Here is a 115,343-nt window from a genome sequence, read left to right on the forward strand (position 1 = left end):
TTTCCGCTTCAGGATAGCGCTGCTGCAAAGCGTCGCGCGTGCCGATGGCGCGAATGGTCTTATCTTCAATCAGCAAACTGGCCTGTTCCAGAATCTCGCGTTGCGGATTCATAGTGATCATCCAGCCGTCAGCCAGCAGATAACTCATGAGGCGTTCTCCAGTTGCTGCTGTAATTCAGCGGCATTAACCACAAAACCAAAGCATTGCTGAACGTTATACAGCGTGGCATCGCGGCAATAAGCCGGCGAGGTGGTGGCGCTGCAATCTTCCAGCAGCAGGCAGTCGTAACCGCGAAAGTTGGCATCCTGTAAGGTGCAAAGCACGCACTGATCGACATTAACACCGGCAAACAGCAGCGTGGTGACGTTGAGATTGCGTAGAATGCTGTCGAGTTCGCTGTCCTGAAATCCGGACATGCGGTATTTGTTGACGCGAATGTCATTGGCATCCGGCGTCAGTTCGTCCACTACTTCCGCCGCCCAACTGCCGGCCTGCAACACCGGCGCGCCGGAAACCGGCAGCGGATCGCCTAATCCCACGCCATCACCATTCGGGTTATAGACGTGCAGCAGCGCAGGGCTGAGATTGAGTTTATCAGCGCGATTGCCCCAATTGAGCCAAATCACCGGTACCTGAGCGGCGCGCAGCGTCGGCAGCAAGGCTTGCAGCGGTGCAATCGGCGCGCGCGCAGGCGTGACATCGACGCCGATATGCCCGAGCCAGCCTTCGGCATGACAGAAATCGTTCTGCATATCAATCACCAGGATAGCCGTGCGCTGCAGATCAAAAATCACTGAACGTTCACGCGATGTAAGCTGCACGCTGCGCGACGCCTGCGCTGGACGCCGCGTATCAACCACTTGCGCTGAAACGCGCCATTGATTGTGTCGGCTGCTGCCTAAAACGTTCTCCGGCATATCAGGCTCCCGTTAATACGCGAATATCTTCTGCATCGAGCGTGACAGGGTCACCGCTACGAATCAGTTCAGAGAAGCCTTCATTCGGCGTCATCACCGTCAGCGTATAGAGTTTGCTGTTGCCGGTATTACGAATGGCGTGATCGTTGCCCGGATGCAGCAGCAGGGAATCGCCTTTCCTTATCTCAAGTTCATCATCGTTACAGCGCGCCACGCCTTCGCCGTGTAGTACATAAAAGAACTCGTGCGCGCTGGCGTGTTCATTCGGTGGCGTAGCACCGCCGACGTTGAAAATCTCCAACACGAAAATGTTCTCAATGCCGTCTAACGGCTTGTCGAACAAGATGGCGAAATAGTTGCTGCTGTCCGCACTGATACGGAACGCCTTAACATCCGCAAGATTGTTGAAACGAAACGATTTCATAAATTATTCCTTTCGATAAGGCTGCGTTAATGAGCCGGGTTGCAATGTGCGTCCCACCACGCCGGACATCGCCAGAATGGTGAGCAAGTAAGGCAGCGCCAGCAGCACCTGCGGCGGCAGCGTGTTTTCAAACAGCTGTAGCGAGAGTTGCAGGGCATCTGCAGCGCCAAAGATAAAAGCGGCGACCAGCGCTTTAAGCGGGCTCCAGCGACCAAAGATGACAATCGCCAGCGCGATAAAACCTTGCCCGCTGACGATGTTGTCGCGGAACAGGCCGATCTGCGCGGTGACCAGATAGCTGCCCGCCAATCCAGCGCCCACGCAGGAGGACAGCACGCCCCATGTGCGAATCTTCAACACGTTGAGCCCGGCGGCATGCGCCGCACGCGGGTTTTCGCCCACCGCGCGCAGTGACAGGCCAAAGCGGGTATGAAACAGACCCAAGTGCGCCAGCACCGCCAGCAGCAAAGTGAGATAGAGCGGCAGCGGCTGCTGGAACAGGATCGGGCCAATAAACGGCAGCGAAGAGAGCAGCGGCACATGCCAGGGTTCGAGCATTGGGATGGTGGGAGAGGATGCATTGCCCATTACCAGCGCGTAAATCCAGGTGGCTAATCCCGCTGCCAATATATTGAAGACGATGCCCACCACAATCTGGCTGGCATGGGCGCGCAGGTAGAGCGCCGCCAGCACGCAGCCAACCAGCAGTCCGCCGACGCCCCCGGCGATGAAGCCCAGCGCGGTCGATCCGCTCTCAACCGCCGTCATGTAGCTGGAAAGCGCGCCGAGCAGAATAGTGCCTTCAATACCGATATTCAGTACGCCGGAGCGTTCGGCATAGATTTCACCGAGCGCCGCCAGTAACACCGGACCGGCAAGGCGCACTGCGGCGGCTAGCCAGCTGACGAAAAAGGCGGTATCGAGATTCATCCACAGATTCATGAGTGTTCCTCCGCCAGCTGGCTGCGCGACTTACGCCCGCCGGGCAGGTTGATGCGGTAATAGCGCAGCAGATCGCCCGCCAGAATCAGTAACACCACCAGACTTTGCAGAATCAACACTACCGAAGTGGGCAAGCCGGTTTGGCGCTGCATGGCGCTGCCGCCCACTTCCAGCCCGCCGTAGAGAATGGCGGTCGGGATCACCAGCAGCGGATTGAGGCGTGCCAGCAAAGCCACCACCACGCCGATAAAGCCGACGCCGCCGGAAATGCCTTCCATCAGGCGATGTTGCACGCCTAATACCGCGCACAATCCCGCCAGTGCAGCCAATCCGCCGCCGAGCAGCACCGCGCCCATTTGGCGGCGATTGACATCCACGCCGCTGTAGCGCGCCGCGCGCGGATTCAGCCCGGCAATTTTGATTTCGAAACCGGCGGGCGTGGCACGCATCAGCCAGAAGACAAACAGCGTGGCGACTAGCGCGATGGCGATGCCCCAATGTGCGCGCATGCCGTTCATCACAAACGGCAGCCAGCTCTCCACCGGCAAACGTGGCGTCTGCGGCAGATCGCCCGGCGCGCGCATTGGGCCGGAAACCAGATACTGCACCATGAACAGCGCCACATAGTTGGCCATCAGCGAAATCAGCACATCGTTGCCGCCAAATTTTACCCGTAACGCGCCAACCCAACCGGCCCAAAGCGCGCCCGCAAGGAAGGCGGCAATCAGCACCATCGGCCAGTAGAGCAGTGCGGGAATCGCCCACGGAAAGCCCTGCGGCGTACCCGACAGCGCGATCCAGCTGGCCGCCGTGGCACCTAGCAGAAAACAGCCTTCAAAGCCGATATAACCGAGCCCGGCGCGCCACACCACGATGGTTGCCAGCGCGATCAGCATCAGCGGCGTGGATTGCACCAGGCTGAGACCGAAGCTGCGCAGCGAGCCAAAAGCGGCATCAAACAGGAAGCCATAAGCCGAGAGCGGATTGCCGCCAAACGGGATAAACAGCAAGCCGGCAATGATGAAGGCGGCAAGGATGCCGCAAAAACTGGTTAACACCAGCGCGCCGCTGGATTCGGCGGGCGCCAGACGTCGCTCAAGCAGCTTCTTCATGGTTGCCTCCGGTTTTTTTCAGGTGCGCGCCCGCCATCAGTTCGCCGAGGCGTTCTGGCGTGGCGTCGGCGGCGTCCATTTCTCCGGCAATCTGGCCGCTGTACATCACCGCGATGCGATCGGAGAGATTGATGATCTCCTCCAGCTCGGCGGAGATCATCAGAATGGCGCAGCCGCGATCGCGCGCCGCCATCAAACCTTGCCACACGCTCTCAATCGCGCCGACATCCAGCCCGCGCGTAGGCTGTTCAACCACTAATAAGCAGGGATTGCTGGCGACTTCGCGCCCGAGAATCAACTTTTGCAGGTTACCGCCGGAGAGTTTTCCGGCTTCGAAATCGGCATCCGGCGTGCGTACCGCAAAGCGGGCGATGATGTCGCGCGCATGCTGGCTAATGCGCTGGCGATCCAGCAGCCAGCCGCCCGCGCGGGTAAAGGTGCGCTGGCGGCCGAGCATGGCGTTATCGGTAATCGATAAATCGGTCACCGAACCGACGCCACGCCGATCCGCCGGAATAAAACTGATGCCTTTATGGCGGCGCGTAGCGGGGGAATCGTCGCTGATGTCTTCGCCATTCAGCAGAATGCGGCCTGCTTCCAGTTCACGCAGGTTAAGGAGCGCTTCCGCCAGCTCCGATTGACCGTTGCCTTCCACACCGGCAATGCCGAGGATTTCGCCCGCAGCGACGTTGAGCGACACGCGCCAGATGTTCTGCTGGCCGCTGGCATCACGCACCGCAATGCTATCCACCTGCAACACGGTTTTGCCCGGCTGGCACGGCGTTTTTTCGACGCGCAGCACCACATCGCGCCCAACCATGCGGCGTGCCAGATCGCGCTCCGAAGTGTCTTTAATATCCACTGAATCCACCATTTTGCCGCCGCGCATCACCGAAACGTGATGGGCAATCGCCATGATTTCATACAGTTTGTGAGTGACAATCACTACCGAACGGCCTTCTGCGCACAGTGATTTCAGGGTAGCGAATAGGCCGGCTTTCTCCTGCGGCGTCAGCACCGCCGTCGGTTCGTCGAGAATCAGCACCTGCGCATCACGGTACAACAGCTTGAGGATCTCCACACGTTGCTGCACGCCAATCGGCAAATGCTGCACTTTCGCCCAGGGATCGATCGCCAGCCCGTGTTTATCCGACAGCGCCTGCAAACGCGCCGCCGCCGCGCGCAGATCAAGTACGCCGCTAGCGCCTTCTTTCAATCCCAGCACCACGTTTTCCACCACGCTCATCGGCTGCACCAGCATGAATTCCTGATGCACCATGCCAATGCCGCAGGCGATAGCATCGCTGGGATCGCGAAAACGCTGCGCCTGGCCATCCACCTCAATGCTGCCTTCATCGGCCTGATACAGGCCGTAAAGGATTTGCATCAGCGTGCTTTTTCCCGCGCCGTTTTCCCCTAGCAGCGCGTGGATTTCGCCGGCTTTAATGCTGAGCGACACGTCATCATTGGCCACCACGCGCGCAAAGCGTTTGGTGATGTTTTTCAGCGCGACGCGGATATTTGCTATTGCTGTCATGATGGTTAAACCACTGGCTTCAGCGCGCCGCTATCAAGCTGCTGCCAGATCTGCTGGAAGCTAGCCCATGCGCTGGCACTCACCAGTTTGGCGTTGTAATGTTCGCTGCCATTGACCACCGACCAGGCTTTGCCAACGGTGGGGTGCCATTCGTCGCCGCCTTTAAAGGTTTTATTCGCCACCGACTCGCCAACCTGTTCCACCATCCAGTCGAGGTTCTGGCGGAAGCTGCAGGCAACATAATCTGGCGCGACATCACGCTGATCGACATAGCAGCCGATAGCTTTGACTTTCGCCGCTGCCGCGCCTTGCATCGCGCCGAGGCCGGTGACGTCTGCGGCATGCCAAATCACATCCGCGCCGTTGCCAATCATGGTGGTGGCAGCTTCACGGCCTTTGGCGGCGTTGTCGTAATCGCCGGTCACCACGCCCATGCCTTTGATGCCCGGACGTGTTTTCTCAGCGGCCTGAATAAAGGCGCGCATCATTGCCTGCTGCGTGGGATTATCGCCGCCGCCCACAAAGCCAACCGCTTTGCCTTTTTCGGAGATCAGCGCCGCCAGCGCACCGGCGGCATAGGCGCCTTGCAGATAGGCGAGGTTGACGTATTCCACGTTGTCCGGTGATTTTTCGCCTGGCTTGAAGGTGGACGCGAAGAAATAGGTGTCAGGATATTCCGGCGCGATTTCGGCAAACGCCGAGCCGTATTCAAAGCTGTGGCCAATGATCAGCGTGTAACCGTCATCGGCGTAGCCACGTATGGTTTGATCCATCTGCGCCTGCGACACGCTTTCGCTGTGCGCCACGCTGAAACCGGCTTTTTGCAGGCTCTGCAATCCGGCATACGCCAGCGAACTCCAGCCGCCATCGGCAACCGAGCCGGGCAACAGCAGGGCGATTTTTATGGTGTTATTCGCCGCCATCGCTTTGCGCGACAACATCGGTGCCAGCGCGGGTAACAACAGTGCGCCAGCCACTAACTTCGCAAACTTTCTGCGGGATACGTCTGCCATCATGTGTTCTCCTGGTGTGGTTTTGATGTATTAATCACCGGAAGAGCATTATCTTAAAAGCATCATTTTTAGTACTTACCGATGCCTAAAAGGCAACGCAGGGGGAATATGCTGCAACATCGTTTGTTTGTGTATATCGATCAGGTGGCGCGCAGCGGTTCGATTCGCAAAGCGGCTGAACGGTTACACATTTCGGCGTCGGCGATTAACCGCCAGCTGATTGCGCTGGAAGAGGAGCTGGGCACGCCGCTGTTTCAGCGTTTGCCGCGTAAAATGATTCTTACCGCCGCCGGTGAAGCGCTGATTCATCATGTGCGGCAGAGCTTTAAAGAGATTGAAATCGCGCAGATGAAAATCGAAGAGCTGAAAGGACTGCGGCGCGGCGAAGTGACGGTAGCAATGATGAGCGGATTAGCAGCAAACCTGATTCCGCGCGTGGCAGCGGAGTTTCGCCGCGCCAATCCGCGGGTGAAATTGCTGCTGCAACAACTCACCACCGGCGAGAACATCACTAACGCGGTGGCAAGTGGCGAGGCCGATTTGGGGATTGGATTTGATTTCGACCTGCAGCCGGTACATCGCAACATTGCCAGCGTGCCGGTGCGATTGGGCGCGGTGGTGGGCGCGGGGCACCCGCTGGCGGAGAAATCCAGTTTACGTTTGAGTGATTGCTTGCCGTATCCGGTGGTGATTGCCGACAAATCGATGGTGATTCGGCCTTACCTAAATGAAGTGTTCGCGCGTGCCTCGATCAATATGCAGCCAGTTATTGAAACCAATTCGATCGAGGTGATGCGCCAGTCGGCGATGATGGATCAAACTCTCACGTTTCTCACGCCGATTGACATTGAATCTGACCAGCGCAGCGGCCGGTTAATCTATATTCCGGTGCGCGAACTGGCGCAGCACACGCAAACGCTGATGTTGATCGGCCACGATCGCGGTACCAGCGCGATTGGTAGCGTGTTCGCCGAAACCATTAAAGGGATGATGTCGGAATTGCGTTGAGAGCAGGTCGCAACGATGCGGGTTTTGTAGGGCCCGCATTAATGCGCACTTGGTCACCTTACATGGCTACCCTACGAGAATGCGGTGCGATCGGTCAGGAAATGAATATCGAAATCGTTCACTTCGCGTGCCAGCTTCAGCAGCGCATGCGCAGCACGATCGGTGGCAATCGCACCGCGCTCAGCATCCGCCGCTGCGGCGTTGCCGGTGGCACCAGACAGATGCAGATCCTGCGCCATCCAGCCAAAACCAATGCCGCCTTCCGGCGTTAAAATACCGCCGGTCGCTTCAAGCGCCACCGAAGTGGAAACGAAATTAGCGGCGTGCTGCATCTGCACCAGTTCAGGGTGCAAATGCAGCATCATGCTGGTTTCTGATTCACCGCCGTGAATGCCGTGATTAAGTTCATGCGCGCTGTAGAGATCCGATGCATCAATGGTACGGAACCAGCTGGCGCTGACGGCAAACATGCCCAGTTCGATGCGCAGCTGGCGACAGACGATCTCCATCAACTGCGGCTGTCCGCCGTGCGAGTTCCAGAAAATCAGCTTGCGAATTCCGGCGCGCCAGGCGCTTTTCGCGACTTCGAACCACACTTTGCCTAACACGTCATACGGCAGTGAAAGGGTGCCGGGATAGGCAAGATGTTCATCCGATTTACCCATCGGCAGCGCGGGCAGCACCAGCATAGGAAGATCGTCGGGCAATAATTCCACCGCGCGTTGAATAATGCCGGCGTTGATCGCCGCATCCACACGCACCGGCAGATGCGGGCCATGTTGTTCAACTGCGCCAATCGGCAGCACGGCGACGATATTCGCCATATCAAGTTCACTGAATTCCCGGGTTGAGAGATCCCACCACCAGGGCGAAGACGGTTTGAGCATGTTGACCTCCATTTTTAACCCCAACATAGCGGGTTAATAGTGCAATGGAAGCAACAAAATTCGCACTTAGCGTTGCTTTAAAGGCAATGGTCATAAGCAGGTCGCCATGAATGATCGGCGACCCAACAAGAGCGGCGTTACTTCTGATTTTTACTGGTGAATTCCTGATAATTTTCTTTGGTCACCGTCTGGTATGGCACCCAGTTGTAGGCTTCGGTCTTTTTACCGCTCAGCATGTCGTAAGCCACATCGACTGCACCGGTCGCCTGGCCTTTCGCATCCTGGAAGATCGTCACCGCCATTTTGCCGTTCTTAATAAACTGCAAACCATCCGGCGTGCCGTCGATGCCGGCGACTAACACATTGTTTTTCTTCAACTGATCGAGCGCCATAATCGCCCCGATCGCCATTTCATCGTTGTTAGCGATGATGGCGTTGATATCATTCCCATCCTGCAACCATGACAGGGTTTTATCGACCGCTTCGTTGCGCTGCCAGTTGGCGCTCTGTTTCTGGATCACTTTCAGGCCGGGATGATCTTTCACATAATCTTCAACCGCTTTGGTGCGCTGACGTGCTTCTTCGGTGGAGAGGGCGCCCATCAGAATGGCGATATTTCCTTTGTTATCCAGACGTTTGGCTAAGGCTTCGATCTCCATTTTGCCGCTTAACGCTGAGTCGGAACCGACATAGGCCATTTTACCGGTCAGTTTCACTTCGGGTTTACGGTTCACGAAGATCAGCGGGATATTGGCTTTTTGCGCGGCGGCGATCACCGGCATTACGCCTTGCGTATCCACCGGGTTGATGATGATCGCGTCTGCGCCCTGATTGATGAAATCATCCACCTGCTGGATTTGCAGAGATACATCGCCTTTGGCATCGGCAAATTGGCTGTTAAGCCCTTTGTCTTTAAGCTGCTTTTCCATCTGACTTCGTAAGATGGAAACAAAATTGAGATCGAGATTAGCCAGAGCGACGCCAACCATGTAGGTTTTCGCCTGGGCAGTGAACATACTGAGCAAACCGCAGATAAGCATTACTACTTTGAATAATTTCATTTTTTTATCTCTGTAGGGGAGGTTTCTATTATTTTGCATCCGGGTGCAAAATCAACGGGATTTCTCCCGCTGATTGACATCATGTTCAGACGGACAACGCAATGTGCTGTCTCCACTCTCTGGCACGGTTGAAAAATAGTCAACGCAGCAAAAATCGATTTCATCACCACGATCACAAAATCATCACGATTTGCACCCGAGTGCATTACAAAAATGCAACCGGGTGCAAAGTTTGCAAAAATCGCCTCTTGCTTACATGAGGGATCGCTTTATGCTCGCTTTTTGTCAGGTAATTTGCGGAAGGGAGCCGATGACCAGAACAGTAAAAAAAGCCACGGCCAGCGATGTAGCACTTCTTGCCGGCGTATCGAAATGGACGGTATCGCGCGCGTTTATGCCTGGCGCTTCAATCTCTGAGAAGGCGCGCGAGAAGGTGATGCGCATCGCTAAAGAGCTGGGATATCGGCCCAATTTGCTGGCGCGCAGTCTGGTAAAAAAGAAGACGCATATTATTGGCGTGGTGATCGACGAGCTGAAAAATCCGCATACGCTGATGATTCTCAATGAAGCTACGCAGCAGCTACAACGTCGGGGCTATATGGCGTTGATCCTCAACATCACCGACGGCGAGCCGTATCGATCGGTAATGACGCAGGCGGATCAATTGCAGATCGACGGCATTTTGTTTCTCGGTACGGTGTTATCGGCACAGCTGATTACGCTGGTGGAGGATATGTACAACATTCCGCTGGTGCAGCTGTGCCGCAATACGCATGCGCAGGGCATCGATGTGGTGGCGATTGATGGTTATGCCGCCGGCAAGCAAATCGCCGAGCTGTTGCTGGCGCAGGGCGCGCAACGGTTTGGTTTTATGCAAGGTCCGGATACACCAACGTCACATCTGCTGCGCAAAGAGGGATTTGAAGCGACGCTGCAACAAGCGGGCTGTCAAATTGATGTGTTGCTTAAAGCCGGCAGTTACGATCGTGCACGCAGCTGGCAAGCGATGAGCGATTATCTGCATCAACCGGATGCGCCCGCAATTGATGCGCTGTTCTGTGAAAACGATGTGCTGGCGCTCGGCGCGATGGAAGCGATGCGCGCCGCCCCGACCAGGCCAAGGATTGCGGTGGTGGGATTCGATGATATTGAAGAAGCCAGCGCGCCAGGCTGCCAACTCACCACCTTTAGCCAACGTATTGATCTGCTGATCGCCGAAGCGTTAAACCGATTGATTGATGGTCGCGAGAGTGCGGATGAGCATTGGCGGCGGGGTGAAATGCGAGTACGGCGTTCGCATTTGAGGTCGCCATAAATGGCGACCCACGACGTAAAATCACTGTTCTATGCTAGTCAGCAACGCATTTTGAATAATTCTTTGCGCTTTTAGCGGGTTTTGCTCACGCTGCGCTTCCTGCAACGCGGCGATATCCAGCTTATCCAGCGCGCGATAGATATGTTTGAGGAAGCGAATCGACAGATTGGCGGCTTCAACATGATCTTCACGGAACGGGAATTGATCAAGCTGCCACACGCCGTCCCAGTTATTGATCTTCAGAACATAGAAGAACTCAAAAATCTCGGTCATGTGCACGGTACCGACCACCAAATCGTCATCCCAGCCGCGCAGGTTGTCGTTGACGTCCATACCAAACAGACGACCACGATCGATAATCAGCTGGGCGGAATCCGCTGGGGATTCACCGGCAAACAGTGCATGACCAAAATCGAGCAGCACGCCAACGTTATCCAGTCCAATATCCTCAATGCCGAGCAGCGTACGCGCAGCTGAATCCCAGGTCATTTTCACGCGTGGTTCACGCGGTTTGTACTCGATAGCAAATTTGACGTCTGGATTGGCGCTCGCCAGTTCGCGCATACCCTCCACGGCCATCTTCCACAGATTTTTATGATCGACCTGGAACGGATAATCCCAGCCATCCTGACCCGGCCAGACTTTCACGTAGTTAGCCCCCAGCTCACGCACTACGGTGGCGGCTTCGTGCATTAAATCAAACGCCTGTTGGCGAATGGCGGCATCGGGATTGGTGAAAGCACCGCGTGAAAAGCGGCGAAGATAAATTTCTGGCGTCACGCCAATGGCTTTCAATCCGGCATCGGCGAGCGCTTGTTTAACCTGCGCTACGGTCACGCCTTCGGTGAAGGGATAGGGCACATCAACATAGGAAAGGTCCTCGACGCTGCCAGCGAGTTTAATCTGATCAAGGGTGCTAAGCGCTGGCCCGTAACCATCTACGGCGTAGCGATCGATATAGTTGGCGAAGTGCCACAAGCCGGCACCGAATTTCGGATACGTGTAGGAACTCATTAGACCTTCTCCTCAGATGATTGCGTCATTGAATATATATTCATATATGGTTATATATTCCATTCTGCGCCTCGGCGTGCGCAGTTAACCAGCAATCATTGACGGAAATGCAACCGCAATCACACAATATTCGATGCCATGCCCCTTTGTTCAAACCGGTTTGCTGTGATATCCCATCCGGCTTAACCGGCTGAATAACTCTTTATTATTGGCGCAGTTGAGCTTGCGAATAATACTCTGCCGATGATGGCTGATGGTTTTACAACTGAGATGCAGTTTGTATCCAATATCGGTGAGATTGCTGGTTTGCCCCAGCATGCGCAATAAGCCGAACTCCCGCGCTGAAAGGGTTTGCTTGGTGCGGCGAACACCCGCCTCAAATTCTGTAGCCAACGGTAAACCTAATACAGCATCAGAAAGCGCTTTCAGACTGCACTTTTTAGAGAGAAAAGTAACATCTGGCAGCAAACTGACCACATAGCTGATGACCGCTTTCTCATGCAAATCGGTTAGCACGATAATCCGCGTGTCTGGCGAAGTCCGTTGGACTATCAGCAATAATTCGGTAAAGAATTGCACATCGCGGCCATAAGCGGTTAATTCACTGATGAGCAAATCCGTTCCGGCGATCTTACTCAGCGCTGAGTCAATATCGTCACTATCTATATTTTTTACATGAATAAATTTCCCGGAAAAATAACGCGAAATCCCTTCAGTAATCCATTTGTTATTGTCTATCAGCGTTAATGACAACATAGTTATCCCCATCTTTATTATGCTGGCATTAAAGCGCGATCCCGGTGCTATGAATATCGGACTGGGGAAGGGAGGTTTGTACGAAATTTCCCAAATTCACGATTACATATTTAAAGGCATGTCAGTGTTGTTGAGATATAACCGCTGGGTGAACGTATGGACGCGCTGGGCGTTAGCCTTGCATCGGGCCTGCCGCTGGAAAAAATGTGCAACGAAAATAAGAACATAAAGCGATTCACAGCCAGGAAAGGTAGCGGGTGGTGTATCAGCCTGGCGCCTTTCATTTGCTGTTGAGGAAAATAGCCGACATAGTTAACTGGAGCAGCAGCTGGATATTTCTGAAGCGTCACCGTATGCGATGACGCTGGTGTAGGCTCTTGATAAAGTGGAGGAATAATGAAATTAGAAACAACCCGACTGCGGCTGGAACCCTTTGAGCTCGCGCATTTTGACGGACTTCGAGCGATGGAAAGCGATCCGGAAATTATGCGTTACATCAGCAATGGCGTAGTTAAAACGCCAGAAGAGACCCTGACGAGTATCGAACGCGTTCAATCGCGCTGGCAGCAATATGGTTTTTCCTGGTGGGCGATGCGGGAAAAAGAGTCTGGCGAAATCGTCGGTGCTTGCTGTCTGCAGCATTTAGCCAATCAGGATGGTGCGCCATTGGAAATTGGCTGGCGTCTCAATGCCAATTATCACGGCAAAGGTTTTGCCACCGAAGCCGCACAGGCGATAGTTAAGTTTGCGGTAGAAAAGGTTGGCGTTGAATATTTGGTTGCGGTGGCCGATCCTGAGAATGCCGCTTCGCAAAAGGTGATGCAGCGGCTTGGCATGACCTACAAAGCGATTGAGCAACACTACGATGTGCCTTGCGTGGTGTATGAGCTTCATCTTTAGGCATTCGTGAACAAGTGCCATCAACATTTTATGTCATATTCCAATTCTTCTTATTTTACAGGATTGGACTATGAAAGAGCACGATATTGGTTTTAGCCACATAGCGCTGCAAGTGAGAGATATAGAACGCAGCATCGATTTCTATCAACGTTACGCAGGGATGCAGGTGATCCATGAGCGGGCACCAGGCATTGCAGAAGCGCAAAAAGTCGCATGGCTTTCTGATTTAACGCGTCCATTTGCGTTGGTGTTGGTGCAATCTCAAACCACAGTGGATACGCCTCTGGGTCCGTTTGGTCATATAGGCGTTGCGTGTGACAGTAAAGAAGAGATTGATGCCAGGGTTGCTCAGGCTGAATGCGAAGGTGTGTTACGCCGCCCAGCGCAACAATCAGCCGCTCCCGTCGGTTATTGGGCATTCTTCGCCGATCCCGATGGCAACACGCTTGAACTTTCATATGGCCAACAGATTGGCCTTGAGATTATTACCAGCCGCCTTAACGCGGGTGTTTAACGTTAAACGTCACTTGAAAAGGTGACAGTTGATATCGGGTTTAGACGTGGCTAGAGTGCGTGATGAGACACCTCATTTAACATAATCATGATTATGCGCACTTAAGTTGTGGGTGCTATTTGATAATGTCACCTGCTGGTTTACATCGATGACGCGACCGGTCGTCTGATGCACCTGCGCTTCTGCCAGAGTGAATCGGCCTTTGATTACATGATGGCCACGCGCGTTTTGCCCTTTATCCCAATACCCGCCATGTACCTGAAAAAGTACGAGCGTTCATCGATTTTTTACAGAGCAGAGTTGGAAGCCCCCAATAAAACTGATGCGAGGAGCATCAAACGACTCAATGACCATGCACTGTCAACCCCACCAACCGAACCACAATCGGGCGCACTACCAGTATGCAAACAAAAGCAGCGGGCATCGCAACTTGATATGCATTCATCACATTTTCCATATAATGCGGCCCGATGCCAAATTCGGCGAAGGTAATGACCAGGCTCATCAGAAACGCCATGATAGTCGCCATATACAGCGCGAAGATGTAAGGTGAAACGTGCTTTGGCAGGCGTAGACGAGCACTACTTTTCTCGGTTGCTGTTGTCATAGCGTGATCCTTTTCAGTAAGTTTAAGCAAAACAGCCGCTAACCTATCAAGTTAATCAGGATGCGAGTAGAACGCTTCTGCTTTAATCATTATTAAGTAAAAGTAACGAATCACGCATTGAGGGATCTATGGATTTACTGGGGTTGATCAACACTTTTATTAGCGTAGTTGAGAACGGCAGCATTGCCGCCGCCGCGCGGGCGAAAGGAATGAGTCCAGCAGCGGTAAGCCAAAGTGTCGCGCGTCTGGAGACACATTTGGGTGTGCGGCTGCTTTCACGCACTACCCGCAGCATGACGTTAACCGAAAGCGGTAAACGCTATTTCGAAAAAGTCCGACACATTCCCCATGATATTGACCTTGCCTCGCAGGCCGCTGCGATTGAAACCAAACCGCAGGGTTCGCTTTGCATCGCCACCACGGCGGCCTTTGGCAGACACGTTCTCGCTCCACTGATGCCTGCCTTTAAACAAACTTACCCCGATATTGATATCGAACTGATCAGTACCGATCGCAATGTTGACCACCGCCTGGAAGGCGTTGACGTCAGTATTCGTATTGAGGCGCAACTGAACGATCAATTGATCGCCCGCAAAATTGCCTCATTACCCTTTATCTTCTGCGCGGCACCCTCTTATCTGGCGCGTGCGGGCATCCCTAAAACGCCTGAAAATATGAGCCAGCACGCCTGTTTGGTTTTCCGCTATCCAACCGACGGACGCTTTCTTCCGTGGACGTTTATGGTCAATGGCCAGCCGGTGAATGCAAAGCTCAACCCAGAATTCATCAGCGATGATATTGATATCATCGCGAAAATTGCCGAAAACGGCGGTGGAATTGCCCGGCTGGCGAGTTTTATTGCTCAGCCGTTGCTCGAGAGTGGCCAACTCATACCTTTGTTCCACTTAGATCAGGGTGAGAAAAGCGACATTGTGGCTTCACCGATGAATATTTATGCCTGCGTCAACGAGCGTTCGGCGCTGAATGCAAAGGTAAGAGCGTTTATTGGGTTTCTGGAACAACAGCTCGCCGAAAGCGTTGATTAACTCCATAATATTGGGTGTTAAAGTCATTTTTGGACGTTAAGCCACAATATGCTGGATTTAACTCTTAGCAAACCCGAAGAAATCGTCAAGCTGTTGAGCGGATGAAGCAGGCGGATGAAGCAGGCGGATGTCGCGGCCAGAGCGGGAATTGGCGTAAATACGGTTTCTAATCTGGAAGCGGGTCGTAACGTCGGCTTTGAAAACCTGGTGAAAGTGGCGATGGTGCTCGGTCGGGTTAACGAGCTGGAAGCGCTGTTCGCCCCTCTGAAAGGTCCCCGGTTGCGGAGAGATTAAACGCGCTCACCTGTTAGCGCTCGGGCAACAGGAAACTGAACTCACGCCAGCGCAGGCAGGCGATATCATCGATAATTACAGTTCGGTTGCATCTGGCTTTGCCCGCAAAGCGGCCGATTTGTTCCCAGAGCAAATCACTGCGGAAACGCTGCGCTTTCTCCAGACGCGCATTGACGAAAACATCAAAAACCTGGCGAAATAGATAGCCGCTGCGGCCCCGGAAAAGCGCCGTTTTCTCGGGCCATTCAGCGCCCTAACCTGCTTTTATTACTCCCGCTCATAAACCCATTTAGTGATTACGGATAATGCTTTCGCAGATGCCGACTATGCTTACCCTTCTAAAACCATACAAAAATAAGTTGTACCCCAACATTTAACCCTTTTACTGGAGGTTTGGCATGAGCAGCCAACACTTAACAACACCTGTGCCGTCAATGGTGCCGATCAGCTTCAAAGTCAACGGTATACAGCAGCAATTAAACGTTGATACCCGCACCACGCTGCTGGATGCATTGCGTGAACACCTGCATTTGACCGGCACCAAAAAAGGCTGCGATCACGGCCAATGTGGTGCCTGTACGGTGATGGTCAACGGACGTCGCATCAACGCGTGCCTGACCTTAGCGGTGATGCAGCAGGATGCAGAAATCACCACCATTGAAGGTTTGGGAAATCCGAATGAGCTGCATCCCTTGCAGGCGGCGTTCATCAAACATGATGGTTACCAGTGCGGCTACTGCACGCCTGGGCAAATATGTTCATCTATGGCGGTGCTGGAAGAGATCAAAGCGGGCATTCCCAGCCACGTCACCCACGATCTGGTTTCCGCGCCCAACGTGACTGCGGATGAAATCCGTGAGCGCATGAGTGGCAATATCTGCCGCTGCGGTGCCTATTCCAACATTCTTGCGGCGATTGAAGAGTACGCGGAGGGCCTGGAATCATGAAAGCCTTCACTTACCAGCGGGTCAAAACCCCGGCTGAAGCCGCTACCAGCGCTCAGCAACATACTAATGCCAAATTCATCGCCGGCGGCACCAATCTGCTCGATCTGATGAAGCTGGAGATTGAGACGCCCGCGCATCTTATTGATGTGAATGGTCTTGAGCTGGACAAAATCGAGGCCACAGCCGATGGCGGATTACGCATCGGCGCGTTGGTGCGTAACACCGATCTGGCGGCCGATGCGCGTATTCGCCGCGATTATGGCGTGCTGTCGCGCGCGTTAGTGGCTGGCGCTTCCGGCCAGTTACGTAATCAGGCGACCACCGCAGGGAATCTGCTGCAGCGCACGCGTTGCCCCTATTTCTATGACACCAACCAACCGTGCAACAAACGTTTACCCGGCAGCGGCTGTGCGGCGCTGGATGGCTTCAGTCGCCAGCATGCGGTGGTCGGAACCAGCCAGGCCTGTATCGCCACCCATCCGAGCGATATGGCGGTGGCGATGCGTTTGCTGGATGCGGTAGTGGAAACGGTCAGCCCGGATGGGCGAGAGCGCAAAATCCCGATTGCTGAATTTTATCGTGCGCCTGGCAATACGCCGCATCTGGAAACCGTGCTCACTCCTGGCGAACTGATTGTGGCCGTTTCACTGCCGGCCCCGCTGGGCGGCACGCACATTTACCGCAAGGTGCGCGACCGCGCGTCCTACGCTTTTGCGCTGGTCTCTGTTGCCGCCATCATTCAGCCGGATAAATCCGGCCGCGTGGCGCTCGGTGGCTTGGCACATCAGCCGTGGCGGTTGGCAGAGGCGGACAATGCGGTGATTCAGGGCGCGCAGGCAGTGAGCGATCGGCTGTTCGCCACGGCGCAACCTACCGCTGAAAACGAGTTCAAGATCATTCTGGCGCAGCGAACGCTCGCTTCCGTATTGGCAGAAGCGAGGGGATAACTGATGAAATTCGAAAAATCCGCAGGCAATAACCCAATTGATCAGCTCAAGGTAGTTGGTAAGCCACTCAATCGTATCGACGGACCGCTGAAAACCTCCGGCCTGGCGCATTACGCGTACGAATGGCATCACGAAGCGCCCGATGCGGCGTACGGCTATGTGGTCGGCGCGCCGATCGCCAAAGGAAAAATCACTGCCATTGATGTGCAGGCAGCGCAAAATGCGCCGGGCGTGTTAGCGGTGGTGACGGCTATCAACGCGGGAAAACTGGGCAAAGGCGATAAAAATACCGCTCGCCTGTTGGCGGGCGACACCATCGAACACTATCACCAGGCCGTCGCACTGGTCGTGGCGGAGACGTTTGAGCAGGCGCGTGCTGCGGCCAGTTTAGTGAAGGTGGATTATCAGCGTGAGCGCGGCGCTTATGATCTCGCGCAGCAAAAGCCGGGCGTTACCTCCGCGCCCGAAGATACGCCAGATAAGTCCGTGGGTGATTTCGCCGGTGCGTTTGCTGAAGCTGACGTTAAGCTGGATGCGCACTACACCACGCCGGACCAAAGTCACACCGCGATGGAACCGCACGCCTCGATGGCGACATGGCAAGGCGATAAACTCACCGTCTGGACCTCGAATCAGATGATTGACTGGTGCCGCACCGATCTGGCCGCCACGCTCAACATGCCGATGGAGAAGATCCGCATCGTGTCGCCTTATATTGGCGGCGGCTTTGGCGGCAAGCTGTTCCTGCGCAGCGATGCGGTATTAGCGGCGTTGGGTGCGCGCGCGGTAAAGCGTCCGGTCAAAGTGATGCTGCCTCGGCCATTAATCGCCAATAACACCACACATCGACCGGCCACCATTCAGCACATCCGCATCGGCACCGATAAAGCCGGCAAGATTCAGGCCATCGCGCATGAAAGCTGGTCGGGGAATCTGCCGGGAGGCACACCTGAAACCGCCGTGCAGCAAACGGAACTGCTTTACGCCGGTGCTAACCGCTTTACCGGATTACGACTGGCGACGCTGGATCTGCCCGAAGGTAACGCCATGCGCGCACCGGGTGAAGCGCCTGGACTCATGGCGCTTGAAATTGCCATTGATGAAATAGCGGAAAAAGTGGGCATTGATCCGATCGCCTTCCGCATCCTCAATGACACGCAGGTCGATCCGGCCAAACCCGAGCGCCCTTTTTCACGCCGCCAGCTGGTTGAGTGCCTGAATACCGGCGCCGAGCGCTTTGGCTGGTCACGACGCAACGCCAAACCGGCAATGGTCAAAGAGGGACGCTGGCTGGTCGGCATGGGGGTTGCGGCCGGTTTCCGTAACAACATGGTGGCGCCTTCCGGTGCGCGTGTGCATCTCGACAATAACGGCATCATCACCGTTGAAACCGACATGACCGACATCGGCACCGGCAGCTACACCATCCTCGCGCAAACGGCGGCGGAGATGATGGGCGTGCCGATTGAGCGTGTGGCGGTTCGTTTAGGCGATTCAGACTTCCCGGTTTCTGCCGGTTCCGGCGGCCAATGGGGCGCGAACACCTCAACATCCGGCGTTTACGCCGCCTGCGTGAAATTGCGTGAAGCGGTCGCCAGCAAACTGGGCTTTGATGCGCAACGCGCTACCTTCAGCGACGGTCAGGTGCATGACGGAAACCAGAGCGCGCCGCTCGCCCAGGCCGCCGCTGAAGCCACCATCACCGTGGAAGACACCATCGAGTTTGGCGATCTTGACGAGCAATATCAGCAATCCACTTTCGCCGGACACTTCATTGAAGTCGGCGTGGACGTCGCTACCGGTGAAGTGCGCGTGCGGCGCATGCTGGCGGTTTGTGCCGCCGGACGCATTCTCAATCCCAAAACGGCGCGCAGTCAGGTGATTGGTGCCATGACGATGGGACTTGGCGGCGCGTTGATGGAGGAGCTGTTCGTCGATGAACGCCTCGGTTATTTCGTCAACCACGATATGGCGGGCTACGAAGTGCCGGTTCACGCCGATATCCCGCAGCAGGAGGTGATCTTCCTTGATGACACCGATCCCATCTCCTCACCGATGAAAGCAAAGGGCGTGGGTGAACTGGGCTTGTGCGGCGTCAGCGCAGCAATCGTCAATGCCATTTACAACGCCACCGGCGTACGCGTGCGCGACTATCCGGTGACGCTGGATAAGTTACTTAAAGGCTTGCCTGCCCTTGTCTAAAGTTGAGGAGAAGCGCATTGCAGCAGCTACTGATTGATGACGATCTGCAACCGCAGATCAAGCCGCAGCAGGCTTTGCAGACCGATGACAGTGAAAGCATCCTGCGCTTCGCGCTTGAAGCAATGGAGGCAGATTCCGCTGCCGTGCTGGTCACGCTGGTTGAGATTCGCGGTGGCGCGGCGCGGGCATTGGGTGCGCAGATGGTGGTGCGGGAAGATGGCCGCTATTGCGGCTATGTTTCCGGCGGCTGCGTGGAAGCGGCGGCGGCTTATGAAGCGTTGCAAGTCATCGCCACTGGCAAAGATCGCTTTATGAGATATGGCGAAGGATCGCCTTATCTGGATATTGTGCTGCCCTGTGGTGGCGGCATTACGCTGGCTTTCCATCAGCTACGTGACGCGCAACCGCTGAGAAACGTGCTGGATTTGCTGGCAAAGCGTCAACCCGCAGCGCTGCGCTATCTGCCGACGTTTCAGCGGCTGGCGAGCGTTGCTTGCACTGAGATGACCGGCTGGCAGGAGGATGTCTTTATCACCGGCTATCTGCCAAAAACACGCGTGGCGGTATATGGACGTTCAGTCGAAGCGTTGGCGACGGCGTCGATTGCGCAGGCCGCTGGTTACGAGGTGCTTTCTGGCGAGGATGTGCAGGCGCAGGCCGTTGATCCCCTTACGGCGGTGATTTTGCTGTATCACGATCTCGATCGCGAACTCCCAGTACTTCTGGCAGCGCTGCGTTCTGCACCCTTCTATATCGGAGCATTGGGAAGTCGGCGCACGCATGCAACGCGCGTTAAGAAACTGCTGTCGCTAGGGTTTAGTGAGGAAGAGATTGCGCGCATCAAAGCGCCGATTGGCATTTTTGCCCAGGCGCGCGATGCGCGCACGCTAGCGCTATCAATTGTTGCGGATGTCGCGGCGGCTCGGCTCAACGTGGTTTAGCCACCACATCGAGATCGCGCTGTACAGCAGCGTCCGCTTCAAGGGTGACCAGTAAGCGCGGGTCCAGCAGCGCTCTGGCACCTTCATCGCCCTGCAAATTGCGTAACGCCTCAGCGTAGCATCCAGCAAACCCGACCGGATGGCCGGGTTTGCCTTTATAAGTAAGACGCACCTGCGCCGCGCCCTTTTCTAACGCCTCTTTTACGTGCCGATAATGATCCACCGTTAGCCACGGCATATCTCCCAGCGTAATGATCCATCCGTTCCAGTGAGCGGTCATCGCCACACCCGCCGCAATGGATTCGCCGCTGCCGCCACTTTCACACAGCACAAGCTGCACGCCTGCCTTTAATGCATGCTGACGCACCGCCAGATAGTCGGGACGCGTCACCAGCGCCACCGGCAAGCCACTCAGCTTTGCCTGTTCAATCACCGTTTCAATTACCTTCGGCGCATCGTCGTTTATGCTGGCCAGCAACTTATTGCCGCTGCCGCCGCTGGCGATATAACGCGAGCCTTTACCTGCCGCGAGGATGAGAATGCCGGGCGTTGCTGAATCCATAGAAGTTTTAAACCTTGCGTTACCATCGATTGTTAATGAAATTATAGCTAATCCTATGATTTATAATAGATATTAATAAAAAATAGCCAATCCAAATTAGATTGACTTCAATCTAATTTATGTCAATATATTCACGTTTTTCAGTCTCAATGACTGCAACTCTGCCTTAAAAATAGTGGTGATATGAAAGAGTTAAACGATGAAGTTTGCTGTGTAGGTCCTGAGAGTGAAGCGCCGGTGACTGTCGACCAGTTTCTCTGCTTCGCGCTCTATTCCGCGTCCCTTGCGATGACCAAACTTTATCAGTCGCGACTGAAACCACTGGGTTTGACCTATCCGCAGTATCTGGTGCTGCTGGCGCTGTGGGAAAAAGACCATGTCACCGTTTCTGAATTGGGCGCGCGCGTGCAGCTGGATTCAGGCACGCTCAGCCAGCTTTTAAAACGACTGGAGCAGGCTGGCATTATCAGTAGAAAACGCGATGTCGGTGGCGATGAGCGCAGAGTGTTGATCTCCGTCACTGAGCAGGGACAAGAATTAAAGATCGCGGCGGCCGGCGTTCCGGCTGACATGGTGTCAGTGATGGATACGCCTTATGAAGAACTGGCCGATCTTACTGCACGTGTTACCACGCTGCGCCAGAAACTGATCAATGCCCTGCCCTGAGGGCGCGAAATAATACATTCCTATGAATGCTTTGGAGCAAGCTGAAAAATGTTAATTAGCAAAGGAATTAAGGAGAAGGTGATGTCAGACGAGAAAGCGGAAAATATGGATGACATTCATGCTGTCATTGGTCACGCCGTGTCATGCCTGCTTAAATCCGATCAACCTTTGCAACTTGACCACATTACTGCGCTATTGAAGCAGCATGAAGAAGCCGCGCCCGTTCAGCTCAAGCAGGATTATGTCAACGCGATGAGTAAGATTGCGGAAAAGTGTTTAGCATCGTAATCAGTGCTTTTTCTGATTCGGGATATTAGCATGCTTCTCACTACTGAAATCTTGTCCGTCGCGTTGCGTGCTGGTCCTGACGCTATGATTTCTGACATCCGCCAGTGCGCGTTGGCAGGCAACTCGCCTGTAGCTTTCCTCTTCTGTTTCCGCCATCTCTTCAAGTTTGGCTATCAGCGCCGCAGAGGATACCGCAACCTGGTCTTCTAAAAGAGCAAGCAGCGCCTCACCAATCATTCGGTCCTTCATCTGTTCATCGTAACTGCTAGTCATTTAATTCTCTGTGTAGTCATATTTACTCAAGCATAAGAGTTATTTACCAATGGCGTTGTTATCTTGAGAAAATCAACGTGCGTCAGTCAGGTTAAGAGAAAACAATTGTTTTGTAAAATCCAATCTAATTCATCAGCGCTATCAGCAAGTCCTGCCGCATAAAAAATGATCGCCTCGGCGCGATGACATTCCCCGATAAAAACAAGCTCATCCAACTTGATTAAAGATAAGAAAAGTCTTAGTGGCCTCGCGTACGTTTTCATGGCGAAAAATCACCACGGGAAATAATTAGTATGAAAGCCGCAAACCCTGCTTTTCTCACCTCACTTTGCTTTACTGTTATCGGTTAGGATGCAGCGAAATTGAAAATCTATCAGTTCAGAAAATTCACTTTTAATGTGAAGAATCATGAAGTCACCTGCGACGGCAAGATGATGGCGGAGATAGCCACCACCGACTCTGCGCGTGTTATGCAAGGCGATGGATTAACCGTTATTTTCTATCACTATTTTCCGGAAAAAGCTGCGGTGATGAAGGATGGCCAGTTTGTCGATTGGGCCAGACTGAAACGTTAACGATAATGCGGGCAGCAAGGAGGCTGCACTTTCTTCTACAGGCGTGATGAACACTCGCCAGCACATTCCATTCGTCTGTGACTTTTATCAATGATTAATAACGTTAAATAAGCCGATTAAAAAGCGTTCACTAAACCGCTTTAGGGTATTTCGCTAAAATATCTTTGTTTACAGTTTATAACGGTAGGATTTATTCCACTTACTACACTGGAAGCGTGTATTTACACGCTATTAACTTTATAAGGAATAAATCCAGTGCGTAAATTTTCTCTGATTGTATTAACTGCGGGCGTGCTGCTGTCGGTCACTTCTCAGGTCGAAGCGAAGGGCTGCATCAAAGGAGCGGTTGTCGGCGGCGTGGCGGGCCACGTGGCGCATCACGGCGTTGCGGGTGCAGCAGCGGGTTGTGCGGTTGGTCACCATATGGCGAACAAAAAGCAGAAAGAAGCGGACAGCAAACAGCAGCAGTCTAAGTAATTCCCTGAGCTGCCTGTGCAAACAGGCAGCTGTAACACGCGTTATAAACGTTTTTGCGAATCCGCATCAAACAGCATCGCGCGATCCGCATCAATGGTCACAGGCAGAATATCCCCCGCCTGTGCGCCAGAACGTTGCGTGGTGAATAGCATGATGTCATGCCCTAACAGCGATCCATGAATCAGCTCGGATAATCCCGTCGGCTCCACCAGCGACACTTCTAACGGCAGCGCATTCATCGCGCCCGCTTCGGCAATCGCCACATTCTCTGGTCGGATACCGTAAATTACCGCTCGCCCAGCCTGATGCTGCGACCAATGCTGATTCAACGGCAGCTGTGCGCTATCGCCAATACGCACGCCCTGCGCGGTCATCATGCCATTGATGAAGTTCATTGATGGCGAGCCAATAAAGCTGGCGACAAACTTGTTCGCCGGTGTGTCATACAGCTCGAGCGGCGTACCGACCTGCTGAATCACACCGTTGTTCAGCACCACAATACGATCCGCCAGCGTCATGGCTTCAACCTGATCGTGCGTCACGTACACAATGGTGTTGTTCATCTGCTGATGCAGCTTCTTGATTTCGACGCGCATCTGACCGCGCAGCTGCGCATCCAGGTTCGACAGCGGTTCATCAAACAGAAACACCTGCGGTTGACGCACGATGGCGCGTCCCATGGCCACACGCTGCCGCTGACCGCCGGATAACTCTTTGGGTCGGCGATCAAGCAGATGCGTCAGGCTGAGAATTTCCGCCGCACGCCTCACCTTCTCTTCAATTTCCGCGCGCGGACGCTTCTGAATTTCCAGGCTGAAGCCCATATTGCGCGCCACCGTTAGATGCGGATAGAGCGCGTAACTTTGAAACACCATCGAGATATCGCGATCTTTGGGCGCCACATCGTTCATCAGCTGGTTGCCGATACGAATATCGCCGCCGGTCGCCAGCTCCAGTCCGGCGATGGTGCGCAGCAGCGTCGATTTGCCACAGCCGGAAGGTCCCACCAGTACCACGAATTCGCCGTCTTTGATGGTGAGGTTAATATCGCGCAGCACCTCAACGTTGCCATAGCGCTTGTCGATCTGTTTGAGCGTGATTTCAGCCATGATTTACCCCTTAACCGCACCGGCGGTGAGTCCCTGAACCAAATAGCGTTGAATGAAGGCGAAGAACAGACAGGCCGGGATCAGCGCTAGCACCACCGCTGCCATCATCTCGCCCCAGGAAACGGCAAATTTCGACACAAAGCTGAGCAGTCCAACCGGGAACGTCATCACTTCGTTTTTGTTGATCAGCATCAGCGAGAACAGCAGCTCGCTCCACGCTGCGGTAAACACAAAGCCCAATGTGGCCGCCATGCCCGGCAAGGTCAGCGGCACCAGCACGCGATACAGCGCCTGAAAACGCGTGCAGCCTTCCAGCATCGCCGACTCCTCCAAATCTTTGGGAATCGCATCAAAGAAGGATTGCATCAGGAAGGTGGCAAACGGCACGTTAAACGCGGTGTAGATCAGAATCAGCCCCAGCAAGCTGTTGGTCAGGCCCAGCGGCGCCATCACCTTGTAAATCGGCGCGATGATCATCACCAGCGGAAACATCTGCGTGAACAGCAGCAGTCCGGCGATTAGCACTTTGCCGCGAAACTGAAAGCGCGAAAAGGCATAGCCGGCCGCAGCGGCAATCAGCGTGGTAAGAAACGCGGTGCTAAACGAGACAATCAGGCTGTTGGTAAAAAAGGTCGGGAAATCACTGTCGGTCAGCACTTTTTTGAAATGACCAAAGGTCACGCCGCTCGGCAATAACCTTACGCCCTGACTAAACAGCAGTTGGTCCGGCGTCAGCGAGATTTTGATGATCCAATACAGCGGAAACAGCGCGAACAGCAGATACGCCGCAATACTCAGGCGATGGCCAATCAGCGGTAAGAGTCGCATCGTCGCCTCCTATTTCAGCAGCTGATGACGGATGCGCAGCAACACCAGCGCATAACAGGTCATCAGCAGTAACAGAAACACCGCCATCGCTGAGGCATAGCCAAAGTCGAGCTTGCGATAGGCGGTGGTGAAGATGTAGCTGGAGAGAATCGAGGTCGATCCCGCCGGACCGCCATCGGTCATCACCACAATGAGATCGGCAAAATTGGCGATCCAGATGGTGCGCAGCATCACGGTGATAGCGATCATCGGTGCCAGAAACGGGAGCGTGACGCGACGAAACTGCTGCCAGCCGCTGGCACCATCAATCGAGGCCGCTTCGTACAGGTCTTTGGGGATCGACTGCAGCGCCGCCAGCAGCGTGATGGCAAAGAATGGAATGCCAAACCAGACGTTGGCGATCACCGGTCCCCACATTGCCAGCTGCGGATCGGACAGGATGTTGTACGGCTCACTCAGCACGCCCAAATCGCTCAGCCACTGCGGCAACGGGCCGACTACCGGATTGAACAACCATGACCAGGTCAAGCCAGAGAGAAACGCCGGAACCGCCCACGGCAAGAACACCAGCGCCTGCACCCAACGGCGAAAACGGAATTCACGATTGAGCAGCAGCGCCAGCGCCAAACCGAAGAAGAACTGCAGCAGCAGCGAGCTGAGCGTCCAGTTCAGCGTGTGGCCCAGCGCTTTGAAAAAGCGCCGGTCATCAAACATCTCGCTGAAGTTATCCCAGCCGACCCAACCGGTCTCCAGCGGATTCAGCAGGTTAATGCTCTGAAACGCATAGGAGATGCCGATCGCCATCGGCACAAAGATGAACAAAGCGATCAGCAACAGGCCAGGCGAGAGATACCACCACGGCTCAGCCAGCCGACTCCAGCGGAGGCGGCGGCGCGCCGGACTGTTGGGCAGAGAAGCATCAAGCATCATAATCACACTCCGCGTGGTTGAAGGTTACTGCGTGGCAAGCCAGGCTTTCTGCTCTTTGCTGAGATAGTTCGCCCAATCCTTCACCATGCTTTCGGTATCGTTCTCACCCAGCAAGGTTTCCTGGCTGCTCTCTTTCACAATCACCGAGTTGAAATAGCCCCAGCCTTTGAGATGGGTTGGCATGGTTAGCGGCACATAGTTAGGATCGTTCAGCTCTTTGAACCAGCCGGCGAACTGCGGCGTTTGGTAGAACGGATCCTGCTCGGCGCCTTTGTAAATCGGCAGCGTGCCGACGAATTTTGACCATGCGAGGTTGTTGGTTTTGTCACTGAGGAAGGTAATCAGCGGCCAGGCGAGATCCTTCTGTTTACCCTGCTTGAACATCGACCAGCCGGTATAGCCAATAGTCGGGAAGGCTTTGCCTGACGGGCCAACCGGCATCGGAGCCACAGCGAAATCATCGGCCGCCATGCTGTTTTTAATGGCGATCAACGCGTCGGGATCCTGATCGAGCATTGCGCATTTACCTGAATAGAAGCCCGAAACGATCTCATTGAAGCCCCAGTTAACGCTGTCTTTCGAGGCGCCGCCCTTTTGATACATATCCACCAGCAGCTGCGCGCCTTTCATCGCACCCGGCTCGGTCAGCGTGCTGTTACCTTGTTTATCGAAGAACTCCGGCGAACCGTTCATCGCCGCCATAAACATCATCCAGGCGTTGGTGCCGCCCACGCCACCGCGCATGCAGTAGCCGCTGATGCCATTCCCCAATTTGCTGATGCGCTGGGCATCGCTGGCGAATTCCTCCATGGTTTTGGGCGGTTCACTCAATCCTGCCTGCTGGAACAGCTTTTTATTCCAGAACAGCGCGCGCAGATAAAAGCCGTACGGCACCATGGTGGCTTTGCCGTTGGCGGCGCGCGCCATGGCCAGCGTTTTATCGGTGAGCTGCGGCGTGGCATCCCAGCTTTTCAGGCGCGGCTCGAGGTCTTCCAGCATATTGTTACTGGCATACAATCCTTGCCAGGTATCCGGCATTTCCACCACATCCGGCACCTGACCGCTCTGCAGCATGGTGCCGAGCTTTTCAAACGCCTGGCCCCACGGCAGTGAAATCAGTTCAATCTCCGTGCCGGGATGCTGGGTTTTATACTCATCGAGCATTTTTTGCAGCAGCGCGGTGCGCGGCGGGCTGGTAATCACTTCCACTACGGTAAGCTTGGCGGCGAGGCTGCTCATGGCCGCACTCAAACCCACGGCTAACACTAATGCTTTCACGGCAAAACGTTGCGTCATGACTTTTCTCCAGTGAGTGATTACGCGCAATTCGCGCTGGCAAGGGCTTGCTGCAAATCGGCCCACAAATCGTTGGTCTCTTCAAGGCCGACCGAGATGCGGATCAGGCGTGGCGAGACGCCGAAATCCACCGCCGAGTTAAATTCACTGGCCTGGTTGATCACCGAAATCGCCGGCATCACCAGACTCTCAAATCCGCCCCAGCTCACGCCCATGTGGAACAGCTCCAGCGCGTTGCACAACTGCGGAATATCCACCTGCTCCGCCACTTCAAAGGCAAACAGACCGCTGTAGCCGCGCAAGGTGGACCACGACTGCGGTGTCAGCCCCGGATGGCAGACGTCGGTCACTAGCGGATGCTCCGCCAGTTTCTCAGCAATAGTCAGCGCGCTTTGGTGATGGTGTTTCATGCGCAGCGGCAGCGTGCGCAGGCCGCGCATCAGCAGTGACGCTTCATGCGCCGAAAGTTTGCCGCCAAGGTAAGGACTGATGTGACGCGTAATGTTGTTGATGTGCTGCTGGCTGGCGATCACCAGACCAGCCACCACATCGCTGTGGCCACTGATATATTTCGACGCCGAGTGCACCACGATATCGATGCCGCACAGCAGCGGCTGCTGGAAAATCGGTGAAGCCCAGCTGTTATCGATCATGCTGACCACGCCCGCTTCGCGCGCCATCGCGCCGAGCTGATTCAGATTCTGTTCACTCATCACCCAGCTTGAGGGACTTTCCAGATACAGCAGGCTGGCATCCGATAAGGCCGCACCAATTGCAGCTTCGTCATCGCCATCGACAAACTCGGTGACGATGCCAAAGCGCTGGCAGAAGCCACGCAGAAAGCGATAGGTATCGGGATAAACGTGATTAACGCACACCACTTTTTTACCCGGCGCCACCACGCTGAGAATCGCATTGCTGATCGCCGCCATGCCGCTGCCAAAAGCCAGACAGGCTTCGCCGCCCTCCAGCGCCGCCATCTTGTCCTGCAGCGCTTTTACCGTCGGGTTATCGACGCGCGAATAGAGCGGCTGATCGCTCTCGCCGCGAAAGCGCGCGATCATGCTGTCGTAATCACTGAAGGTGAACAGCGAAGATTGGTAAATCGGCGTAGTGACCGCGCCCATTTCATGGCGTTGATCGTGAGTGAGCAGCGTTTGTTGCGAAATCAACTTATCGTTTGGCATTCATTACATCCTTCATGTCGCGTTCGGTGATATCGAGAATTTGATGGCAGATCGCGCGCGCTGCCGTGCAATCGCGCTGGCGGATAGCGTTAAAGAGTTCACGATGCAGCGGGAAAGAGTCTGAAAACAGCGCCTGTTCCGGCGGTGATTCAAAAAATGCATGAAATGAGTCGTAAATGCCGTTGAGCATTTGTAGCAGCAATGGATTTCCGGCAGCCCGATAGATACTGGCGTGAAATGCCCAGTCTTCCGCACCGGCAGAACCGATCGCCAGATGCACTTTTTCCATCTCATTAAGACGTTGTTCGATTTCGATCAGATCGGCAGCCGAGGCACGTTGAGCCGCCAACGCGCAGGATTCCGACTCGATAATGCGGCGCACTTCCAGCGCGTGCAGCATGTTGGCCGAATCGTTTTTAAAGCGCAGCGATAAGAAGCTGTCGTTGACGCCCACTTCCGCCTGCAAAAAAGTCCCGCTGCCCTTTTTACGCAGAATAATGCCTAGCGCTTCCCAGCGTTTGAGTGCTTCACGCACCGTATTGCGGCTGACGCCAAGCTTCTCCGCCAGTACGCGTTCCGGCGGCAAGCGGCTGCCGGGCTGCGCACCCGACTGCGCCATATAGCGCGTTAGCGCATCGAGAATCAGCGTATCGCTGCGCGGCGTGGAAATAGGATGAAGCTCAGCCGGTATCTGCATGGCAATGCCTTAATTGGTCCAACATCTCTACCAATCGAATAGCAACGCGCGTGCCAGATTATTAATCCGCTGAATTGAATGAATTTTGTGCGGGGTTATAAGTGGACATTATGAGTTTTGCTGGTGCAAATCGAGGGGATTTGCACCAGTTGGGTACGTGGCAAGGGTATTGATCATCCTGGGAGGGATGTAGCCGCGAGCAACTAACACGTTTTTATTTATTTAAAACCTGCCAGCGTTTATAGACGTCGAGCGCTTGCGGTCGAGGCTGATATTGCATCGGCAAGCGACGTTGTTCAATTGGCTTGCTGTATTCAGCGTAAAAGGTGTCCAGTTCAAAGTATTTACGATCGTCACGGTAATACGTCGAGTATTCTTCGCGTTTGGTGATGTATATCACCTGCTTTGGACTGCAATAATAGAGTGCACCCAGACACATTGGACAAGGGCTGGCAAGAATGTAAATGTCGCAGTCGGTGAGGTTTTCGCTGCTTGATTGACGGCAGGCTTCGCGGATGGCCAGTATTTCAGCGTGAGCCGTGGGATCATTCGTCTGTGCGACCTGGTTTGCGCTCTCAGCGATTACCTTGCCGTCGCGAACAATGACTGTTGCAAATGGGCGACCGCCCTCTTCAACGTTTTTCATTGCTAAATCGATCGTGCGTTGTACAAAATCCATTCGTTCCTCGCTTGTATACATAATTAACCATGACATGTTGAGCCTGGTTCAGTTTTGTATAATGCGAAAGCGATGAGCAGGCTAAACGTATACGATTTAACCGGTGAATAAGTAAAAGTTTATTTCTGATGGCGGTGATGGGCAGCACCGCCTTTAGAAGAGTAATAATCTTAATCGCAAGCTCGCATTTTAAGACTACTTACTGAGGACTACCATTGATGAGGGTTACGCAAAAATTCAGCCTGGCTCGGCAAAATTTCAAGATCGCGTTTTCCACAAAAAGCCTGCGACGGCATATTTCCTGTTAACGGCGCAATGTCACGCAGTTTCATTTCACGATTAACTTTAGGTAACCACTCTTCGAACTGTTTCGCGTAGGAATCCGCCAGATTTTTATCATGGGTGCGCCCGACAAAAAGCTTACTTTTAGCGAGACGGGAAATGTCCGTCGCATATATTTCGTAGAGATCGCCACACTGTACAATTTCAATTGCGGTGAAATGCATATTGGGCCAGAAACTCACTTTTGCTGAAAAATTGCTGTAATTCATAAAATATCACTTATTGTTGGATTAATCTGTGTGCCAGATTATTCTGGTCGGGCCAGTAATTATAACGCCATTTTCATGGCCTGATACTGTCAGATAAATCCTGAACTTTTAAAATTGAATCGGTTTAAAACCCACGTTCTTAATTCTGGGAGATTATCTTAACTGAAAAAGCCGTCATCATCCGGCGTCTTTCCTACCACGATTTGCAGCGTATTCCGCAGGCAATCCTGGAAAATCACATCATTGGTGCTCTCAAGCTCTGCCAGCAGATAGGCAATAATGCTCTTATTGGTAACAGTTTTTTTGTCTTTTATGATAGCGGTGATAATTGAGCCCAATATTTCGGCCTCAGATTTCAGCTTTACAGAACCACAATTTAAATAAGCGATAAAATCGGTACTAATATTCATTTTTTGCATGCGTTTCCCCTGGCGACGTTAGTGCCAGCACTTTATGGAGTAATAAAAAATTAATGGAATAGTCTGAAAAATGAGATCGCAAATGATCTCATTAAGCTGATTGAATTTAATAAAAGGGGAATGTTGTTAATTTTAGAGAAAATGTCTATCAAGAGAGCCTGCTGAAGTTTACATTGAGTAGCGTGGGTTTCGGGGTGAAAGAAGTTATGTCACCACTTGATCACAAAAATATACAAACACGGAATAAGAGTACAGAATTTTCTTTTAATAAAACCGCTGTTATTTTAAGCAGTTGGAATAAAATCAGCGATAACAGTCAGTTGAGTGATAGTTAGAGTCCAAAGAGAATTGTAAATAAGTCCTGTTAGGTGATTAATGCGCATTGTTGTTTATCGGATTATAGATTGCAGAAGCGCACTTTGATGCGCTTCTGCCCCGGTGTTCAAGGCGTTACCGCTTCGCCGCTCACTACTTTTGCTTGCTGCAGGCTGGCCTCTTCCTCGCGGAATTTCAGACGATCCCAGACCCGGAAGAACGGATAGTAAATCACCAGCGAAATCGTTAGATTCACCACCTGCAAAACGGTGCCGGAAATATGCCCGCCGGTGGCCAGATAGCCGCTGACGAAAATCGGTGTGGTAAACGGCAGCGCAATCCCCGCCGGAGGCGCCACCAAACCGGTGCTCATCGCCGCCCAAGACACAATCACCAGCACCACCGGAGTCAGGATAAAGGGCAGGAACAGATACGGGTTCATCACCAGCGGAATACCAAACACTAATGGCTCACTGATGTTAAACAGCGCCGCCGGTGCGGCAATTTTACCAAGCTGTTTCATCTGGCGACTGCGTGAACGAATCAGCATGAAAATCACCAATCCCAGTAGCGCGCCGGTTCCGCCCGGTGCAATCCACAAATCATAAAACTGCTGGGTAAAGATGTGCGGGATGGGTTGGTTGTGCTGAAACGCCTCGAGGTTTTCACTCATATTCGACAGCCAAACCGGCTGAATGAATACCAGCACAATCGCATCGCCGTGCAGTCCAAGCGTCCAGAGAATCCCAATCAGCAGCACCGAGAAAATCATGCCAGGCAAGGTGCCGCCCACGTGATGCATCGGCAAACCAATTACAGTAGCAATCAGGTTATTGATATCGCCGAACGGCGATGCTTCCACCGCCAGACGAATTACCAACACCACCGCCAGCACGCAAAAACCGGGCACCAGCGCGAGGAAGGATTTTGCCACCGCAGGCGGCACGCCCTCCGGCATCTTGATCACCAGATTACGGTTGTGCACAAAGCGATAAATCTCGGTCGAGAGCAGCGCAACCACGATAGCCACGAACAAACCCTGGCTGCCAATCAGTGAAATCGGCAACACGCCGGTGACCAACTGCGTCGGCGCGCCTTCCACCGGAGCAAACAGCGTCTGCTGCGGAATCGTCATCACAAACGCCACTAACGCCATCGCGCCGCTGGTGAGCGGATCGAGCGTGCGATACTTTTCCGCCAGGCGGTAAGCGATGCCGAAGCTGGAGATCAGCGCCATGATGTCGTAGGTCGCGCGCACCGGATAAAGCAGTTTGTTGCGCCACGTCTCGCCAAACAGATCCGCCATTAAATGGCCCCACGCCGGAATCGGCAGATAGGCAAAGATCAGGAAGAAGCTGCCAATCAGCATAAACGGCATGTTGAGAATGATGCCGTCGCGCACGGAGAGCACATGCTTCTGACCGGCGATTTTCAGTGCGACGGGCAAGACATAACGGTCTATAAAAGTACGGTTAGACATAGGTGTTCCTCTGGCTCAGTGGCGCAACGGATTATGGCGTGGCGAACTGCGGCAGCCACGGCTTGTTTAAGGTCAGTACTTCGTCAAGCAAGGCTTCGGCGGTCGCGACATCACCGACTAACGGATTGCCGAGCAGCGCCAGCAGCGCTTGCTCACGATCGCCATGCACTGCGGCTTCGATAGTCAGGCGTTCAAACGCTTTGATCTGCTGCGTCAGGCCATTCATCAGCGGCGGCAACTCACCAAACGCCAGCGGATGCGCGCCTTGCGCATCAACCAGACAATTCACTTCCACCACCGCGTCATCCGGCAAGCCATGAATCGCGCCGTTGTTGCGACAGTTCACCACCAGATTTTTGCCGCTGTTATTGTGAATTGCGCTGATCAGCTCGACCGCCACTTCGGAGTAATACGCGCCGCCACGGAAACTCAGCTGCTCGGGTTTGTGCGCCAGATGCGGGTCGGCATACAGCGCGAACAGTTCCGCTTCCACTTTCATCACCTGCTCCGCGCGCGTGCCTTCATGACCGTTTTGCGCTTTCTCCTGCTCTTCGGCCAGCATCTGCGGCGTTTGCCAGTAATAACGGTGATACGGGCACGGAATCGCTTTGAGCGCGCGCAAGAACTGCGGCGACCACGGCATATCTTTGATGTTGTTCATGGTGAGCGATTGGCCATCGCACAGTTGCTCGATCACCTGCGCGGTCACATCCTCGCCGCGACAGGTCACCTGATGCACCCACACCAGATGATTGAGCCCGGCGAAGCGCAGCTGCACGTCATCCCAGGGCGCGTCGAGCATGCCAGCAATCATGTGATGCATATTCACCGGCACATTGCACAGCCCGATGATTTTCGCCTTGCTATAGCGCGACACCGCCTCCGTCACAATCCCTGCAGGATTAGTGAAGTTGATGATGAAGGCGTCCGGCGCCAGCTCCTCGACTTTGCGCGCTACCTTGAGCATCACCGGAATGGTGCGCAATGCTTTAGCAAAGCCGCCAACGCCAGTGGTTTCCTGGCCGAGCCGACCGTATTTCAGCCCGAGGCGCTCATCCGCCGCGCGCGCGGCCAACAATCCCACACGCAGCTGCGTCAGAACAAAACGAGCACCGCGAATCGCGTCATCCAGCTCAAAATGGACGCTCACTTTTACCTGCTCCAGCCCGTTTTGCTGCAGCATGCGACGAGTAAGATCGGCGATGACATTAACCTTTTCGCGCCCTTGCTCAATATCCACCAGCGCCAGTTCCGTCACCGGCAGCTGCGCATAGCGATTGATGATCCCTTCCACCAGCTCCGGTGAATAGCTGCTGCCACCACCAATAATTGCGATCTTAAGCATCTATGCCTCCTGCCGCTGTGCGGCGGTAGAGTTCAATGATTTCGCCAGCCAAATCCTGAATCAGCATGGCGTTCATAAGATGATCCTGGGCGTGCACCAGAATCAGCGTGACCGGCAACTTACCGCTGCCTTCATCCAGACCAATCAGCGCGGTCTGCTGCTGGTGCGCAGCGCTGATGCTTTCGCCTGCCGCCGCCAGCTGTTGCTGCGCCTCGCTGAAGCGCCCTTCTCGTGCCAGTCGTAGCGCGCTGATGGCCGCGCTGCGGGCTGCGCCGGCCTGCACCAGCAGCAACATAATTTCCTCTTCGAACTCGATAGCCATGATTTCAGACATGCAGAATCCCCCACAGCACAACGCCGTGTAATGTCAGTCGGATGATTAAAAAGGACGTTTAAGAGGCGTGTAAGGCCAGCGCTTTATCGAGCACCTGTTCGCCGCGCATCATGCCGTAATCCATCATGTCGATGACGGCGACAGATTTGCCTTGTGGCGCGGCTATGGCGTTAAGACGGGCTGCTTCGAACTGCACCTGCGGGCCAAGCAGAACCACATCGGCATCTGGCAGAATGCGTTCAAATTCCGCCACCGGCACGGCTCTGATGTCAATTTCCAGACCGCGACCTGCAGCGGCATGCTGCATTTTGCTCACCAGCATGCTGGTTGACATGCCTGCAGCACAGCAAAGTACGATGCGCATAATTTCTTCTCCTGTGATTTGTTCCGGCCATTTAAGACCTGTCTCACAGACGCTGTAAAGTGGCTGCGGGCAGAGGATTTTCTGATGGATAGATAATTTATTGATACAAGTCAGATGGATACGATTAAAATCGTCATGAAAATATTTTTCATGAGTGTGATCTTAACCGTAATTTAACAGTAAAAAGCCCAACAAACGGCGCTAACACCCCGCGATGAGATGAAAAAAAACTCAACATGAAAAATAATTTCATGCATGATGGATCTTCGCTACTGAGGATGTGATGAGCTGATGGATATTGTCTGGCAATTACGACAGCAGTCGGAGCGCGCGGATGCGCAGGAATCGAGGCTGGCGCGTTTTATTCTGGCGAACCTGCACGCCAATGTACACGTCACCATGGAGAGTCTGGCTACACAGGCTGGTGTGAGTCTGGATGTGCTAAGACGCTTTGCCACCTCGGCGGGCTGTCAGGATCTTGATGATTTTCTCCATCAGGTGCGGAAAGCCGGTCAACAACAGGACGTCGAATTTATCGATGTTATCCGCCAGCGGCAATCGTCGCTGAGTCAGCAGGAGAAACGCGTTGCCGAAGCGATTCTCAGCGACACTGCTTTTGCCGCTTCCGCCACCATCGAGCAACTTGCCGGCCGCGCAGAAGTCAGCGCCGCCACCATCACCCGCTTTGCGCGTTCGCTGGGTTGCGAGGATATCCGTGATTTGCGTATGCGGCTGGCGCGCGCGCCTCAGAGACAACCCCCTCACGCGATTGCGCCGATTGAGGCTATTACTCAAGCGTTAACCCAGCAATATGGTCAAGCGGAAGCGGCGACCTGGCAACGTGCCGCAGAGCTGTTGCGTAAAGCCCGAAGCGTACTGCTGATTGGCGCATCGGGGCTGCAAACTACGCTGGTGGCGGACGTCCATCAGCGCCTGCAAAACGCCGGACTGGCCAGCGCGTGGATTCAGGATGATAACCTGCTGAGCATGACGCTGAGCCGTTTGCAACCGGACGATCTGTTGCTGATTCTCGCGCCTGATACGGTTAACAGCCACGTGCTCAGCGCGGTACACCATGCGCACATTCAAAAAACGCCGGTGATTGCGCTTTGTGCGAAGACATTAGATCTCGCCAATCAGGCCGATATCTGGTTGCCGCTGCCGGAAGCGCAACACGCGCGCCGTTACGGCATTTTGTTTGCGCTGGATCGGCTGGAAGCGGCGCTTTAAGCACAGCGGTTACTGAAACAGATCGCCACGATATTTAAACAGCTCCAAATCCGACGCGATGCCGAGTTTTTTCATGCCGGTCTGCTTATGAGCGCTGATGGTTTTGCGGCTGCGATTGAGTTTTGCAGCGATTTCGAACACTTGCATGCCATCAATAAAACAGCGAATCACTTCCGCTTCACGCGCCGTGAGCAATTTACTCAGCTGTGAAACACGCGAAACCTCGTTCGAATCTTCCTGCAAAATAGGACGATCCCGCTTACGGCCTGGCAATTGGCTTAGCTGGCTGGCGATGTCATCCGGCAGCGAGCGCTTGCCAGCAGCAATATTACGGATTGCCGCAAAGTAAGCCGGGGTCTCTTCACGTTTAGTGATATAGCCTTTAATGCCCAGATGCAGAGCTGCTCGAATTACCGCAACACTTTCCATCGACGTTGAGAGCAAAATTTTCAACTGCGGATGATGCATCCGGATGTGTTTAATTAGCGATAAGCCATCTAACTGGTCGTTACCCAGAATGTAATCCAGCACCAATACGTCGGCACTGTTCTGCCCAAGCCAGGCCAACAGCGCTTTGCTGGTGCCAAATGTCGCCAGCATGTTGATATCGGGTTCACGTGTGGCAGCAACTTCGAATGAGAAGCGCATCATGGGATGATCATCCAGCATCACCACCTTAATTTTGTTCGCGTGAAACACGGCCATCTGCCACCTCGGTAACCTGAAACTCATATTGATACGGTTTGGCCCAGCATAGGCATTACCGGGACTTTTCTGAAGCGCTGAATGCTTAGGCGCGCGTAGGAAAATACTTATATTATTTTTCATACACTTACTACTAAAAACCAAGACCTGGCCTGGCTGATTCCAGGCAGTATTACGTCAAAATCAAGGTAGAAAAATTACCGATTATTTGACGATGAAAAACGGACTGCTTTTTTACCTCTTGCTTGCTCTCCTGACGCTGGTTTTCATGCCAGGGCTGCCACATGCGCAAGGAAACGTGCTGACGCTGGCCCCGCGCATTGAAGTCAATCCGCCGCCGGTGACCTTTGCCGCGAATGTTCGCGCGTGGCTGCTAACGCATCCCGTGGTGCGCGTCGGCGTCTGGGGCGCGTCACAACCGCCGGTTAGCTTGGGCATGGAGCGTGGACAGTTGGCGGGCATTGACGCAGATTACCTGGCGCTGCTCGAATCGACGCTACAGGTACATTTTGAGCTGACTCACTATCGCAGCCGTGAAGAGGCGATTCGCGCGATGAATCATAAAAAAGTCGACATGCTGGCGATCTGGACACCCGATCTCTCGCCGCACATGTCGGTGCATGCTTCATTGCCATGGCTAAACGACCGAGCGGTGATCGTCACGCGCGCCGGACAGCAAGCGCCGCGCGGTAAGCTGCCGTTACTCATGCTGGATAGTCAAACGCTGCCAGATATCAGTCCTTCGCCGGAAGCGTTTGAAGATTACTATCAGGCGATCAATTCCATCGCCTTTGGTCAATCCGCTGCCGCCGGTTTTAGCCATGCTACCGCCAGCTATCTTCAGCGTAATAATCAACTCGATAATCTGTGGCTGCTGCCGCATCCTTCACTCGGCGAGTTCCGGCTCACTTTTGGCGTGCCGGCTGCCGAACCGCAATTGCTGAGCGCCATCAATAATGTGCTCACTCATCTGCCGCTGGTAAGCCGTTTGCGCATTGCACAAGGCTGGGGCATGGATCGTGAAGCGGTGATCGGTCATCCCGCGTTATCACTCTCGCCGGAAGAGCTGACATGGAGCCAGCAAAATCCGGCCATCACTGTATTGCTGGATGGTCGTCGCGAACCTATCAGTTATATCAGCCAGCAAGGTGAACCCTCTGGACTGGCGGTCGATGTGCTGCGGCACATCAGCGAGCGCTTCGGCTTACAGTTCAACTATCAAATAGCTGAAGACGATGCACAGCTGACCGCGCTGTGGGTGAAATATCCGCAGGCGGTGCTGGCCAGCAGCCTAACGATACCGGGGGAACCGGAAGCCGCCGATCTTTCGATGACGCAAAGTGAGCCCTGGCTGGTGACGCCAGCAGTGCTGGTGATGCAACGCAACACCATTCAGCCTGCTTCACTGCACGAGCTGGAGGGCGAGAGAATTGCGATCCAGCAGAATAATCCGCTGATTCCGTGGCTGGAAACCTGGTATCCCACGTTGCAACTGATCGTCACCGACACGCTGCAGCAGGCGCTGGTGCTGGTCAACAACGGCGAGGCGCACGGCGCGATTGGATCGCAATTCTCGGTGCAGTATCAGCTGAAGCGCAACCCATTCCACCGTCAACACCAGTCGCTTTCGCTGCCGGTAAAACCTTACAGCGTGGGCTTTGCCGCCCAACGCGCAGACTCACCTGCTCTCAGTATTCTCAACAAAGCGCTACAACAAACGCCTCCCGATAGGCTGATGAGTATGGCCAGTTCCTGGCGTGACACACTCCTGGCGCCGGATCAGAAATCAGCACGCGCGTTTTCCCCCACCTTAATCGCGATCACCCTGTTGCTGGGGTTGCTGCTGTTCCTGTTGGTAGGCTGGTGGATTGGTCGATTGTGCCAGTCGCTAAAGGCCCTGCGTGAACGTCTCAACAGTAATCAAACTTTGATTCGTCAACTGCAGGAAGCCAAAGCAGAAAATGATCGGGTGCTCGCGGCGCGTAACGCGTTTATGAAGAGCATGGGCCACGAAATTCGCACCCCGCTCAACGCCATTACCGGCCTGCTGGAGTTAGAGCTGGAGCGATTACACAGCCAGCATCAGCACAATGAAAATTTGCAAACGGTGTATGAATCCGCCTGCTCGCTGCTCTCCATCACCGGCGATGTGTTTGATATTTTCCGTGCCGAAGCGCGTGATGAACAGAGCCGCATCCGCGTGGTGAACCTGCCTTCATTACTGCGCAGTACGGTGGCGCTATTTCAGCAGCAAGCTGAGGAGAAAGGTTTGCGCCTGCATGTCACACTCGATCCCCATGCGCCGCGCGTGGAGTTCGATCCGCTGCTGATCATTCGTATCACCTCCAGCCTGTTACGTAATGCCATTCAACACACTCAGCACGGCGATATCACGGTGACGCTGTGCTGTGAAACGCAGGAACCCAATGGCTATTTACCGCTGGCGATCGCGGTCAGCAATCAGAGCGACGGCCTGCTGGCCGAGCGCTGGGAAAGTTTGCAAGGCGCTGACGATACGCGCGCCTGGGCGGAAACCGGCTTTAGCCTGGCCGCCTGCCAGCGTATGGCGCAGGACGCCGGTGCGCAGCTCAAAGTCAACAGCGTTGCCGGTGAAAGCAACAGCGTAAGCTTGCACTTCTCTGCGGCACCGGTAAACGCATCGCCAGCTGCACCGCGCGCTACGGCACAGCCCACCCTTAAGGTGCTAATTGTTGACGATTATCCCCCCGCTCGCCTGTTACTGAGCCAGCAGTTGCAAAAGGCGGGCTGCGAGGTACTGAGCGCGTTAGATGGCCAGCAAGGTCTGACGCTTTGGCAGCAACATCAGCATGAGATTGGATTAGTCATTACCGACTGCACCATGCCGCAGATGGACGGTTTTGCCATGAGCCTTGCGATTCGGCAACAGGAGAAAAACCAGCAGCTGGCTGCGACACCCATCTACGCTTTAACGGCGATGAGCAGTTTTGATGCCGCCGAAGATTGCCGCAGCGCAGGCATTGATGGCTGCCTGACCAAGCCGATTACGCCAACAGAGTTACGTGAAATTCTGTCGAATTGTCTGCGCACAAAGGAAACCACAGATTCCGCCCAGCGCGCCGGCTTTTAATCCTTCACTCCTCTTCGGCGATATCACTCAGAACCGCTGCACTCTCCAGCTGCGCCTGATAAGCTGCCAACCGCGTGACCAGCTCACTCAAGCGTGGCTGCAATTCGTCGCTTTGCTGTTGTGGATCGCGGCAGGCAATCTCCAGTTGCACACAGGCATCAGCCAACCGATGCTGGCGGGCGATACGCACGCTGCCCGCGATGCGATGTACCAGATCGGCAATTTCAGCACGATGATGGTCGAGGTTGAAATCGTCTAACTGCGCCAAATCTTCCGCCAGCGTGGCAACCATTAAATCGCGCATGGCCGCTTCCATCTGGCGATCAACATCGCTACTCTCTGGCGCTGCAGGCACGGTGACGTCCGCTGGAGATTGTTCCGCGCCAATCGCGCGCAGTGCGGCCGCAAGGCTGCTGATCGAGCAGGGTTTAAACAGACAGCTGTTCATCCCGGCTTCCAGGCAGCGTTTGATTACCACATGCATGGCATTCGCGGTAAAGCCCATGATCCAAATCGGCTCACGCCCTAAATCTTCTTCCGATTCACGAATAATCTCGGTTAGTTGATAACCATTTAAACCCGGCATATTGCAGTCGGTGATCACCACATCGTAATTGCCACGCTGCCACATCTGTAATGCTTCATGACCATCAGCGGCCAAATCCGCCTGTTGCCCCAACCAACTCAACTGTTTCGCCAGCAGCATACGGTTAGCTGCGTTATCATCCACCACCAGCACCGAACGGAGCGGCAGTTTTTCACCGTCTTCCGCTTTCTCTTCCAGCTCGAGGCTCTGACTTTCCGCCATCGGCAACATCAACGTAGCGCGGGCGCAGGTTCCCACACCTTTTTCACTGCTCAGCGTTAAGGTTCCGCCCATCTTTTCACAAATGGTACGGCTGATATAAAGACCAAGCCCGGTTCCGGCGCGGCGGTTATCGGCCTGGCTGAAGGGTTTAAACAGCGCGGCCTGCTGTTTTTCATCAATACCAATGCCGCTGTCCTGCACTTCAATCACCAGATACACGTGGCCGGCAGCGACATCTTTCCGTTGGGTGAGTGTCAGTGAGACGCCGCCCTGATCGGTGAATTTGATCGCGTTGCTTAACAGATTGGACAGCACCTGCTTGATGCGCAACGGATCGGCGAGCACCTGCTCCAACCCATCTTCGGGAATGTGCCTGGTCAGCGTGATATTTTTGTCAATCGCTAGCCCCTGAAACACCTTCATCAGGTTATCGATCAGCTTGCCGGGATGCACCGCTTCCGGATGATATTCCAGCTGGCCGCCTTCAATGCGCGAGATGTCGAGGATATCGCCAATCAGCCCCACCAGACTTTCCGCCGAATCGTATGCCACTTCTAATGCCTGCAAATCCTGCTCGCCGCTGCGCCCTTTTTTCAGCGCCATATCCAGCATGCCGATAATCGCATTCATAGGTGTACGGATTTCATGGCTCATGGTCGAGAGAAATACTGATTTAGCGCGGCTGGAATCTTCTGCCCGCTCTTTGGCCTCGCGCAGTTCGGCAAACAGCGCTTCACGCTCGGAGATGTCCATCCAACCGGCGATAACACCGACCACGTTGCCATCGCTGTCGTTAAACGGCTGGATCCACTGATAAACGGTGACGCCAATCGAAGAATCCGGGTTGTCCCACAGGTCATAACGGCGATCTTCAACGATCGGAACGCCAGTTTTTACCACATCAATCAGCTGATTGTGATAAAACGCCGCCTGCTCTGGCGTGCGTAAGCCGGGATGTTCGGGCATGGTTTTGCCCAACGCCTCTTCATAAATCACACCGGTTTCCACTAAATAGCGCTGGTTACAGTAGGTTAAACGACCATCTTTGTCGCGCAGTGAAACCGGGAACGGCATGCTGGTCACCAACGCTTGTAACTGTGCCAGCTGCACATTCAGTTCACGCCGCAGCTCGGCTTTCCGGCGGATAATTTGTCGCTGATACAGCGCCCAGCCGATCACCATCAACATGAGCAATACAAAGAAGATGATGCTGGCGATCAGCACCGCCTGATAGCGCTGCCAGAAGCTGTCGTAAACAATCAGGTCGCTGGGCCGCCAGCGGTTAGCCAGCTCCTCAATCTCCACCGGTGGAATGCTCAGCAGCACTTTATCGAGAATGCTGCGCAGTTCGGGATCGGCGCGTCCAACGCCAAACGAAACCCACGCGGGCGAACTGCCAATCGCGCTGACCATCTTTAACTTATTCTGGAAGTGAGTTTTGATCTGATAATCCACCATCACCAGAATATCGACGCCCGCATCGGCCTGGCCTTTTTCCACCTTCGCCATCATTTCTGTGATGTTCTGTACTGGCACAATCTCAATTTCCGGATAACGCGCATGCACCGTATTTTCGACGCTGGTGTTGGCGACCATCGCCAGCCGCTTGCCGCGCAGATCGGGCAGCGAATGAATATCGTTGTTACCCACGCGCGTGGTCAGGGCAAAGGTGCTGCGCAGATAAGGTCGGGTAAACAGAATTTGCTGCTCGCGCTGAGCGCTGGGTGTCAGCGAGGCGAACATATCAAAATCGGCGCTGTTGACGCGGTTAACCAACTCTTGTGAGGTATCGACGGTTTCAAAACTGAAACGCAAACCGGTTTTCAGTGTGACGAGCGTGATGAGATCGCTGACCATGCCGCGCAAGGCGCCACTCTGATCGATAATGGTCATCGGCGCGGCTTTGTCCTGGCTGAACATCACCATTTTTATCACCGGATGCGCCATCATCCACTTACGTTCCTCAGCGGTAAACGGTGGGGTATTCAGCGACTGGTTCATCCCCACCATGTCGGGCTGCCAAATACGCAACAGTTCGTTTTTCTCTTCCCGCGGCACGTTACTGATTGCACGATTCACCAGCGTTTGAAGTTCTGTCGCCTGCTCGGAAAACGCAAAACTGATCATCTTCTGCGGCAGCTGGCTAAAGCGGACCATGCGCAAATTATTTAAAAAGTTACGGCTGAGGGAAAAACTGTTGCCCAAATAGACACGCGCGGTTCCAAAGGAGACGGCGCTCAGCGCATCCTGATAATTTTCATACATGCGGAAATTAGCGTGCGGATAAGCCTGACGCAGCAGGCTTAAAGGCAGATAGGTCTTCACCACGGCAACATCAATATTGTGGAGATCGCCGGGCAAAGGGTCGTTATCGTTGGCGCGCATGCCGAGAACCGGTTGTTCGCTGGCATAAGGATCAGAAAAAAGCAGCGGGCTCTCATCCTGCCGCGCAGTGAGCGACGGCACCAAATCGATCTTGCCACTTTTCAACGCATTGAGTGCTTGCTCCAGCGACGCATATTGCTCAATGTGCAGCGTTAAGCCGAGCTGTTTAGCTACCAGTCCAGCATAGTCGGCGCTCAATCCTTCATATTCGTCCCGCATGTTAGTCATGCCATAAGGCGGTGACTCGCTGGGAAAAATGCCCATTACTAACTGCTTTTTATCCTGCAGCAGATGACGGTCTTCCGTCGAAAGGACTAGCGGTTTGAGCCCCTCAAATGAGGCGCGAGTCAGTAAATGAAACTCTTTCGCCTGCACAGGAACCCGCGCGGCACAGAGCAATATCAGGAAAATGCAGCAAAGCGTACGCATAGCACCGGCTATTTGATCAGGTTATTACGACGGGCAAAATCGATGAGATCGATCAGCGACTGCGCATTGAGCTTCTGCTTTAGGCGATGTTTATAAGTGCTGATCGTTTTTTCACTCAGCAGCAATTGTTCGCCAATCTGTTTATTACCCATGCCCTTACCGATGCTAACTAACACGCTCAATTCACGATCGGAAAGTTGCTCTAACAAGCCGTCGTCATCATGATAGCTGTCAGTTTGCTCATACGATTGATAGGTTGATTGCGGAAAAAAACTGTACCCGCGCATCACCATTTTGATGGCATCTAATAATTCGCTCATATCATCAGATTTGGTGACGAAGCCATCTGCACCGGCTTGTTTACAGCGCTGGGCAAAATGGCTGCTGGACTGCGATGTCAGCACTAAGATCTTTAGCGACAAATTCAGGGTGCGCAGCCGCTCCAGCACCTGGAAACCATCAATTTTTGGCAGCCCAATATCCAGCAGCACTAAATCTGGCAAACATTCCCGTGTTTTCTGAATAGCGTCGACACCGTTATTGGTTTCGGCCACCACTTCCATCTCATTGCGTTCCAGCAACATTTTTACGGCAAATCGGATAACCGGATGGTCATCAACAATGATTACTTTTTTCATAGAAATGAGATCCTGATGACTACGCTGAGCGGGTTATCAATGAGTTCCCAAGGCGGATTACACTATCCGGTTTTAACAGAATGGTCTGTAGGAAATTACTTATGCTTCCTATTCCTGACCCTGAGCTTTTCAGCAGTTTTGCGCCAATCCGATCCTACTCGTCCTGCTGTAACAATATAACTTAACAACACATTTTACCAAATTGTAGGACTCAGAGAATTTTTACCCAGCGGGAAGATGGATGTGAGTCGTGGCATAGCTTTTTTCTGATACGCCCGTTGCAGAACGGTGCATAAGGATGAGAGGCGTGACCTGTGAATGAGCAGAACACTATTTTTTCAAAGTAGATAAAAATCTCGCTAACGCTGTTTGTACGAAATGCCTTACATAATTGCGATTCCACTCTGATGGAGTGCCGGTAAAACAATTATTAAAATGACGTCCAATCCCTAACTTTGCCTTTAGCACATTCCACTAAACGCGTGAATTCGAGTTTGTCATGAAGAAAATTATCGTCGCTATATTATTTTTACTGATTAATACCACAAGCCAATTGGCTTGGGCAGATCGCTGTGATTATGATCCCGGTTCTGGCCCGGTAAATTTAACTGTTCCGCTTTCAGTTGCGAATATTTCCGTTGGCGCTGACGTTCCGGTTGGCTCGACAGTGCATACCCTTAAGGTGATAGGCAGTACAGGTAAACAACCTTGGTTAGTTTGTCGTCCTGAAGGAACATCAAATGGGTTCAGTATTGACCAGTATCTTAGCCTGACCAATGCACCGGCATTAGTTCCGGGCTGGACTGGAAATTATGCGGGCGCAGTATTTCAAACAGGTGTTCCCGGTCTTGGTGTCGCCATTGTCAATAATGACGGTACTTCCGCCAATCAAGCCATTACCACTTCAGCGGTAAAAAAGTGGACGACGCCGGTGGGAAATACAGCCTATCATTTTTATTATGGTAACTCATTTACTCTTCATTTTATTAAGACCGGCCCAATGAGTGCAGGCACAGTTAATGGTGCACAGCTGCCAACCGTTTTATTAACCACCGGATCTGTTACGCCTGTAGTAAATATTCCTGATACGCCCTATCGACTTAACTTCTCCGGCAGTCTGAATGTGATCGCCGCCAGTTGCACCACACCCGATGTCAACGTCAACATGGGCAAATGGGAAATCAATAGCTGGTTTGGTACAGGCAAAGCCAATGCCACCTCATGGGTGCCATTTGATATTCGATTGACTAACTGCCCAGCATTTCAGGGTAATTATTCTAATCCCAGCGCACCGCCTACGTATCATACTGGCAGTGGATTTGCCGCAGGAACCTGGGTGACGAACAGTATCAAGATTAGATTCACACCGAGTAATGGGGCCATTGACGCCGCTCAGGGCATTATGAGCCTAGACAACAGTGCTGATTCCGCACAAGGGATAGGTATTCAAATTGCCGACGGAAAGGTTTCACCTGCACCGGTAAATCTCAACCAGACGCTCGATAAAAATATGGCCAGTAACGCGGTGGGGACGGTTTTACTGCCTTTCTCCGCGCGCTATATCAAAACAGGCGGCACCGTTTCACCTGGTGTTGCAAATGGTAAAGTGATTTTCAATATAAGCTATTACTGATTAAGCATTGTTAAATGAGCGGGAATAAGGTTGTATACCTTATTCCCTTTTTTATATCTGAATCCCATCATGTTAGTACGAAACGTGCAAACCAACCGTTTTGGTTAGGTCGCAGTCAATCGCGTTCCATTCACCTGCAATACTCAACGATAGGTCGTCGTAATAATTCCTTTCTGTTTTGTATTATCAATCCACACTAACTTCATACTGCCTTGATGATTAGGCAAAGCCTTGAATCGGACATCAGAGCGAATTGCGGAAATATGCGGTTGAGTGGTTCTGGGACAATGGCTCTTAACGTTATTTTGCTGCAAGGTTATCTCGCACGTCTCTTCTTTTAGATAACCCTGAAAATGAAGCGTGCTGCCCGAAGCTGGCACATTGGCTGAAAACAAGCTGGTGAGAAAGGCAAACAGGATGGCATTGCGGAGAGTCATGATGTGGCCTCTTATTAAAAATGACACCTTAATAATCGGCCAGATTGGGCAAAACTAAAATTTTTAGCGATGTTTAACTGCCCGGCGGAGTTGCTCCACCAGGCACTTGACATTTAGCGACCACAAACCGCATTAAAGGATTGCAGTGCAGGTTTGCTGTTTTTTGCTTCAGGCATACGTTTGTATGGTAACTGACACGATTGATTGGCATCGTTACCCCAGCGCACCGTCAATGTGCCCTGCTCTTGTTCTACCAAGGCGTATGCCTGTCCTGCCTGACCCACGGAACCCACCTGCTTGCCTTTGCTGTCCAGCACATCGGCGCCAAACGGTAAGGGTTTGCCTTGCCAGTTCGCGGAAATCAGTATTGGCAGACCACGGTGCACCTTGTATTTCACTTTCACCACCGCACCTGAATAAGGTGCGACGCGTGAAGAGGTGTTCTCAAGCTCCACGCCCGCTGACGTGCCTTTGGGATCCACCACGATCTCATTCATCTGATAGGGATTGAGATAAGGTACCAGCGCATATCCGCTGTTATCGACAAACACGCCCGGATAGGACGACACGCTCGCGCCCTGCGCACCTTTGGCTTCCACCAGTGCATAGGTATCGCCGGTGTACGGGCTCAAGGTTACACCACCGCTGTGTGCCACGATCGTACCATTAAGTCCCACAGAACCGCTCTGGTAACCTTTACCCGTACTCAATGAACCGCTGAGGTTAGTAGCACTGGCGCGATATTGTCCATTGAGCGAGCCGCTGCTGCCATCACCTGCCGCAGCATGACGCGCCGTTGCGCCATAGCTGAACTGGTTATCATCTCCCGCCGTACCGGCGATCGAGGCGAGTTGCCCCCAACGCCCATCATTGTCATGTGAAAGTTCAGTGCGTAATAGCGGCGTATGGCGTTGATTATCACTACCCAACGGCATACTGAAACTCAGCAAGTAACTGTTTTGCGAGCTGCCATAGCTGCTGTAGCTACGGTTGACGGAAATGCCCCATGACACGGAACCAGTGCGATTGTTATAGCCAAGCTGGAACTGTTTCTGGTTGCCTTCACGATTCCAGTAATCCTGCATCGAGCCACTGAGGTAGACATTTCCCCATATATCCGGCAGCGTTTGTCCGGCGGTGACCGAGAAACGATTTTTGGCACGATATACGGAATCCAGGCTAGCGCCACGCTGTAGCACATCACGGCTTTGCATCGCTGTCATAAAATCCATATAACCGGACGTTGAGAAGCGGTAAGCAGCGATTGACAGATTACTGCCGCTTTCCGGCACTGCTTTGCTGTAGCTAATACGGTAACTTTGCCCGGTCATGCTGGCATCTTGCTGCTCATCAACATTGCGCAGATGGGTGCGTGCCTGCGTAATATCAAAAGCAAAAGCACCCAGAGGTGTACCTAACGCCGTTCCGCCTTGCAGCGCATAATAATTCTGGCTCGCCTGCAATCCTGCGTAACCGGTAACATTGTTAGTTAAGCCATATTGCCAGGTGCCCTGATAGAGCGCGACGTCATCACGAATGTAGTTGGCACGCAATTTACCCGCCGTCACGTCATAGCGGGATGTTCCTGGGCGCAGCAATTGCGCTACCGCTGCATAAGGCACGCGGAAACTGCTTTTGCTGCCATCCGCTTCAATCACCGTTACCTCGAGATCGCCACCGTAGCCGGTAGGATAAAGATCGTTGATTAGGAACTCGCCCGGCGACACGGTGGTTTCATAAATCACCTGACCTTGCTGACTAACCGTTACGCGTGCGTTGGTGCGCGCGATACCGCGAATTTCCGGCGCATAGCCGCGCTGAGATTCCGGCAACATGCGCTCGTCGCTGGCCAGTTGAACGCCACTGAACGGCAGCGTATCGAAAATCACACCGCTGGTATTTGATTGCCCGACGACAAGGCGTCCACGCAATGGCACTACATCATGCTGCACATAGGTATTAAGCGACTGATAACCGCTGCCGCCTTGTTGCTGCCAGTTGTAGTTGCCGTTGTGACGCAGGTACCAACCGCCGATGTTCAACCCTGCGTTCACGCCGCCAAAGAAGGATTTATACACCTGTCCCGCCGAGCGGCTGGTGTAGGCATTGGTCGAGTATCCCAACATGAAGGCCGGGATCCCTTCATCCCATAACGCTGGATCAACGTAATCCTGTGGCACCTTATTCAGATAGATTTGCGGAATGGAGATGTCGAGACGCAACTGGTTGCTGTCGTAGCTCACGCTGGCGTCCGGCAATACAGACGTTAAATCGCTACAATCCTTTTCACTCGTGAGCAGATCCGCAGCCGACGCGGGCAGCGCCGAGGCATTAAACGGGATCTTTTTCAGCAATGATGAAGGTATGCAGGCGCGAACTTGCTTATCTGCCATCTCGCGGAAGTTGATATCCTGATTGGCAATCAAGTGTTCATTAACGTACACCAACGTGCGATAGGTGCCCGGTGTAGCCGATGCGCCCTGGTTAAAGCGCGCCAGATCGATGGCTCCCCCTTTGCTGACCTGTAAAAAACTGGCGTCAAACTCCGCCTCTTCAGCGGCAAAGGCTTGATTTGCGCCACTTAATAACGCGGTAAACACCGCGCTCGCTAATAAGGTGTAACGCAGTGGCATTGAAGATTCTCTGGTAAAAGTCATAAGCGTGCCTTCCGGCACGTCCTGACATGCCGGCTATAGGAGATAGAGATTCAAGAGAGAAGTTATTTAATGGCAGCGGTAAAAGGCTGAACGGCCCCGAAATCGTTAACGTAGTCGCCGCTTACGTTGTCACCTGCGCTGGCGCTGATTTTGAAAGTCAACGAGGAGAGTGGCGGCACCATTTCACCGTCAATCGTGCGTCCATTCACCGTAACCGTCACTAGCGAGACGTTGTAAGGCGTTGGATTGCTGGCTTTCAGCTGGCCATTACTCACAGACCAATTCAGCGATTTCACCGCTTCATTCGCATCGCCCTTCAGTCCTGCTGGACGATAAAACAGTTTGATACGGGTGCGGAACGCCATCTGTAAGGTATTAAGTTCCGCCTTGTCTTTGGTTTTAGCCGGAATCTCCAGCACGTTTAGCCATGACACTGATTCACGATCGTGGGCAAACGCGCCAGAATTGCTTAAAGACAAACGTAAAGTCTGCCCTTTCCCTGCATCAACACGGTTCACCGGGGGCGTGATGATGTAAGGCGTTTGAATGTTCTCAGGCGTCGCATTGGCATCTCCGTTATCAACCCAGCTTTGGACCAAGACGGGTGAGGTCCCCACATTCTTAAGTTGTACTGAGACCTCTCTGTCATTCTGATGATAGATAACGCGCGTACCGGTAATGACGATGCTGGCTAATGCCTGGCCACTCATTAAGGTTGCCCAAAGCAAAGCAAAAAAAGGCAGGGTTTTGTTACGGGAGATGTTCATGTTGAAATCCTAAGAAAGAAAGGTGGGATTTCTCCCACCTGACGATGACTACTTATACATAATTGAGTAAACGACGTTGCTTGATACCAAACCCGGGGTGGTGGCATTTTCGGCGTAATACTGCACGGCATAGCTCAGCGTTCCACTTCCGGAGGCTACGTCGACGAAGGAATTGTTTGTGATTTGATTCTGGTTGCCCGCCTGAATCACGTTCGAGTTGTCCCCATCCAGCAACTGCAGGCTAACGTTGGTTGCACCACCGTTGGGGGCCGTGACCGTATTTTTCAGACGACCGGTTACGGTGTCCACTGTTGCACCCGCTTCGAAGAAGGCTGATGCCGTTTTCAACGTGCCGCTACAGTTATTCAGCGCCATGTTGAAGCCGGTACGACCCGCAACCTTAGACGCGGCTTTCAGGTCGGCAGTTGATACTATTGGCAGCTGGATAGTGGCATCTGCCCCCTGGCCGTCAACGATAACGTCACAGGTACTGGCAGTCAGTTCACCATTAAAGGTGATGGTACCGTCTGATGCCTGAGACGACGCGCTCATCACCAGCAGAGCCAAAGCGGAAGCAGCGAAAATAGATTGAGTAGTTTTGCTCACGAGAATGATTCCCTGTTTGTCGTTTTTACGTGGAGGCTAATCGCTCCGGTCCTCAGACTGAGTACCCTTAAGAAGACCTGGTGTTGCTTAAGGGAAGGTGTCCGTCTGATGGCGTAAAGATTACGGTTTACAGGGGATGTCAGGTATCAGAGCGGAGGCCTACATTTGTCAAGATAGGCTGTAATTCTTGTAGTCCATTTTGTAGGCCGCTGTAGTCCAATGTAAGCATTGATGCGGGCGTCAGGATTTATTGGGCAGAATGCTGCTCGAGGTAATCAGCAATACTGGCATTGATCTCTTCAATTGCTGGAGAGACTTCCGACCACAGATTGGCTAAGAAGATGTTGTCAGGGGGAGATTGCAGGCAGGCTGTTTCTAACTGGCGACAGGCATGTTCAGCGCGACGAGCGCCGGTGATCTGCGCGGCTCCGGCAATACGGTGCACGCTTTTGGCGAGTTCACCCCAATCCGCGCGGGCATAAAGCGCTGCAGCTACGTTTAAATCCGTGGAATTACTTTTTAGTGTCATGGCAAGCATGGCGTAAAGCAGGGATTCATCGTGGCCAGTTAACGTGCGCAGGCGCTCCAGGCTAAGTAGTGAATCTAAGGATTTTGCAGATTTAGCCAAGAGAGCCTCTTTCTGTGCAACGCAGCACACTAATCGAGATGATGACGACGCGCGAAATCGATTAATTCGAGTGTAGAATTCAGCGCCAGTTTGGTCAGGATGCGGGTTTTGTAAGTACTGACAGTTTTATTGCTGATGTGCATGATCTCAGAGATATCGATCACTTTCATACCGCGCGCCAGATGCTGCAGAACCTGAAATTCGCGGCTTGAGAGATTTTTAATCGCATCCACTTCCGCTTCGGGCATTTTATTGGTGCCCTTATTATCGCGGCGCTTCAGTGGGAAGTAGCCGTAACCGCGCATCACGGCGCGCACCGCATCACCCAGCTCTTCCAGATTATTACGCTTACCGACAAAACCATCGGCCCCGGTGCTCATACAGCGACTCAAATAGTGGTCATCATCGCGAGCGGTTAACACCAGAATGCCACCGCGATATTCCGCTGCGCGCAATTTCACGATCAGCTCAATGCCGCTTAGTCCAGGAATATCGAGGTCAAGCACGATGAGATCGGGATGATGTTCGTTGATCATTTTCAACGCCTGGTGGCCCTCTTCCGCTTCGGCTACCACCGTATGCCCATCTTTTTCCAGTAAAAAACGAACCGCAAGACGTGCGACTGGATGATCATCAATTATCAAAATACTCGCCATCTTCACCTCTTCTACGACGACAGGAGTTGTTCCATGTAGTTTAAAATAACTTACCAATAAAACAATCAGATAAGCGGTGCGATATTCCCAATTCCGGGGAAATGTCCTACAAAATGGGCGAAATGGATGACAAGCCAAATTTGCAAAAGTAAAACGATCGGTTTACTTTTTAAGGATGAAAAAGAAACTCGATATCATCAATGCCGCTGAGCGGCTGTTCTATCTCAACGGCTTTCACGCCATCAGCACCGATCGCATTTGCAGCGAGGCGAATGTCTCGACGCGCACCTTGTATCGCTATTTCCCCTCGCGTGAAGCGCTAACGGCCGCGGTGCTGGAGGCGCGACAGGATCGTTTCTTCGCCGCGTTGCAATCGCCGGACCATCCGCAAGCGGTCAGCCATATGTTCGATGCGATGGCCGACTGGATGCAGCAATACGGCAATAATGGCTGCTTGTTTCTCAAGGCATGGGGCGAATACGCCGGAGAAGATGCCGCGCTAGCTGAACAGGCGCTGGCTTACCGCCACAAGATGCGCGATTACATTGCACGCGCCATTCAGCAGGCGCTCGGCAAGCAGCATGTCGCGCTAGCGGATGCGGTTTGGCTGCTGTTTGAAGGTGTGCTGACTTCCGCGCTGATCATCGGCGCGGCGCAGGCGTGCGAAGCCGGTAAAAACGCCGCGCTGCAGCTTATCGCGTTCAGTGAACAGACATGAAGGGTACGGCGCTCGGCATCACCGGATTTGCACTTATCGCGGTGACCTACGGTATGGCGCGTTTCGCCTGGGGCTTGATGATGCCCGAGGTGATGCACGACATCCCCTTTACCCGGCGCGTTTCTGGCGTGCTTTCGGCCTGTAGCTTTGCCGCTTACTGTGTGGCGGTGTTGATCGCGCCGATGATGACCGCCCGCGCCGGGCCGCGATTTCCTGCTGCGGTTGCCGCGCTGTGTGCCGCGTTTGGTTTGTTGATCATCGCGAGCGCGGTATCGCCGTGGATGCTGGGCGTGGGATTGTTTATCGCCGGTATGAGCGCCGGTCTCGCCTCGCCTGCGTTAGCGAGCGCCGTCAGCCAGCGTATTGAGGCTGAGCAACAGCCGCAGATGAACACGGTTATCAATGCCGGAACCAGCATGGGCATTATGTTGTCAGTGCCAATTTTGTACTGGCTGCCCGGCGGCTGGCGCATCGCCTGTGCGGTTTTTGCCGCGCTGGCGATGATCTGCCTGGTGCCGATTTGGCGCCAGCTACCCAATCACAATGAAAACGCTCAACGTGAATCCTGGTTAAGCCACCTGCGGCAGCGTTCGCTGCAGCGCCTTATCTTCATTGCACTGTTCAGCGGCGTCGCCAGCGCGGCTTGGTGGAGCTTCGGCCCGGATCTGCTGCATCACATTCACGTCAGCGACCGCATGGTTAGCCTGTTGTGGCTCATCGCTGGCGCAGCAGGCATTATCGGCGCGCTCACCGGCCCGATGGCGAAATGGATGGGGATGAAGCGGGTTTATTGGCTGTCGCAATGCTGCCTTGCCGTGCCCTTATTGCTGATGGCGTGCAGCCATCACTATTCAGCCTGGCTGTTTCCCGCCGTGGCGTTAGGTGGCGCGGCGTATGTTACGCTCTCGGGCGTGTTGCTGGTGTGGGGCGCAGAAGCAACTAAGAATGCCCCCGCCGTCGGCGTAGGCATCTTGTTCTTTATATTGGCGGCGGGTCAGGTGATGGGATCGCTGCTGTTTGGACAACTCTATATGCTGGCAGGCGCGCCAACCGCATTAACGCTGTTTGCCGCGCTGCCGTTGCTGATGCTGTTTGTTATTCGTCGTTAAAGGGATCTTTTTTGTCGTCTTCACTGTCATCGCGCGTTCTGGGGATCTCACCGTGTTCGCTGGGATTGTCCTTGGCGGGATGCTTTTCATCATTCACGTCGCGTTTATCTTTAGGGTGATTGCTCATCTGAAGCTCCTTTGTTGATCACCCATTAAGTGTAGTTGATGGGGCGAGGCGTTCGCCCCATACGCTTACTGCAACGCTTTCAGAATCTGCATCGCGGCTTTAACCCGCTCGGTATTGGGATAATTTTTGTTTGCCAATATCACAATGCCGACCTGCTTCTCCGGGATGAAGGCGACATAAGCACCGAACCCACCGGTTGCGCCGGTCTTATGCACCCACGACGCGCTGACACGCGGATGTGATTCGGCATCCCGCACCGGCTGCGGCCCAAGCGCCACCTTGTTATCCGCGCCCTTCACCGCCATCTCCGCCTGAGCGGGCCAATCCAGCATCTCCCACCCCAAACCTTGATAGAGCGCATCGGTGCGATAGAAACGCGTTTGCGCGAAATCCAGCGCCTGCTGCAGCGGCTTATCGTTAACCTGCTGCGGATCCATATTGGCCTGCATCCAGCGCGCCATATCTTTAACCGACGACTTCACGCCATAGGCTTCAGCATCCAGCATGCCCGGCGACACGCGCACCGGTTTGCCTTCGCGGTAGCCCCATGCGTAAGCGTTTTTCGCGGCGTCAGGCACGGTGATAAAGGTGTGCTTGAGCTGCAATGGCGTGAATACGCGCTGCTGCATTGCCTGTTCAAAAGTAAGCCCGCTGGGTTTCGTCGCCAGCCAGCCAAATAAGCCGATGCTGCTGTTGGCATATTGACGCGTGCTGCCCGGCGTCCATTGTGGTTGCCATTGTTGATAGAAGTTCGCCAGCGCCTTTTCATCGGTCACGGCATCGGGCACCTGCAGCGGCAAGCCGCCAGCGGTGTAAGTCGCCAGCTGCAGCAGCGTGGTGTCGCGCCACTGCGGCGTATTCAGTGCCGGCCAATATTTGCTGGCAGCATCGCTCAGCGCGATCTCGCCTTTATTCACCGCGACGCCACCTAGCACGCCGGTGAAGGTTTTACTCACCGAACCCAGCTCAAACAGCGTGTCTTGGGTGACCGGGCGCTGCTGTTTGACATCCGCCATGCCCCAGGTGAAATAGTGCGGCTGGCCTTTAATCACCACCGCTACCGCCATGCCGGGAATCGATTGCTGCTGCATTAGCGGTTTGATCGCCCGATCAACGGTTGCTTGCACATCTGCCGTGGTGGCAAACGCCATGGAGCACGCCGAGGTCAGCGCTGTTGCTATCAATGTTTGAGAAATCAATTTCACTGTAGTTAACCTTCCGGGTTGTTGTTCCGCAGGCAGTTTGACCAATTTGACAGGGTGCAACAAACTGTTAATTTTAGCGTCAGACAATAGAAAATCTTACAGGTTGGCGCATGACACGACCCTATATTCCCCTGAACGCGCTTAGAGCCTTTGAAGCCGCTGCTCGTCACCTAAGTTTTACTAATGCGGCGATTGAGCTGCACGTAACCCATGCAGCCGTGAGCCAGCAGGTAAAATCGCTGGAACAGCAGCTCGGTTGCCAGCTGTTTGTGCGGGTCTCGCGCGGTTTGATGCTGACCACAGAAGGCGAAAGCCTGTTGCCCGTGCTCAACGACTCATTCGATCGGATTGCCGATACGCTGGATCGTTTCTCATCCGGTCAAATGCGCGAAAAATTGAAAGTTGGTGTGGTGGGAAGCTTTGCCACCGGCTTGCTGTTGCCGCGCTTAGAGGATTTTAACCGCCGTTATCCGCACATTGAGCTGCAACTCTCCACCCACAACAATCGCGTCGATCCGGCTGCCGAAGGCCACGATTACACCATTCGCTTTGGTAGCGGCGCCTGGCACGGCACCGAGGCGCAGTGTATTTGTCCTGCGCCGTTATCACCGCTGTGTAATCCGGCCATTGCCCGGCAGCTACAACAGCCTGCAGACGTGCACAAATTTACCCTGCTACGCTCGTTCCGCCGTGATGAGTGGAGCCAATGGCTGCAAAGCATAAACGAACATGCGCCATCGCCTGCGCATCCGGTGATGATTTTTGATTCGTCGCTGACGATGATTGAAGCGGCGTTGTTAGGTGCGGGGATTGCGCTGGCACCGGTGAGGATTTTCAATCACCTGCTGCAAAGTGAGAAGCTGGTGCGCCCTTTCGCCGCTGAAATCGATCTCGGCGGCTATTGGTTAACGCGGTTGCAATCGCGGCCCGAAAGCACCGCGATGACCGCGTTTTCTGGCTGGTTGATGGATACCTTTTTGCCCGGTGCGCACTAATTAAACGAACACGTGATTTATAGCGCGAATGCGCAGGCCGGAGTCACTTTTGGTCCGGCGGTCCTCGCGCCGCTTGCGCGGTACCTTCACTTCACTCGTCAGCCTGACGGACCGGCTGAGACGGGACATCCTTGTCCCGGCTCCGCCTTTCGCCCGCGTCCTGCGGGCTCTCCTGGCCTCCTCGCTTCGCTCAGCGCTGCGGATTGCCGGACCAAAAGCGCCCCCGGCCTGCTAATAAGCTTAGGTGCGTGTTGTTGAAAAGGGCTCATTTGTCAGAGCCCGCACGGGCGCTTTGCTGACCAACAAGCATTACGGAGTTTGTTTCGCCTTCGCCAGCGTGCGCGCAAGAAGTGCTGAGTACAGCGGCTTGCCGCCGAAGAACTGCGCGGCCAGCGTTGCGCCGAGACAGGTAATGATCATCGGCAAAATTAGCTGATAATTGTTGGTCATCTCCAGCACCAACACAATGCCGGTCAGCGGCGCGCGCACCGACGCCGCAAACAGCGCGCCCATTCCGGCCACGGCAAAGGTTGCCGGCTCCAGATGTAAACCCGGCAGCCACTGCATGCAGAGCTGGCCGAAGCAGGTGCCGAGCAGCGTGCCTAGCGTCAGCATCGGGGCGAAAATACCGCCTGGCGCGCCGGAGGAGAAACAGCAGACAGTGATGAGCGTGCGCAGTGCGAAGAGCAGAAATAAGGCCAGCGCGCTATAGCTACCGCTGGAGAAATCGGGGATCAGGGCAATCCCGCCGTTGATGGCTTGTGGCAGCACCAGGCCAATCACGCCGCACGCGCCAGCCAGTAAGCTTCCCCACATCACCCAAGGTGCCACGCGACCTTGGTGCAAACGCTGAAACTGATCCTGCGCGAGGAAAATGAAGCGATTAAATGCCACGCCGCAGCCACCGAATAACACGCCTAATACCAGATAAAGCCACAGCGTATTGGTTGGCGCATCCTGCAACTGACCAATATTGATGATCGCCTCATTACCATTACACACGCGGAAAACAATGCTGGAGACGATAACGCCGACAAACACCGCTTTGATGGAAATCAGGCTGTAGCGAAACTGCGGACGCATCTCTTCAATAATAAACAGGATGCCCGCCAGCGGCGCATTGAAGGCGGCCGATAAACCCGCGGCAGCGCCGGTTGCCAGCAATGTGTGGCGAGATTCAGAAGATTTAACGCGGAACAGATCGACACACATGCCGCCGATATTGCCACCCAGCTGCACGGTTGGCCCTTCGCGACCCAACACCATGCCTGAACCTAACGCGCCCATACCACCAATGAATTTCACCGGTAGTACGCGCCACCAGCGCACCGGTCGGAGCTCTTCCAGCGCGCCTTCGATTTCAGGAATACCCGATCCGCCCGCTTCTGGCGCGTAACGTCGCACCAGGAAATAGCCAATAGCGCCTAATAATGCCGAAAGGAAAAAAGCACCGATTATTTTCACCAGCAGATTGTCACCGGCATCCGCGAGCCAGCTCAATCGCGTCTGCACCACAAAATTCACCGCTTTATCAAAGGCCACGCCAACCAAACCGGTTAGCACACCGACCAGCGCAGCCAGCAGTAATAGTGCGATCGGCGTTTTGTCGCGGCGTAATAGTTTCTGCATCAATAAGAAGCGCCCAGCACGTAAAATCGTTTTGGGCTCGGCGGAGTGATGATGAGCAGACATGCAAATCCCTCTGTATTCAGAACAGTGTTCAAACGTTAGTTTGAAAAAATAGGGATTAGCATACTGAGAATGAAGTGATTTTTAACCCAGGAATTCGCAAGCGGATTTTTCAGGATCGAAGAGGTTGGGCATTTTTAGCCGATGCATCAACCTCCTCTACGAGGAATTAATCCTGCTCTTCAGCAATCAGCGTCAGTTTTTCATCAGTGGCTTTTTCTTCTTCCAGCGTTTCGCCCAGTAACCTGGCGGCATCCTGATAATCCAGCTTCAGGGCTAAGGCTCGCAAGGTGCCATAAGTGGCGATCTCATAGTGCTCAACTTTCTGTGCGGCACCGATCAGTCCAGCATCGCAAACCGGCCCTTTTTCTACTTCATCGATAATTTCCTGCGCCTCTTCGGCCAGACCTTCCAGCGCATGGCATTTCATTCGTTTGATCTGCACGCCATCCGTGAGCTCAACCAGTTGATCAATACGTTCAATTTGTCCGCGCGTTTCTTCGAGGTGCTGTTTAAAAGCCGCAACCAGATTAGGATCAGAGGCGGCGCGAATCATTTTTGGTAACGCTTTGGTGATCTGTTTTTCTGCGCTGTAAATATCAGAGAGATCATGCACAAACAGATCTTGCAGTGTTTTAATCGTCATAATATGGCCTTTTTGTAGAATAGAATATCAGATAGGTAAAAACGTGGGCGAGAGTGAATAAGGAATTACGCCGGCACATAAGCCTGACTTAATCCTGGCGGACAATAGATAATTCACAAGCGAAGCCTGAAAATAAACTCGCCGCATTGTTTAAATCATTGCCAGACTTAAACCAGGTCAATCGGAGAGAACATAATGAAAAAGCCAGGGCCGCCAGATCTCAACGGCGAAATTATTCACGAACGCAGATTAATGCCGCTCGGATTAATTTCTCTGTATGAAGTTACCTTCAACAATGGCAAATATGCCGTTATGCGCCTGGATAAAGTTCAACCCTTTCATCAGGGTGACGTTTTTAAACGTGTTAATAACTGCTGGTATTGTGATGAACAACTGATACATCCTTACGCTTTTCAGTTTGTCGATCAGGCTGAAGCGCAACGGTCATTTATCGAATATGAGCGATAATATTATCTTGTGCTCTTTCATATCGGCGAATGAAACGCAGCAAGTTGGTCCGGTTGCGCTGGCGGCAATGACATCCAGAAATTCACCTCCATGCTGGTTTCATATTCCGCATGCGCTTCAAGGAAAATATGCTCGCCGCTGCGCGATTGCCCGCCATAAAGCCAGCCGCCCTGCACCTCACCATTTTCAAATTGCACGATGCACTCCTGCTTGTAGCCGGGCGCTTGTTCATTTACATCAATCCATTCAAGAATATGGCGCATTCGCTTACTCCTCGGCAATAAACAGTGATTTACAGTGCGGGCACAACATAGCCTGTCCGCGCGCTTGCTTTAAGGAAGATTGTGGGCAAAACTTTTTACAGACTGGACACTGAGTTTTGACTTCCCGGCGTGATAAGCTTTCTAAAAATTGATTTAACCAGCTCATAATTTATTTCCTTTTTCCGTTAACTGATTCTAACACACCTGATTATTTTCATTGCCACTCACACTTGACAACCACGTTAAAGATCCTCAACCCCATCATTACGTTCAGTTAAATGTTTTAAATTAACTTTTATTTTATAAACCAACCGTAAGATCGATTTGGCACTATACTCAAAACAGACAAATATTTCCCTCACCCTCTCTTATACCGTCAACTTTCCTGTTGATAGTGCTGACTTTTATAATCCATTGGAATTTTTGCGACGCCATTATGAAAAATAAAATTCCCACCGGGTCATTCACTAGCAGTAGTGCGCTTCCGGCAACGGCACGCAGTAGTTTTGAGTTTTTACATCACAGCGGTGTTTACCAGGCGAACCGGCCAGATGTTTTTTCCGAGCGGCAAATGGAAATATATGGCGAGCGTCTGGCAAAAACGCATCATCTTTCCGACGCCAAAAAAAGCTATAAATTATTGCAGCGGCTGACGGAAAACGAACAGGCGCTGATAAAAAGCGCTGAAATATTAAGTACCGGTGAGAAGCGTAATTTGACACCGGCTGGCGAATGGTTGCTGGATAATTTTTATATTATTGAAGAGCAAATTCGGATGGTGCGCCATCTGTTGCCCACCAAATTTGGTCAGGGTTTACCTGCGCTGAAGGACCCCGCGCACTCTTTGCGTATTCAGGCGATCGCGGATGAGATGATCAGCCACAGTGATGGCCGCTTAGAGTCAGCAGTGTTGGCGACCTTTATTCATGCTTATCAACGCGTGACGCCGCTGCTGATGGGTGAACTCTGGGCGCTTCCCGCCATGCTGCGCTTTGCGCTGCTCGATAACCTCGCACGTATTGCGCAAGGCGTTGCCGAGATTCATCAGGAGCGCAGCCAGGCCGAAGCGTGGATTAATGAGATCGTTCATCACTCCGCCAGGGACGCCACTCGCGTGATTCAGGTGATCGCCGATATGGCGCACAAAAAAGATCAGCTTTCCGGCGCGTTTGTCGCCGAACTGGCACGCAAACTGAATGGGCAGAATCACTCGCTGGCGCTAACGTGGGTGGAGCAACACCTGCTGAACACCGGGCGTAATACTGCGGATGTGATTGAACAATTCAACCGCCAGCTGGCACTGAGTCAGCTCTCGGTCAGCAATAGTATTGCCGGATTGCGCCAGCTTGGCGAAATAAACTGGCAGGATTTGGTGGAGTCGCTGAGCCTGGTCGAGCAGGTGCTGGCGCAGGATCCCGCCGGGATTTATCCGCAGATGCATTTTGACAGCCGCGATCAATATCGGCATGTGGTTGAAGAGCTGGCTCGCCAGAGCGAATTCGACGAGCTAAACGTGGCCAATCAGGTGCTGGCGCTGAGCCGTCAGGCCGCATTGCCAGCGCGCCAACAGCATATTGGTTACTTCCTACTGGATAAAGGGCGTGCGCAGCTTGAGCAACAGCTAAAGCCGCGCCGTTCCTGGCTGAATCAGGCGCGCCATCATCTCAGCCAAACGCCGCTGCTCTCCTGGCTGGGCAGCCTGACGTTATTGACCACCGCTTTCAGCGCCGAAGCGCTGTTTTTCACTCATCAATCCGCGATGTCGGTGGTGCTGTGGCTATTACTGGTGCCGGCGGTGATCTTAATCAGCAGCCAGCTCGCCCTGCAGCTGCTCAGCGAAGTGACAACCCGCACCCGCCATCCGGTACCGCTTCCGCGACTTGATTACGAGCTGGCGGTACCGGATGGCGATCGCACGCTGGTGGTGATCCCCTGTTTAATCAGCAGCAAACATGGCACCGATGCGCTGTTGCGGTCGCTGGAAACCAGCTATCTCGGTAATGCGCTCGACAACATCAGCTTTATGCTGCTTGCCGATTTCACCGACAGCGCGGCCGAACACGATGACGATGATGCCGAAATCATCGGTTACGCGGTGCTGAAAATTCAGGCGCTCAACCGCCGTTACAGCAGCAAGTCGCACAGTGATGTGCTGTTTTCTCTGCTGCATCGCAACCGCGTGCACAACCCTTCGCAGGGCGTGTGGATGGGTTATGAGCGTAAGCGCGGCAAACTGCATGCGCTCAATCGCTGGCTGCAGGGCGAAGCGGAGATGTTTAACGTCATCGTCGGCGCCAGCCAGGCGCAAATGCGCACGGTGAAATACGTCATTACCCTCGATAGCGACACCATTCTGCCGCGAGAAACCGCGCACAAGCTAATTGGCATTATGGCGCATCCGCTCAATGCGCCGGTGTTTGATGACAGCCTGAATCGCGTGGTGGAAGGTTATGCCATTCTGCAGCCCCGTCTGGCGGAGGAGATTCCGCCCTTTGGCCAGGGCCGCTACGCGCGTCTCTCCAGCAGCGTGCCGGGCAACGATGCGTATTCATCGATGTCTTCCGATATCTATCAGGATCTGTTTGGCGAAGGTTCGTTTGTCGGCAAAGGCATTTACGATGTGGCGGCCTTTACCCGCGCGACGCGTAATACCTGCCCGGAAAATCTGGTGCTCAGCCATGATTTGCTGGAAGGCTGTTATGCGCGCTCTGGCGTGGTCAGCAATGTGGTGCTGTACGAACACTACCCGGATAACTATCTCAGCGATGTGGCACGGCGTTTTCGCTGGGTACGCGGTGACTGGCAGCTGCTGAACTGGCTGAAACTGCGCGTGCGTCTGGAGGATGGCGGCTATCAGGCCAATCCGCTCAGTGCACTGTCGCGCTGGAAATTGTTCGACAACCTGCGTCGCAGCCTGATTGCGCCCGCCTTGCTGCTGCTGATGTTTCTGGCATTTAGTTGGGTGGCGAATCCGCCGTTTTGGCTCGGCTACATTGCGCTGTTCCTGCTGTTGCCCAGCGCCTTAGCGTTGAGCATGGAAGGCATGCGCAAAAGCAAGACGCGCGCCTGGCAGCATCATCTCTCTATCCTGTCTTTGGATGCGTTAATGCGCCTGAGCCGCGCGGGACTGACGCTGGCGACACTACCGCATGAAAGCTACTGGTCGCTGAAGGCGATTATCGTCACGCTGTGGCGACTCAACGTGAGCGGGCAGTTTCTCCATGAATGGAAAAGCGCCTCGGCGGGCAGTTCGTCGCCCACGCCGTCACTGCGCCATTTTTATCAGGCGATGTGGTTTAACCCAGCGGCGGGCGTTGCACTGTCACTTTTAACCGCGCTGGTTAACCCTGAATTGATTGCGCTGGCGCTGCCGATCTCGCTGCTGTGGCTGATCACACCGTGGCTGTTGTGGCAGTTGAGTAAACCGGCCCATTCGCGCCAGAAAAAGCTCTCCACCGAGCAGCAACAGTTTTTGCGCCACACCGCGCGTCACACCTGGGCTTGGTTTGAAGATTTCGTCACCGCCGAACATAACCACTTGCCGCCGGATAATTTTCAGGAAGTGTTGCAGCCGGTGGTGGCGCATCGCACCTCGCCAACCAATATCGGCCTGTCGCTGCTGGCCAATTTAACCGCATGGGATTTTGGCTACATTACGCAGAAACCGGTGATAGCCCGTTCGCTCGCCGCGCTGGATAGCCTCGATCGCATGGAGCATTTTCGTGGACATCTCTACAACTGGTATGACACTTACACGCTGAAGCCATTAAATCCGCGCTACGTCTCCACCGTCGATAGCGGCAATCTCGCCGCGCACCTCGCCACCCTGCAGGCCGGGCTGGCGCAATGGAAGCATCTGCCGGTGCTGGCTTTACCGGTGATTATCGCGGGCTTGAATGACACCTTGTTGCTGGCGAAAGCGCAGATGGGCGCAGAGCGTAACGATCGCTGGGATGAGTTAACCGCGCAGTTTGATGCGCTGCAACAGGCCGCGCCCGTTGCGATTGCCAGTCATCTCTCGTCGCTGATCGCGCAGAGTGAAATTCTGCTGGCGCAGATGCAGCTGCCGCCGTTGCAGGTAAAATGGTTCGAACGGTTTATCCACCAGCTCAGTGATTTGCAGCAGGAGTGGACGCTGTTTTTCAGCTGGCTCACGCCGGATGATGATCTGCCTGCCGCCTTACCTTCTCTGCTGTGGCTGAGTGAGTTGGAACTTCATCGCCCCGGCCTCAACTCTCAGCTCGCGGCGTCTGTGATGTGGGCCGCGCGTGAACGCATGGCGACCTTGCTGGAGCTGGAAGGACGGCTGGAAGATCATGCAAAAATGGATTTCCGCTTTCTCTATGTCGAAAAAACCGCGCTGCTCAGCGTGGGTTACAATCTCGACAGCGGCGCGCTCGATAAAGGCCATTACGATCTCTTCCCGTCCGAAGTGCGCCTGACGCACTACTACGCCATCTCTGCTAATCAGCTGCCGGTAAAAAGCTGGTTCGTGCTGGGCCGTTTGTTTACCCAGCTGGATAACAAGCCGGCAGTGATGTCGTGGAGCGGCTCGATGTTTGAGTACCTGATGCCGCATCTGGTGATGCCGGTTTACCCGGATACGCTGCTGGAAAAAATGGCACTGTCGGCGGTGAAACAGCAGATCGCGTCCGGTGATGCCGCGCAGATTCCGTGGGGCGTCTCCGAGTCGGCTTACGCCGCGTTCGATGACAGCCAAAACTATCAATACAAAGCCTTTGGTACGCCAGAGTTAGGGCTGAAGCGTGGCCTCAACGATGATCATGTGGTTGCGCCCTACGCCTCGCTGTTGGCGCTGATGGTGCTGCCGCATCAGGCCACCGACAACCTGATGCGACTGAAAAAAATGGGTGCCTGCGGCAAATACGGTTTCTATGAGGCGCTCGATTTCACCGCGCAGCGCCTGGCGCGCGGCCAGCAATTTGTCGCGGTGAAAACCTACATGGCGCATCACCAGGGCATGGGTTTTCTGGCGATTTCGCACCTGCTGCATGAAGCGCCGATGGTGGCGCGGTTTATGTCGAGTGCGCGCTTCCAGTCTTCCTACTTGCTGCTGCAGGAGCGCGTGCCGGATGACATTGAGCTGTATACCCCGCGTCGGCATTTCGTTGACACCAGCGAGATCAAACCGCGTTCAGATACGCCCGAACTGCGCGAGTTCAGCGGCTCGGCGGCGCATCTGCCGCAAATCCAGCTGCTGTCGAATGCCAATTATCATGTGATGGTGACGCAATCCGGCACCGGGTATAGCCAGTGGAAAGGATTGGCGTTAACCCGCTGGCGCGCCGATGGCACCAGCAATCAGCACGGTATCTTCTGCTACATCCGCGATCGCCAATCCGGCGAGCTGATTAGCCCGACGTTCCAGCCCAGCGGTGATGCGCGCCCGCAGCACATTGCGCGCTTTACCGACGCCGGCGCGGAGTTTGAATCGCGCATGGAAACGCTCAGCACCCGCACTCAGGTGGTGGTGTCGCCAGAAGATGATGTGGAAATCCGCCGCATCGTCCTGACCAACCATTCACGCCAGCTGCGTGAAATAGACATCACCAGCTATGCGGAAGTGGTGCTGGCTTCTGCCGCCAGCGATATGGCGCATCCGGCGTTCAGCAACCTGTTTGTGCAAACCGAAATCGTCACTGAACTGGAAGCGATTCTGGCGCATCGCCGCCCGCGCGATGAGAAAACCGAGCCGCTGTGGATGTTCCACGCCCTGCTGATTCACGGCACCAGCGAGCGCGATACGCATTATGAAACCGACCGCGCACAGTTTATTGGTCGCGGCAGAACCGCCGCCAATCCGCAGGCGATGGCAGCCGATGGCGTACTCAGCGGCAGCGCCGGTGCGGTGCTCGATCCGCTAATGTCGATTCGCCAGAAAATCGCCATCAAAGCGGGTAAATCTGTCACCCTCGATCTGGTGTATGGCGTCACCACGCAGCGTGATGTCTGCCTTGGCTTGATAGAGAAGTATCGCAACAATGTCTACGCCAATCGGGTATTTGAAATGGCGGCCTCGCACAGTCAGGTGGCGCTGCGCCAGCTGAATATCCTCGCCGAAGATGCCAGTTTGTATAACCAGCTCGCCAGCGCGGTGATTTTTGCCAGCCCTGAAATGCGCGGCGACAGCCAGCGTCTGCAGCAGAATCGCCTGGGACAATCGTCGCTGTGGCGACACTCGCTGTCTGGCGACTTACCGATCGTGCTGGTGCGCATCGAAAACGGTACCCAGCTCAGCCTGGTGAGCAATTTGATTAAAGCGCATCAATACTGGCGCCAGAAAGGATTGACGGTAGATTTGGTGATCCTCAACGGCGAGCAAATCGGCTATCAGCAGCTGTTGCAAAATCAGCTGATCAAAATGATTTCATCAGGCGATATGCAGATGCTGACCGATAAGCCTGGCGGCATCTTCCTGCGCCAAAGCGAGCACTTTGCGCCCGAAGATGTCACGCTGCTACTCAGCGTAGCTGCCGTGGTGCTGGAAGGCCGCAACGGCAGTTTGGCCGACCAGCTGACGGTGCTGTTAAAACCGCAGCCGGTGGCGCCGCCTTGCCGCTTCCTGGCGCATAAACAGGCCTTTCCTGCGCCCGCTCGCCTCGCTGCGCCGGAAAACGTGCAGTTGTTTAATGGCACCGGCGGCTACAGCGCCGATGGCAGTGAATATCACATTTTGTTGTCCCCACATCAGCAGACGCCCGCGCCCTGGTGCAATGTGCTGGCAAATAAACAGTTTGGCAGCGTGATTTCAGAAAGTGGTCAGGCCTACACATGGTATGAAAATGCGCATGAATACCGCCTGACGCCGTGGCACAACGATCCGGTCAGCGATACGTCGGGCGAAGCCTTTTATTTGCGCGATGAGGAGAGCGGCGATGTCTGGTCACCTATGCCGCTGCCGATGCGCGGCGCCGGAGATTATTTGACGCAGCACGGCATGGGTTACAGCCGCTTTATGCATCAGGAGCAAGGCATCAGCAGCACGCTCACCACCTTCGTAGCTGGCGAGCAGGCGGCGAAAATCACCCTGATTCAGCTCAGTAATCTGTCTGGCAAAACCCGTCATTTTTCGATCACCGGCTACGTCGAATGGGTTCTGGGTGAGCTGATGAGCCAATCTGCCCGCCATATACAAACTTCTTCGGCGATAGTGGCAGATGGCAGCGCCATTCTGGCGGTAAATCCCTATACCAGCAGCGGATCGATGCGCACCGCCTTCTTCGCCGCATCCGGCAATCAGATTGCTTTCAGCGGTAATCGCCTTGAGTGTCTGGGCCGCAATGGCTCGACGCGTAAGCCCGCGATGATGCAAGCGCGCGGTTTATCAGGCAACACCGGCGCGGGGCTCGATCCCTGCGCCACTCTGCAAACGCTGATCACCTTGATTGACGGAGATACGCGCACGCTGGTGTTCGTGTTAGGCGCGGCGGAAGATACCGCAGCGGCGCTGATGCTGATGCAGCAATTTCTGCCTGGCGAACAAGCGGAAGCCGAGCTGCAGCAGGTACAACAGCAATGGCGCGGTTTGCTCAACAAAGTCGAGGTGCAGACGCCCGATGCGGTGGTGAATCTGCTGGCGAATAACTGGCTGCTGTACCAAACGCTGGCCAGCCGTTTGCTGGCGCGCAGCGGTTATTACCAGTCCGGTGGCGCGTTTGGCTTCCGCGATCAACTGCAGGATACGCTGTCGCTCACCCACGCCGCGCCCAACTTACTGCGCGAGCAGCTGGTGCTGTGCGCTTCCCGCCAGTTCCCTGAAGGCGATGTGCAGCATTGGTGGCATCCGCCCGCCGGACGCGGCGTGCGCACCCGCTGCTCAGATGATTATCTCTGGCTGCCCTTTGCACTCTGCCACTACATCACCGCCACGGAGGATCTTGCGCTGTTAGAACAGCCGATTAGCTATCTTGAAGCGCCACTGCTCACCGCCGAAGAAGAGTCAGTTTACAGCCTGCCGAACGTCAGTCAGCTGCAGGAAAACCTGTGGCAGCATGGCTTGCGTGCCATTCAGCATGGTCTGCGGTTTGGTGAGCATGGTTTGCCGCTGATGGGTTCCGGCGACTGGAATGACGGCATGAGCGAAGTGGGTATTGCCGGTAAAGGTGAAAGCGTCTGGCTCGGCTTTTTCCTCTACAGCGTGCTCACGCGCTTTGCCGCGCTCTCCACCCGTATCGATCAGCCGGAAGCCGCCAGCTTGTGCAAACAACAGGCGGAGAAGCTGAAAACGGCGATCAATCAGCTCGCCTGGGATGGTGAATGGTTCCTGCGTGGCTACTTCGATAACGGTGAAACCCTGGGTTCACAGCGCAACGCCGAATGTCGCATTGATGCCATCGCGCAGAGTTGGTCGGTGCTGTCTGCGGCTGGCGATCACGACAAATGCGCCTCGGCGATGCAGGCGCTCGATCAGCAATTGGTGGATAGCGATAACGGCCTGATTAAACTGCTTACGCCGCCGTTCAATGGCGCAGGCCCCAATCCGGGATACATTCGCGGTTATCTGCCTGGCATCCGTGAAAACGGTGGGCAATACACGCACGGCGCGCTGTGGGCAATTATGGCGTTCGCCGAGATGGGCCAGGTCGAGCGCGCATGGGCGTTGCTGGCGCTGATCAATCCGATCAATCACAGTCTGGATGCGAAAGCTGTTGCAACTTACAAAGTAGAACCTTACGTGATGGCGGCGGATGTCTACAGCGCCGAGAGCCATGAAGGTCGTGGCGGCTGGACGTGGTACACCGGATCGGCGGGCTGGACTTATCAGCTGATCATCGAAAGCCTGCTCGGCATCACGCGCCACGGCAATAAATTGCGGCTGCGTCCGCGTCTGCCCAAAGCATGGCCGGGCGCGAAGGTGATTTATCATGAAGGGTCCGCGCGCTATGAGATTGAGATGCGGCGCACGCCCGGCGCTTATCAACTGTGGCTGGATGATGTGCTGAGTGCCGATGATGCTATCACACTCAGCTGCGACGTCGGAAATCATCAGGTACGAATTCATCTTGCTGAGTAGCAATCACTGCGGTCATTAGTTTTTACCATAGCCAGCAGTGGAAAATATCGCAGCGCCCTGCCAGCGGCTATTTTAGGGTTATTCTCCCTTACAAGGAGAATAATTCATGAGCCTCTTATCACCCGGCAATCGCCGGGATTTTCTCTCCGCCGGCATGAAACTCACCGCCGCAGGTACCTTACTCAACGCGGGCATGAGCCGCAGCATTCAGGCGGTAGAAACCTGCCAACCGGCGCCTGCCAGCCGCGTTGATGCCACGCACTTTCTGCTGCGCAATGTGCGCCTGGAAGAAGCCTTTATCCGCAATAAAGATGTGATCACCGCCACGCAAACCGGTTTATATGATGTCGAGGTGAGCGCTGGCAAGATTGCCGCCGTTCATCCTGCGGGCGTTAGCCTTAATCTGCCAACGTGGGACGCCGCAGGTTATCTGCTGCTGCCCGCCACGCGCGACATGCATATCCATCTCGATAAAACCTTCTACGGCGAAAGCTGGCGCGCCCCGCTGCCGCGCCATAGCGTGATTGATATGATTCATCAGGAAGAGCAGATCCTGCCCGAACTGCTGCCGACTTCTGAAATCCGTGCCGGGAAACTGATTGGCCTGCTGCAATCCAAAGGCAGCAGTTCTGCACGCAGCCATTGCAATATTGATCCGGTCAGCAAATTACACGGTCTTGAGCATCTGCAGCAGGCGATTGCCAACCATCGTGATGATTTTCATGCCGACATTGTCGCCTTCCCACAACACGGATTACTTCGCTCAAACGTCGAAGGCATGATGCGCGAAGCGATGAAGATGGGCGCGAACTATGTCGGTGGACTGGATCCAACCAACGTTGACGGCGCGATGGAAAAGTCACTGGATACCCTGTTCAGCATCGCACTCGATTTCGCTGCACCCATCGATATTCACTTGCACGAAACCGAGCCGCACGGCGTGGCGGCGATTCGCTACATGCTGAAAACGGTGCGCGACAATCCGCAGCTGAAAGGCAAAGTCACCCTCAGCCACGCCTTTGCCCTGGGGACGTTACAGGGTAACGAACTGACGGCGATGATTGAGGAATTAAAAGAGCAGCAGTTTAGTATCGCCACCACCGTACCGATTGGTCGCGTAATCATGCCGCTGCCGCAGTTGCGCGCCGCTGGCGTGCCGGTGTGGTCGGGCACCGACACCATCGCCGATCACTGGCAGCCCTTTGGCAGCGGCAGCATGCTGGAGAAAGCCAACGTCTATTCGCAGCTCTATCGTGGGCCGGATGAGTATTCACTGAGTCGCGCGTTAGGTATCGCCACCAACGAGGTGTTGCCGCTGAATAGCCACGGCGAACAGCAATGGCCGAAAGCACAGGACCACGCCACCATGATGCTGGTTAACGCCAGTTGCTCTGCGGAAGCTGTTGCGCACATCGCGCCGGTGATGGCGACGTTCTTTAACGGCAAACAGACGTTTGGCAGCCTGAAAAAGGTGTGAATTTCGACCTGGTGCGCATCAATGCGCACCCTAAAGAAGCTGAATGGCGAAAGCCAGCAATTCATAGTCAATTTCGGCATTTGCCTGCGGCCATCCTTTTCCATAGCTTGAAATCATCAACAGGAGAGGAACCTATGACAGCATCAGCATTACCGGTCGCGATTGTCACCGGCGGCAACAGCGGCATTGGCCTGGAAACCGTGATGTTATTGGCGGCCGATCATCAGGTTTACGCGATTGGGCGCAATCAGCAAACGTTGCAGGCTTTAGAACAGGTCACCAATGTGATTCCGCTTGCACTGGATATCACAGATTTTGCCGCCGTGGCCGCGTTCACCGCCACATTAAATCGGGTTGATGTGCTGGTGCATTCGGCGGCGATCTCGATTCTCAGCACTACCTTCTCCGCCACGCCAGAACTGTGGCAACATCACCTGAACATTAATGTCATTGCGCCTGCAGAACTCACGCGCTTAATCTTGCCCGCCCTGCGCGCCTCACAGGGCAAAGTGGTGTTTATCAACTCCGGCTCCGGGACGCTGGCGTTAGCGGGACACGTCATTTACTCCGCCTCCAAATTTGCCCTTACCGCGCTGGCGCATGCGCTGCGTAGCGAAGAGAGCGAACATGCCGTGCGGGTCGCGACAGTCGCGCCCGGCCCAACCGATACGCCGATGAATCAAGCCTCGCGTGCCCGCGCGGGTAACCATGCACCGATCAATCCGCAGGAGTATCTCGATGCGAGTTCGGTGGCGCGCGCCGTGCGGTTTATTGTGGATAGCCCGGAAGATACGCAGATTGCAGATATTGTGATTCGTCCACGCCGCGATAAAGCCAGGCGCTGATTCAGCAGTAAAAAATCCATAACGCGAGGCTGCCATCCGGCGGCCTTTTTCTTTATTACGTTTTTTTTTAGCAATATTCTCACTGCTCATTCGTCTACCTCATCACCAGCAGTTATCCGTTAATGTCATGAGGACAAAACAATGAGAGATTTTGATATGCACAGACACGGTCATCGGGATCATTTTGGCGGTCATCGCCTGGCGAAACCGCTGCTGATGGGCGCGGTGATTATCGCCGCGCTGGGCTTGTTGGTGATGTCGCTGTGGAATGCGTTGCTGCCGGGCATCATCGGTGTGAAAAGCATCGGTTTCTGGCAGGCGCTGGGCTTGCTGGCGTTCTGCCGCATCTTGTTTGGCGGTTTGGGATTCCGTCCGGGCATGTTCGGCATGGCGCGTCGCCGCATGCACGAACGCTGGATGCAGATGACGCCGGAACAACGCGAAGAGTTTATGCAGCATCGCCGCAATCGCTTTGGTCATCGTGGTCATCACGATCGCTGCGACTGGCATGGTCGTCGTGATGAGCGAGGTGAAACGCGTCCGCAGCCAGAGAATAATCCGCCCAAATCCAGCGACGCCGGGTAAGCGTGATGGCGCAGGATTCACTGCTGATGTCGGCAATCACCGCCTGCCGCACTAAGCTAAATGCGTTCATTCGCGGGCGAACTGACGAAATAACCGGATAACCCGATTGCCTGGCAATCGGGCATCATTTACCACCACTTTTTCTCTTGCTGCGGCTGCAAAAATTGCACGCCCTGCCCGAGTTGTGGCATCGACACATTAATCTGCTGTTCCTGCGCCAGCGTCACGATTTGATTAAGCGGATCATTCCATGCATGAAACGCTAAATCGAAAGCGGCATTGTGAATTGGGAACAGCCATTTCGCGTTGAGGTCGATAAAGGCTTTGATGGTGTCTTGTGGCAGCATATGAATATCGGCCCAGCGACGGTCATAAGCGCCGTTTTCCAGAAAGGCCATATCGAACGGGCCGAATTTATTACCGATCTGTTTGAAACCATCGAAATAACCGGAATCCCCGCCATAGAACAGGCGGAAATCATCGCTGATAATGCTCCATGAGCACCACAGCCGCTTATTAATGTCGAACATGCCACGGCCAGAAAAATGCTGCGATGGCGTAGCGACAAATTGAATACCGCCGATATTCTTTGATTCCCACCAATCCAGCTGAGTGATTTTTTCCGGCGCAACGCCCCAGGATATCAGTAAATCACCGACACCCAGCGGCGTCAGGAAATAGCGCACGCGATCTTTAAGCTGCAAAATGGTGTGATAATCCAGATGGTCATAATGATCATGCGAAAGAATGATCCCTTCAATGGGCGGCAAATCTTCAAGCGCAATCGGCGCAGGCTGGAAGCGTTTCGGGCCAAACCACGTAAAGGGCGAAGCACGCTGCGTAAATACCGGATCGGTCAGCCAGTATTTGCCCTGCATTTTAAATAGCAATGATGAGTGGCCAAGGCGAAATACGCTGTTATCCGCCGCAGCCCCAAGTTGCTGCGCGTCGAGTTTGATGAGCGGCAGCGCAGATTCAGGTGCGGTATTTTTCGGTTTGTTAAAGGCAAAATCCCAGAATAGTTTGGCGAACTCAGTTAATCCTAACTGCTGGCGTGGGATCTTATTGTTAAACCTTTTGCCATCAAACTGAGCGGATTGCGGATAGCGTTTTATATTGCAGCGACAAATGCTCGAACTATTCAACATTGATCTTTTACCTCTCATCCCGGGTCCTTCAGAATATTCACTTTTACGGCAACGCACATCGCATATTGGGCGGTTGATGACTTCGCTAACGCCGAGAGTTAAAGTAACGCTTTTGCTTGATTTTATGAGGGAAAATGAAACGTTTATTTGTTTACGGTACGCTCCAGCCCGGCCATTCAAATGCGCATATTCTGGAAAACATCGGTGGCGAATGGCTGGCGGGAACGGTTTCTGGCACCTTTTATGAGCGCGGCTGGGGCGCAGCAGCAGATTTCCCCGGCATTGTGTTGCAGGAAAACGGCCCACGCGTGCCGGGTTATCTGTTTATCTCAGAGAAACTTGAACCGCATTGGCCGATGCTCGATGAGTTTGAAGATGGCTACGATCGCGTGGAAGTTGATGTCACCACCAGCAATGGCGAGCTGATCACAGCGTGGATTTATCAGTTGCAGCCGCAACTTTAACTTCACAATGCCAGTATTTACGCCCGATTTCCGTAGGGTGCGCATTCATGCGCACTTGGTCACCATTAATGGCGACTCTACGGAATGCCCACTTTCCTCTTCCACCCCAAATGCGGTGCAACGTCCTCAATACAATCTGTAATGATCTGCGCACGTCCTGATTTCGGCTTCTAGAATGAATCTCAAATAGACGAGAGGAATTCATGATGATCAAAGTCTGCACCGCCTGCGGCACATCTTACGATGAGCAACAGAGTCAAATCGAACACTGTAAAATATGTGAAGATGAACGACAGTTTGTGCCGGCCAGCGGGCAAAAATGGACTTCACTGCATAGCCTGCAAGCCACACACTGCAATAAATGGCAGCAGCATGCTGCCAACGTGTTCAGTCTGCAAACCGTGCCCAGCTTTGCTATTAATCAACGCGCGTTTCTGCTGCAAACGCCGCACGGCAATATTCTGTGGGATTGCATCGCTAATTTCGATGATGCCACCAAAGCGATTGTTACCGCGCTCGGTGGTATTCACGCCATCGCTATTTCGCATCCGCACTATTACAGCACCATGCAGGATTGGGCAGCGGCATTCGACGCGCCGATCTATCTGCATGCTAACGATAGTCAATGGATTATGCGCGACAGCCCGCATATTCATCTTTGGCAAAATGACGAGCTGGAAATTGTGCCGGAAGTGAAACTGATTCGTCTTGGCGGACATTTTGCTGGCGGATGCGTATTGCATTGGACGCACGATGACGGCGTGCTGTTGAGTGGCGATATCGTGCAAGTCGCGCCTGGCGCGGATGCGGTGTCATTTATGTGGAGCTATCCAAATATGCTGCCGTTACCGGCGGCGGCAGTCAGCGATATTATGCGTCGGCTGGCGGCGCTAAAATTTTCGCGCTTATACGGCGCATTCGAGCATCGCCAAATTCTCACTGACGCGCAGCGGATCGTGATGCAGTCGGGCGAGAAATATATTGCCTGCTTGCAGAAGTCTCTCTCCTGAACGAATTGTAAGCAAACGCGCTGCGGATGGATGTACAGACGTCTAAACATCCATTATAGTCCGTTCCCTACGTTTAAAGGGAATCCGCGCAATGAAGAAAATTTTACTCACGACGCTGCTGGCTGCATCCGTGGCGCTGCTTAGTGGCTGCAACAAAGACGATGAAAATCAAATCAAAGTGGCCATTAATACCGGACCAGACCAGGCGCTGTGGGATACCGTGAAGCAAGTGGCGCACGACAAATATCAGCTGGATGTCGATGTGGTGGCCTTCAATGATTATGTGCAGCCGAATGAAGCGCTGTTCAACAAAGATGTCGATGCCAACGCCTTCCAGAGCCTGCCTTATCTGGAGATGCAATCCAAAGAGCGCGGCTACCACTTCGCCGTGGTCACCAACACCTTCGTGTTCCCGATTGCAGGCTACTCGCGCAAGATTAAATCGCTGAAAGCGTTGCCTGACGGCGCCACCGTGACCCTCTCCAACGAAGCTACCACGCTCGGCCGCAGCCTGCTGCTGTTGCAGGCGCAGGGCTTGATCAAAGTGAAACCCGAAGCGGGCTTGCTGCCAACCACGCTGGATATCACCGACAATCCGAAGAAGCTGAAAATTGTTGAGGTGGATACGCCGCAGCTGGCGCGTACGCTGGACGATCCGCAGGTTTATCTTTCGATCATCAACAACAACTTCGCCGCGCTGGTTAATCTCTCTGCCTCGCGTGACGGCATGTTTATGGAAGGCAAAGCCTCGCCTTATGTGAATGCGATTGTGGCGCGTGAAGATAATAAAGACAGCGCCAACGTGCAGAAGCTGAAACAAGCCTTCCAGTCACAGGAAGTGCTGGATAAAGCCAACGAGATCTACAAAGGCGATATTATTAAAGGCTGGTAATTCGGCGAAAACTGCGCAGATATTAACTGCGCAGTTTCAGCTTATTTAAAATCGACCTCCATCAGCTCCGCAATAGTTGCATTACGCGTTGAAGCGACACAATGATGCAAATAGTCAGTAAACTTTGACGATGGCGGCATACCCAGCTCCAGCAATTTTTCATTGCTAAACACCACATTCAGTTTTGAAAAATGTCCATACAGATTCATGGCGCGTAATAAGATGCGTTCATTACAGGGACCAAACAGGGTAGAAAATGAGCTCCTGCTCGCTGCCAGTTCACGGTAATTCACTTTCTGATACGTTTCGGCCACCGCAACGTGTCCCGAGGCTTGTGCCATCGCCCGATCAATCTCGGCAAACGTGACGCTGCTATTTTCGCCCGCTGAAATATGAATAATCGTTTTCTCCACGTTGGGAGCCGTCAATAACAACTCCAGCGCATCGGCACAGTAATCGACCGGCACCACATCGATACGGTCATTCAGCTCACACATAAATTTGCCTAACGTGAGCACCATGCGAAATACCCAAAAAATGCTTGGGGACGGCGCACAGCCACAGTCCGAATGCCCCACCACAATGGATGGTCGCGCGATGACTAAGGGCAGATTAGGTAACATCTCGCTCATCATTCTTTCAACCGTCGCTTTACTCCACGTATATTCCACAACGTGTTGTTCGCGCAGCGTATTCAACTCACTTTCCACCACCAGCGAATTGGCTTCGGGCGCACACGACATAGCGGTACCGACATGCACAAAGCGCTTGAGCCCTTTCACCCGCGCCATACGACTGGCAAATGCGAAGGTGCCTTCTACATTGACTTTCCAGATGAGGGGATTCGCGCCAAAAGAGGCGACAGCGGCGCAGTTAAGCACATGCGTAACCTTGGTCAAGCGCGCATCGTCAATAAACCGTTCCGGCTCAGCAAGATCGCCTATTAAGATGTTCTCGTGGGTGAGCCTGTTTAATTGACCGGCTTCAACGCCAAATTTAATCAGGTTTTCCTTAATTCGCTCTAATCCTGCAGCTTGACTATTAGCCCGCACTAATAAAAGTAGTCGGTAATGATCACTTTTCTTGAGCAGATTAACCGCGACCGCACCGCCCAAAAATCCAGTTGCACCCGTTATGAGTACTGTATTCATATTTTTTAACCCACCGGTTCGTTACAGGAAAAACTGTGCATTTAGCTGGCTAGAATCTATGCTCGCGTGGGTAAATGATGAATAAATGCCCTGTGCTTTCCTGCGGGTAAAACCGCTCCAGTGAGCATTGGTTTATATATGTTCAAATGTGATATTTGGGCCTCAGTGCGCAGTCAAATATTCCACTACGCTCAGCGTGAAAAATGAGCGCGATATAAAAATGGTGTAAAAATATCGGCGTTACGCGTAAAAATGCTGTACGTAAATTCGCCTGCCACTGTTCGCTTCGATCGCAAACAGGTATGTTCGCCCTCATTAGCCTCAACCCTGATAAACCACAGGAAATCTATGAGTCAAAGTGAAAAACAGTCCTTGCCTGCTGGCATGCTGGCGGCCGCGGGGATCGTGTTTGGGGATATCGGCACCAGCCCGCTTTATACCCTTAAAGAGTGCCTCTCCATTTTGCCTAATGGCGCCGTCTCCACCACCGCAGTGATGGGATTTTTGTCGCTGATTTTCTGGGCGCTGACGCTGATCGTGACGCTGAAATACGTCTGCTTTGTGATGCGCGCCGATCATGATGGCGAAGGCGGCGTATTAACGCTGATGTCGCTGGCACGCCAGCATGTTGGGCCGAAAGCCTCGCACATCATTGTGTTAGCGGGCTTGATTGGCGGCGCGTTCTTCTACGGCGATGGCGTGATCACACCGGCGATTTCGGTGCTGTCGGCGATCGAAGGTATCGAAGTGGTGTCACCTGAGCTGGATAAATATGTGGTGCCGCTGGCAGTGGCGATTCTCACGCTACTGTTTATGATTCAAAAACACGGCACCGAGAAGGTCAGTAAGGTTTTTGGCCCGGTGATGTTTGTCTGGTTTGTGTCGATTGCCCTGTTAGGCATTCGCGGCATCCTGCTTAATCCTGAAGTGCTTTACGCGCTGAATCCCTCCTATGCGCTGACGTTCCTGCTTAGCCACAAAGCGCTGTCGTTTGCCGCGCTGGGCATGGTGGTGCTGGCGGTGACCGGCGCGGAGGCGCTGTACGCCGATATGGGACATCTGGGCAAAGCGCCGATTCGCATGGCCTGGCTGGTGATCGCCATGCCCGCGCTGGTGCTCAACTACTTTGGGCAGGGCGCGCTGGTCATTGCCGATGCGCAGGCTCTCAATAATCCGTTCTTTAATCTCGCGCCGGGTTGGGGACAGATCCCACTGATTGTGCTGTCAACGCTGGCCACGGTGATCGCCGCGCAGTCGGTGATTACCGGCGTGTATACGCTGACGCATCAGGCGATCCGTCAGGGATTTCTGCCGCCGATGCGCATCATCTTCACCTCGCACACGGAATCCGGTCAGATCTATATTCCGGTGGTGAACTGGCTGCTGTTTGTCGCGGTGACGGTGATTGTGCTGGCGTTCCGACAATCTTCGGCGCTCTCTTCGGCGTACGGCATTGTGGTGACCGGCACAATGGTGATCACCGCTTGTCTGGCGGGCGTGGTAGCGCTGCGTAACTGGAAGTGGCCGCTGCCGGTGGCGCTGGTTTTCCTGCTGTGTATGTTAAGCATAGATGTGCCGCTGTTCAGCGCCAACCTGATGAAACTGCTGTCCGGTGGTTGGGTGCCGGTGCTGCTGGCGCTGAGCATGATGGGATTGATGCTCATTTGGAGCAGCGAGCGTAATCGCCTAATCCGCAAGTTGAATAACGATCCTGAGAGCCTGCAGGCGCTGGTGCGATCGCTGGAAACCCATCCGCCCAGTCGTGTGCCGGGCACCGCAATCTTCCTCTCACGTAAAGAGCATGAGATTCCGCAGGCGCTGTTACATAACCTTAAACACAACCGCGTGCTGCATAAACGTGTGGTGCTGCTGCATATTCGCACTACCGATATCCCGCGCGTCTATAACCAGAAGCGTCTGAGCATCACTCAATTGTCGCCAACGTTCTGGCAGGTGACCGCCGCTTACGGCTGGCGCGAGACGCCATCGATGGCCGAGATCCTGCATTTGTGCGGGTTGGAAGGATTGGGTTGTACCGTCAATGAAGCCTCGTTCTTTACCTCGCACGACACGCTGGTGATGAAGAAGAGAAAAGGTTTGATGCGCATTAAAGGCGGTATTTTCCACTTCTGCCAGCGCAATGCGCAGCGCGCACATGAGCAATTCAATATCCCGCCGAATCGAGTCATTGAATTGGGCGGGCAGCGCGAATTTTAATCTGCCGATGACATAAAGCGCAGGGATTGTAGCGGCGCAGTTCATTGCGCGATAAATCGCGCCGCTACGATCAGGCTTTATATTCAACTTCCTGTCGACTGTTAGGGTTAACACACCAAATGTAACCAGATGCAAAAATAGTCGCGTAAGGTTGAATGAGTTGTGGCTGAATCTTTCTTAACATCTAATTAGCAATTAAAGCTAAAACGCTTAACTTGAAAAGGTGTTTATTAACTTCACCGGCAATCATCACTCGCCGTAAACATTTAGGGTGTCAGCACATTACCAACAATTGAAAGATTCGTAGCTGCGGCCATTGGCTCAGTTATTATTTGCGAGGAGTATCGCCATGAAACAATTAATTAATGACGTAATATCTATTTTCACACCGCAATCTGTTAAACCGGTTTTAATTCGCGGCGATTTAACCCATCGCGAACTTTCATCGATTCATCCGGTAGGCTTTACTTCGGTGAGCTGGGCGACTTCAATGGAAGAGCTGAATGACGCCTTTGTGCAGAAAGCCGTTGCTGCCGGTGCGGTGGGTTATCACATCACCGAAGTGGAATCCCACGAACCGGCGCACGATGGTCAGCACGTCATGGCCGCCACTGCCACCCTTTATCACATCAATAGCAAAGTGGCTTATGGCTAATGTTAATACCCGTCATACTTCAAGTTGCAGGAGCGTTGGCCGCGCATGTTCACCCCAGTCACTTACTAATGTAAGCTCCTGGGATTCACATACTTGCCGCCTTCCTGCAACTCGAATTATTTAGGGTATTTATAATTTACCCTTCATCATCGGCAGGCTTTTTTCTGCAAAATAGTCGACAAGAAAATCAATAAACACTTTAATGCGCGGCGATTCAGACGCACGCTGGGTGTAAACCGCCCAGACATTCGCTTCCTGATACCATTGCGGTAATACGTGCAGCAATTGGTTTTCGCTTAAATACGGCGCCACATCCCACACAGAACGCAACGCAATCCCGTGCGATTTTAATGCCCAATTCAGAATCACTTTCCCGCTATTAGATGAGTAATGGCTATTCAGGCGACAAACGATTTTATTTTCGCCGTCCGTTAACGTCCAATGCCCAAAGGTATTATTATTTTCATTAATAATAAGACAGCTGTGATCGATTAAATCATCCAGCGTCTCCAGCGGACGTGACCGGGCTAAGTAATCTGCAGTAGCACAAAGAATGCGCCGATTGGCGGCTAATTTTCGTGCAATGTAAGAGTGATTCACATCATCACCCACCCGAATATCGACGTCAGTGCCTGACTGCAATAAATCAATATCGCGATCGCTGAGCATCAATTTGATGTTCAGTGACGGATGACGCGTCATAAATTCGGCAATCGCATCGGACAAATAATCCTGGCCAAAGCCAAATGAACAGGCCACAGTCAAATCGCCGGTTAATTCGCCGCGCCACTGCTGAAAGTTATTCAGGAAGGAATCCATTTCGTGCACCACGTGCAACGCACCTTCCAGCGCCTTTTCACCTTCTGGCGTCAGGCGCATCACGCGGTTGGTGCGGAAAAACAGCCGGGTTTCCAACTGCTTTTCGAGGATGGCAATCCGCTTGCTGATGTAGGATGGCGACTGGCCGAGCTCAATCGCAGCGCGGCCAAAACCTTCATAGCGCGCTACGCTGATAAAGACATACAGATCTTCGACTGACGGCCAACCCTGAAGCGGCTTCTGATAACTTTTTCCGGCAAGCAGTATTTTCATCACCATCACGGCGTTAGCGAAATTTAGCCGGTTATAACACAGAATCCAGAAAGCACTGAAGCTGACTTAAAAACAGTTCAGGCACTTCCTCATGCGGTGAATGACCGCAAGGTAATGCGTTGCCCTGAATATTGCGCGCTTTATCCCGCCAGGTTTCCACCACGTTATATAACTGGCCAACCGTGCCCTTTTCTCCCCATAACAACAGAAGCGGCGCTTCAATGCGTTTAGCGCTGTCCTGCGCATCATCGTCTAAATCAATCGTCGCCGCGGCGCGATAATCTTCGCACACCGCGTGAATCATCTCTTTATTTTGATAACAGCGCAGGTAATCGTTGAAGATGACCTCCTCGGTGGCGCCCGGCGTTTTTAATTGCCCATCAATGTGTTTACGCAGGAATAATGCCGGATCGTGGCCGATCAGGGTTTCAGGTAATGGATAAGGTTGAATCAGGAAGAACCACCAGAAATAGCGCGTGGCAAACGCCTTGTTGGTTAAGGCGTACATGGTCGCGGTCGGCGCAATATCAATAAACACGCAGCAGGAAAGTTTTTCCGGATGATCAAGCGCCAGCCGATGGCCCACGCGCGCACCGCGATCGTGCCCGACAAATGCCACGCGCTCCAATCCCAACGCCTCGATTAACAGGCTGATATCCTGCGCCATCACCCGTTTCGAGTAAGCGCGATGCGTATCATCACTCGGCGGCTTGTCGCTGTCACCGTAACCGCGCAGATCCGGCAGGATTACGCGATACTGCTGCGCCAGCTGCGGTGCAATTTTGCGCCACGCCAGATGATTTTGCGGATGTCCGTGCAGCATCAGCAGTGGCGGACCTTCGCCGCCCATCGCAACGCGCAGCGTCACGCCGTTCGCCAGACGCACATCACTCAGCGTAAAGCCGCTGATAAAGGGTGAATCACCGCGTGGCATAATCTCACTCATGCTGGTGCGTGCTGTTGGATTTGATCGCGCTTCAGCCACGGACGCTGAGCAAAATGCTGCGCTTCAAACTGTGTAATGTCGGATTCGTACTGCAACGTCCAGTCCACCGCGCTGCCGCCGCCCAATAACATCTCGCGTTTTAAGGCACTGATCGAAAAGGCAATGCGTTGATTATTAAAGAGGATTGCCTGTTGTTCCAGCGACACGGTAATGCGATTACTGGCGGCATTGTTCGCAACCTCGCTCAGGCGCTGATAATCCTTTTCGCATAACGTCAGCGTCAAAACGCCATTGCGCTGGCAGTTATCGTCGAAGATGCCGGCAAAACTGGTGCCGATAATGGCGCGGATGCCGAGCTGATTAAGTCCCCACACCGCATGTTCGCGGCTGGATCCACAGCCGAAATTGGCGCCCACCAGTAAGAAGGTGGCGTTTTCCCAACCGGCTTGATTAAGAATGAAAGCGGGATTTGGGCGGCCGTCGGGCAGGAAGCGCAGGTCGAAGAACACACCGCGATCTAAATCCTTACGATCGATGCCTTTGAGAAACTGCTTTGGCATGATCACATCGGTATCAATATTGGCCGCCGGTAGTGGCGCCAGCGTGCCCGTCATGTTGTTAAATGCTTCCATCTCAAACCTCTGCAGTCATGAATTTGCGGACATCAACCAGATGGCCGGCAATCGCGGCGGCGGCGACCATCGCCGGGCTCATTAAGTGCGTGCGCGCACCCGCGCCCTGGCGGCCAGGGAAATTGCGGTTGGTGCCGGATGCACAGCGATCGCCGGGCGCTAAGACATCTTCGTTCATCGCCAGGCACATTGAGCAGCCTGATTGACGCCATTCGAAACCGGCGTTGACGAAAATCGCGGCTAAACCTTCCGCTTCTGCTTGCTGACGCACCTGTGTCGATCCCGGCACGATAATGCCGCGTACGTGCGGGGCGATTTTGTGTCCGTCGATAATCGCAGCGGCAGCGCGTAGATCTTCAATGCGGCCGTTGGTGCAGGAACCAATAAAGGCATGCGTGATGGCGATCTCCGCTAACGGCGTGCCGGGTTCCAGCCCCATATATTGCAGCGCGCTCCGCAGCGTCTGCTGTTTCACCGCATCTGTTTCCTGCGCCGGGTCGGGCACGTGGCCGGTAATGGCACTGGCTTGATCCGGGCTGATTCCCCATGTCACTTTGGGTTCAAGATCGCTGCAGTTGATGGCGATGCGGCTATCGAAGCGCGCGTCCTCATCGCTGCGTAAATCGCGCCACTCCGCAACGGCCTGCTGCCACAGCTCGCCGGTCGGCATTTGCGGTTTGCCGGCGATATAGGCAAACACTTTTTCATCCGGCGCGATAATCGCACCGCGCGCACCGGCTTCCACTGCCATGTTGCACAGCGTCATGCGCCCTTCCATGCTCAGCGCTTCGATGGCAACACCGGCAAATTCAATGGCAAATCCGGTCGCGCCTGATGCGCCAATCTGCTCGATCAGCGCCATGATGATGTCCTTCGCCGAACACCCAAAAGGCAGCTCACCGCTCACCGTCACCAGCATGGTTTTTAGGGTGCGATAAATCAGGGTTTGCGTCGCCAGCAGGTGCTCGATTTCCGAGGTGCCGATGCCGAAACCGAGCGCGCCAAACGCGCCGTAAGTGGTGGTATGGCTGTCGCCTGCGGCAATCACCATACCGGGCATTACCAGGCCTTGCTCGTGTGCGACGACGTGTTCGATGCCTTGACGCGGGTCAAGCACATCGAACAATTCGATGCCAAAATGCGCGGCGTTCTGGCGAAAGTAATCGACTTGTAACTGACCGCCCGCGTCGGTCATCGCCTCATCACGCTCGGGGCGCGTTGGGTTAACGTGATCGACATTCAGCAAAATGGTGCCCGGATTGCGCACAAGACGCTGGTGATCGCGCAGGCCGCTAAACGCCTGCGGGCTGGTGTACTCATTGAGAATCGAGCGATCGATATAGAGCAGCACATGCCCTTCGTCATCTAACTTACGAACCACATGCTGATCGATCAGTTTTTCATACAGTGTTTTGTTAGCCATGCCGTTGCCCACGCGAAAAGTAAAACAAGTCATTAGAGACGTTAGGGTAAATCAGTTTGTGCGCGGGGAACGAACACGCTTCGTGAAGTGATGTTTTATGAAATGTGCAGTAGGTAAGTTGGTCGCCACGAATGGCAGAAACATCGCGCTACGCAATGTGCGTAAAATAGCAGGAGTTTTATTTGACCTAAGTCGCGTCTACCGATATAAAGAATAACCGCGCAGCTTAAGCGGTTTATCTCCGATTAATTCCCCCTTCTGCTTATATTTCACGCTATTTTATTTTTTTAAGTTAATTAATTAACACCAATACTTTATTAACTAAAAACAAGTTAATCATTCCGTAACAATCTCTTAATGTGCAAACCGAATTTTTAACGTTCACCTGCATTGCATAATAAGTAGGACTGGAATGACTCACACCAAAAAGATCGTGTCTGCACTATCGCTGGCAGCGCTGCTTGTCTCATCAGCGGTTCGCGCTGAAGACGCACCAGAAAAAACTGACGTTCTGCTGATTGGCGGCGGCATCATGAGCGCCTCGCTCGGCACCTGGCTGCAAGAGCTGCAACCGGGCTGGAAACAGCTGATGGTTGAGAAGCTGGACGGCGTCGCGCTGGAATCGTCCAACGGCTGGAACAACGCCGGTACGGGTCACTCTGCTAACATGGAGCTGAACTACACGCCTGAGCGTGCAGACGGTTCAATCGACGTTAGCAAAGCGCTGGAAATTAACGAATCCTTCATGATTTCGCGCCAGTTCTGGACGTCGCAGGTGCAGCGCGGTGTGTTGCACGATCCGCACTCCTTCATTAACTCTACGCCGCACATGAGCTTCGTCTGGGGCGACAAAAACGTCGAGTACCTGACGAAGCGTTACGATGCGCTGCAGAAAACCACCCTGTTCCAGGGCATGAAATTCTCTACCGATCATCAGCAGATCCAGCAATGGGCGCCGCTGGTGATGGAAGGTCGTGACCCGAACCAGAAAGTTGCGGCAACCTGGACGCCAGTCGGCACCGATGTTAACTACGGTGAAATCACCCGTCAGCTGATCGGTAGCCTGAAGAAAGATCAGAACTTCAAGCTGGAAACCTCGTCAGAAGTCACTGATTTCAAGCGTAACAGTGATAACTCGTGGCACGTCACCATCAAAGATGTGAAGAGCGGCGATAAGCGTTCAGTTGATGCGAAATACGTGTTCATCGGTGCAGGCGGCGGCGCGATTAAGCTGCTGCAGAAAACCGGCATTCCGGAAGCAGATAATTACGGCGGCTTCCCGGTCGGCGGTTCGTTCCTGATGACCGAGAACCCAGAGATCGCTAATCGTCACCTGGAAAAAGTATACGGTCAGGCTTCTGTGGGTGCGCCACCGATGTCGGTTCCACACATCGATTCACGTACCCTCGACGGTAAGAAAGTGGTGCTGTTTGGACCTTTCGCCACCTTCTCCACCAAGTACCTGAAAAACGGTTCGCTGTTCGATCTGCTGAGCGCGACCACCACCAGCAACATTATACCGATGACGCATGTTGGCATCGACAACTTCGACCTGGTGAAATACCTGATTGGTCAGGTGATGCTGAATGACGACGACCGTTTTGCTGCGCTGAAAGAGTACTATCCAAACGCGCGTAAAGAGGACTGGAAACTGATTCAGGCAGGTCAACGTGTGCAGATCATCAAGAAAGATGCCGAAAAAGGTGGCTTGCTGAAACTGGGTACCGAAATCGTGACCGATCAGCAGAAAACCCTGGCGGCACTGTTGGGCGCGTCACCGGGCGCATCGACTGCTGCACCCATTACGCTCGACGTGATGAAGAAGCTGTTCCCAGAGCAGTTCGCTTCGCCAGAGTGGCAGCAGAAGATCCGCGCTATCGTGCCAAGCTTCGGCCAGAAGCTGAACGGCAACACCGCGCTGACGCAGCAAGTTTGGGACAACACCGCAGCGACGCTGCTGTTGACCAAGCCGCCGGTCATCAACATGGGTGATCAGACGGTTGCGCCAACGCAGGCTAAGCCGCGTACTGAATCAGGCAAACAGGATATGGCGCTGTAATTCCCGCAAGAAGTGAATCAAGCCGGACACTGTCCGGCTTTTTTATTGTCTTTTGTAGGGGCGCCATTAACGGCGATCTCACGGAGATTTTTACGACTTTTTATAATCGGTGTAGGCGTTTTGTAAAACCACATGGTCGGCAATATATTTGGCATCGTGCCATACGCCATAAATAAACGATGATGCGCGATTTACCAGATTGGGCAAGCCAAGGAAGTAAATACCCCGTTCGGCGGAAATACCGCGTTTATGGAATGGCGCACCATTAGCATCAAAGGCATCCACTTTCAGCCAACTAAAATCAAATTTAAAACCGGTGGCCCAGATAATGCTGGTAATACCTGCGGCCTGTAGATCCAGTTCTGATAATGGATTAATTAAACATTCTGGATCTGGCAATAATTCCCATGCTTGCGGCTCGGGCGGTAAGTCCAGGCCATTACGCTCAATATAAGCATCGGCATCACGCAGTACGTCGAAATACGCTTTGTCGCCTTCCGCAATATTGTCCATTATACCCTCAGCGAAGCTCAGCACGCCGTCATCCCAGGTTTTGGTGATCCCCACCAACGTAATGCCCATGTGCGCCAGTCGGCGAAAATCGACCGTTTTGCCACCTTCATAACCACTCACGGCAAAAGCAACGTGCTGTTTCTTCGGCTTGATTTTGACTTCATCCCATAAGCCCAGCGCGCCCAGCCACCAGCAATAATCGCGGTCACGATAGGAACGTGGCGGACGGTAATGTTCGCCGATGGAGAGCGTCACTTCACGGCCAGATTTACGCAACTCTTCCGCAATTTGTGAGCCTGAAGCACCTGCGCCCACCACCAGCACGCCGCCCTGCGGCAGCTGCTGCGGATTTTTATACGCCGATGAATGGATCTGATGCAGCGCAGCGCTTTCCGGCACGATCTGTGGAAAAGCGGGTTTCTGGAAAGGACCGGTAGCCGCCACCACATTGTCAGCTTCAAATTCACCGGCCGACGTCAGTATCTTAAAACCGCTACGTTCTGGTAGACGCTCAACCGAATGGACTTCCACGCCGGTACGCACCGGCGCATCGAGCATTTTTACGTAGTCTTCGAAATATTGCGCCATTCGCTCTTTCGGTGGGAACGCTTCCTGGGAAATATTATCGAATTTCATTGAAGGAAAACGATCGTGCCAGGCTGGGCCATTGGCAACCAATGAATCCCAACGTTCTGAACGCCAGCGTTCAGCAATACGGCTACGCTCTAACACCACATGTGGCACGCCCATTAACGACAGATGTTCACTCATCGCAATACCTGCCTGACCCGCTCCGACCACCACGGTATTAATTTTTTCTACTGACATGTGAGATCCCTAAAGATGATCGACCCCGATCTTTTCATGGAAAAGAGTAATCAGGTGCCGGATGACTACTATTCAGATTAATAAATGCTGTGCTATTCAATAAGCACAGCATTCCGTGCGAATACATTAATGCCCTGCTTCGACGTTCAATATTCTCCCCAAGCCTAAAAACTTATTCGCGATAATTAACATCGTCGCCGTTACGGCAATATAAATAACCGACAGTGCAGCCAGCGTTGGGTCGGCAAATTCACGCACATAGTTGTACATTGCCACCGGTAAGGTCTGCGTCGCTTGCGTGGTAATAAACAGCGAAGCGGTAAATTCGTTGAAGGAGAGAATTGCGGCAAATAACCAACCGCCAAACAAGCCCGGCAAAATCAACGGCACGGTTATGGTCCATACCACGCGCAACGGCGAAGCGCCGAGGCTTGCAGCCGCCATTTCAATACGTTGCTCAAGGTTTTTCAGCGACACATACACGCTGCGCAGCACAAATGGCAGCACCAGCACAACATGGCAGAAGATCACCAGTGAATAACCGCGTCCAATGCCCAACTGCGAGACCAGCATCAGTAAGCCGAGGCCAATGGTGAAGTGCGGAATAAACAGCGGTGACAACAGCACGCCTTCCAGCACCTGTTTACAGGGGAAAGTGTAACGTTCAATGGCAATCGCCAGCGTGGCGCCAATAATTACCGCCAGCGTTGAGGCCCATGCTGTCACAATCAACCCCGAATAGAAGCCCTGGCGGAAGTCATCGTAGTTAACCGCACGCTCAAACCAACGCAGCGACCAGCCTTTCGGTGGGAAGAACAGCACCGAGGTGCTGCTGAAGGAAGAGATCAACACCACAATGGTTGGCAGCAACACGAACAACAAAATCGCAATCACCAGCGAGCGTCCCGCCAGGGTAATCAGTTTGTCGTTGAGGGATCGGGTCATTTCAGTGGTCTCCCATCGCATTGAGGAAGCGGCTCATACGTTTCAGCGCCATCAGCAGCAGAATGGTCAAAATCAAACCAGCAATGCTGAGCGCAGCGGCAAACGGAAAATTCATTGAAGAGAAGCCCAGTTGATACACCATGGTAGCCACGGTGCTGACGCGTCCACCACCAATGAGTTGCGGCGTAGCGAAGGCGCTGAACGTCCAGGCAAACGCGGTGGTCAGGCTGGAAACGATACCGGGAATCGACAACGGAATGGTCACCGTCATCAAGGTGCGAATCGGCCCTGCCCCCAGACTGGTGGCGGCTTTCTCATAATCAGGATTAATGTGCGACAGCGCAGTCGCCAGCATCATCACCATGATTGGCATGGTCACGTGCACCAGCGCGACTACCACGCCGGTTTGGGTAAACATAAACTGGATCGGCTTGTTTATCAGACCCATCGCCAGCAGCAAGCTATTGAGGAAGCCGCTATTACCCAGCACGATGATCCACGAATATGTCCGTACCACTTCGCCGAGAAACAGCGGCGTAATGGCGATAATCAAGATGGTGGATTTGATCCAGGTGGTGCGCGTTCTCACCAGCGCATACGCCAGCGGATAACTCATCAGCAGCCCAAAAATCGCCGTTTTTGCACTGAGCATCACCGTGTTGATAAACGCATCGGCATAGATTTTCTTGAATAGACCGTTAAAGTTCGCCAGCGTGAATCCGCCTACATCAAGCGATCCTGGAATATAGGCCCGCACGCTAAACTGCATCACGGCAAACATGGCCACCACCAGCCCAAGCGCCGTGAACGTGGCGGGGATAATGAACCAGGGTAAGAATGTCGGTTTTTTCGTCATAGACGTTGCTGCCTGAATAAAGTGTTGCGACTCACCGGGCGGCCAATCGGCCGCCGCTATTTATCAATGTGACATGATGTTTTCAGAGAACCACTGCCGCCACTCGGCGGTTTTCTCCGCGCGCAGTTGCGGATCGGTGTTGATGGTGGCATTCCACTGCTCAGGCGTGGTCAGCATGCCAGGGAGCTTCGCCAGTTCTGGATCGATATGCGCATTGGTCACCGTTGGGCTGCCGCGATAAATTTTCGCCACTTCCTGCTGGATTTCCGGTTTCAGCGCGATATTTATGAACTTGTAGGCCAGTTCCGCATGTTTGCTGCCTTTATTGATACCGACGGTATCGACGCCCAAAATCGCGCCCTCTTTTGGCACTGCCAGCTTAATGTTGACGCCTTCTGCAATCATGCTGTAGGCGTTCATCGACAGCATCACCTGTACCGGCGTTTCACCTGTGGAGATCAGCTGCTGGCTGTTGGCATCATCGGTATAGAAGGATTTGATGTTCGGGATCAGCGCTTTCAGCCTGGACTGGCCTTGTTCCCAATGCGCTGCATCCGAGCCAGAAAGTTTGGCGGACACCGCGATGATATGGCTCGGATCCCAATCTGGCAGCGCAATCGAGCTCTTCAGTTCCGGACGCCACAGATCGTTCCAGCTGGTAAATTCTTCGCCCTTCGGCACTAAATCTGGACGGTAACCGATGGTGTAAACGTAGCCCCACACGCCAAGGTGATACGGGCTGACTTTGGCCTGCTGTACCAGATTCACCGCGTTAGGGATTTTGTTCATGTCGAGCTTTTCAAACAGGCCGCTGTTGGCATACAGGTAACCGACATGCGCGGTGGTAAAGGTGACGTCAGTTTCCGGCGAACCGCCCGCCAGCTTCGCTTTGTTCAAACGATCGATGGTGCCACCGGTGACGAACTGCACTTCTACGCCGGTTTCTTTGGTGAACTCTTTGGCGATAGTTTGATCAATCAGATCCTTAAAGCTGCCACCCCAGGTGCTGACAATAAGCTTATCTGCGGCCACTGCATTCCCTGCGCTTAATACACACGTGGTCAATAACGTTAAGGCACCTATCTTACGCAACATATTCTTGTCCCCAATGAATGAAATGGCTGTTGTCGCTGCTTTGCACCACCGTCTGGTCCATCGCGTCGCAATGCTCTAAAACAGTGCGAAGGCGGCTCTCGGGTGTTGAAGCGATAATGCCGTTGCGGTGAGATTGGGTAAAACAGCATTTCCCTCGCTGTTGCATCAGGATTTCTGAGGCTAAAAAAGTGGCCTGCTTAACAAGGATTTTCTGAAGCAGGAGTGAGGCAGACGCGAATGGTCGCTGGCGCATTGACAGGTGATTATGCTGTAAGTCGGAATTTGGCATGAGAAATGCTTGAGTTGAATCGACCTTATTAGAATGACTGACGCGACATGAGCGTGTCAGCGATCTCAGGAGAACCTGCATGCTCAGTCGCATCACCCAGCGTCAGCTGGAATATTTTGTCGCTTCCGGTGAAGCGGGCAGCATTATTGGCGCCTCGGAGCGTATTCACGTCTCCTCTCCGTCGATTTCCGCCGCCATCACCCACATTGAGTCTGAGCTTGGCGTGCAGCTGTTTGTGCGTCACCATGCCCAGGGCGTTTCACTCACCGCAATCGGCCACCAGGTATTAAAAGAGGCCAAACTGATCCTCGAACAGATGTCGAACCTTTACACCATTGCATCGGAATCAATGAACAACGTACGCGGCCCGCTGCGTGTTGGTTGCCTCGATACGTTAGCGCCAATGTTGACGCCGGAATTGGTGTTTGGCTTCGGCCGCGCCTTTCCCGGCGTGCGTATCTCGCTGGTGGAAGGTAATCATGAGTTGCTGTTAAAACAGCTGCGCTCAGCGGATATCGATATCGCCCTCACCTATGATTTGGTGCCCGCCAGCGATGTGACTTTCCAGTCGCTGGCGCAACTGCCGCCCTACGTGATGGTGGGCGAGCATCATCCGTTCGCCACACAGTCCGCGGTTTCGATGCAGGATCTGGCTGCAGCGCCGATGGTGCTGCTGGATATGCCGTGGAGTCGTGAGTATTTTCTTGGCTTGTTCAGCGAAGCCGGGGTGACGCCGAATGTGGTGATGCGCTCCAGCAGCATGGAAACGGTGCGCGCGATGGTGGCCAACGGTGTCGGCTTTGGTATCGCTAACGTACGACCTAAAGCGCATATGTCGCAGGATGGTAAACGCTTGATTCGCGTGCGGTTGGCGGGGGTTAATAAGGCGATGCAGTTGGGTTATGCCACCATGGCGCAGGTACAGCAATCCAGGGTGGTAAGCGCTTTTGCCGAGCGTTGCCGCATGTTTATTTCCGACCAATACATTCCCGGCATGGCGGCTCCGAGTTATTTCGATCCGCAAGTGGTGCGAGTAGCGTGAGATCCCTGGTCGCCATGAATGGCGACCAACGGTTAATACCCCTGCTGCGGGAAGACCTGATGCAATACCGCTTCGCCGCGTGCGGCGCGCTGGATATTCGCGGCGACCTGCGATGCCGCGCTGGCCGGAATGGCAACCGAAGCCAGATGCGGCGTGATCAATACATTATCCATACCCCACAACGCATCTTCGGGCGGCAACGGTTCGCGGTCAAACACATCCAGCGTCGCCTCGGCGATCTGTCCACGCTGCAACGCCTGCGTTAACGCCGCCTGATCAACAATCGCTCCGCGCGACACATTGATAAACGCGCAGCCGTGCGGTAACCGTGCCAGTCGTTCAGCACTCAGTAAGCCCTGGGTTTGCGGCGTGAGCGGCAGCATCACTACCAAAATATCGCTGCTGGCGAGGAAAGCATCCAGCGCGTCTATTCCGCTGCTACAGATAATGCCATCGATGGTTTTCTGCGATCGTGACCAGCCGCGCACATCCAATCCCTGGCGCGCCAGCTCCTGCGCGGCGTGCGCGCCCAATTCACCCAATCCCAGCACGCCAACGCGCACGGTTTCCGGCGAACGCGGATGCAGGTAATGCCAGCGTCGTTCACGTTGTGCCCGCTCAAAAGCCGGAATGTCACGCACATAACGCAGCACGGCAAACAGCACGAAGCTGGCCATCATCCGCGCCATATGCGGGTCAGACAAACGAACAATAGGGATATCCGGTAAATCATCGCGCCCGACCAGCGAATCAACGCCCGCGCCCAGATTTATAAGCAGTTTCAGGTTGCGATAAGGGGCGAAAAAACCGTGCGGCGGCTTCCACACCAACGCGAAATGCACCTCATCATCGTTTTGCACCTCTTCCGCCCGACAAAGCGTTACGCCCGGCAGATGCAGTGCGAGCAACGCTGACCACTGTTCAAAACTGTCGAACTCGCTGTAAAAGACCAAAATACTCATGCCGCATTCGCCTTGATCAACTCAACTACCGCATCTATTGCCAGTTCGTAACCAATCACGCCCAAGCCTGCAATCACGCCAGTGGCGGCTTTTGATACCAGTGAATGATGGCGGAACGGCTCGCGTTTCCAGATGTTACTCATGTGCGCTTCGATGATCGGGCCATCAAACATCAGCAATGCATCGAGAATCGGCACCGAACTGTAGGTTAAACCGGCGGCGTTAATGATCAATCCGGCAGCCTGCTGACGCGCTTCCTGAATCCAGTCAACCAGCACGCCTTCGTGATTGCTTTGGCGAAATTGCAGTGTGATGTTGTGTGATGCTGCCCGGCGCTGGCAGCGTTCATCAATGCTGGCAAAGCTTTCGCTGCCGTAAGTGCCGTTCTTGTCCATGCCGTACAGGTTAGCGTTCGGGCCGTTAAGAAAAAAAATCTGCTGTGTCATCTGAGCTCCTGAGTCACTGTGCAGTTGTCGCCCGAAAGGGTGACCAAATGACGATTAATGGCGATCAATGCGGGCGCGTGGCGGCCATCGCGGGATGGGCATCGAACAGGGCGAACCACGCGGCAGTCCGCGGATGGTTTGCCCGCCAGTTAAGAACATCGAAGCGAAAATCGAGATAACCGAGCGCGCAGCCAATGGCAATCAAACCCACGTCATCAGGCTGCGTACTAAAACCCGCAACCTGACACTCAATTTCCCGTAGCGCCGCATGGACTTTTTTCAGCTGAGCATCGGCCCAGCCTTGCCACTGCTTTTCCAATGGGCGGGCACTGAACTCGTAACGCGCCAGCAAGGCGGCATCGATCAAACCGTCGCCCAATGCCTGGCGCGACAAACTCAACCAGCGCGCATCACCCTGTGACGGGATTAAGTCGCCCTTCGCGCGGGCATTGAGGTATTCGCATATCACGCGGCTGTCGTACAGACATGCCCCTTGTTCGGTTCGCAGTGCGGGCACTTTGGCTAACGGATTAACGATGGCGATGCGCTCATCACGTTCAACCGGATGCGCCGCCGAATCCAGAAGCTCAATCTCATTCATGAGCCCAAGACAATGCGCAGTCACCATCACTTTACGCACATAGGCAGAGGTGGTGGCGTAAAACAGTTGCATCATGCCAACGCTCCCTACTGATCCACGCTCAGCAACACTTTGCCAATGTTGGCGTTGGCCTCGAGGATACGATGAGCGTCCGCTGCCTGCGCCAGCGGCAAAATTTGATGCAGCGTGGGTTTGATTTTGCCTGCTACGATCAGCGGCAGCAGATGTTTACGGATGCACGTTGCCAGGCGCGCCTTTTCAGCAGCACTTTTGGGGCGCAGCGTGGAAGAGGTCAAACTCAGTCCTTTACGCATCACCAATTGCAGATCGAGCTCGATCTTCGCACCCTGCATAAATGACAAGCTCACATGACGTCCGCCTTGCGCTAACACGCTAAGATTACGCGCCACGTAATCACCACCCACGTTATCCAGCACCACATCCACGCCTTGCCCTGCGGTTTCCGCTGCAATCACCGCGACAAAATCCTCTTTATGACGATCGATGGCGCGCCAGACGCCAAGCTGTTGCAGCGCCGCAATTTTGTCGGCACCGCCTGCGGTGGCCACCACACGTGCACCACAGGCGTGCGCACATTGGATGGCAAAGGTGCCAACACCGCTGGCGGCACCGTGAATCAGCACGGTTTCACCGGGGGCTAAACGGCCCAGCTCAAACAGGTTGTGCCACACAGTAAATGCCGCTTCGGGGATGCCCGCTGCATGCGACAACGGCAGATTATCGGGCACCGGCAAACACAATTCAGCGCGCGCCACGCAATAGTCGGCATAACCGCCACCGTTCAGCAGCGCCATTACTGCGTCGCCGATGGTGAAACCACTAACCCCTGCACCTAACGCCACCACGTTACCTGCTACCTCCAGACCGAATACATCTGAGCTGCCCGGTGGGATTGGCATGCCGCTACGCTGCATAATGTCAGGACGATTAACACCCGCGCTGGCGACGCGAATCAATACTTCACCCGCCGCAGGTTGTGGCACTGTACGTTCTACCACCGTTAACACCTCTGCGCCGCCCGGCTGGCGGGCAATTACCGCGTTCATCATTTCAGGCACCATCGGATCTTATCCTTGCTTAGCGGCGGTAAAGGCGCACACGCCTTCATCATCAAAGGTGATGCCCACTACGCTACCCACTGGCCAGCGGGTTAGGGATTCCAGACCCGACTGGCGCGCAAACAGCGAGGCGCTGCCGAGCGCTGGCACATCAAGATGCACATCAACGTGATCGCCCTGAAACACATGGGTGATCACCGTGGCGCTCAGGAAACAGTGCGAAGAGAGCGGCCCCAATTGAATGTTTTCCGGACGCACATACACATCGAGTCGCTCGCCAACGCTCGCCTGCACGCGCTCTGCCGGCAGACGCAGCACATTGCCGCCCAGCTCAAGCACCGCAGCGTGATCGCGCCCGGCATAACGTCCAGGCAAGATGTTGACGTCACCGACAAAGCCCGCCACAAACGGATCGCGCGGCTGGCGATAGATTTCATCCGGTGTACCGATTTGGCGCACATGCCCCGCTGACATCACCACCACACGATCGCTCATGCTAAGCGCTTCGCCCTGATCGTGGGTGACAAACACCGTGGTGACGCCTAACTTACGCTGGATGGCTTTCAGCTCGACCTGCATCGATAAACGCAGATTCTTGTCTAGCGCGGAAAATGGCTCATCCAGCAACAAGACTTTTGGACGGATCACCAGCGCACGCGCCAGTGCCACACGCTGCTGTTGTCCGCCGGAGAGTTCACGCGGTTTGCGATGGCCGTAACCCGCCAGTTTGACCAACGCTAATGCTTGCTCAACGCGCTCCGCGATTTCGGCCTTTGGCACCCCGCGCATACGCAGACCATAACCCACATTTTTTTCCACCGTCATATGCGGAAACAGCGCGTAGTTCTGGAACACGATGCCGATTTCACGCTGGTAAGGGGGGATTTCCGTGACCAATTCGCCATCAATAAAAATCTCGCCGCCATCTGCTTCAGCAAAACCGGCCATCAAATTGAGCAACGTGGTTTTGCCGCAGCCCGAGGGGCCGAGCAGGGTAATAAATTCCCCTTCCTCAATAGTCAGGGAAATTTTGTGCAGCGCGATAGCGTCGCCAAACTTTTTCAGCACGCCATCTAATTGTACGGCGATGTTGCTGCTTTTCACTGCGGCGCGCGGCATATCGGGCTGTGGCAATCGGGTGATTTCTGCACTAACCATGAACTCTCCAAAGCAATTGGTGTGACGTTGTCACAGTAATTATTGACTCATCCATGCGGCTAAGCGCTGCATCATGGCGTCACAGGCATCCAACTGAGCGATGCTGATGAATTCGTCGGGTTTATGACCTTGCGCCATGCTGCCAGGCCCACAAATCACGCTGGGAATACCGGCCTGGTGGAACAAGCCGCCTTCGGTGCCAAAGGCTACCGTGCTGAAGTCGCTGGATTGAGTGAGATAGGCGATCAATCGCGCAGCGTCACTTTGCGCATCGGTTAATAACCCGGGATAGCCACTGATAGGATAAAAACGGATCGCGCTGTCCACTGCGACGGCCTGCATACGCGGCACCAGCTCTGATTGCGCGAAGGTCTCGATCTCAGCGGCAACGGCTTGCGCGTCATGCTGTGGCAAGGTGCGCACTTCAAAATCAAAAACACATTCAGCGGGCACAATGTTCAATACAGTGCCGCCACGGATAATGCCGGTTTGCACCGTCGTAAAAGGGGGATCAAAACGTGTGTCATGTTGTTCAGTCTGCGCAAGGCGCTCGCCGATCGCCGTTAATTGATGAACAAGCTTCGCAGCATATTCGATGGCATTGACACCCTGCGGCGCATAGGCAGAATGACAAGCCGCGCCCTTCACTTCGCAGCGCACACCCAGTTTTCCCTTATGACCGAGCACCGGTTGCAATTCAGTGGGTTCACCAATCAGGCAGATTGACGGCTTTTCCGGGCGCTGCGACAGCGCCTCCAACAAGGTGCGCACGCCCAGGCAGCCGACCTCTTCGTCATAGGAGATTGCCAGATGCAGCGGCTGCTTTAGCGGCTGTGCCAGAAAATGGGGCACTGCCGCCAGCATGCAGGCGATGTAACCTTTCATATCAGCAGTGCCGCGCCCGTATAACTTGCCGTCACGTTCGGTGAGCGTGAACGGTGGCACGCTCCAGTTTTGTCCCTCCACCGGCACCACATCGCTGTGGCCGGAGAGCATCACGCCGCCATCGCCAGCGGGTCCAAGACGTGCATACAAATTGGCTTTACTGCGTTCCGCGTTGTGAATTAGCTCACCGCTTACACCCAAATCATTCAGGTAACGCCAGACGAAATCGATCAATGCCAGGTTGGATTCACGGCTGGTGGTGTCAAACGCCACCAGCTTTTCAAGCAGTTGTCGGCTGGTAAACATGGAAACTCCTACTCGTCGCCCGGCACGCCATAACTGGGTGCCTGCGTTGGATCAATGGCGCGCGTCACGTAATCGTTCATTTGCGGTTGATAAGCCAGCCACAACTGGACGAGTTCGCTAATTGGCTCGCCATCCGTCCAGTCAACACGCAGATCGACAATCGGCCACACCTGATCATCAACGATCGACAAGGCAGAAGAGTGCACCGGCCCCGCTTCCCCGCCCGCCTGCATGCCCGCTTGCATCGCCGCCATTAAGCGCTCGGCTAAATGACCGGAATGCTGTTCGAAGGCGCTTACCATCGCCGGAATCACCTCAGGATTAGCCAGCAGATTGCCCGCCGCAATACAGTGATGACCGGTTTGCGCGTTATGAATGCCCAGCGTTTTGTCGCCGCTAAAGCAGGCCGCTTGGCCATCGGCGGCTAACACCGTCACCTGGCGATAAGAGGAATAGTCGTCGCTGGCGAGTCCGGCTCTGAGCGCGGCTTCTGCGGTGTCGCCTTGTTGCAGGCGATCAAGAATGCGCGGGCCTAGCGCGGGTAAGGTAATGTTCTGGGTTGATACTGCGCCCACTGCCGCGCGTAGCCATGGGCAACGTGCGCCTACCGCAATGCTGGATGAGCTAATGGCAATGCCGATTTGACCGGTTGCGTCGCAGCGTCCCACAATGGATAACGTCATCGTTTCGCGCCTCTTATTCCGCTTGCCAGTCGTCAGGAATAACCGCGATCACATCGATTTCCATCAACCATTGCGGCTGACCTAAACCGGAAATCACCAAACCGGTGGAGATCGGGAACACACCTTTCAGCCATTTGCCGACCACCTGATACACCGGCTCGCGATAGCGGGGATCAATGATGTAAGTGGTGGTTTTGACGATATGCGATAAATCGCTGCCCGCTTCTTCCAGTAGCTGTTTAACGTTTTTCATCGCCTGTTCGGCTTGCGCGGCGGGATCGCCTAATCCTACCAGGTTGCCCGCAAAGTCGGTGCCAATCTGCCCACGGACATACACGGTATTGCCTGCGCGCACCGCCTGACAGAGATCGTTATCCAGTGCCTGATTGGGATAGGTTTCTTTGGTGTTGAATTTACGGATGCGAGTATGTGTGGTCATGCTGGCCTGCTATGCGAAAAATTGTTTCGCAAGGTATACCCTCCTACGCCTGGCAGCGAAAACAGCATTAACCGAGGTGTTGCTTTAAAAAATCCGAAGGAGCTAACGGTGATGATTTTTAGCATTAAATTGTGAACACCATCACCTGCCGACTAACCGGCGTTTACCGGACGTGCGTTCTGAGGTATACCACCCTCCTTATTCCCCTAACTCTCAGATAAGGATATAAAAATGTTTGCAAAGCAGTATGAGGTGGATGAAAAGCATATCGATTTTCAGGGCGTGGTCGATGGCCTTTATTATCCGTTTTATATGGAGTGGACGCGCCACGCTTATATGCGTGAAGCTTTAGGTATCGATATTGAAGAAGAGTTTAAACAGGGCAAAATTACGCTCCCGCACCGGATTGCGGTGCGGGGGGAACCCGTTTTCCCCTCAGCCTGTTAATAGAGAAATAAATTTCCACATAACATCAGTGGCTAAATGACTGGAATAAGAAACCCCAATTTTTCATCACTGATGGTGATGCGGTCCCGGCCCAACTGATTCACGCATAATTAATTCCCCGGCAAAGGTTTTGTCGTTGCGCATTTCGCCGCCATCCAGCATGGAAATCAGGCGTTCAATGGTTTCCTGAATCATCTCGGTTACCGGCATTTTCACGCTGGATAACGCCGGAATGGTAAACGGCGCCAGCGGGATATCATCGAAACCGATCACTGCCACTTGTGCAGGCACCGCAATCTGCGCGGCCGCCAGCGCTTTGAGCGCGCCCACCGCCATATCATCGTTACTGGCCACCAGCGCCGTGAAATTTCTGCCCTGGTTCAGTAACTGTTGTACCGCTGTCATGCCGTTTTGCGCCTGCCATTTTCCTTCGACCACCAGCGCATCTTCAACGGCAATGCCATGTTTGGTCAGCGCGGCGTGGTAGCCCGCCAGACGTTCGCGGCCGGTCGGCGAATCCAGCGAACCGGTGATAAAGGCGATGTCGCGATGGCCCAGCGCAATCAGCTGCTCCACCGCTGCGCTGCTGCTGCGCTGTTGATCCGAGTAAATGCAGTAACTGTCGTGCTGACGCAGACGGCGGTTGATCACCAATATCGGGTGTTTATGCTGCGCAATGATGCTGTCCATTTCATCGGTGGTGAGAAAACGCGGATAGATGATCACGCCATCGCAGCGCAAATCGAGCAGGAACTGAATGGCCGCACGCTCCTCTTCGGCGCTGTGTTTACCATCCACCAGCAACAACTGACGTCCCTGCTGTTCCATCAGGCGCGCAGAGTGCTGCATCAACTCGCTGAAGTAGCTGCCGGTGTAAAGGGTATTGGTGATCACTAGCCCAATCGTCTGGCTGGATTTGGTCGCCAGATTGCGCGCCAGCAAGTTAGGGCGGAAATCAGTAGCGGCAATCGCCTGATACACCTTCTCGCGTTTTTCCTGGCTGACATAGCCGTTGCCAGACAGCACACGCGACACAGTCGCTTTGGAAACGCCTGCTACTTTTGCCACCTCGATTATCGTCGCCATGATTCACTCTTTTTCCATGCTCATTGCAGCAGTGTACCTAAGCCACGAAATAGGCGGCAATTTTTCTGCCATTACCGCATAGCCGTCCAGTTACTCAAAGCGATCAACTTCACACTTTCAACTATCGAATTTTAAATTTCTTGCCTGGATTACATTGCATCTTCATGATTTTGTGAAACCGGTTTCTCATGATGAAAAATCACGCAGAAACTGTTGTACCCCTACCAAATAATCAGAGATTAAAAATCCATGGCTAAAAATTATGCGGATGTCTCGCGCGCCATCGTGGCTGCGCTCGGCGGCCTGAACAATATCGAAGCGGTGACGCACTGCATGACGCGCCTGCGTTTCGTGGTGAAAGACAGCGCCAGCATTGATAACGCCACACTGAAAGCCATTCCCGGCGTGATGGGCGTGGTGCACACCGACACGCAGTGTCAGGTGATCATTGGTAACAACGTTAACCTCGCCTATCAGGAAGTATTAAAGCTCGGCACGCCGAACAGCGAAGGCGCCGCGCCAGTGAAACGCAAAATCACCTTGCGCAGCATCGGTGCCGGCATCCTGGATGCGCTGGTGGGCACCATGTCACCGTTGATCCCGGCGATTATTGGTGGCTCGATGGTAAAGCTGTTGGCGATGGTGCTGGAGATGAGCGGCGTGCTGGAGAAAGGCTCTTCCACACTGATCATCCTCAACGTGATAGGTGACGGCGCGTTCTTCTTCCTGCCGATTATGGTGGCCGCCTCCGCCGCGCTGAAATTCAAAACCAACATGTCGCTGGCGATTGCCATCGCGGGCGTGCTGGTGCATCCCAACTTTGTCGATTTAATGGCGAAAGCCGCACAAGGCCAGGCGGTGGAATTTGCTTACATTCCAGTGACGGCGGTGAAGTACACCTACACGGTTATTCCGGCGTTAGTGATGACGTGGATTCTGTCGCATATCGAATACTGGGTTGATCGCATCACGCCTGCGGTTACCAAGAACTTCCTCAAGCCGATGCTGATTGTGCTGGTGGCCGCGCCGATTGCCATTGTACTGATTGGACCGCTCGGCATCTGGATTGGTAGCGGCATTTCCGCGCTGGTCTACACCATTCACGACTATCTTGGCTGGTTGTCGGTGGCGATTATGGGCGCACTGTGGCCGCTGCTGGTGATGACCGGGATGCATCGCGTGTTTACCCCAACCATCATTCAAACCATCGCCGAAACCGGCAAAGAAGGCATGGTGATGCCGTCGGAAATTGGGGCCAACCTGTCGCTGGGCGGTTCTTCGCTGGCGGTGGCATTCAAAACCAAGAATCCTGAACTGCGTCAAACCGCGTTTGCAGCGGCGGCATCGGCGATTGTCGCGGGCATTTCTGAACCGGCGCTGTATGGCGTGGCGGTCAGGTTGAAACGTCCGCTGATCGCTAGCCTGATCAGCGGCTTTATCTGCGGCGCGGTGGCCGGGATTGGTGGGCTCGCCAGCCATTCAATGGCCTCGCCGGGCTTGTTCACCAGCGTACAGTTTTTCGATCCCACCAATCCGATGAGCATCGTGTGGGTTGCTGGCGTGATGGTGCTGTCGGTGGTGCTCTCCTTCATTCTGACGTTGATTCTCGGCTTTGAAGATATCCCGGTCACCGAGCCCGCACAGCCAAAGCCGGTGACAGATGATGCCAAACCCGCCAACGTTAATTTATCCAAGGTGTAAAAGAGGTTTTTATGTCTGAAGTGACATTTCCAAAGGGATTTTTGTGGGGCGGCGCATTAGCCGCTAATCAGTCAGAGGGGAGCTATCTGGCGGGTGGTAAAGGTTTAACCACGGTGGATATGATTCCTCACGGCACGCATCGCATGCCGGTAAAGTTGGGCCAGGAAAAGCGCTTCGAACTGCGCAGCGATGAGTATTACCCAAGCCATAACGCCATCGATTTTTACCGTCGCTATAAAGACGATATCGCGCTGATGGCAGAAATGGGTTTTACCGTGTTCCGTACCTCGATTGCCTGGAGCCGTATTTATCCGCAAGGCGATGAATTGACGCCAAACGCGGAAGGCATCGCGTTCTATCGCAGCCTGTTTGAAGAGTGCCAGAAATATGGCATCACGCCGCTGGTGACGCTGTGCCACTTCGATGTGCCGATGCATTTGGTGACCGAATACGGTTCGTGGCGCAATCGCAAAATGATCGAATTTTTCAGCCGCTACGCGCGTACCTGCTTTGAAGAATTCAAGGGTCTGGTGAAGTATTGGCTGACCTTTAACGAGATCAATATCCTGCTGCACAGCCCGTTTTCCGGTGCAGGTTTGGTGTTTGAACCGGGCGAAAACCCGGAGCAGGTGAAGTATCAGGCGGCGCATCACGAGCTGGTGGCAAGCGCGCTGGTGACCAAAATCGCCCATGAAATTAACCCGGAAAACCAGGTCGGCTGCATGCTGGCGGGTGGCAACTTCTATCCGTGGTCATGTAAGCCGGAGGATGTATGGGCCGCGCTGGAGAAGGATCGCGAAAACCTGTTCTTTATCGATGTGCAGGCGCGCGGCGCTTATCCTTCGTATGCCGCGCGGGTGTTCCGCGAGAAAGGCGTAGAGATTGCGATGGAAGCGGAAGATGCCGCTACACTGCGTCACACCGTTGATTTCGTCTCCTTCAGCTATTACGCCTCACGCTGCGCCTCGGCAGAGATGAACGAACAAAACAGCAGCGCCGCCAACGTGGTGAAATCGCTGACCAATCCGCATGTCAAACGCAGCGATTGGGGCTGGGGCATCGATCCACTCGGTCTGCGTATCACCATGAACATGATGTATGACCGCTACCAGAAGCCGCTGTTTCTGGTGGAAAACGGCCTCGGCGCGCACGATGAAATCAATGCCGACGGCGAGATTAACGACGATTACCGCATCAGCTATCTGAAAGAGCATATTCAGGCGATGGGCGAAGCGATTGCCGATGGTATCCCGCTGATCGGTTATACCACGTGGGGCTGCATCGATTTGGTGGCGGCCTCGACCGGCGAAATGAGTAAGCGTTATGGGTTTGTTTATGTCGATCGTGATGACAAAGGCAACGGCAGCCTGGAACGCATCCGCAAAAAATCATTCTGGTGGTACAAGCAAGTGATCGCCAGCAACGGGCGGAATCTGGAGGCGCTGTAAATAAGTGGTCGCCATGAATGGCGTAATGCCGATCAGTTAAGCGCCGTTTCAAATCACCGCACCTTCCGTAGCGGCGCGATTTATCGCGCAATGAATTGCGCCGCTACAATGTGTGCTCTCGGTGATGAGGGTTTCATGTCTTAACTGACGAGCATTACTCCATGAATGGCGACCCTACTTAATGATTGGCCACGCTTGTTGCGGGAACAGATAGAGCCGAATACTGAACAGATGGAACAGCGGCGTCAGCACCCTTTCGTCGCGCTTCGCCAGTTGTTCCAGCTTCAGCAACAGTAAATCCAGCTCATCCTGCAAATCCGCATGCGGTGGGGTTTGCAGTGACTTCAGGCGGCGTTTGAGAAACAGCGCCAGCTCATGAAACATCTGTCCACTATCCAGATGATATTGCTGCAGCAGCTCTTTGTGGCGCGCGTAATAATCAAAGCTATTCACGCCCAGCCACACTTCCTTGAGCAACATGCCAGCTGAACGCATATCGGGATGCGGATCGAGCCGTAAGCGCGGCAACACCACATTCACTTTATCCAGCATCAGGCTGATAAAACGTTGCCGTCCCAGCAGTGACGAACCGTTTCGTTCGGTCTCTTTAATAAAGCGCAACAGCTCGCGCAGACCTTGTCGCACGGCGCGGCGCGCGGTCCATGATGGGCGTTTGTTACGCATGATGGCGGTGATGATTACCGCAAACATCACGCCCGCCATGGTGGCAATCGCGTTATTGATTAGCAGGACCAAATCGGGTTTTAAATGGTGGCCGAGGCCGATAAAGCCGGGGATCTGAATCGCTACGCTCAGGCCTATCATGTTGGTCGAGGGCCGCGCGATCATCAGCGCCAGAATCATCAGTCCGGGTGCAAGACAAATCATCAGCGCTTCAAACGAGGTGGCTTGCGGCAGCAGCAGCGCCACATAAATTACGCTGATAATGATCGCCACGATTACGCCACGTACAAACAGCTTCATTGAAGTTAGCGGCGTATCCTGGCTGGCGAGCAATGAGCAGAGAATCGCCGCCATCACCGGTGCCGATGCGCCATCACGCCAGCCCGTTCCCATCCATAACAAGCAGGAACCGAAGGTGGCACAGAACGCGGTTAGCGCCGAAAGCCGAATTAACCCTTTATCGAAAAAGCGGTGCGTGCGTTTGCCGCGCGCCAGTGTGGTGTCGCCCGACAGGTCGCTTACCAATCCACCAACGCTTTGATAGGCCCCGGCAATACGGACAAAATCCGCCAGCCGTTCCATTAATCCGGTAAAAAGCAGCCAGTTTTCAGTAGGCAAGTCGCCGTTTTGCCAGGCGAGGTTAAGTTCAGCCTGACAAGCGCTTAACGTCTGCTGGATGCCGCCGGTTTCCCCTACCGCTTCACCATCATTGAGCCACTGTAGAAACAGCTGAAAGGTTTGCGCCACGTTTTCCGGAAAGGCGATCTGCAGTATCGAGAGCCGCTGCAGGCGCATCTCGATAGCCGTGAGAGTCGGGATCAAATAGGAGAGATGTTGATACTGCACGCTAACCAGGCGAATCAGTCTCCGCGCGGCGTCACCTTCATAAACGCAGTGGGTGATCAGCACTTCCACCTGCTGCGGATGCGTTGCCATGCGGATCAGAATATCGTCACGCTCAGGCGAACTATCGCTGGGAATGCCGGAAAGCAAATCGCTGCACAGTTTGCGCGCGTTAAGATACCAGTGGCTGACACTCTGCTCCAACAGACTGCGCATCGATACCGGAAACAACAGCGCATGCACAAGGCTGCTGCAGACGATGCCGAGCGTGATCTCTTCTATACGCGAAATCACCGTGCTGGTGATCGACAGCGGCGTGGTGACTTCCGGAAAACCCATGATCGCCGCGCTGTAACCGGCCAGCATAAACACGTAACTCTTCGGCGTGCGGTCGTGCAGTGACAGATAGAGGCAAACGCTGACCCATAACGAAATGCAGAAACAGAACAGCAGCGGATGCTGCACAGTCGGCGGAAAGATAAAGAAGACGAATACGCCGCCCAATAGTGTCCCCAGCAGACGGAACACCGATTTGGAAATGGTTGAGGCGGAATAGAGCTGTGACGCGAGCAACACCGTGGTCACCGCCCACGCCGGTTTATCCAGATTCAGTTCGAGTGCGAAATAGAGTGCCAGAAAGGCGGCCAGACAGGTTTTTACAGCAAAAAAAACGGCGTTTTTTGAAAACCACTGCATGACACGGTGACCAGGATGTACTGAATGTTGCGTATCCTGCCAGAATGTGAAAAAGCCTCACCTCGATAAATATGTCGAATTATTTCGTAATCGAAAACCATGTTCATCGCGCGGTTTGCACGTGGCGCAGATGCGTAAGCACGGCTAATGAAAATCCACGTTAAAGATGCGGTTTTGTCGCTAATTTATCCGGCATCAGCGATTTAAGCCGTTTTAACGCGTAGCAGTTATCAGGCCGATAAATGTGTGCTGGATCACACTTTGGTGAAGTGCGCCCTTTTTGGTCGTTTATCCATAAAATAATTTCGCGCAATGCCGTCTACAAATATCGCAGAAATTTGTGGAATGCTCGGGTGAGTATTTTCGAGAAAAGTCGCCATGAATAGCGACCCTACGAACTGTAAGTACATTTTTAACCGTAGCGGTGCTACTATTTGCGCGCTGAATAATGCGAAGAACTCTCGGGAACGCAGTATGTTACGTAAACATCAACTTCATCGGGAAGCCGACGTACTGCTTTCCCTGCTCCACATCTGCAAAATCGTCATAACTGCCCTATTTCTGCTGCTGTTTATTTCTCGCTCAGCAATTGCTGAAATAAAAGACGATAAAGCCAATCGCATTGTCAGCGGTATTATTAGTTTTACCCATTGGCCGGGTTTAACCGGCGCGCCGCAACTCTGCGTATTTTCCTCCGCGCAACATCTCTCATTGCCACAAAATAGTGTGCCTTCAGCCGTTCCGTTTAGCGTGGTTTATCTCTCCAGCGAAAGTGAACTGGCAACGCAGCATTGCGATGCGGTCTATTTTGGCGATCAGACGCCGCAACAACAGGTTGAACTTTTTAATCACCTCAAAGGTAAGGCGGTATTAACCCTCGCTGAAAACAATGCGGAATGTACCATTGGCGCCGCCTTCTGCCTGATTTTTAAACCCGACCACACGCTGTTCTCAGTCAACCTTGATTCGCTTGCCAGGAGCGGCGTCAAGGTGAGTCCGGACGTACTGTTGCTGTCCCGCAATGGAAGCAAATAAGATGAAAATAGAAAATTCACTAAATGACAAATCATCGATTCGTAACAAGCTGCGCAAGATTAGCACCATCAACTCTGCGGTGATTTTATTGCTGTGCTGGCTGCTGCTCTCATCGACTTCCCTGCTGTTTATTAAAAGCTACGAGAAAAGAAATCTGGAATTAATTGCCGCCACGCTCAGCACCACGCTGACGGCCGCCACGGTATTTGAAGACAGCTACGACGCGCATAATAAAATCGCGCGCCTCGGCAATGAAGGCATGTTCGATTCCGCAAAACTGGTGACTGACGATCACACTGTTTTAGTTGACTGGCATGATCGACAAGAACAGACCGGCTGGTATCCGCGATTATTACGTGAGTGGATTTATCTTAAACCGCTCAGCGTTAATATTAACCACTCGGAAGCCAATGTCGGTACGCTGACGCTGGAAGGCACCGTTACCGGTGCGGCCGATTTCATCCGTTATTCGCTGATGATTCTGACCAGCGGCATGCTGTGCGTGTTAATCATCTCCTTCCTGCTGAGTGAATTTCTCCATCGCGGCATACTTGCCTCGTTGCGTAATATCACCAGCTCGATCCACTACGTGATCCATTCTGGTGATTTTTCCTTACGTATCCCGGAAAGCCCGACGCGCGAATTTCAGCTGTTTTCCAATGACCTCAACTCATTGCTGACAGAGATGCAGACGCTGCAGGCTTCTCTGATCCGCGATAATCGCACGCTGGCCGCCAAAGCGCTGGAAGACCCGCTAACCGGCCTCGCCAATCGCGCCGCCTTTGTGGCGCGTTTAACCCAACTGCTCGATCAGCAACTGGCGAAAGAGCGCTTTGCTTTGCTGTTTCTCGATGGCGATCGCTTTAAAAGCATCAATGATAACTGGGGCCATGCCGCCGGTGATGAAGTACTGAAAGCGATTGGTTCGCGCCTTTCCGCATTGGCATATAAACAGGATTTAGTCGCGCGTTTAGGCGGCGATGAGTTCGCCATGCTGGTGAGCAGCCGCGCCAGCGAGGCGCAATTGCAGTTGCTGATGCAGGATATTAATGAAGCCATCAGCCAGAAAATTGTTATTGCTGAAGGCACTCCGATTTCCACCTCGGTGACCATTGGCTACGCCTGGTCGCAGCACGGCGATACGGTTGAGTCGATTCTGGAACGCGCAGATATGAACATGTACAAAAATAAGGGAAAGAGTAAGGTGCGGAGATGAAGATGAAAATTTTCCTGATGGTGTGTGTGCTGGCGCTGGTCGGTTGCCAGGCAAAAGGACGTTTCAGCGATGAACAGATCGCAGCGATGCGTAATGCCGGTTTCAGCCAAAATAGCGAAGGTTGGGGATTAGGTTTGTCGGACAAAATTCTGTTTGGCGTCAACGAATCTGAACTCACTCCCGCCAGTAAAAACACCATTCAGACGATGGCGAAAAATCTGGCGACGACCGGCATTAAGCATGTGCGTATTGATGGTCATACCGATAATTACGGCAAAGCGGATTACAACCAGCAGCTGTCGTTGAAAAGAGCCAACGCCGTTGCGACACAATGGGCGCAAGGCGCGGGAATTCCGCGCGAAAATATCGTTACGCGCGGCTTAGGAATGAGCGCGCCGATTGCCAGCAACAATAACCCGCAGGGCCGGGCGCAAAACCGCCGCGTGGCGATTGTGATTACGGCGCCGTGATGATCTGGCGCTCGACTGCATAATCGTACAAACGGTCGCGCGCTAAATTCTTCATCTTCACTTCGCACATAATATCGAAGGCATCAAACGACAGCGCCCAATCATTTAAGCTTTGATTGAAGTAATAATCGGCATGGGCGCGAAGTTTGGTTTTCGACACCGCTAAATCCTGCTGATCCGGGAAACCGTGATCGGGAATCAAACCTTCCTGCGCAATCGAATAGTGCAAAACTGGCCGCACACCGCGCCACGACGCTTTTATCAGCGCGATGCGCGCATCATCAGCCTGAATATAGTGATTCTCTTTCACCCAATGATGGTGAATATCCAGCACTACCGGACACAACTCACGCGCCTGCAACACATCGTCCAGCGAACAGGATATTTCATCATTCTCCACCGTCAGCATATTGCGCGCTTCAGGGGTGAGCCGCAGAAACGCGGCGCGGAATCCCGCAAAGCCCTTTTTGCCGTTCATATGGATGTTGATTTTGAAATCCTGAAACTGTCGGCCATAACCCATTAATACCGCACAGGTAGCGTGATACTCCACATCCTCAATCGCGCGATCGACCACGCCGTCATTATCGGAGGCCAGCACCGTATATTGGCCGGGGTGGAATGAAAGCCGAATATTATTAGCGCGCGCCAGCTCGCCGCAGCGGCGCAGTAACGGCGTAAGATCGGGCAATAATTCACCGTACAGCTGAGTCGCTTGCGGCACCGTGTAAAGCGGCAATAGATCGCTGCCGATGCGCATCATGCGCAGCGCGTCGGGCTGCGTGGCCAGCTTTTCAAGCGTGAGAGTGAGATTTTGCAGATTGTTTTGCGCCAGTTGGTTCAGCAGCGTGATGCGTGATTCATCATCGAGGCCGAGAAAGCGCGTGCGGGTGGTGCTTTTGAAGGGATACGGCTGTTTAGCCTGTTGATCCAGATACTTACAAGCAAAGCCTAATTTCATTTCATCCCCCGTTTAATCAGCGTGAAAGTGTAGCTGCGATCGGAGAAAGTGCCAGGTGCGCATCGAGGCGCACCTGGCTGACATCACACGTCCGGGAAGGTCATATTGCTGCCCGGCGCTTCACGATGCAGGTGGATAAAGTTCAGGTGACGTTCGTACTGATCGAGAATATCGATGATCACCTGCTCTTTGTTGTAGTCCATCAAATCATTGCCTTGGCTGCCTTCCAGCAAGAAGGTTTCCAGGCGGTAATAGGTCGATTTACCGCTACGTGCGCGATAGGTAAAGCCCGGTACCGAATACTGCTGTGGCCAGATTTGATAAACGAAATCCTGCTCCTCGCCCAGCAACACGCGCAGATCAAGGTGGCCCAGCGGCTGCCCCTCTTCTGGCTCGGCACGCTCCAGCGATACACGTCCACCGCGCAGCTCCAGCTCTTTCGCCACATCCTGCATCGCCGGGAACAGCACCTCTTCCATCATCTTCTGCGTATAACGCGTGCCCGGATAGTTCATCAGACGGGACAGGCGCTTCTTCCAGCTCAGGCGATCGTTACTGGCCGGAATGTACGGCGCAGTGTCGCGGCTGGCGCTGGCGCGGCGATGATCTTCCACCTTCAGCGATTTATACAGCCCGGCCATCACAAAGAAGATTACAAAGCTAAACGGTAAGCCCATGATCACGGTGGCGTTCTGCAAGGCAGAAATCCCGTTAGTCATCAGCATGCCCATCGTCAGCACACCAATCGCAATCGACCAGAAGATACGCAGCCAGTTTGGTGCATCGCTGTTGATGTCTTTCAGCTTCGAGGTGAAGTTACCCAGCACCAGCGAACCGGAATCCGCCGACGTCACGTAGAACAGCATGCCGGTGATGGTGGCCACCGAAGCACTGAATTTAAACGCCGGATACTGCGCCAGCAGGCTATAGAAGCCGCGTTCGGCATGCGCCATCACTTCCTGCGCAAAGCCGGCATCGCCGTGAATGATTTCATACAGCGCCGCGTTACCAAACACCGACAGCCACAGCAGCGTAAAGGTGAACGGGATAATCAGCGTACCCAAAACGAACTCACGAATGGTACGACCGCGCGAGATACGTGCAAGGAACAGACCGACAAACGGCGACCAGGCAACCCACCACGCCCAGAAGAACAGCGTCCAGCTATTCATCCACTCGCGTGGCTGATCGAAGGCAAAGGTATTCAACGTCATGCCCATAAAGCGATTGACGTAATCACCAACGTTCAGCACCAGCGCGTTGAGCAGGAAATCGGTTTTGCCCATAAACAGCACGAACAGAATTAAGCCCAGCGCCAGCGCGACGTTCAGCTCAGAAAGAATACGGATGCCTTTATCCACGCCGGATGTTACTGAGATGGTGGCGATGATCACCGACAGCACAATCAGCGCGGCCTGCGCCGTGAAACCTTCCGGCACATCGAACAGCACGTTGAGGCCGTAGTTCAGCTGCACCACACCAATCCCCAACGTGGTGGCGATACCAAAGATGGTGCCGATCACCGCGGCAATATCCACCGTGTGACCAATCGGGCCATTAATGCGTTTGCCGAAAATCGGATAGAGCGCCGAACGGATGGTGAGCGGCAGGTTGTAGCGATAGCTGAAGTAGCCGAGCGCGATGCCCATTAATGCGTACATCGACCAGCCGGTGACGCCGTAGTGGAACAGCGTCCATACCATCGCCTGACGCGCGGCTTCCATGGTCTGCCCTGCACCTTCTGGCGGCTGCATGTATTGGGTTACCGGCTCGGCAACCGAGAAGAACATCAGGTCAATACCGATGCCGGCGGCAAACAGCATCGCCGACCAGCTCAGCAAGCTGAACTCGGGTTTGGATTGCTCCGGCCCCAGCTTGATGGCGCCGTAGCGCGAACACGCCATATAGATGACGAAAACGATGTACAGCGTGGCAGCGAGCATGTAGTACCAGCCAAACGTGGAGGTGACCCAGTTAACGGCGGTCAAAAGCCAGCTGGCAGCGAGTTCGCTGTAAAAAATCGTGACAAGTGAAAATGTCAGAATCAGTCCGGCGGAGGTGTAAAACACCACAGGATTGATTCTGTCTTTTTCACTGGCAGGTGGATTAATCATCGATTACCTCTGGTTAATTTCCTGTAGTACGTGCCAAAGAAGCTCGCGGAGATCGCCATTAACGGCATCCCGACGAGGCAAAATGCGGTTTTCGTGGGATGCGCGTGCATACGCATCCGCTGAGTCCCTTCGCTTCCCCGCTTCGTTTTTGTAACAATCCAAGCACAGCATCCTAACAAATTTCTTTTTTATATTGAACGTGCAATCAAAAAAAGTTTTAATAGTGTTCTAAGATTGAAGTGGAGCTGGAGTGTTATGCCAAAGGTGGGAATGCAGCCGATACGTCGTCGGCAACTGATTGATGCGACCCTGAGCACCATCAACGAAGTCGGGATCAACGATGCCACCATTGCGCAGATTGCGCGACGTGCTGGCGTATCGACAGGCATCATTAGCCACTACTTCAAAGACAAGAACGGTCTGCTGGAAGCCACGATGCGTGACGTAACACGTCAGCTACGTGATGCGGTAGCAGCAAGGTTAAAACCGCTGGCAGACGCCACAACGGAAGCGCGCCTGCTGGCGATTGTGGAAGGCAACTTTGATGATTCGCAGGTGCACAGCGCCGCAATGAAAGCCTGGCTGGATTTTTGGGCCAGCAGCATGCATCAGCCACAGTTGGGCCGCTTAGAACGCGTGAGCAGCCGGCGCCTGTTTTCCACATTGGCAGCCGAGTTTCGTCGCGTTATCCCGCGCGAAAAGGCGCGTCTGGCGGCACATGGCCTCGCGTCATTGATTGATGGCCTGTGGCTGCGCGCGGCACTCAGCGGCAAACCGTTCGATTTGGCTATCGCCAGACAGCTCACCACCCAATTCATTCGTCAGCAATTGGCTGACCAGAATCACTGAGGAAGGAGAAATCATGTCCCGATTCACCGAGCAACACCTTTATATTGATGGCGCATTGGTTCCCGCTGCGGCAGGTAACACATTCCAGACCATCAACCCGGCGAACGGCGAAGTGCTGGCCGACGTGCATGAAGCGGAACGCGCAGACGTTGATCGCGCTGTTGCCGCCGCGAAAAAAGGCCAGAAAATCTGGGCGGCGATGACCGCGATGGAACGTTCGCGCATTTTGCGTCGTGCGGTCGATATTCTGCGTGAGCGCAATGACGAACTGGCCGCGCTGGAAACCCTCGACACCGGCAAACCGCTGAGCGAAACCCAATACGTGGACATCGTCACCGGTGCCGACGTGCTCGAGTACTACGCGGGCTTGATTCCTTCTCTGGAAGGCCAGCAGATCCCGCTGCGCGATACCTCGTTCGTTTACACCCGCCGCGAACCGCTGGGCGTGGTAGCCGGGATCGGCGCGTGGAACTATCCGATTCAGATCGCGCTGTGGAAATCCGCGCCAGCATTGGCCGCCGGTAACGCGATGATCTTCAAACCCAGCGAAGTCACGCCGCTGACCGCGCTGAAACTGGCGGAAATCTATACTGAAGCGGGCGTGCCGAACGGCGTGTTCAACGTGTTGAACGGTCGCGGCGCGGTCACCGGCCAGCTGCTTACCGATCATCCGGGCATCGATAAAGTCTCCTTCACCGGCGGCGTTGCCAGCGGTAAGAAAGTGATGGCCAATGCGGCCGGTTCGACGCTGAAAGATGTCACCATGGAGCTGGGCGGCAAATCTCCGCTGATCATTTTCGATGACGCTGACCTCGATCTCGCCGCTGACATCGCGATGATGGCGAACTTCTACAGCTCGGGCCAGGTTTGCACCAACGGCACGCGCGTGTTTATCCCAGCTAATTTGCAAGCGGCGTTTGAAGCCAAAATCGCTGAGCGCGTGGCGCGTATTAAGGCCGGCGATCTCAACCATCCAGATACCAACTTCGGTCCGCTGGTGAGCTTCGCGCATCGCGACAACGTGATGCGCTTTATTGAATCCGGCATCAGCGAAGGTGCGCGCCTGCTGTGCGGCGGTAAACGTCTGAGCGGTGCGGCTTTCGATAACGGCGCATGGGTGGAACCGACCGTGTTCACCGACTGCCGCGATGAGATGACCATTGTGCGTGAAGAGATCTTCGGGCCAGTGATGTCGATTCTGACTTATGAAAGCGAAGAAGAAGTGGTTCGCCGCGCCAACGCCACCGAATTTGGCCTGGCGGCCGGTGTGGTAACCCAGGATCTTAACCGCGCGCACCGCGTAATTCACCAGATTGAAGCGGGCATTTGCTGGATCAATACCTGGGGCGAATCTGACGCCGCAATGCCGGTGGGCGGTTACAAACATTCGGGTGTGGGCCGTGAAAATGGCCTGATGACGCTGCAAAACTACACGCAGGTGAAATCTGTGCAGCTCGAAATGACCCGTTTTCAGTCCGTATTTTAATTTTGGCTTTTAACCTGAGGAACGACTAATGGAATTTGATTACATCATTATCGGAGCCGGATCCGCAGGGAACGTTTTGGCAACAAGACTGACCGAAGATAGCAGCGTCAATGTGCTGCTTTTAGAAGCGGGCGGCCCAGATTACCGCTTCGACTTCCGCACGCAGATGCCTGCGGCGCTGGCGTTCCCGCTGCAGGGAAAACGCTACAACTGGGCGTATGAAACTGAACCTGAGCCGTACATGAACAACCGCCGCATGGAGTGCGGGCGCGGTAAAGGCTTGGGCGGATCGTCGCTGATCAACGGCATGTGTTACATCCGTGGTAACGCGATGGACCTCGATAACTGGGCCAGGGAGCCTGGCCTGGAAAACTGGAGCTACCTGAACTGCCTGCCCTACTATCGCAAATCAGAAACGCGAGATATCGGTGCCAATGATTATCACGGCGGCGAAGGTCCGGTGAGCATTACCACCTGTAAACCTGGAAACAATCCGCTGTTTGCGGCGATGATTGAAGCCGGCGTGCAGGCAGGTTATCCGCGCACTGATGACCTGAATGGCTATCAGCAGGAAGGTTTCGGGCCAATGGATCGCTTTGTGACGCCGAAAGGTCGCCGCTCCAGCACCGCGCGCGGTTATCTCGATACCGCGAAAACCCGTCCGAACCTGAAAATCGTCACCCATGCGACCACCGATCGCATTCTGTTTGAAGGTAAACGCGCGGTTGGCGTGCAGTATCTGCTGGGTTCCAGCAATACCTCGCACCAGGCGCATGCACGTCGTGAAGTGCTGCTGTGCGCCGGAGCCATCGCCTCGCCGCAGATTCTGCAGCGTTCCGGGGTCGGATCCGCTGAATTGCTGAAACAGTTCGATATCCCGCTGGTGCATGATTTGCCGGGCGTGGGTGAGAACTTGCAGGATCACCTCGAAATGTACCTGCAATATGAGTGTAAAGAGCCAGTTTCGCTCTACCCGGCCTTGAAGTGGTGGAACCAGCCGAAAATCGGTGCGGAGTGGCTGTTTAATGGCACCGGCGTCGGCGCCAGCAACCATTTTGAAGGCGGCGGCTTTATCCGCAGTCGTGAAGAGTTCAGCTGGCCGAATATTCAGTATCACTTCCTGCCGGTGGCGATTAACTACAACGGCTCGAACGCGGTGGAAGCGCACGGCTTCCAATGCCACGTTGGTTCGATGCGCTCACCGAGCCGCGGTCATGTACGCCTGAAATCACGCGATCCGCGTCGCCATCCAGCGATTCTGTTCAACTACATGTCACATGAGCAGGATTGGCAGGAGTTCCGCGATGCGATTCGTATCACGCGCCAGATCATCAACCAGCCGGCGCTGGATAAATATCGCGGTAAAGAGATCAGCCCAGGCCTGGATTGCCAGACCGATGAACAGCTGGATGAGTTTGTGCGAAATCACGGCGAAACGGCTTATCACCCGTGTGGCACCTGTAAAATGGGTAACGACGAGATGTCTGTCGTCGATGGTGAAGGCCGCGTTCACGGCGTTGAAGCCCTGCGCGTGGTAGATGCTTCAATCATGCCGCTGATCATCACCGGTAACCTGAACGCGACGACCATCATGATCGGCGAGAAAATCGCAGATAACATTCGTGGTCGACAGCCGCTGCCGCGCAGCGAAGCGGATTACTTTGTTGCCGGTGATAAACCGGTCCGCGCTGAACCGATGCGTGGTTGAGGTTGATTTGGGGGCGACGTTGGTCGCCCTTTTCTTTGGTGGCTAGCTAGCCCAATCCTGAAGATCCAAATCAACTACCCGAGCGAATTTCCGAGTATTGTTAGGGACTAAAATTGTGCCTGCCACAATGGCATGTCCGGCGATCGCCGCATCATTAGCACCAATCGGAGTACCAGACACAGCCAAGGACATTGTCACTTTCGTCGTAGCATCTATAGCCGCGCTTCACTGTCACAACGACAACCGCACTGCTGCCAGGCTCACGATTAGGGAAACAATTAATAGTATGTTGTAACTACAAACCTTAATGCTTGTCCCGTCGCATTTGTTCATACATAGCAACGCCCTCTTCATCTTTTCTGCTGATTTATCTGCTTCAATAAGCCTCCGATTTCGTGAGGATCTGCCATGAAGCGCCGCCATTTTTTGTCGTATCTCACTCTTTCCGCGCTGACAGTGCGCAGCGGGCTAATCTGGGCTGCTTCTAAACGCGTAACAACCCAAATCTTGCCGCTATGGCCAGATTTACCGCCGGGCGGTGGCGGTCCTGCTGGCGCTTTGGTGATTTCAACCAAAGGCGCGCAGCGTAATATCGTACAGCCCACACTCACCTTATTAACGCCGCCCTCGCCTAATGGTCGCGCGGTATTGATTGCCGCAGGTGGCGGCTATTCGCGCATTGAAATGGGTAAAGAAGCCTGGCCTGCCGCAGCCTGGCTGACGGCGCGCGGATATACCGTTTATGTGCTGAGTTATCGTTTACCGCATGAAGGCTGGAAAGATGGTGCGATAGTTTCTCTGCAGGATGCACAGCGCGCGCTGCGCCTGGTGCGGCAACGGGAAAAATATCTCAGCGTGTTAGGCTTTTCCGCTGGCGGTCATCTGCTCGGTATGGCGGTCTCGCGAGTTAATTTTAGATCTTACAGGGCAACCGATGCCCTGGATAACCTGCCCGCCACGGCCGATCGCGCGGCGCTGATCTATCCCATCATTACGCTGGAAGCGCCTTACACCCACACTTCAACCCATAAAATGCTGGTTGGCAACCACGCGCCCGCCAGTGAAAACGCCGCATGGTCAGTGCAGGAGTTTGTCAATCCGCAATCGCCGCCCTTCTTTCTGGTGCAGGCAGAGGACGATCCGATTTCCGATCCGCATAACACGCTGATTATGGCTGACGCCTGTAAGCGTGAGCATGTGCCGGTTGAGATGCATCGCTACAGCAGCGGCGGACACGGATTTGGTATGGGCAGGCCCGGCACGCCGACCATGGCGTGGCCAGAGCACTACGAAAAGTGGTTAAAGAGCTAATCCACCTCAACCGTTTGCTTGCTAATTAATCCCGCCACCAGGGTCTGCGAACTGGCCACGGCACCAAAAATTCCGCCCTGCATATGGATCATGCTGAGCGCCGCTTCATGGTGTTTCAGCTCCGTCGCCGCGCAGCAATCTGACAACACCAAACACTCAAAACCGCGATCGTTAGCCTCGCGCAGCGTGGTGTGGACGCAGACATCAGTGGTGATGCCGCTGATGATCAGATTGCGAATACCGCGGCTGCGCAGAATCAGTTCGAGATCGGTAGCGTAAAACGAGCCTTTGCCCGGTTTATCGATGATGATTTCTCCCGGCAATGGCGCCAGTTCCGGGATAATTTCCCAGCCCGGTTCACCGCGCACCAGAATGCGCCCGCACGGACCGGGCGCGCCGATCTCCGCCTGCATGCGCCTGGATCGCCAACGCTTATTTGCGGGCAGATCACTTAAATCCGGCCGATGCCCTTCGCGCGTATGGATGATCGGGAAGCCCAACTCGCGCATCGTTGCCAGCACCTGCTGCAGCGGTTTGATAGGCGCGCGCGTTAAGGCAATATCGTAGCCCATGCTATCGACGTAACCGCCTTTACCGCAGAAATCGGTTTGCATATCGATAACGATCAGTGCGGTATCCTGCGGGCTGCAGCGACCGTCATACGGCCACGAGTAAGGGGTTGAATCAATGGCGTAATCAGGCATTTTTTTCCTCCATCACCGTTACTGTGCTTTCACCTTTTAGTTTCACAATCAGCGTATAGCTGGCGGCAGCAGTCACCAGGCCAATCACCGCTTCACCGAACTGTGGGAAGGCGATGTGCGCAATCACCGCACACAAGCTACCAATCGCCCAGGCGGCAA

Annotated in this window: 107 protein-coding genes and 3 pseudogenes (2 of these 110 only partly in view); 42 read left to right on the forward strand and 68 right to left on the reverse strand. The window is 53.9% G+C overall.

Annotated elements, in window-relative coordinates:
- The 7 genes in view from P6287_RS21420 to P6287_RS21450 are tightly spaced (at most 5 nt apart) and all read right to left on the reverse strand, a layout consistent with a single transcriptional unit that may run on beyond the window.
- Positions 1 to 148, reverse strand: the beginning of a protein-coding gene (locus P6287_RS21420; protein ID WP_277974966.1) for an amidohydrolase. Its footprint begins 1,238 nt before the window's first position; 148 of the gene's 1,386 nt are visible here — the first part of the coding sequence; the start codon lies at positions 146 to 148; its stop codon lies off the left edge, out of view.
- Positions 145 to 918 (reverse strand): isochorismatase family cysteine hydrolase, encoded by a 774-nt coding sequence (locus P6287_RS21425; RefSeq protein ID WP_192412961.1) that lies wholly within the window; start codon positions 916 to 918, stop codon positions 145 to 147. The genes P6287_RS21420 and P6287_RS21425 overlap by 4 nt, the downstream gene beginning before the upstream one ends.
- A 1-nt stretch (position 919) precedes the next feature.
- Positions 920 to 1,342 (reverse strand): cupin domain-containing protein, encoded by a 423-nt coding sequence (locus P6287_RS21430; protein WP_277974967.1) that lies wholly within the window; start codon positions 1,340 to 1,342, stop codon positions 920 to 922.
- A 3-nt stretch (positions 1,343 to 1,345) separates the two neighbouring features.
- Positions 1,346 to 2,284 carry an ABC transporter permease gene (locus P6287_RS21435; RefSeq protein ID WP_277974968.1) on the reverse strand — a complete coding sequence of 313 codons (939 nt, stop codon included), beginning with the start codon at positions 2,282 to 2,284 and terminating at the stop codon, positions 1,346 to 1,348.
- The gene (locus P6287_RS21440) at positions 2,281 to 3,396 is read right to left on the reverse strand and encodes an ABC transporter permease (RefSeq protein WP_277974969.1); all 1,116 of its coding nucleotides are present in this window, start codon (positions 3,394 to 3,396) and stop codon (positions 2,281 to 2,283) included. Before P6287_RS21440 ends, P6287_RS21435 begins: the two co-directional genes overlap by 4 nt.
- Positions 3,380 to 4,933 (reverse strand): ABC transporter ATP-binding protein, encoded by a 1,554-nt coding sequence (locus P6287_RS21445; RefSeq protein WP_277974970.1) that lies wholly within the window; start codon positions 4,931 to 4,933, stop codon positions 3,380 to 3,382. Before P6287_RS21445 ends, P6287_RS21440 begins: the two co-directional genes overlap by 17 nt.
- Before the next feature lie 5 nt (positions 4,934 to 4,938).
- Positions 4,939 to 5,949, reverse strand: a complete 1,011-nt coding sequence (locus P6287_RS21450; protein ID WP_277974971.1) for a BMP family protein — start codon at positions 5,947 to 5,949, stop codon at positions 4,939 to 4,941.
- Between the two features lie 105 nt (positions 5,950 to 6,054).
- Here P6287_RS21450 and P6287_RS21455 point away from each other — a divergent pair, with 105 nt between their 5' ends.
- Positions 6,055 to 6,954 carry a LysR family transcriptional regulator gene (locus tag P6287_RS21455; protein WP_101761485.1) on the forward strand — a complete coding sequence of 300 codons (900 nt, stop codon included), beginning with the start codon at positions 6,055 to 6,057 and terminating at the stop codon, positions 6,952 to 6,954.
- A 71-nt stretch (positions 6,955 to 7,025) separates the two neighbouring features.
- Here the strand turns inward: P6287_RS21455 and P6287_RS21460 are convergent, their stop codons facing one another.
- The gene (locus P6287_RS21460) at positions 7,026 to 7,841 is read right to left on the reverse strand and encodes a creatininase family protein (RefSeq protein WP_277974972.1); all 816 of its coding nucleotides are present in this window, start codon (positions 7,839 to 7,841) and stop codon (positions 7,026 to 7,028) included.
- Positions 7,842 to 7,978: 137 nt separating this feature from the next.
- On the reverse strand, positions 7,979 to 8,902 hold the full coding sequence (locus P6287_RS21465; RefSeq protein WP_110866909.1) for a substrate-binding domain-containing protein: 924 nt from the start codon (positions 8,900 to 8,902) through the stop codon (positions 7,979 to 7,981).
- A gap of 310 nt (positions 8,903 to 9,212) precedes the next feature.
- Between P6287_RS21465 and P6287_RS21470 the strand changes: the two genes are divergently transcribed.
- On the forward strand, positions 9,213 to 10,217 hold the full coding sequence (locus P6287_RS21470) for a LacI family DNA-binding transcriptional regulator (RefSeq protein WP_110866908.1): 1,005 nt from the start codon (positions 9,213 to 9,215) through the stop codon (positions 10,215 to 10,217).
- A gap of 21 nt (positions 10,218 to 10,238) precedes the next feature.
- Here P6287_RS21470 and P6287_RS21475 read toward each other — a convergent pair whose 3' ends face one another.
- Positions 10,239 to 11,231 carry a sugar phosphate isomerase/epimerase family protein gene (locus tag P6287_RS21475; RefSeq protein WP_101761489.1) on the reverse strand — a complete coding sequence of 331 codons (993 nt, stop codon included), beginning with the start codon at positions 11,229 to 11,231 and terminating at the stop codon, positions 10,239 to 10,241.
- Positions 11,232 to 11,381: 150 nt separating this feature from the next.
- The gene (locus P6287_RS21480; protein WP_277974973.1) at positions 11,382 to 11,987 is read right to left on the reverse strand and encodes a LuxR C-terminal-related transcriptional regulator; all 606 of its coding nucleotides are present in this window, start codon (positions 11,985 to 11,987) and stop codon (positions 11,382 to 11,384) included.
- 396 nt (positions 11,988 to 12,383) lie between these two features.
- Here P6287_RS21480 and P6287_RS21485 point away from each other — a divergent pair, with 396 nt between their 5' ends.
- Both P6287_RS21485 and P6287_RS21490 read left to right on the forward strand, forming a co-directional pair.
- Positions 12,384 to 12,887 (forward strand): GNAT family N-acetyltransferase, encoded by a 504-nt coding sequence (locus tag P6287_RS21485; RefSeq protein ID WP_277974974.1) that lies wholly within the window; start codon positions 12,384 to 12,386, stop codon positions 12,885 to 12,887.
- A 70-nt stretch (positions 12,888 to 12,957) separates the two neighbouring features.
- Positions 12,958 to 13,401, forward strand: coding sequence for a VOC family protein (locus P6287_RS21490; protein WP_101761492.1), 444 nt, complete (start codon positions 12,958 to 12,960; stop codon positions 13,399 to 13,401).
- A 343-nt stretch (positions 13,402 to 13,744) separates the two neighbouring features.
- On the opposite strand, the gene P6287_RS21495 is transcribed toward P6287_RS21490, so the two are convergent.
- On the reverse strand, positions 13,745 to 14,008 hold the full coding sequence (locus P6287_RS21495) for a DUF2798 domain-containing protein (protein WP_210080329.1): 264 nt from the start codon (positions 14,006 to 14,008) through the stop codon (positions 13,745 to 13,747).
- A gap of 128 nt (positions 14,009 to 14,136) precedes the next feature.
- On the opposite strand from P6287_RS21495, the gene P6287_RS21500 reads away from it, so the two are divergent.
- From P6287_RS21500 to P6287_RS21525, 6 genes and pseudogenes are all read left to right on the forward strand, one after another.
- Positions 14,137 to 15,054: a LysR family transcriptional regulator gene (locus P6287_RS21500; protein WP_277974975.1), complete on the forward strand. Its 918-nt coding sequence runs from the start codon at positions 14,137 to 14,139 to the stop codon at positions 15,052 to 15,054.
- 51 nt (positions 15,055 to 15,105) lie between these two features.
- Positions 15,106 to 15,318 (forward strand): annotated as a pseudogene (locus tag P6287_RS21505) (helix-turn-helix transcriptional regulator); the annotation flags it as partial.
- A gap of 428 nt (positions 15,319 to 15,746) precedes the next feature.
- Entirely contained in the window at positions 15,747 to 16,295 is a 549-nt protein-coding gene (gene paoA / locus P6287_RS21510; RefSeq protein WP_277974976.1) for an aldehyde dehydrogenase iron-sulfur subunit PaoA, read from the forward strand.
- Entirely contained in the window at positions 16,292 to 17,242 is a 951-nt protein-coding gene (locus P6287_RS21515; protein ID WP_277974977.1) for a xanthine dehydrogenase family protein subunit M, read from the forward strand. The genes paoA and P6287_RS21515 overlap by 4 nt, the downstream gene beginning before the upstream one ends.
- A 3-nt stretch (positions 17,243 to 17,245) precedes the next feature.
- Positions 17,246 to 19,444, forward strand: a complete 2,199-nt coding sequence (gene paoC, locus P6287_RS21520; protein ID WP_277974978.1) for an aldehyde oxidoreductase molybdenum-binding subunit PaoC — start codon at positions 17,246 to 17,248, stop codon at positions 19,442 to 19,444.
- A 17-nt stretch (positions 19,445 to 19,461) separates the two neighbouring features.
- On the forward strand, positions 19,462 to 20,385 hold the full coding sequence (locus P6287_RS21525) for an XdhC family protein (protein ID WP_277974979.1): 924 nt from the start codon (positions 19,462 to 19,464) through the stop codon (positions 20,383 to 20,385).
- On the opposite strand, the gene P6287_RS21530 is transcribed toward P6287_RS21525, so the two are convergent.
- Positions 20,372 to 20,947, reverse strand: a complete 576-nt coding sequence (locus P6287_RS21530) for a nucleotidyltransferase family protein (RefSeq protein ID WP_192412996.1) — start codon at positions 20,945 to 20,947, stop codon at positions 20,372 to 20,374. The two genes, P6287_RS21525 and P6287_RS21530, sit on opposite strands and share 14 nt — an antisense overlap.
- Positions 20,948 to 21,130: 183 nt before the next feature.
- On the opposite strand from P6287_RS21530, the gene P6287_RS21535 reads away from it, so the two are divergent.
- A complete protein-coding gene (locus P6287_RS21535; protein ID WP_101761502.1) occupies positions 21,131 to 21,613 on the forward strand; it encodes a MarR family transcriptional regulator in 483 nt (160 codons plus the stop codon).
- An 81-nt stretch (positions 21,614 to 21,694) separates the two neighbouring features.
- Entirely contained in the window at positions 21,695 to 21,901 is a 207-nt protein-coding gene (locus P6287_RS21540; RefSeq protein ID WP_192234868.1) for a hypothetical protein, read from the forward strand.
- On the opposite strand, the gene P6287_RS21545 is transcribed toward P6287_RS21540, so the two are convergent.
- The gene (locus P6287_RS21545) at positions 21,902 to 22,174 is read right to left on the reverse strand and encodes a hypothetical protein (protein WP_110866893.1); all 273 of its coding nucleotides are present in this window, start codon (positions 22,172 to 22,174) and stop codon (positions 21,902 to 21,904) included.
- A gap of 398 nt (positions 22,175 to 22,572) precedes the next feature.
- Between P6287_RS21545 and P6287_RS21550 the strand changes: the two genes are divergently transcribed.
- Entirely contained in the window at positions 22,573 to 22,749 is a 177-nt protein-coding gene (locus P6287_RS21550; protein WP_158238597.1) for a hypothetical protein, read from the forward strand.
- 255 nt (positions 22,750 to 23,004) lie between these two features.
- Positions 23,005 to 23,226, forward strand: a complete 222-nt coding sequence (locus tag P6287_RS21555) for a hypothetical protein (RefSeq protein ID WP_101761506.1) — start codon at positions 23,005 to 23,007, stop codon at positions 23,224 to 23,226.
- Positions 23,227 to 23,267: 41 nt separating this feature from the next.
- Here P6287_RS21555 and ugpC read toward each other — a convergent pair whose 3' ends face one another.
- The 13 genes from ugpC to P6287_RS21620 form a co-directional block, all read right to left on the reverse strand.
- A complete protein-coding gene (ugpC, locus tag P6287_RS21560; RefSeq protein WP_110866891.1) occupies positions 23,268 to 24,335 on the reverse strand; it encodes a sn-glycerol-3-phosphate ABC transporter ATP-binding protein UgpC in 1,068 nt (355 codons plus the stop codon).
- A 3-nt stretch (positions 24,336 to 24,338) separates the two neighbouring features.
- Entirely contained in the window at positions 24,339 to 25,163 is an 825-nt protein-coding gene (locus tag P6287_RS21565; RefSeq protein WP_101761508.1) for a carbohydrate ABC transporter permease, read from the reverse strand.
- Positions 25,164 to 25,172: 9 nt separating this feature from the next.
- Positions 25,173 to 26,093: a sugar ABC transporter permease gene (locus P6287_RS21570; protein WP_192234862.1), complete on the reverse strand. Its 921-nt coding sequence runs from the start codon at positions 26,091 to 26,093 to the stop codon at positions 25,173 to 25,175.
- A 24-nt stretch (positions 26,094 to 26,117) separates the two neighbouring features.
- Positions 26,118 to 27,389: a sugar ABC transporter substrate-binding protein gene (locus P6287_RS21575; protein WP_222183326.1), complete on the reverse strand. Its 1,272-nt coding sequence runs from the start codon at positions 27,387 to 27,389 to the stop codon at positions 26,118 to 26,120.
- 20 nt (positions 27,390 to 27,409) lie between these two features.
- Positions 27,410 to 28,576 carry a PLP-dependent transferase gene (locus P6287_RS21580; protein ID WP_277974980.1) on the reverse strand — a complete coding sequence of 389 codons (1,167 nt, stop codon included), beginning with the start codon at positions 28,574 to 28,576 and terminating at the stop codon, positions 27,410 to 27,412.
- Positions 28,563 to 29,273: a FadR/GntR family transcriptional regulator gene (locus tag P6287_RS21585; protein WP_110866887.1), complete on the reverse strand. Its 711-nt coding sequence runs from the start codon at positions 29,271 to 29,273 to the stop codon at positions 28,563 to 28,565. The genes P6287_RS21580 and P6287_RS21585 overlap by 14 nt, the downstream gene beginning before the upstream one ends.
- A 214-nt stretch (positions 29,274 to 29,487) precedes the next feature.
- Complete coding sequence (locus tag P6287_RS21590; RefSeq protein WP_277974981.1) at positions 29,488 to 29,952, reverse strand: nucleoside deaminase; 465 nt, start codon at positions 29,950 to 29,952, stop codon at positions 29,488 to 29,490.
- A 209-nt stretch (positions 29,953 to 30,161) separates the two neighbouring features.
- Positions 30,162 to 30,503 carry a hypothetical protein gene (locus P6287_RS21595; protein ID WP_192413004.1) on the reverse strand — a complete coding sequence of 114 codons (342 nt, stop codon included), beginning with the start codon at positions 30,501 to 30,503 and terminating at the stop codon, positions 30,162 to 30,164.
- A 158-nt stretch (positions 30,504 to 30,661) separates the two neighbouring features.
- Entirely contained in the window at positions 30,662 to 30,922 is a 261-nt protein-coding gene (locus P6287_RS21600) for a biofilm/acid-resistance regulator YmgB/AriR (RefSeq protein ID WP_277974982.1), read from the reverse strand.
- A gap of 442 nt (positions 30,923 to 31,364) precedes the next feature.
- The gene (gene celB / locus P6287_RS21605; RefSeq protein ID WP_137387379.1) at positions 31,365 to 32,717 is read right to left on the reverse strand and encodes a PTS cellobiose transporter subunit IIC; all 1,353 of its coding nucleotides are present in this window, start codon (positions 32,715 to 32,717) and stop codon (positions 31,365 to 31,367) included.
- A gap of 31 nt (positions 32,718 to 32,748) precedes the next feature.
- The gene (locus tag P6287_RS21610) at positions 32,749 to 34,062 is read right to left on the reverse strand and encodes a 6-phospho-beta-glucosidase (protein WP_101761517.1); all 1,314 of its coding nucleotides are present in this window, start codon (positions 34,060 to 34,062) and stop codon (positions 32,749 to 32,751) included.
- A complete protein-coding gene (locus P6287_RS21615; protein WP_277974983.1) occupies positions 34,055 to 34,396 on the reverse strand; it encodes a PTS lactose/cellobiose transporter subunit IIA in 342 nt (113 codons plus the stop codon). The genes P6287_RS21610 and P6287_RS21615 overlap by 8 nt, the downstream gene beginning before the upstream one ends.
- 58 nt (positions 34,397 to 34,454) lie before the next feature.
- Positions 34,455 to 34,763 carry a PTS sugar transporter subunit IIB gene (locus P6287_RS21620; protein WP_277975344.1) on the reverse strand — a complete coding sequence of 103 codons (309 nt, stop codon included), beginning with the start codon at positions 34,761 to 34,763 and terminating at the stop codon, positions 34,455 to 34,457.
- Positions 34,764 to 35,051: 288 nt separating this feature from the next.
- Between P6287_RS21620 and P6287_RS21625 the strand changes: the two genes are divergently transcribed.
- Positions 35,052 to 35,990: a MurR/RpiR family transcriptional regulator gene (locus P6287_RS21625; protein ID WP_277974984.1), complete on the forward strand. Its 939-nt coding sequence runs from the start codon at positions 35,052 to 35,054 to the stop codon at positions 35,988 to 35,990.
- Positions 35,991 to 35,999: 9 nt separating this feature from the next.
- Here the strand turns inward: P6287_RS21625 and P6287_RS21630 are convergent, their stop codons facing one another.
- On the reverse strand, positions 36,000 to 36,695 hold the full coding sequence (locus P6287_RS21630) for a response regulator transcription factor (protein WP_110866880.1): 696 nt from the start codon (positions 36,693 to 36,695) through the stop codon (positions 36,000 to 36,002).
- A gap of 268 nt (positions 36,696 to 36,963) precedes the next feature.
- Between P6287_RS21630 and P6287_RS21635 the strand changes: the two genes are divergently transcribed.
- A complete protein-coding gene (locus tag P6287_RS21635; protein WP_277974985.1) occupies positions 36,964 to 39,804 on the forward strand; it encodes a transporter substrate-binding domain-containing protein in 2,841 nt (946 codons plus the stop codon).
- Positions 39,805 to 39,808: 4 nt separating this feature from the next.
- Here the strand turns inward: P6287_RS21635 and P6287_RS21640 are convergent, their stop codons facing one another.
- Positions 39,809 to 43,261 carry a transporter substrate-binding domain-containing protein gene (locus P6287_RS21640; RefSeq protein ID WP_277974986.1) on the reverse strand — a complete coding sequence of 1,151 codons (3,453 nt, stop codon included), beginning with the start codon at positions 43,259 to 43,261 and terminating at the stop codon, positions 39,809 to 39,811.
- Positions 43,262 to 43,434: 173 nt separating this feature from the next.
- Positions 43,435 to 44,064, reverse strand: coding sequence for a response regulator transcription factor (locus tag P6287_RS21645; RefSeq protein ID WP_110866877.1), 630 nt, complete (start codon positions 44,062 to 44,064; stop codon positions 43,435 to 43,437).
- A 499-nt stretch (positions 44,065 to 44,563) separates the two neighbouring features.
- Between P6287_RS21645 and P6287_RS21650 the strand changes: the two genes are divergently transcribed.
- Complete coding sequence (locus P6287_RS21650) at positions 44,564 to 45,697, forward strand: fimbrial protein (protein ID WP_277974987.1); 1,134 nt, start codon at positions 44,564 to 44,566, stop codon at positions 45,695 to 45,697.
- Positions 45,698 to 45,840: 143 nt separating this feature from the next.
- On the opposite strand, the gene P6287_RS21655 is transcribed toward P6287_RS21650, so the two are convergent.
- The 6 genes from P6287_RS21655 to P6287_RS21680 form a co-directional block, all read right to left on the reverse strand.
- On the reverse strand, positions 45,841 to 46,134 hold the full coding sequence (locus tag P6287_RS21655) for a hypothetical protein (protein ID WP_277974988.1): 294 nt from the start codon (positions 46,132 to 46,134) through the stop codon (positions 45,841 to 45,843).
- Positions 46,135 to 46,247: 113 nt separating this feature from the next.
- Complete coding sequence (locus tag P6287_RS21660) at positions 46,248 to 48,791, reverse strand: fimbria/pilus outer membrane usher protein (RefSeq protein WP_277974989.1); 2,544 nt, start codon at positions 48,789 to 48,791, stop codon at positions 46,248 to 46,250.
- A 62-nt stretch (positions 48,792 to 48,853) separates the two neighbouring features.
- A complete protein-coding gene (locus P6287_RS21665) occupies positions 48,854 to 49,558 on the reverse strand; it encodes a fimbria/pilus periplasmic chaperone (RefSeq protein WP_277974990.1) in 705 nt (234 codons plus the stop codon).
- Positions 49,559 to 49,606: 48 nt separating this feature from the next.
- On the reverse strand, positions 49,607 to 50,110 hold the full coding sequence (locus P6287_RS21670; RefSeq protein ID WP_110866986.1) for a fimbrial protein: 504 nt from the start codon (positions 50,108 to 50,110) through the stop codon (positions 49,607 to 49,609).
- A 301-nt stretch (positions 50,111 to 50,411) separates the two neighbouring features.
- Positions 50,412 to 50,792 (reverse strand): Hpt domain-containing protein, encoded by a 381-nt coding sequence (locus P6287_RS21675; RefSeq protein ID WP_222183348.1) that lies wholly within the window; start codon positions 50,790 to 50,792, stop codon positions 50,412 to 50,414.
- A gap of 29 nt (positions 50,793 to 50,821) precedes the next feature.
- Entirely contained in the window at positions 50,822 to 51,448 is a 627-nt protein-coding gene (locus P6287_RS21680; protein ID WP_192413021.1) for a response regulator, read from the reverse strand.
- A 175-nt stretch (positions 51,449 to 51,623) separates the two neighbouring features.
- Between P6287_RS21680 and P6287_RS21685 the strand changes: the two genes are divergently transcribed.
- Both P6287_RS21685 and P6287_RS21690 read left to right on the forward strand, forming a co-directional pair.
- Positions 51,624 to 52,166 carry a TetR/AcrR family transcriptional regulator gene (locus tag P6287_RS21685; protein WP_137387367.1) on the forward strand — a complete coding sequence of 181 codons (543 nt, stop codon included), beginning with the start codon at positions 51,624 to 51,626 and terminating at the stop codon, positions 52,164 to 52,166.
- Complete coding sequence (locus tag P6287_RS21690) at positions 52,163 to 53,275, forward strand: MFS transporter (protein WP_277974991.1); 1,113 nt, start codon at positions 52,163 to 52,165, stop codon at positions 53,273 to 53,275. The genes P6287_RS21685 and P6287_RS21690 overlap by 4 nt, the downstream gene beginning before the upstream one ends.
- Here the strand turns inward: P6287_RS21690 and P6287_RS21695 are convergent.
- Together P6287_RS21695 and blaPSZ are read right to left on the reverse strand one after the other, a co-directional pair.
- On the reverse strand, positions 53,262 to 53,402 hold the full coding sequence (locus P6287_RS21695) for a hypothetical protein (protein ID WP_167391175.1): 141 nt from the start codon (positions 53,400 to 53,402) through the stop codon (positions 53,262 to 53,264). The genes P6287_RS21690 and P6287_RS21695 overlap by 14 nt on opposite strands.
- Positions 53,403 to 53,467: 65 nt before the next feature.
- On the reverse strand, positions 53,468 to 54,601 hold the full coding sequence (gene blaPSZ, locus P6287_RS21700) for a PSZ family class C beta-lactamase (protein ID WP_277975345.1): 1,134 nt from the start codon (positions 54,599 to 54,601) through the stop codon (positions 53,468 to 53,470).
- A 116-nt stretch (positions 54,602 to 54,717) separates the two neighbouring features.
- On the opposite strand from blaPSZ, the gene ampR reads away from it, so the two are divergent.
- The gene (gene ampR, locus P6287_RS21705; protein ID WP_277974992.1) at positions 54,718 to 55,602 is read left to right on the forward strand and encodes a LysR family transcriptional regulator AmpR; all 885 of its coding nucleotides are present in this window, start codon (positions 54,718 to 54,720) and stop codon (positions 55,600 to 55,602) included.
- 309 nt (positions 55,603 to 55,911) lie between these two features.
- On the opposite strand, the gene clcA is transcribed toward ampR, so the two are convergent.
- Together clcA and P6287_RS21715 are read right to left on the reverse strand one after the other, a co-directional pair.
- On the reverse strand, positions 55,912 to 57,294 hold the full coding sequence (gene clcA / locus P6287_RS21710; protein ID WP_277974993.1) for a H(+)/Cl(-) exchange transporter ClcA: 1,383 nt from the start codon (positions 57,292 to 57,294) through the stop codon (positions 55,912 to 55,914).
- A gap of 166 nt (positions 57,295 to 57,460) precedes the next feature.
- Positions 57,461 to 57,937 carry a ferritin-like domain-containing protein gene (locus P6287_RS21715; protein WP_101761525.1) on the reverse strand — a complete coding sequence of 159 codons (477 nt, stop codon included), beginning with the start codon at positions 57,935 to 57,937 and terminating at the stop codon, positions 57,461 to 57,463.
- A 195-nt stretch (positions 57,938 to 58,132) separates the two neighbouring features.
- Here P6287_RS21715 and P6287_RS21720 point away from each other — a divergent pair, with 195 nt between their 5' ends.
- The gene (locus tag P6287_RS21720) at positions 58,133 to 58,405 is read left to right on the forward strand and encodes a hypothetical protein (RefSeq protein ID WP_277974994.1); all 273 of its coding nucleotides are present in this window, start codon (positions 58,133 to 58,135) and stop codon (positions 58,403 to 58,405) included.
- Between the two features lie 17 nt (positions 58,406 to 58,422).
- On the opposite strand, the gene P6287_RS21725 is transcribed toward P6287_RS21720, so the two are convergent.
- Entirely contained in the window at positions 58,423 to 58,668 is a 246-nt protein-coding gene (locus P6287_RS21725) for a hypothetical protein (RefSeq protein WP_101761527.1), read from the reverse strand.
- Between the two features lie 4 nt (positions 58,669 to 58,672).
- Positions 58,673 to 58,834, reverse strand: a complete 162-nt coding sequence (locus P6287_RS21730; RefSeq protein ID WP_217548267.1) for a YnfU family zinc-binding protein — start codon at positions 58,832 to 58,834, stop codon at positions 58,673 to 58,675.
- Positions 58,835 to 59,239: 405 nt separating this feature from the next.
- Here P6287_RS21730 and P6287_RS21735 point away from each other — a divergent pair, with 405 nt between their 5' ends.
- The 4 genes from P6287_RS21735 to P6287_RS21750 all read left to right on the forward strand — a co-directional run bounded on the left by P6287_RS21735 (position 59,240) and on the right by P6287_RS21750 (position 70,609).
- Positions 59,240 to 67,702, forward strand: a complete 8,463-nt coding sequence (locus P6287_RS21735; protein WP_277974995.1) for a glucoamylase family protein — start codon at positions 59,240 to 59,242, stop codon at positions 67,700 to 67,702.
- A 106-nt stretch (positions 67,703 to 67,808) separates the two neighbouring features.
- Positions 67,809 to 69,179, forward strand: a complete 1,371-nt coding sequence (locus P6287_RS21740; RefSeq protein ID WP_277974996.1) for an amidohydrolase — start codon at positions 67,809 to 67,811, stop codon at positions 69,177 to 69,179.
- A gap of 134 nt (positions 69,180 to 69,313) precedes the next feature.
- Entirely contained in the window at positions 69,314 to 70,024 is a 711-nt protein-coding gene (locus P6287_RS21745) for an SDR family oxidoreductase (protein ID WP_277974997.1), read from the forward strand.
- Positions 70,025 to 70,165: 141 nt separating this feature from the next.
- Positions 70,166 to 70,609 (forward strand): hypothetical protein, encoded by a 444-nt coding sequence (locus P6287_RS21750; protein ID WP_277974998.1) that lies wholly within the window; start codon positions 70,166 to 70,168, stop codon positions 70,607 to 70,609.
- Positions 70,610 to 70,737: 128 nt separating this feature from the next.
- Here P6287_RS21750 and P6287_RS21755 read toward each other — a convergent pair whose 3' ends face one another.
- Entirely contained in the window at positions 70,738 to 71,757 is a 1,020-nt protein-coding gene (locus tag P6287_RS21755; protein WP_277974999.1) for an MBL fold metallo-hydrolase, read from the reverse strand.
- A 134-nt stretch (positions 71,758 to 71,891) separates the two neighbouring features.
- Here P6287_RS21755 and P6287_RS21760 point away from each other — a divergent pair, with 134 nt between their 5' ends.
- From P6287_RS21760 to P6287_RS21770, 3 genes are all read left to right on the forward strand, one after another.
- Positions 71,892 to 72,221 carry a gamma-glutamylcyclotransferase family protein gene (locus P6287_RS21760; protein WP_101761533.1) on the forward strand — a complete coding sequence of 110 codons (330 nt, stop codon included), beginning with the start codon at positions 71,892 to 71,894 and terminating at the stop codon, positions 72,219 to 72,221.
- Positions 72,222 to 72,427: 206 nt separating this feature from the next.
- The gene (locus tag P6287_RS21765; protein WP_277975346.1) at positions 72,428 to 73,231 is read left to right on the forward strand and encodes an MBL fold metallo-hydrolase; all 804 of its coding nucleotides are present in this window, start codon (positions 72,428 to 72,430) and stop codon (positions 73,229 to 73,231) included.
- A 91-nt stretch (positions 73,232 to 73,322) separates the two neighbouring features.
- Positions 73,323 to 74,123 carry a MetQ/NlpA family lipoprotein gene (locus P6287_RS21770; RefSeq protein ID WP_101761535.1) on the forward strand — a complete coding sequence of 267 codons (801 nt, stop codon included), beginning with the start codon at positions 73,323 to 73,325 and terminating at the stop codon, positions 74,121 to 74,123.
- A gap of 41 nt (positions 74,124 to 74,164) precedes the next feature.
- On the opposite strand, the gene P6287_RS21775 is transcribed toward P6287_RS21770, so the two are convergent.
- Positions 74,165 to 75,274, reverse strand: a complete 1,110-nt coding sequence (locus tag P6287_RS21775; RefSeq protein ID WP_277975000.1) for an SDR family oxidoreductase — start codon at positions 75,272 to 75,274, stop codon at positions 74,165 to 74,167.
- Positions 75,275 to 75,622: 348 nt separating this feature from the next.
- On the opposite strand from P6287_RS21775, the gene kup reads away from it, so the two are divergent.
- Both kup and P6287_RS21785 read left to right on the forward strand, forming a co-directional pair.
- Complete coding sequence (gene kup, locus P6287_RS21780) at positions 75,623 to 77,491, forward strand: low affinity potassium transporter Kup (protein WP_137387352.1); 1,869 nt, start codon at positions 75,623 to 75,625, stop codon at positions 77,489 to 77,491.
- Between the two features lie 349 nt (positions 77,492 to 77,840).
- The gene (locus P6287_RS21785; RefSeq protein ID WP_101761538.1) at positions 77,841 to 78,146 is read left to right on the forward strand and encodes a DUF1471 domain-containing protein; all 306 of its coding nucleotides are present in this window, start codon (positions 77,841 to 77,843) and stop codon (positions 78,144 to 78,146) included.
- A gap of 129 nt (positions 78,147 to 78,275) precedes the next feature.
- Here the strand turns inward: P6287_RS21785 and P6287_RS21790 are convergent, their stop codons facing one another.
- From P6287_RS21790 to leuC, 4 genes are read right to left on the reverse strand one after another with little or no spacing between them, the layout of a single operon-like run.
- Entirely contained in the window at positions 78,276 to 79,238 is a 963-nt protein-coding gene (locus P6287_RS21790) for a LysR substrate-binding domain-containing protein (RefSeq protein WP_277975001.1), read from the reverse strand.
- A 31-nt stretch (positions 79,239 to 79,269) separates the two neighbouring features.
- A complete protein-coding gene (locus P6287_RS21795; protein WP_277975002.1) occupies positions 79,270 to 80,184 on the reverse strand; it encodes an alpha/beta hydrolase in 915 nt (304 codons plus the stop codon).
- Positions 80,181 to 80,816 carry a 3-isopropylmalate dehydratase small subunit gene (gene leuD, locus P6287_RS21800; protein ID WP_277975003.1) on the reverse strand — a complete coding sequence of 212 codons (636 nt, stop codon included), beginning with the start codon at positions 80,814 to 80,816 and terminating at the stop codon, positions 80,181 to 80,183. Before leuD ends, P6287_RS21795 begins: the two co-directional genes overlap by 4 nt.
- 1 nt (position 80,817) lies before the next feature.
- Complete coding sequence (gene leuC / locus P6287_RS21805) at positions 80,818 to 82,239, reverse strand: 3-isopropylmalate dehydratase large subunit (protein WP_277975004.1); 1,422 nt, start codon at positions 82,237 to 82,239, stop codon at positions 80,818 to 80,820.
- Positions 82,240 to 82,651: 412 nt separating this feature from the next.
- On the opposite strand from leuC, the gene mqo reads away from it, so the two are divergent.
- On the forward strand, positions 82,652 to 84,298 hold the full coding sequence (gene mqo / locus P6287_RS21810; protein WP_277975005.1) for a malate dehydrogenase (quinone): 1,647 nt from the start codon (positions 82,652 to 82,654) through the stop codon (positions 84,296 to 84,298).
- Positions 84,299 to 84,388: 90 nt separating this feature from the next.
- Here mqo and P6287_RS21815 read toward each other — a convergent pair whose 3' ends face one another.
- From P6287_RS21815 to P6287_RS21835, 5 genes are all read right to left on the reverse strand, one after another.
- A complete protein-coding gene (locus tag P6287_RS21815) occupies positions 84,389 to 85,639 on the reverse strand; it encodes an NAD(P)/FAD-dependent oxidoreductase (protein WP_271460450.1) in 1,251 nt (416 codons plus the stop codon).
- Positions 85,640 to 85,765: 126 nt separating this feature from the next.
- Complete coding sequence (locus P6287_RS21820) at positions 85,766 to 86,584, reverse strand: ABC transporter permease (RefSeq protein ID WP_277975006.1); 819 nt, start codon at positions 86,582 to 86,584, stop codon at positions 85,766 to 85,768.
- A gap of 1 nt (position 86,585) precedes the next feature.
- Positions 86,586 to 87,440, reverse strand: coding sequence for an ABC transporter permease (locus P6287_RS21825; RefSeq protein ID WP_277975007.1), 855 nt, complete (start codon positions 87,438 to 87,440; stop codon positions 86,586 to 86,588).
- 63 nt (positions 87,441 to 87,503) lie between these two features.
- Positions 87,504 to 88,535 (reverse strand): polyamine ABC transporter substrate-binding protein, encoded by a 1,032-nt coding sequence (locus tag P6287_RS21830; RefSeq protein WP_277975008.1) that lies wholly within the window; start codon positions 88,533 to 88,535, stop codon positions 87,504 to 87,506.
- Positions 88,525 to 88,824, reverse strand: a complete 300-nt coding sequence (locus P6287_RS21835) for a hypothetical protein (RefSeq protein ID WP_277975009.1) — start codon at positions 88,822 to 88,824, stop codon at positions 88,525 to 88,527. The genes P6287_RS21830 and P6287_RS21835 overlap by 11 nt, the downstream gene beginning before the upstream one ends.
- A 79-nt stretch (positions 88,825 to 88,903) precedes the next feature.
- On the opposite strand from P6287_RS21835, the gene P6287_RS21840 reads away from it, so the two are divergent.
- Entirely contained in the window at positions 88,904 to 89,866 is a 963-nt protein-coding gene (locus P6287_RS21840; RefSeq protein ID WP_137387342.1) for a LysR substrate-binding domain-containing protein, read from the forward strand.
- 32 nt (positions 89,867 to 89,898) lie between these two features.
- Here P6287_RS21840 and P6287_RS21845 read toward each other — a convergent pair whose 3' ends face one another.
- The 8 genes from P6287_RS21845 to P6287_RS21880 all read right to left on the reverse strand — a co-directional run bounded on the left by P6287_RS21845 (position 89,899) and on the right by P6287_RS21880 (position 96,425).
- Complete coding sequence (locus P6287_RS21845; RefSeq protein ID WP_277975010.1) at positions 89,899 to 90,828, reverse strand: glyoxylate/hydroxypyruvate reductase A; 930 nt, start codon at positions 90,826 to 90,828, stop codon at positions 89,899 to 89,901.
- On the reverse strand, positions 90,825 to 91,274 hold the full coding sequence (locus P6287_RS21850) for a type II 3-dehydroquinate dehydratase (protein ID WP_137387340.1): 450 nt from the start codon (positions 91,272 to 91,274) through the stop codon (positions 90,825 to 90,827). The genes P6287_RS21845 and P6287_RS21850 overlap by 4 nt, the downstream gene beginning before the upstream one ends.
- A gap of 64 nt (positions 91,275 to 91,338) precedes the next feature.
- Positions 91,339 to 91,950 (reverse strand): glutathione S-transferase family protein, encoded by a 612-nt coding sequence (locus tag P6287_RS21855; RefSeq protein ID WP_277975011.1) that lies wholly within the window; start codon positions 91,948 to 91,950, stop codon positions 91,339 to 91,341.
- A gap of 11 nt (positions 91,951 to 91,961) precedes the next feature.
- Entirely contained in the window at positions 91,962 to 92,957 is a 996-nt protein-coding gene (locus P6287_RS21860; protein ID WP_277975012.1) for an NAD(P)H-quinone oxidoreductase, read from the reverse strand.
- A gap of 6 nt (positions 92,958 to 92,963) precedes the next feature.
- A complete protein-coding gene (locus P6287_RS21865) occupies positions 92,964 to 94,112 on the reverse strand; it encodes an ABC transporter ATP-binding protein (RefSeq protein WP_277975013.1) in 1,149 nt (382 codons plus the stop codon).
- Positions 94,113 to 94,151: 39 nt separating this feature from the next.
- A complete protein-coding gene (gene argE / locus P6287_RS21870) occupies positions 94,152 to 95,303 on the reverse strand; it encodes an acetylornithine deacetylase (RefSeq protein ID WP_277975014.1) in 1,152 nt (383 codons plus the stop codon).
- An 8-nt stretch (positions 95,304 to 95,311) separates the two neighbouring features.
- Positions 95,312 to 95,986 (reverse strand): DUF1028 domain-containing protein, encoded by a 675-nt coding sequence (locus P6287_RS21875; protein WP_277975015.1) that lies wholly within the window; start codon positions 95,984 to 95,986, stop codon positions 95,312 to 95,314.
- 13 nt (positions 95,987 to 95,999) lie between these two features.
- Positions 96,000 to 96,425: a RidA family protein gene (locus P6287_RS21880; protein ID WP_008106850.1), complete on the reverse strand. Its 426-nt coding sequence runs from the start codon at positions 96,423 to 96,425 to the stop codon at positions 96,000 to 96,002.
- A gap of 231 nt (positions 96,426 to 96,656) precedes the next feature.
- Here P6287_RS21880 and P6287_RS21885 point away from each other — a divergent pair.
- Positions 96,657 to 96,815: pseudogene (locus tag P6287_RS21885) on the forward strand (acyl-CoA thioesterase); the annotation flags it as partial.
- Positions 96,816 to 96,938: 123 nt separating this feature from the next.
- On the opposite strand, the gene P6287_RS21890 reads toward P6287_RS21885, so the two are convergent.
- A complete protein-coding gene (locus P6287_RS21890) occupies positions 96,939 to 97,958 on the reverse strand; it encodes a LacI family DNA-binding transcriptional regulator (RefSeq protein WP_277975016.1) in 1,020 nt (339 codons plus the stop codon).
- 249 nt (positions 97,959 to 98,207) lie between these two features.
- Here P6287_RS21890 and ascF point away from each other — a divergent pair, with 249 nt between their 5' ends.
- The gene (ascF, locus tag P6287_RS21895; RefSeq protein ID WP_277975017.1) at positions 98,208 to 99,659 is read left to right on the forward strand and encodes a PTS cellobiose/arbutin/salicin transporter subunit IIBC; all 1,452 of its coding nucleotides are present in this window, start codon (positions 98,208 to 98,210) and stop codon (positions 99,657 to 99,659) included.
- Between the two features lie 11 nt (positions 99,660 to 99,670).
- On the forward strand, positions 99,671 to 101,107 hold the full coding sequence (locus P6287_RS21900; protein WP_277975018.1) for a 6-phospho-beta-glucosidase: 1,437 nt from the start codon (positions 99,671 to 99,673) through the stop codon (positions 101,105 to 101,107).
- A gap of 174 nt (positions 101,108 to 101,281) precedes the next feature.
- Here the strand turns inward: P6287_RS21900 and P6287_RS21905 are convergent, their stop codons facing one another.
- Positions 101,282 to 103,330, reverse strand: a complete 2,049-nt coding sequence (locus tag P6287_RS21905) for an FUSC family protein (RefSeq protein ID WP_277975019.1) — start codon at positions 103,328 to 103,330, stop codon at positions 101,282 to 101,284.
- Between the two features lie 378 nt (positions 103,331 to 103,708).
- Here P6287_RS21905 and P6287_RS21910 point away from each other — a divergent pair, with 378 nt between their 5' ends.
- From P6287_RS21910 to P6287_RS21920, 3 genes are read left to right on the forward strand one after another with little or no spacing between them, the layout of a single operon-like run.
- Entirely contained in the window at positions 103,709 to 104,365 is a 657-nt protein-coding gene (locus tag P6287_RS21910) for a YfiR family protein (RefSeq protein WP_277975020.1), read from the forward strand.
- 1 nt (position 104,366) lies between these two features.
- Complete coding sequence (locus P6287_RS21915; protein ID WP_277975021.1) at positions 104,367 to 105,581, forward strand: diguanylate cyclase; 1,215 nt, start codon at positions 104,367 to 104,369, stop codon at positions 105,579 to 105,581.
- Positions 105,578 to 106,051, forward strand: a complete 474-nt coding sequence (locus P6287_RS21920) for an OmpA family protein (RefSeq protein ID WP_192413091.1) — start codon at positions 105,578 to 105,580, stop codon at positions 106,049 to 106,051. Before P6287_RS21915 ends, P6287_RS21920 begins: the two co-directional genes overlap by 4 nt.
- Here P6287_RS21920 and P6287_RS21925 read toward each other — a convergent pair.
- Both P6287_RS21925 and P6287_RS21930 read right to left on the reverse strand, forming a co-directional pair.
- Positions 106,038 to 107,012, reverse strand: coding sequence for a UV damage endonuclease UvsE (locus P6287_RS21925; protein ID WP_277975022.1), 975 nt, complete (start codon positions 107,010 to 107,012; stop codon positions 106,038 to 106,040). The genes P6287_RS21920 and P6287_RS21925 overlap by 14 nt on opposite strands.
- 83 nt (positions 107,013 to 107,095) lie before the next feature.
- Complete coding sequence (locus P6287_RS21930) at positions 107,096 to 109,126, reverse strand: choline transporter (RefSeq protein WP_192413096.1); 2,031 nt, start codon at positions 109,124 to 109,126, stop codon at positions 107,096 to 107,098.
- A 255-nt stretch (positions 109,127 to 109,381) separates the two neighbouring features.
- Between P6287_RS21930 and betI the strand changes: the two genes are divergently transcribed.
- The 3 genes from betI to betA are packed head-to-tail and all read left to right on the forward strand — an operon-like array spanning position 109,382 to position 113,169.
- Complete coding sequence (betI, locus tag P6287_RS21935) at positions 109,382 to 109,975, forward strand: transcriptional regulator BetI (protein WP_101761563.1); 594 nt, start codon at positions 109,382 to 109,384, stop codon at positions 109,973 to 109,975.
- 13 nt (positions 109,976 to 109,988) lie between these two features.
- Positions 109,989 to 111,461: a betaine-aldehyde dehydrogenase gene (gene betB / locus P6287_RS21940; RefSeq protein WP_192413098.1), complete on the forward strand. Its 1,473-nt coding sequence runs from the start codon at positions 109,989 to 109,991 to the stop codon at positions 111,459 to 111,461.
- 28 nt (positions 111,462 to 111,489) lie between these two features.
- On the forward strand, positions 111,490 to 113,169 hold the full coding sequence (gene betA / locus P6287_RS21945; protein ID WP_101761565.1) for a choline dehydrogenase: 1,680 nt from the start codon (positions 111,490 to 111,492) through the stop codon (positions 113,167 to 113,169).
- A 42-nt stretch (positions 113,170 to 113,211) separates the two neighbouring features.
- Here betA and P6287_RS21950 read toward each other — a convergent pair.
- Positions 113,212 to 113,391: pseudogene (locus tag P6287_RS21950) on the reverse strand (VapC toxin family PIN domain ribonuclease); the annotation flags it as partial.
- 186 nt (positions 113,392 to 113,577) lie between these two features.
- On the opposite strand from P6287_RS21950, the gene P6287_RS21955 reads away from it, so the two are divergent.
- Positions 113,578 to 114,480, forward strand: coding sequence for an alpha/beta hydrolase (locus tag P6287_RS21955; RefSeq protein ID WP_277975023.1), 903 nt, complete (start codon positions 113,578 to 113,580; stop codon positions 114,478 to 114,480).
- Here P6287_RS21955 and P6287_RS21960 read toward each other — a convergent pair.
- Both P6287_RS21960 and P6287_RS21965 read right to left on the reverse strand, forming a co-directional pair.
- Positions 114,477 to 115,184 carry an isochorismatase family cysteine hydrolase gene (locus P6287_RS21960; protein ID WP_277975024.1) on the reverse strand — a complete coding sequence of 236 codons (708 nt, stop codon included), beginning with the start codon at positions 115,182 to 115,184 and terminating at the stop codon, positions 114,477 to 114,479. The two genes, P6287_RS21955 and P6287_RS21960, sit on opposite strands and share 4 nt — an antisense overlap.
- Positions 115,177 to 115,343: the 3' portion of a cytosine permease gene (locus tag P6287_RS21965; RefSeq protein WP_222183440.1), read on the reverse strand. 1,144 nt of this gene lie beyond the right edge of the window; only the last 167 of its 1,311 coding nucleotides appear in the window; its start codon lies beyond the right edge, outside the window; its stop codon occupies positions 115,177 to 115,179. The genes P6287_RS21960 and P6287_RS21965 overlap by 8 nt, the downstream gene beginning before the upstream one ends.

The organism is Pantoea sp. X85, from assembly GCF_029623675.1.
GTDB lineage: Bacteria > Pseudomonadota > Gammaproteobacteria > Enterobacterales > Enterobacteriaceae > Pantoea > Pantoea leporis.

Coding starts and splice junctions, on each gene's coding strand:
- P6287_RS21830 (WP_277975008.1), bottom strand. CDS start 88,535: ATGTTGCGTAAGATAGGTGCCTTAACGTTATTGACCACGTGTGTATTA.
- P6287_RS21665 (WP_277974990.1), bottom strand. CDS start 49,558: ATGAACATCTCCCGTAACAAAACCCTGCCTTTTTTTGCTTTGCTTTGG.
- celB (WP_137387379.1), bottom strand. CDS start 32,717: ATGTCTAACCGTACTTTTATAGACCGTTATGTCTTGCCCGTCGCACTG.
- P6287_RS21765 (WP_277975346.1), top strand. CDS start 72,428: ATGATCAAAGTCTGCACCGCCTGCGGCACATCTTACGATGAGCAACAG.
- P6287_RS21580 (WP_277974980.1), bottom strand. CDS start 28,576: ATGCCAAACGATAAGTTGATTTCGCAACAAACGCTGCTCACTCACGAT.
- P6287_RS21570 (WP_192234862.1), bottom strand. CDS start 26,093: ATGATGCTTGATGCTTCTCTGCCCAACAGTCCGGCGCGCCGCCGCCTC.
- leuD (WP_277975003.1), bottom strand. CDS start 80,816: ATGGAAGCATTTAACAACATGACGGGCACGCTGGCGCCACTACCGGCG.
- P6287_RS21460 (WP_277974972.1), bottom strand. CDS start 7,841: ATGCTCAAACCGTCTTCGCCCTGGTGGTGGGATCTCTCAACCCGGGAA.
- P6287_RS21960 (WP_277975024.1), bottom strand. CDS start 115,184: ATGCCTGATTACGCCATTGATTCAACCCCTTACTCGTGGCCGTATGAC.
- P6287_RS21730 (WP_217548267.1), bottom strand. CDS start 58,834: ATGAGCTGGTTAAATCAATTTTTAGAAAGCTTATCACGCCGGGAAGTC.
- P6287_RS21850 (WP_137387340.1), bottom strand. CDS start 91,274: ATGACACAGCAGATTTTTTTTCTTAACGGCCCGAACGCTAACCTGTAC.
- P6287_RS21745 (WP_277974997.1), top strand. CDS start 69,314: ATGACAGCATCAGCATTACCGGTCGCGATTGTCACCGGCGGCAACAGC.
- P6287_RS21545 (WP_110866893.1), bottom strand. CDS start 22,174: ATGACTAGCAGTTACGATGAACAGATGAAGGACCGAATGATTGGTGAG.
- P6287_RS21775 (WP_277975000.1), bottom strand. CDS start 75,274: ATGAATACAGTACTCATAACGGGTGCAACTGGATTTTTGGGCGGTGCG.
- P6287_RS21740 (WP_277974996.1), top strand. CDS start 67,809: ATGAGCCTCTTATCACCCGGCAATCGCCGGGATTTTCTCTCCGCCGGC.
- ugpC (WP_110866891.1), bottom strand. CDS start 24,335: ATGGCTGAAATCACGCTCAAACAGATCGACAAGCGCTATGGCAACGTT.
- P6287_RS21425 (WP_192412961.1), bottom strand. CDS start 918: ATGCCGGAGAACGTTTTAGGCAGCAGCCGACACAATCAATGGCGCGTT.
- paoC (WP_277974978.1), top strand. CDS start 17,246: ATGAAATTCGAAAAATCCGCAGGCAATAACCCAATTGATCAGCTCAAG.
- P6287_RS21625 (WP_277974984.1), top strand. CDS start 35,052: ATGGATATTGTCTGGCAATTACGACAGCAGTCGGAGCGCGCGGATGCG.
- P6287_RS21840 (WP_137387342.1), top strand. CDS start 88,904: ATGCTCAGTCGCATCACCCAGCGTCAGCTGGAATATTTTGTCGCTTCC.
- P6287_RS21955 (WP_277975023.1), top strand. CDS start 113,578: ATGAAGCGCCGCCATTTTTTGTCGTATCTCACTCTTTCCGCGCTGACA.
- P6287_RS21890 (WP_277975016.1), bottom strand. CDS start 97,958: ATGGCGACGATAATCGAGGTGGCAAAAGTAGCAGGCGTTTCCAAAGCG.
- P6287_RS21515 (WP_277974977.1), top strand. CDS start 16,292: ATGAAAGCCTTCACTTACCAGCGGGTCAAAACCCCGGCTGAAGCCGCT.
- P6287_RS21470 (WP_110866908.1), top strand. CDS start 9,213: ATGACCAGAACAGTAAAAAAAGCCACGGCCAGCGATGTAGCACTTCTT.
- P6287_RS21725 (WP_101761527.1), bottom strand. CDS start 58,668: ATGCGCCATATTCTTGAATGGATTGATGTAAATGAACAAGCGCCCGGC.
- P6287_RS21920 (WP_192413091.1), top strand. CDS start 105,578: ATGAAGATGAAAATTTTCCTGATGGTGTGTGTGCTGGCGCTGGTCGGT.
- P6287_RS21930 (WP_192413096.1), bottom strand. CDS start 109,126: ATGATTAATCCACCTGCCAGTGAAAAAGACAGAATCAATCCTGTGGTG.
- P6287_RS21820 (WP_277975006.1), bottom strand. CDS start 86,584: ATGACCCGATCCCTCAACGACAAACTGATTACCCTGGCGGGACGCTCG.
- P6287_RS21615 (WP_277974983.1), bottom strand. CDS start 34,396: ATGTCTGAAATCATGGCTATCGAGTTCGAAGAGGAAATTATGTTGCTG.
- P6287_RS21865 (WP_277975013.1), bottom strand. CDS start 94,112: ATGGTTAGTGCAGAAATCACCCGATTGCCACAGCCCGATATGCCGCGC.
- P6287_RS21770 (WP_101761535.1), top strand. CDS start 73,323: ATGAAGAAAATTTTACTCACGACGCTGCTGGCTGCATCCGTGGCGCTG.
- P6287_RS21875 (WP_277975015.1), bottom strand. CDS start 95,986: ATGACGTTATCCATTGTGGGACGCTGCGACGCAACCGGTCAAATCGGC.
- P6287_RS21715 (WP_101761525.1), bottom strand. CDS start 57,937: ATGACGATTAAAACACTGCAAGATCTGTTTGTGCATGATCTCTCTGAT.
- P6287_RS21785 (WP_101761538.1), top strand. CDS start 77,841: ATGAAACAATTAATTAATGACGTAATATCTATTTTCACACCGCAATCT.
- P6287_RS21735 (WP_277974995.1), top strand. CDS start 59,240: ATGGAAATATATGGCGAGCGTCTGGCAAAAACGCATCATCTTTCCGAC.
- P6287_RS21495 (WP_210080329.1), bottom strand. CDS start 14,008: ATGACAACAGCAACCGAGAAAAGTAGTGCTCGTCTACGCCTGCCAAAG.
- betA (WP_101761565.1), top strand. CDS start 111,490: ATGGAATTTGATTACATCATTATCGGAGCCGGATCCGCAGGGAACGTT.
- P6287_RS21835 (WP_277975009.1), bottom strand. CDS start 88,824: ATGCCAAATTCCGACTTACAGCATAATCACCTGTCAATGCGCCAGCGA.
- P6287_RS21905 (WP_277975019.1), bottom strand. CDS start 103,330: ATGCAGTGGTTTTCAAAAAACGCCGTTTTTTTTGCTGTAAAAACCTGT.
- P6287_RS21450 (WP_277974971.1), bottom strand. CDS start 5,949: ATGATGGCAGACGTATCCCGCAGAAAGTTTGCGAAGTTAGTGGCTGGC.
- P6287_RS21595 (WP_192413004.1), bottom strand. CDS start 30,503: ATGAATTACAGCAATTTTTCAGCAAAAGTGAGTTTCTGGCCCAATATG.
- P6287_RS21790 (WP_277975001.1), bottom strand. CDS start 79,238: ATGAAAATACTGCTTGCCGGAAAAAGTTATCAGAAGCCGCTTCAGGGT.
- P6287_RS21535 (WP_101761502.1), top strand. CDS start 21,131: ATGAAAGAGTTAAACGATGAAGTTTGCTGTGTAGGTCCTGAGAGTGAA.
- P6287_RS21635 (WP_277974985.1), top strand. CDS start 36,964: ATGCCAGGGCTGCCACATGCGCAAGGAAACGTGCTGACGCTGGCCCCG.
- P6287_RS21815 (WP_271460450.1), bottom strand. CDS start 85,639: ATGTCAGTAGAAAAAATTAATACCGTGGTGGTCGGAGCGGGTCAGGCA.
- P6287_RS21565 (WP_101761508.1), bottom strand. CDS start 25,163: ATGCGACTCTTACCGCTGATTGGCCATCGCCTGAGTATTGCGGCGTAT.
- ampR (WP_277974992.1), top strand. CDS start 54,718: ATGACACGACCCTATATTCCCCTGAACGCGCTTAGAGCCTTTGAAGCC.
- P6287_RS21910 (WP_277975020.1), top strand. CDS start 103,709: ATGAATAGCGACCCTACGAACTGTAAGTACATTTTTAACCGTAGCGGT.
- P6287_RS21600 (WP_277974982.1), bottom strand. CDS start 30,922: ATGCAAAAAATGAATATTAGTACCGATTTTATCGCTTATTTAAATTGT.
- ascF (WP_277975017.1), top strand. CDS start 98,208: ATGGCTAAAAATTATGCGGATGTCTCGCGCGCCATCGTGGCTGCGCTC.
- P6287_RS21925 (WP_277975022.1), bottom strand. CDS start 107,012: ATGAAATTAGGCTTTGCTTGTAAGTATCTGGATCAACAGGCTAAACAG.
- P6287_RS21585 (WP_110866887.1), bottom strand. CDS start 29,273: ATGCAGATACCGGCTGAGCTTCATCCTATTTCCACGCCGCGCAGCGAT.
- P6287_RS21900 (WP_277975018.1), top strand. CDS start 99,671: ATGTCTGAAGTGACATTTCCAAAGGGATTTTTGTGGGGCGGCGCATTA.
- P6287_RS21860 (WP_277975012.1), bottom strand. CDS start 92,957: ATGGTGCCTGAAATGATGAACGCGGTAATTGCCCGCCAGCCGGGCGGC.
- betB (WP_192413098.1), top strand. CDS start 109,989: ATGTCCCGATTCACCGAGCAACACCTTTATATTGATGGCGCATTGGTT.
- P6287_RS21540 (WP_192234868.1), top strand. CDS start 21,695: ATGTCAGACGAGAAAGCGGAAAATATGGATGACATTCATGCTGTCATT.
- paoA (WP_277974976.1), top strand. CDS start 15,747: ATGAGCAGCCAACACTTAACAACACCTGTGCCGTCAATGGTGCCGATC.
- P6287_RS21650 (WP_277974987.1), top strand. CDS start 44,564: ATGAAGAAAATTATCGTCGCTATATTATTTTTACTGATTAATACCACA.
- P6287_RS21680 (WP_192413021.1), bottom strand. CDS start 51,448: ATGGCGAGTATTTTGATAATTGATGATCATCCAGTCGCACGTCTTGCG.
- P6287_RS21430 (WP_277974967.1), bottom strand. CDS start 1,342: ATGAAATCGTTTCGTTTCAACAATCTTGCGGATGTTAAGGCGTTCCGT.
- argE (WP_277975014.1), bottom strand. CDS start 95,303: ATGTTTACCAGCCGACAACTGCTTGAAAAGCTGGTGGCGTTTGACACC.
- P6287_RS21465 (WP_110866909.1), bottom strand. CDS start 8,902: ATGAAATTATTCAAAGTAGTAATGCTTATCTGCGGTTTGCTCAGTATG.
- P6287_RS21475 (WP_101761489.1), bottom strand. CDS start 11,231: ATGAGTTCCTACACGTATCCGAAATTCGGTGCCGGCTTGTGGCACTTC.
- P6287_RS21435 (WP_277974968.1), bottom strand. CDS start 2,284: ATGAATCTGTGGATGAATCTCGATACCGCCTTTTTCGTCAGCTGGCTA.
- P6287_RS21855 (WP_277975011.1), bottom strand. CDS start 91,950: ATGATGCAACTGTTTTACGCCACCACCTCTGCCTATGTGCGTAAAGTG.
- P6287_RS21690 (WP_277974991.1), top strand. CDS start 52,163: ATGAAGGGTACGGCGCTCGGCATCACCGGATTTGCACTTATCGCGGTG.
- P6287_RS21915 (WP_277975021.1), top strand. CDS start 104,367: ATGAAAATAGAAAATTCACTAAATGACAAATCATCGATTCGTAACAAG.
- P6287_RS21645 (WP_110866877.1), bottom strand. CDS start 44,064: ATGAAAAAAGTAATCATTGTTGATGACCATCCGGTTATCCGATTTGCC.
- P6287_RS21640 (WP_277974986.1), bottom strand. CDS start 43,261: ATGGGCATTTTTCCCAGCGAGTCACCGCCTTATGGCATGACTAACATG.
- P6287_RS21655 (WP_277974988.1), bottom strand. CDS start 46,134: ATGACTCTCCGCAATGCCATCCTGTTTGCCTTTCTCACCAGCTTGTTT.
- P6287_RS21575 (WP_222183326.1), bottom strand. CDS start 27,389: ATGACGCAACGTTTTGCCGTGAAAGCATTAGTGTTAGCCGTGGGTTTG.
- P6287_RS21590 (WP_277974981.1), bottom strand. CDS start 29,952: ATGGATTTTGTACAACGCACGATCGATTTAGCAATGAAAAACGTTGAA.
- P6287_RS21485 (WP_277974974.1), top strand. CDS start 12,384: ATGAAATTAGAAACAACCCGACTGCGGCTGGAACCCTTTGAGCTCGCG.
- P6287_RS21760 (WP_101761533.1), top strand. CDS start 71,892: ATGAAACGTTTATTTGTTTACGGTACGCTCCAGCCCGGCCATTCAAAT.
- P6287_RS21795 (WP_277975002.1), bottom strand. CDS start 80,184: ATGAGTGAGATTATGCCACGCGGTGATTCACCCTTTATCAGCGGCTTT.
- P6287_RS21455 (WP_101761485.1), top strand. CDS start 6,055: ATGCTGCAACATCGTTTGTTTGTGTATATCGATCAGGTGGCGCGCAGC.
- P6287_RS21670 (WP_110866986.1), bottom strand. CDS start 50,110: ATGAGCGCGTCGTCTCAGGCATCAGACGGTACCATCACCTTTAATGGT.
- P6287_RS21720 (WP_277974994.1), top strand. CDS start 58,133: ATGAAAAAGCCAGGGCCGCCAGATCTCAACGGCGAAATTATTCACGAA.
- P6287_RS21500 (WP_277974975.1), top strand. CDS start 14,137: ATGGATTTACTGGGGTTGATCAACACTTTTATTAGCGTAGTTGAGAAC.
- clcA (WP_277974993.1), bottom strand. CDS start 57,294: ATGTCTGCTCATCATCACTCCGCCGAGCCCAAAACGATTTTACGTGCT.
- P6287_RS21440 (WP_277974969.1), bottom strand. CDS start 3,396: ATGAAGAAGCTGCTTGAGCGACGTCTGGCGCCCGCCGAATCCAGCGGC.
- betI (WP_101761563.1), top strand. CDS start 109,382: ATGCCAAAGGTGGGAATGCAGCCGATACGTCGTCGGCAACTGATTGAT.
- P6287_RS21660 (WP_277974989.1), bottom strand. CDS start 48,791: ATGACTTTTACCAGAGAATCTTCAATGCCACTGCGTTACACCTTATTA.
- P6287_RS21445 (WP_277974970.1), bottom strand. CDS start 4,933: ATGACAGCAATAGCAAATATCCGCGTCGCGCTGAAAAACATCACCAAA.
- P6287_RS21755 (WP_277974999.1), bottom strand. CDS start 71,757: ATGTTGAATAGTTCGAGCATTTGTCGCTGCAATATAAAACGCTATCCG.
- P6287_RS21845 (WP_277975010.1), bottom strand. CDS start 90,828: ATGAGTATTTTGGTCTTTTACAGCGAGTTCGACAGTTTTGAACAGTGG.
- P6287_RS21610 (WP_101761517.1), bottom strand. CDS start 34,062: ATGCTTAAGATCGCAATTATTGGTGGTGGCAGCAGCTATTCACCGGAG.
- P6287_RS21880 (WP_008106850.1), bottom strand. CDS start 96,425: ATGACCACACATACTCGCATCCGTAAATTCAACACCAAAGAAACCTAT.
- P6287_RS21685 (WP_137387367.1), top strand. CDS start 51,624: ATGAAAAAGAAACTCGATATCATCAATGCCGCTGAGCGGCTGTTCTAT.
- P6287_RS21750 (WP_277974998.1), top strand. CDS start 70,166: ATGAGAGATTTTGATATGCACAGACACGGTCATCGGGATCATTTTGGC.
- mqo (WP_277975005.1), top strand. CDS start 82,652: ATGACTCACACCAAAAAGATCGTGTCTGCACTATCGCTGGCAGCGCTG.
- P6287_RS21490 (WP_101761492.1), top strand. CDS start 12,958: ATGAAAGAGCACGATATTGGTTTTAGCCACATAGCGCTGCAAGTGAGA.
- P6287_RS21530 (WP_192412996.1), bottom strand. CDS start 20,947: ATGGATTCAGCAACGCCCGGCATTCTCATCCTCGCGGCAGGTAAAGGC.
- P6287_RS21630 (WP_110866880.1), bottom strand. CDS start 36,695: ATGGCCGTGTTTCACGCGAACAAAATTAAGGTGGTGATGCTGGATGAT.
- leuC (WP_277975004.1), bottom strand. CDS start 82,239: ATGGCTAACAAAACACTGTATGAAAAACTGATCGATCAGCATGTGGTT.
- P6287_RS21825 (WP_277975007.1), bottom strand. CDS start 87,440: ATGACGAAAAAACCGACATTCTTACCCTGGTTCATTATCCCCGCCACG.
- P6287_RS21695 (WP_167391175.1), bottom strand. CDS start 53,402: ATGAGCAATCACCCTAAAGATAAACGCGACGTGAATGATGAAAAGCAT.
- P6287_RS21480 (WP_277974973.1), bottom strand. CDS start 11,987: ATGTTGTCATTAACGCTGATAGACAATAACAAATGGATTACTGAAGGG.
- kup (WP_137387352.1), top strand. CDS start 75,623: ATGAGTCAAAGTGAAAAACAGTCCTTGCCTGCTGGCATGCTGGCGGCC.